Annotated in this window: 85 protein-coding genes and 12 pseudogenes; 59 read left to right on the forward strand and 38 right to left on the reverse strand. The window is 70.2% G+C overall.

The features are described from left to right. The 4 genes from AB0I23_RS19330 to AB0I23_RS19345 all read left to right on the forward strand — a co-directional run. The coding region (locus tag AB0I23_RS19330) for a WD40 repeat domain-containing protein (protein ID WP_359110697.1) at positions 1-1,345 on the forward strand (1,345 nt) is incomplete at its 5' end. Between the two features lie 12 nt (positions 1,346-1,357). Then, positions 1,358-2,287: an NAD-dependent epimerase/dehydratase family protein gene (locus AB0I23_RS19335; protein ID WP_359110699.1), complete on the forward strand. Its 930-nt coding sequence runs from the start codon at positions 1,358-1,360 to the stop codon at positions 2,285-2,287. Then, the gene (locus AB0I23_RS19340) at positions 2,284-3,252 is read left to right on the forward strand and encodes an aldo/keto reductase (protein ID WP_359110701.1); all 969 of its coding nucleotides are present in this window, start codon (positions 2,284-2,286) and stop codon (positions 3,250-3,252) included. The genes AB0I23_RS19335 and AB0I23_RS19340 overlap by 4 nt, the downstream gene beginning before the upstream one ends. 106 nt (positions 3,253-3,358) lie before the next feature. Further along, on the forward strand, positions 3,359-4,048 hold the full coding sequence (locus AB0I23_RS19345; protein ID WP_359110703.1) for a PIG-L deacetylase family protein: 690 nt from the start codon (positions 3,359-3,361) through the stop codon (positions 4,046-4,048). Here the strand turns inward: AB0I23_RS19345 and AB0I23_RS19350 are convergent. Next, positions 4,032-4,514, reverse strand: coding sequence for an NUDIX hydrolase (locus tag AB0I23_RS19350; protein ID WP_359110838.1), 483 nt, complete (start codon positions 4,512-4,514; stop codon positions 4,032-4,034). The genes AB0I23_RS19345 and AB0I23_RS19350 overlap by 17 nt on opposite strands. A gap of 453 nt (positions 4,515-4,967) precedes the next feature. On the opposite strand from AB0I23_RS19350, the gene AB0I23_RS19355 reads away from it, so the two are divergent. Next, on the forward strand, positions 4,968-5,405 hold the full coding sequence (locus AB0I23_RS19355; RefSeq protein WP_359110705.1) for a transposase family protein: 438 nt from the start codon (positions 4,968-4,970) through the stop codon (positions 5,403-5,405). Here the strand turns inward: AB0I23_RS19355 and AB0I23_RS19360 are convergent. Continuing rightward, positions 5,402-5,965: pseudogene (locus AB0I23_RS19360) on the reverse strand (IS481 family transposase); the annotation flags it as partial. The gene AB0I23_RS19355 and the pseudogene AB0I23_RS19360 sit on opposite strands and share 4 nt — an antisense overlap. Before the next feature lie 97 nt (positions 5,966-6,062). Between AB0I23_RS19360 and AB0I23_RS19365 the strand changes: the two are divergent. The 3 genes and pseudogenes from AB0I23_RS19365 to AB0I23_RS19375 all read left to right on the forward strand — a co-directional run. Continuing rightward, positions 6,063-6,828, forward strand: a pseudogene (locus AB0I23_RS19365) (RHS repeat-associated core domain-containing protein); the annotation flags it as partial. A 237-nt stretch (positions 6,829-7,065) separates the two neighbouring features. Continuing rightward, positions 7,066-7,506: pseudogene (locus AB0I23_RS19370) on the forward strand (cytosine permease); the annotation flags it as partial. Continuing rightward, positions 7,506-7,637 carry a hypothetical protein gene (locus AB0I23_RS19375; protein WP_359110850.1) on the forward strand — a complete coding sequence of 44 codons (132 nt, stop codon included), beginning with the start codon at positions 7,506-7,508 and terminating at the stop codon, positions 7,635-7,637. The pseudogene AB0I23_RS19370 and the gene AB0I23_RS19375, both read left to right, overlap by 1 nt. 66 nt (positions 7,638-7,703) lie before the next feature. Here the strand turns inward: AB0I23_RS19375 and AB0I23_RS19380 are convergent, their stop codons facing one another. Beyond that, positions 7,704-8,732: a nucleotidyl transferase AbiEii/AbiGii toxin family protein gene (locus tag AB0I23_RS19380; RefSeq protein WP_359110707.1), complete on the reverse strand. Its 1,029-nt coding sequence runs from the start codon at positions 8,730-8,732 to the stop codon at positions 7,704-7,706. After that, positions 8,729-9,391: a hypothetical protein gene (locus AB0I23_RS19385; protein WP_359110708.1), complete on the reverse strand. Its 663-nt coding sequence runs from the start codon at positions 9,389-9,391 to the stop codon at positions 8,729-8,731. Before AB0I23_RS19385 ends, AB0I23_RS19380 begins: the two co-directional genes overlap by 4 nt. A 196-nt stretch (positions 9,392-9,587) precedes the next feature. Here AB0I23_RS19385 and AB0I23_RS19390 point away from each other — a divergent pair, with 196 nt between their 5' ends. Continuing rightward, positions 9,588-11,024, forward strand: a complete 1,437-nt coding sequence (locus AB0I23_RS19390; protein ID WP_359110710.1) for an amidase — start codon at positions 9,588-9,590, stop codon at positions 11,022-11,024. An 11-nt stretch (positions 11,025-11,035) separates the two neighbouring features. On the opposite strand, the gene AB0I23_RS19395 is transcribed toward AB0I23_RS19390, so the two are convergent. Then, on the reverse strand, positions 11,036-11,845 hold the full coding sequence (locus tag AB0I23_RS19395) for a class I SAM-dependent methyltransferase (RefSeq protein ID WP_359110712.1): 810 nt from the start codon (positions 11,843-11,845) through the stop codon (positions 11,036-11,038). Continuing rightward, positions 11,842-12,825: a carboxymuconolactone decarboxylase family protein gene (locus tag AB0I23_RS19400; protein WP_359110713.1), complete on the reverse strand. Its 984-nt coding sequence runs from the start codon at positions 12,823-12,825 to the stop codon at positions 11,842-11,844. The genes AB0I23_RS19395 and AB0I23_RS19400 overlap by 4 nt, the downstream gene beginning before the upstream one ends. A 168-nt stretch (positions 12,826-12,993) precedes the next feature. Here AB0I23_RS19400 and AB0I23_RS19405 point away from each other — a divergent pair, with 168 nt between their 5' ends. Both AB0I23_RS19405 and AB0I23_RS19410 read left to right on the forward strand, forming a co-directional pair. Next, positions 12,994-14,133 carry a sensor histidine kinase gene (locus AB0I23_RS19405; RefSeq protein ID WP_359110714.1) on the forward strand — a complete coding sequence of 380 codons (1,140 nt, stop codon included), beginning with the start codon at positions 12,994-12,996 and terminating at the stop codon, positions 14,131-14,133. Further along, positions 14,130-14,816: a response regulator transcription factor gene (locus AB0I23_RS19410; RefSeq protein ID WP_359110716.1), complete on the forward strand. Its 687-nt coding sequence runs from the start codon at positions 14,130-14,132 to the stop codon at positions 14,814-14,816. Before AB0I23_RS19405 ends, AB0I23_RS19410 begins: the two co-directional genes overlap by 4 nt. A 152-nt stretch (positions 14,817-14,968) precedes the next feature. Here the strand turns inward: AB0I23_RS19410 and AB0I23_RS19415 are convergent, their stop codons facing one another. The 5 genes and pseudogenes from AB0I23_RS19415 to AB0I23_RS19435 all read right to left on the reverse strand — a co-directional run bounded on the left by AB0I23_RS19415 (position 14,969) and on the right by AB0I23_RS19435 (position 19,631). Beyond that, complete coding sequence (locus AB0I23_RS19415) at positions 14,969-16,033, reverse strand: lipoate--protein ligase family protein (RefSeq protein WP_359110839.1); 1,065 nt, start codon at positions 16,031-16,033, stop codon at positions 14,969-14,971. A 248-nt stretch (positions 16,034-16,281) separates the two neighbouring features. Then, complete coding sequence (locus AB0I23_RS19420) at positions 16,282-18,180, reverse strand: TerD family protein (RefSeq protein ID WP_359110718.1); 1,899 nt, start codon at positions 18,178-18,180, stop codon at positions 16,282-16,284. A 184-nt stretch (positions 18,181-18,364) separates the two neighbouring features. Further along, positions 18,365-18,487, reverse strand: coding sequence for a hypothetical protein (locus AB0I23_RS19425; protein WP_359110721.1), 123 nt, complete (start codon positions 18,485-18,487; stop codon positions 18,365-18,367). A gap of 280 nt (positions 18,488-18,767) precedes the next feature. After that, a pseudogene (locus AB0I23_RS19430) lies at positions 18,768-19,304 on the reverse strand (class I SAM-dependent methyltransferase); the annotation flags it as partial. 9 nt (positions 19,305-19,313) lie between these two features. Continuing rightward, a complete protein-coding gene (locus AB0I23_RS19435) occupies positions 19,314-19,631 on the reverse strand; it encodes a metal ABC transporter permease (protein ID WP_436846962.1) in 318 nt (105 codons plus the stop codon). A 71-nt stretch (positions 19,632-19,702) separates the two neighbouring features. On the opposite strand from AB0I23_RS19435, the gene AB0I23_RS19440 reads away from it, so the two are divergent. From AB0I23_RS19440 to AB0I23_RS19475, 8 genes are all read left to right on the forward strand, one after another. Beyond that, positions 19,703-20,929, forward strand: a complete 1,227-nt coding sequence (locus AB0I23_RS19440) for a hypothetical protein (RefSeq protein ID WP_359110725.1) — start codon at positions 19,703-19,705, stop codon at positions 20,927-20,929. A 143-nt stretch (positions 20,930-21,072) separates the two neighbouring features. Then, positions 21,073-21,480 carry a hypothetical protein gene (locus AB0I23_RS19445; protein WP_359110727.1) on the forward strand — a complete coding sequence of 136 codons (408 nt, stop codon included), beginning with the start codon at positions 21,073-21,075 and terminating at the stop codon, positions 21,478-21,480. 122 nt (positions 21,481-21,602) lie between these two features. Next, positions 21,603-22,190 (forward strand): hypothetical protein, encoded by a 588-nt coding sequence (locus tag AB0I23_RS19450; protein WP_359110729.1) that lies wholly within the window; start codon positions 21,603-21,605, stop codon positions 22,188-22,190. Between the two features lie 214 nt (positions 22,191-22,404). Further along, positions 22,405-23,328, forward strand: a complete 924-nt coding sequence (locus tag AB0I23_RS19455) for a peptidoglycan DD-metalloendopeptidase family protein (RefSeq protein ID WP_359110731.1) — start codon at positions 22,405-22,407, stop codon at positions 23,326-23,328. Positions 23,329-23,496: 168 nt separating this feature from the next. Further along, positions 23,497-24,279, forward strand: coding sequence for an FHA domain-containing protein (locus AB0I23_RS19460; protein ID WP_359110732.1), 783 nt, complete (start codon positions 23,497-23,499; stop codon positions 24,277-24,279). Beyond that, the gene (locus AB0I23_RS19465) at positions 24,276-25,688 is read left to right on the forward strand and encodes a serine/threonine-protein kinase (RefSeq protein ID WP_359110734.1); all 1,413 of its coding nucleotides are present in this window, start codon (positions 24,276-24,278) and stop codon (positions 25,686-25,688) included. Before AB0I23_RS19460 ends, AB0I23_RS19465 begins: the two co-directional genes overlap by 4 nt. Positions 25,689-25,772: 84 nt before the next feature. After that, complete coding sequence (locus AB0I23_RS19470; RefSeq protein ID WP_359110735.1) at positions 25,773-26,708, forward strand: hypothetical protein; 936 nt, start codon at positions 25,773-25,775, stop codon at positions 26,706-26,708. A gap of 81 nt (positions 26,709-26,789) precedes the next feature. After that, positions 26,790-27,251 (forward strand): hypothetical protein, encoded by a 462-nt coding sequence (locus tag AB0I23_RS19475; RefSeq protein ID WP_359110737.1) that lies wholly within the window; start codon positions 26,790-26,792, stop codon positions 27,249-27,251. 131 nt (positions 27,252-27,382) lie between these two features. On the opposite strand, the gene AB0I23_RS19480 is transcribed toward AB0I23_RS19475, so the two are convergent. Together AB0I23_RS19480 and AB0I23_RS19485 are read right to left on the reverse strand one after the other, a co-directional pair. After that, positions 27,383-27,790 (reverse strand): hypothetical protein, encoded by a 408-nt coding sequence (locus tag AB0I23_RS19480; RefSeq protein WP_359110738.1) that lies wholly within the window; start codon positions 27,788-27,790, stop codon positions 27,383-27,385. Positions 27,791-28,464: 674 nt separating this feature from the next. Beyond that, positions 28,465-30,120, reverse strand: a complete 1,656-nt coding sequence (locus tag AB0I23_RS19485; protein WP_436846961.1) for a PucR family transcriptional regulator — start codon at positions 30,118-30,120, stop codon at positions 28,465-28,467. 261 nt (positions 30,121-30,381) lie between these two features. On the opposite strand from AB0I23_RS19485, the gene AB0I23_RS19490 reads away from it, so the two are divergent. The 3 genes from AB0I23_RS19490 to AB0I23_RS19500 are packed head-to-tail and all read left to right on the forward strand — an operon-like array spanning position 30,382 to position 35,950. After that, positions 30,382-31,650: an aspartate aminotransferase family protein gene (locus AB0I23_RS19490; protein ID WP_359110740.1), complete on the forward strand. Its 1,269-nt coding sequence runs from the start codon at positions 30,382-30,384 to the stop codon at positions 31,648-31,650. Continuing rightward, positions 31,647-34,514 (forward strand): FAD-binding and (Fe-S)-binding domain-containing protein, encoded by a 2,868-nt coding sequence (locus tag AB0I23_RS19495; protein WP_359110742.1) that lies wholly within the window; start codon positions 31,647-31,649, stop codon positions 34,512-34,514. Before AB0I23_RS19490 ends, AB0I23_RS19495 begins: the two co-directional genes overlap by 4 nt. Then, positions 34,511-35,950 carry an NAD-dependent succinate-semialdehyde dehydrogenase gene (locus AB0I23_RS19500; protein ID WP_359110744.1) on the forward strand — a complete coding sequence of 480 codons (1,440 nt, stop codon included), beginning with the start codon at positions 34,511-34,513 and terminating at the stop codon, positions 35,948-35,950. Before AB0I23_RS19495 ends, AB0I23_RS19500 begins: the two co-directional genes overlap by 4 nt. A gap of 127 nt (positions 35,951-36,077) precedes the next feature. Here AB0I23_RS19500 and AB0I23_RS19505 read toward each other — a convergent pair whose 3' ends face one another. Continuing rightward, positions 36,078-36,824 carry an IclR family transcriptional regulator gene (locus AB0I23_RS19505; RefSeq protein WP_359110843.1) on the reverse strand — a complete coding sequence of 249 codons (747 nt, stop codon included), beginning with the start codon at positions 36,822-36,824 and terminating at the stop codon, positions 36,078-36,080. A gap of 257 nt (positions 36,825-37,081) precedes the next feature. On the opposite strand from AB0I23_RS19505, the gene solA reads away from it, so the two are divergent. From solA to AB0I23_RS19575, 14 genes and pseudogenes are all read left to right on the forward strand, one after another. Beyond that, complete coding sequence (gene solA, locus AB0I23_RS19510; protein ID WP_359110746.1) at positions 37,082-38,215, forward strand: N-methyl-L-tryptophan oxidase; 1,134 nt, start codon at positions 37,082-37,084, stop codon at positions 38,213-38,215. Positions 38,216-38,220: 5 nt separating this feature from the next. Then, complete coding sequence (locus tag AB0I23_RS19515; protein WP_359110747.1) at positions 38,221-39,201, forward strand: succinylglutamate desuccinylase/aspartoacylase family protein; 981 nt, start codon at positions 38,221-38,223, stop codon at positions 39,199-39,201. Positions 39,202-39,274: 73 nt separating this feature from the next. Then, positions 39,275-40,375 carry an ABC transporter substrate-binding protein gene (locus tag AB0I23_RS19520; RefSeq protein ID WP_359110749.1) on the forward strand — a complete coding sequence of 367 codons (1,101 nt, stop codon included), beginning with the start codon at positions 39,275-39,277 and terminating at the stop codon, positions 40,373-40,375. Then, the gene (locus AB0I23_RS19525) at positions 40,368-41,507 is read left to right on the forward strand and encodes an ABC transporter ATP-binding protein (protein ID WP_359110751.1); all 1,140 of its coding nucleotides are present in this window, start codon (positions 40,368-40,370) and stop codon (positions 41,505-41,507) included. Before AB0I23_RS19520 ends, AB0I23_RS19525 begins: the two co-directional genes overlap by 8 nt. Further along, entirely contained in the window at positions 41,504-42,445 is a 942-nt protein-coding gene (locus AB0I23_RS19530; RefSeq protein WP_359110752.1) for an ABC transporter permease, read from the forward strand. The genes AB0I23_RS19525 and AB0I23_RS19530 overlap by 4 nt, the downstream gene beginning before the upstream one ends. After that, entirely contained in the window at positions 42,442-43,311 is an 870-nt protein-coding gene (locus AB0I23_RS19535) for an ABC transporter permease (protein ID WP_359110754.1), read from the forward strand. Before AB0I23_RS19530 ends, AB0I23_RS19535 begins: the two co-directional genes overlap by 4 nt. After that, positions 43,308-44,699: an aminotransferase class III-fold pyridoxal phosphate-dependent enzyme gene (locus tag AB0I23_RS19540; protein ID WP_359110756.1), complete on the forward strand. Its 1,392-nt coding sequence runs from the start codon at positions 43,308-43,310 to the stop codon at positions 44,697-44,699. The genes AB0I23_RS19535 and AB0I23_RS19540 overlap by 4 nt, the downstream gene beginning before the upstream one ends. Positions 44,700-44,734: 35 nt before the next feature. Then, positions 44,735-45,688, forward strand: coding sequence for a succinylglutamate desuccinylase/aspartoacylase family protein (locus tag AB0I23_RS19545; protein WP_359110758.1), 954 nt, complete (start codon positions 44,735-44,737; stop codon positions 45,686-45,688). Continuing rightward, the gene (locus tag AB0I23_RS19550) at positions 45,685-47,139 is read left to right on the forward strand and encodes an aldehyde dehydrogenase family protein (protein WP_359110760.1); all 1,455 of its coding nucleotides are present in this window, start codon (positions 45,685-45,687) and stop codon (positions 47,137-47,139) included. The genes AB0I23_RS19545 and AB0I23_RS19550 overlap by 4 nt, the downstream gene beginning before the upstream one ends. Continuing rightward, complete coding sequence (locus AB0I23_RS19555) at positions 47,136-48,074, forward strand: aldo/keto reductase (protein ID WP_359110762.1); 939 nt, start codon at positions 47,136-47,138, stop codon at positions 48,072-48,074. Before AB0I23_RS19550 ends, AB0I23_RS19555 begins: the two co-directional genes overlap by 4 nt. Before the next feature lie 44 nt (positions 48,075-48,118). Further along, positions 48,119-48,784, forward strand: coding sequence for a haloacid dehalogenase type II (locus AB0I23_RS19560; protein ID WP_359110764.1), 666 nt, complete (start codon positions 48,119-48,121; stop codon positions 48,782-48,784). Between the two features lie 58 nt (positions 48,785-48,842). After that, complete coding sequence (locus tag AB0I23_RS19565; protein ID WP_359110766.1) at positions 48,843-50,126, forward strand: NAD(P)/FAD-dependent oxidoreductase; 1,284 nt, start codon at positions 48,843-48,845, stop codon at positions 50,124-50,126. A gap of 131 nt (positions 50,127-50,257) precedes the next feature. Then, positions 50,258-50,437, forward strand: a pseudogene (gene aspA, locus AB0I23_RS19570) (aspartate ammonia-lyase); the annotation flags it as partial. 42 nt (positions 50,438-50,479) lie between these two features. Next, a pseudogene (locus AB0I23_RS19575) lies at positions 50,480-50,770 on the forward strand (NADP oxidoreductase); the annotation flags it as partial. A gap of 213 nt (positions 50,771-50,983) precedes the next feature. On the opposite strand, the gene AB0I23_RS19580 reads toward AB0I23_RS19575, so the two are convergent. Then, complete coding sequence (locus tag AB0I23_RS19580) at positions 50,984-52,345, reverse strand: tannase/feruloyl esterase family alpha/beta hydrolase (protein ID WP_359110768.1); 1,362 nt, start codon at positions 52,343-52,345, stop codon at positions 50,984-50,986. A gap of 28 nt (positions 52,346-52,373) precedes the next feature. Further along, on the reverse strand, positions 52,374-53,981 hold the full coding sequence (locus AB0I23_RS19585) for a long-chain fatty acid--CoA ligase (protein WP_359110769.1): 1,608 nt from the start codon (positions 53,979-53,981) through the stop codon (positions 52,374-52,376). Positions 53,982-54,221: 240 nt separating this feature from the next. Between AB0I23_RS19585 and AB0I23_RS19590 the strand changes: the two genes are divergently transcribed. The 6 genes from AB0I23_RS19590 (at position 54,222) to AB0I23_RS19615 (ending at position 60,939) form a co-directional block, all read left to right on the forward strand. After that, on the forward strand, positions 54,222-54,980 hold the full coding sequence (locus AB0I23_RS19590; protein ID WP_359110771.1) for an ABC transporter ATP-binding protein: 759 nt from the start codon (positions 54,222-54,224) through the stop codon (positions 54,978-54,980). Further along, positions 54,973-55,665: an ABC transporter ATP-binding protein gene (locus AB0I23_RS19595; protein WP_359110773.1), complete on the forward strand. Its 693-nt coding sequence runs from the start codon at positions 54,973-54,975 to the stop codon at positions 55,663-55,665. Before AB0I23_RS19590 ends, AB0I23_RS19595 begins: the two co-directional genes overlap by 8 nt. Before the next feature lie 48 nt (positions 55,666-55,713). Then, on the forward strand, positions 55,714-56,961 hold the full coding sequence (locus tag AB0I23_RS19600) for an ABC transporter substrate-binding protein (protein ID WP_359110775.1): 1,248 nt from the start codon (positions 55,714-55,716) through the stop codon (positions 56,959-56,961). A gap of 65 nt (positions 56,962-57,026) precedes the next feature. Beyond that, a complete protein-coding gene (locus AB0I23_RS19605) occupies positions 57,027-57,893 on the forward strand; it encodes a branched-chain amino acid ABC transporter permease (protein WP_359110776.1) in 867 nt (288 codons plus the stop codon). Further along, positions 57,890-58,921 (forward strand): branched-chain amino acid ABC transporter permease, encoded by a 1,032-nt coding sequence (locus AB0I23_RS19610; RefSeq protein ID WP_359110778.1) that lies wholly within the window; start codon positions 57,890-57,892, stop codon positions 58,919-58,921. Before AB0I23_RS19605 ends, AB0I23_RS19610 begins: the two co-directional genes overlap by 4 nt. Before the next feature lie 68 nt (positions 58,922-58,989). Continuing rightward, positions 58,990-60,939: a helix-turn-helix domain-containing protein gene (locus tag AB0I23_RS19615; RefSeq protein ID WP_359110780.1), complete on the forward strand. Its 1,950-nt coding sequence runs from the start codon at positions 58,990-58,992 to the stop codon at positions 60,937-60,939. On the opposite strand, the pseudogene AB0I23_RS19620 reads toward AB0I23_RS19615, so the two are convergent. Beyond that, positions 60,940-61,134: pseudogene (locus tag AB0I23_RS19620) on the reverse strand (TetR-like C-terminal domain-containing protein); the annotation flags it as partial. A gap of 41 nt (positions 61,135-61,175) precedes the next feature. Between AB0I23_RS19620 and AB0I23_RS19625 the strand changes: the two are divergent. The 3 genes from AB0I23_RS19625 (at position 61,176) to AB0I23_RS19635 (ending at position 64,417) form a co-directional block, all read left to right on the forward strand. Next, positions 61,176-61,553 carry a TetR-like C-terminal domain-containing protein gene (locus AB0I23_RS19625; RefSeq protein ID WP_359110782.1) on the forward strand — a complete coding sequence of 126 codons (378 nt, stop codon included), beginning with the start codon at positions 61,176-61,178 and terminating at the stop codon, positions 61,551-61,553. Between the two features lie 131 nt (positions 61,554-61,684). Continuing rightward, on the forward strand, positions 61,685-63,526 hold the full coding sequence (locus AB0I23_RS19630; protein WP_359110783.1) for a gamma-glutamyltransferase family protein: 1,842 nt from the start codon (positions 61,685-61,687) through the stop codon (positions 63,524-63,526). Between the two features lie 63 nt (positions 63,527-63,589). Beyond that, positions 63,590-64,417 carry an inositol monophosphatase family protein gene (locus AB0I23_RS19635; protein ID WP_359110785.1) on the forward strand — a complete coding sequence of 276 codons (828 nt, stop codon included), beginning with the start codon at positions 63,590-63,592 and terminating at the stop codon, positions 64,415-64,417. Between the two features lie 18 nt (positions 64,418-64,435). On the opposite strand, the gene AB0I23_RS19640 is transcribed toward AB0I23_RS19635, so the two are convergent. From AB0I23_RS19640 to AB0I23_RS19650, 3 genes are all read right to left on the reverse strand, one after another. Next, positions 64,436-64,636 carry a hypothetical protein gene (locus AB0I23_RS19640; RefSeq protein ID WP_359110787.1) on the reverse strand — a complete coding sequence of 67 codons (201 nt, stop codon included), beginning with the start codon at positions 64,634-64,636 and terminating at the stop codon, positions 64,436-64,438. A gap of 109 nt (positions 64,637-64,745) precedes the next feature. Beyond that, positions 64,746-65,171, reverse strand: a complete 426-nt coding sequence (locus AB0I23_RS19645; protein WP_359110789.1) for a VOC family protein — start codon at positions 65,169-65,171, stop codon at positions 64,746-64,748. 43 nt (positions 65,172-65,214) lie between these two features. After that, the gene (locus AB0I23_RS19650) at positions 65,215-66,039 is read right to left on the reverse strand and encodes a DUF4037 domain-containing protein (protein WP_359110791.1); all 825 of its coding nucleotides are present in this window, start codon (positions 66,037-66,039) and stop codon (positions 65,215-65,217) included. 86 nt (positions 66,040-66,125) lie between these two features. On the opposite strand from AB0I23_RS19650, the gene AB0I23_RS19655 reads away from it, so the two are divergent. From AB0I23_RS19655 to AB0I23_RS19670, 4 genes are all read left to right on the forward strand, one after another. Beyond that, positions 66,126-67,541 carry a phytoene desaturase family protein gene (locus tag AB0I23_RS19655; RefSeq protein WP_359110793.1) on the forward strand — a complete coding sequence of 472 codons (1,416 nt, stop codon included), beginning with the start codon at positions 66,126-66,128 and terminating at the stop codon, positions 67,539-67,541. A gap of 254 nt (positions 67,542-67,795) precedes the next feature. Next, complete coding sequence (locus AB0I23_RS19660; protein ID WP_359110795.1) at positions 67,796-68,332, forward strand: O-acetyl-ADP-ribose deacetylase; 537 nt, start codon at positions 67,796-67,798, stop codon at positions 68,330-68,332. A gap of 50 nt (positions 68,333-68,382) precedes the next feature. After that, entirely contained in the window at positions 68,383-69,855 is a 1,473-nt protein-coding gene (locus tag AB0I23_RS19665) for an AlkA N-terminal domain-containing protein (RefSeq protein ID WP_359110796.1), read from the forward strand. A 12-nt stretch (positions 69,856-69,867) separates the two neighbouring features. Further along, complete coding sequence (locus AB0I23_RS19670; protein ID WP_359110798.1) at positions 69,868-70,386, forward strand: methylated-DNA--[protein]-cysteine S-methyltransferase; 519 nt, start codon at positions 69,868-69,870, stop codon at positions 70,384-70,386. A 279-nt stretch (positions 70,387-70,665) separates the two neighbouring features. Here AB0I23_RS19670 and AB0I23_RS19675 read toward each other — a convergent pair whose 3' ends face one another. Next, entirely contained in the window at positions 70,666-71,250 is a 585-nt protein-coding gene (locus AB0I23_RS19675; RefSeq protein ID WP_359110800.1) for a TMEM165/GDT1 family protein, read from the reverse strand. A 351-nt stretch (positions 71,251-71,601) separates the two neighbouring features. Here AB0I23_RS19675 and AB0I23_RS19680 point away from each other — a divergent pair, with 351 nt between their 5' ends. Beyond that, complete coding sequence (locus tag AB0I23_RS19680; protein WP_359110802.1) at positions 71,602-72,012, forward strand: (2Fe-2S) ferredoxin domain-containing protein; 411 nt, start codon at positions 71,602-71,604, stop codon at positions 72,010-72,012. 499 nt (positions 72,013-72,511) lie between these two features. Here the strand turns inward: AB0I23_RS19680 and fabV are convergent, their stop codons facing one another. Then, a complete protein-coding gene (gene fabV, locus AB0I23_RS19685; protein ID WP_359110804.1) occupies positions 72,512-73,723 on the reverse strand; it encodes an enoyl-[acyl-carrier-protein] reductase FabV in 1,212 nt (403 codons plus the stop codon). A gap of 384 nt (positions 73,724-74,107) precedes the next feature. On the opposite strand from fabV, the gene AB0I23_RS19690 reads away from it, so the two are divergent. After that, positions 74,108-76,027: a multicopper oxidase family protein gene (locus tag AB0I23_RS19690; RefSeq protein WP_359110806.1), complete on the forward strand. Its 1,920-nt coding sequence runs from the start codon at positions 74,108-74,110 to the stop codon at positions 76,025-76,027. Between the two features lie 63 nt (positions 76,028-76,090). Here AB0I23_RS19690 and AB0I23_RS19695 read toward each other — a convergent pair. The 3 genes and pseudogenes from AB0I23_RS19695 to AB0I23_RS19705 all read right to left on the reverse strand — a co-directional run. Beyond that, positions 76,091-76,774, reverse strand: a pseudogene (locus AB0I23_RS19695) (SIR2 family NAD-dependent protein deacylase); the annotation flags it as partial. Between the two features lie 189 nt (positions 76,775-76,963). Further along, positions 76,964-77,275 carry a hypothetical protein gene (locus tag AB0I23_RS19700; RefSeq protein WP_359110808.1) on the reverse strand — a complete coding sequence of 104 codons (312 nt, stop codon included), beginning with the start codon at positions 77,273-77,275 and terminating at the stop codon, positions 76,964-76,966. Continuing rightward, on the reverse strand, positions 77,275-77,742 hold the full coding sequence (locus AB0I23_RS19705) for a hypothetical protein (protein WP_359110809.1): 468 nt from the start codon (positions 77,740-77,742) through the stop codon (positions 77,275-77,277). The genes AB0I23_RS19700 and AB0I23_RS19705 overlap by 1 nt, the downstream gene beginning before the upstream one ends. 101 nt (positions 77,743-77,843) lie before the next feature. On the opposite strand from AB0I23_RS19705, the pseudogene AB0I23_RS19710 reads away from it, so the two are divergent. Beyond that, positions 77,844-77,981, forward strand: a pseudogene (locus AB0I23_RS19710) (DUF2191 domain-containing protein); the annotation flags it as partial. Between the two features lie 152 nt (positions 77,982-78,133). On the opposite strand, the gene AB0I23_RS19715 reads toward AB0I23_RS19710, so the two are convergent. Then, entirely contained in the window at positions 78,134-78,628 is a 495-nt protein-coding gene (locus tag AB0I23_RS19715; protein ID WP_359110811.1) for an NUDIX hydrolase, read from the reverse strand. Between the two features lie 151 nt (positions 78,629-78,779). Here AB0I23_RS19715 and AB0I23_RS19720 point away from each other — a divergent pair, with 151 nt between their 5' ends. Together AB0I23_RS19720 and AB0I23_RS19725 are read left to right on the forward strand one after the other, a co-directional pair. Beyond that, on the forward strand, positions 78,780-79,895 hold the full coding sequence (locus AB0I23_RS19720; protein ID WP_359110813.1) for a glycerate kinase: 1,116 nt from the start codon (positions 78,780-78,782) through the stop codon (positions 79,893-79,895). Between the two features lie 163 nt (positions 79,896-80,058). Beyond that, positions 80,059-80,371, forward strand: a pseudogene (locus AB0I23_RS19725) (transposase); the annotation flags it as partial. A gap of 7 nt (positions 80,372-80,378) precedes the next feature. Here AB0I23_RS19725 and AB0I23_RS19730 read toward each other — a convergent pair. Further along, entirely contained in the window at positions 80,379-81,002 is a 624-nt protein-coding gene (locus AB0I23_RS19730; RefSeq protein WP_359110814.1) for a sigma-70 family RNA polymerase sigma factor, read from the reverse strand. A 75-nt stretch (positions 81,003-81,077) separates the two neighbouring features. On the opposite strand from AB0I23_RS19730, the gene AB0I23_RS19735 reads away from it, so the two are divergent. Beyond that, on the forward strand, positions 81,078-81,932 hold the full coding sequence (locus AB0I23_RS19735; protein WP_359110816.1) for an alpha/beta fold hydrolase: 855 nt from the start codon (positions 81,078-81,080) through the stop codon (positions 81,930-81,932). Positions 81,933-82,099: 167 nt separating this feature from the next. Then, positions 82,100-84,568 (forward strand): SpoIIE family protein phosphatase, encoded by a 2,469-nt coding sequence (locus tag AB0I23_RS19740; RefSeq protein ID WP_359110844.1) that lies wholly within the window; start codon positions 82,100-82,102, stop codon positions 84,566-84,568. An 88-nt stretch (positions 84,569-84,656) separates the two neighbouring features. Here AB0I23_RS19740 and pssA read toward each other — a convergent pair whose 3' ends face one another. The 10 genes from pssA to AB0I23_RS19790 form a co-directional block, all read right to left on the reverse strand. Then, entirely contained in the window at positions 84,657-85,475 is an 819-nt protein-coding gene (pssA, locus tag AB0I23_RS19745; protein WP_359110846.1) for a CDP-diacylglycerol--serine O-phosphatidyltransferase, read from the reverse strand. Between the two features lie 22 nt (positions 85,476-85,497). Continuing rightward, a complete protein-coding gene (locus AB0I23_RS19750) occupies positions 85,498-86,145 on the reverse strand; it encodes a phosphatidylserine decarboxylase (RefSeq protein ID WP_359110818.1) in 648 nt (215 codons plus the stop codon). A gap of 181 nt (positions 86,146-86,326) precedes the next feature. Then, a complete protein-coding gene (locus AB0I23_RS19755) occupies positions 86,327-87,532 on the reverse strand; it encodes an acyl-CoA dehydrogenase family protein (RefSeq protein ID WP_359110819.1) in 1,206 nt (401 codons plus the stop codon). 2 nt (positions 87,533-87,534) lie between these two features. Then, complete coding sequence (locus AB0I23_RS19760) at positions 87,535-88,062, reverse strand: MaoC family dehydratase (RefSeq protein WP_359110821.1); 528 nt, start codon at positions 88,060-88,062, stop codon at positions 87,535-87,537. A 2-nt stretch (positions 88,063-88,064) separates the two neighbouring features. Continuing rightward, positions 88,065-89,084, reverse strand: a complete 1,020-nt coding sequence (locus AB0I23_RS19765) for an HpcH/HpaI aldolase/citrate lyase family protein (RefSeq protein ID WP_359110823.1) — start codon at positions 89,082-89,084, stop codon at positions 88,065-88,067. Beyond that, positions 89,081-91,093: a protein meaA gene (locus tag AB0I23_RS19770; protein WP_359110825.1), complete on the reverse strand. Its 2,013-nt coding sequence runs from the start codon at positions 91,091-91,093 to the stop codon at positions 89,081-89,083. The genes AB0I23_RS19765 and AB0I23_RS19770 overlap by 4 nt, the downstream gene beginning before the upstream one ends. Position 91,094: 1 nt before the next feature. Then, a complete protein-coding gene (ccrA, locus tag AB0I23_RS19775) occupies positions 91,095-92,576 on the reverse strand; it encodes a crotonyl-CoA carboxylase/reductase (RefSeq protein WP_359110826.1) in 1,482 nt (493 codons plus the stop codon). Positions 92,577-92,964: 388 nt separating this feature from the next. After that, positions 92,965-93,762 carry a GNAT family N-acetyltransferase gene (locus AB0I23_RS19780; RefSeq protein ID WP_359110828.1) on the reverse strand — a complete coding sequence of 266 codons (798 nt, stop codon included), beginning with the start codon at positions 93,760-93,762 and terminating at the stop codon, positions 92,965-92,967. Positions 93,763-93,888: 126 nt separating this feature from the next. After that, complete coding sequence (locus tag AB0I23_RS19785; RefSeq protein WP_359110830.1) at positions 93,889-94,704, reverse strand: TetR family transcriptional regulator; 816 nt, start codon at positions 94,702-94,704, stop codon at positions 93,889-93,891. 184 nt (positions 94,705-94,888) lie between these two features. After that, on the reverse strand, positions 94,889-96,670 hold the full coding sequence (locus AB0I23_RS19790) for a 3-hydroxyacyl-CoA dehydrogenase family protein (RefSeq protein WP_359110831.1): 1,782 nt from the start codon (positions 96,668-96,670) through the stop codon (positions 94,889-94,891). Between the two features lie 357 nt (positions 96,671-97,027). Between AB0I23_RS19790 and AB0I23_RS19795 the strand changes: the two are divergent. Continuing rightward, positions 97,028-97,625: pseudogene (locus tag AB0I23_RS19795) on the forward strand (adenylosuccinate lyase). Positions 97,626-97,683: 58 nt separating this feature from the next. Here the strand turns inward: AB0I23_RS19795 and AB0I23_RS19800 are convergent. Then, positions 97,684-99,276 (reverse strand): alpha/beta hydrolase, encoded by a 1,593-nt coding sequence (locus AB0I23_RS19800; protein WP_359110833.1) that lies wholly within the window; start codon positions 99,274-99,276, stop codon positions 97,684-97,686. Positions 99,277-99,554: 278 nt separating this feature from the next. Between AB0I23_RS19800 and AB0I23_RS19805 the strand changes: the two are divergent. Further along, positions 99,555-99,953: pseudogene (locus tag AB0I23_RS19805) on the forward strand (transposase); the annotation flags it as partial. A gap of 2 nt (positions 99,954-99,955) precedes the next feature. Further along, positions 99,956-100,489, forward strand: a complete 534-nt coding sequence (locus AB0I23_RS19810) for a kinase (protein ID WP_359110848.1) — start codon at positions 99,956-99,958, stop codon at positions 100,487-100,489. Positions 100,490-100,696: the final 207 nt, after the last annotated feature.

The following is a 100,696-nucleotide window of genomic DNA, read 5'->3' on the forward strand; positions in this document are numbered from 1 at the left end:
GGTGACCGGCTGCGCGGTCGCCCCGGACGGCAGCTGGCTGGCCTCCACCGGGACGGATGGTGCTGTCCGCATCTGGGACGTCGCAGCTGCCGCTGAGCGTATGACCTTGGCCGGCCACTCCGACTGGGTGAACGGCTGTGCCATCGCCCCGGACGGCAGCTGGCTTGTCTCCGCCGGAGCCGACCGGGCCGTCTGCGTCTGGGACACGACCAACGGCAACCTCGACGCCACCCTCCACGGGGACACCGGCGGAGCCAACAGCTGCGCGGTGGCGCCGGACGGCACCTGGCTTGCCGCCGTCGGCTCGGACGGCATGGTCCGAGTTTGGCACCGGGAGCAGGGCAGCCCCGGAGGAAGCGGGCAGGAGCAGCGCCACGGCACGCCGGTCGAACCGCCCCGCATGCCGGTCACACCGGCCCGAGAATGCGCGGCGCCACGGGACGGCACTCATGTCATCTCCGCCAACACGGACGGCACCGTGTCCGTCTGGGACGTCGCAACCGGATCGGCCGGCCCCGCCCGCCATGGCCACACAGGCTGGGCGGAATGCTGCGCCTGCGCACCGGACGGCACGTACTTCGTCTCCGGAGGAGCGGACGGACTGGTGCAGTTGTGGGACGAGCGCTCGCAGACGCCACGTGCCACGTTGACCGGCCATACCGCAGCAGTGACTCGGTGCGCCGTCGCGCCCGACAGCAGCTGGCTGGTGTCAGCCAGCCTGGACGCCACCCTGCGCATCTGGGACGCGGCGACCGGCGAGCTGCGCACCGTCCTCGCCGGCGATCTCGGAGACCTCTTCGGCTGCGCCGTCGCCCCGGACGGGAAGCGGGTGGCCTCAGTGGGGGCCGACCGACTCGTGCGGATCTGGGATGTGGCCACGGGCATGCAAGTCGCCGTGCTCGCCGGCCACACCGCACGGGTCAACTACTGCGCGTTCTCAAAGGACGGCAGCTGGCTGGCATCCGCGAGCTTCGACCGAACCGTGCGGATCTGGGATCTCACCACCGGAGCCCTGCGCACGACCCTGACCGGTGACGACGGCCCGATCTGGGGATGCGCCATCTCCCCGGACGATCGCTGGGTGTCCGCAACAAGTACCAACGGCACCGTGCGGATCTGGGAAGCGCGTACCGGCACATGCACCAACGTGCTGAGAGTCGAGCAACCGGTGCAAGCCTGTACCTGGCTGACCGACTCCCGACTCTGCGTCGCAGGCGAGGCCGGTCTCTACATGCTCGGCCTTTCGGCGGAGCCGACCGAGACCGGGTCACCGGTAACCGATGAGGCGTCGGCGCTGGCTGTGACGCGGGAGACCTGGTCCTGGCCGTCCGGGCCAGTCCCTTGATACGTATGAGCCATGAGAGGACTTCCTGTGCACCTGCTGATCACGGGCGCGGCTGGTTTCATCGGCTCCGCCCTCACCGGAACCCTGCGCGATGCCGGGCACACCGTCACCGCCCTGGACGACCTCTCGGTCGTCTCCCCTCGCCCGCGACCGGACCGCTTGCAGGTCCGCGACGTCCGCTCGCTGACCCCGGCCGACATGGAGGGCATCGACACCGTCGTCCACCTGGCCGCGCACAAGTCCGTGCCCCGCTCGTTCGAGGTCGGCGGCTTCGAACACAACATCACCGTCGACCGGCACCTGATCCACACCTTCGCCGCCTCCCGCGCCCGACGCCTGCTGCTGGCCTCCAGCTGCGAGGTCTACGGCCAGCAGATCGGCGCGCTCGCCGAGACCGCTGCGCGCGCACCCCGCTCCCCGTATGCCGCCAGCAAGGCGGCCACCGAGCACCTGGCCGACATCTACCGACCGCTGGTGCAGGCGGAGCGCCAGATTGGCATCGTCCGCTTGTTCAACACCTTCGGCCCCACTGAGGACCCGGACGCCGTGGTCCCCGCTTTCCTCGACGCCGTCGCCCAGAACCGGCCCTTGACGGTGGAGGGCGACGGCAGCCAGGCCCGGGACCTGACCTACATCGACGACGCCATCACGATGCTCTCCCGCATCCTGGACAGCCCGCAGTTACTGCCGGTCGTCAACTGCGGCTCCGGGCGATCGGTCTCCATCCGCGCGCTCGCAGACACGATAATCCGCGCCACCGGCGCCGGCACCATCACTCACACCGCGCCCCGGCCCAACGAGATCCGCTCGTTCGCCGCCGACATGCGTCTGTTCAACTCCGTCTACGGACCGGTGAGCCTCCGTCCGCTGGACCGGGCCCTGGCCGCCACCGCCCGCGGCCGGACCGGCGTCTGGACGAAGCCCATCGGAGCCCGCCCATGAGCTCCACACCCGGGCCCCCGTCCGCCGCCTCGGCGCCGCTGGACGCGGACAGCGGGCCAGCGGCACTGGGGACGGCCGAGTTGGGCACCCCCGCCCTGCCCGCCGGCCGCGCCCACGAACTCCTGGACGCCTACCACGAGCACGGTGGCCGGCTCCTCGACACCGCCCCCACCTACGGGGCCGCCGACGGCGCTTTCCACGCCGAAGGGCTGATCGCCACCTGGCTGAGCACCACAGGCGCCTCAGGCGTGCACGTCATCACCAAGGCCGGCCTGAACCCCGCCCACCCCGACCGCGGCGACCTTCGCCCCGAGACGATCCTCGGACAGGCCCGTCGCAGCGCCGACTGCCTCGGGACGGTGTTCACACTGCTGCTGCACCGCGACGACCCCCGCGTGCCGCTGGACGAGATCGCCGACGCGGCTGACCGCGCCGTACGCGAGGGCCTGGCTGACCGGGTCGGCGCCTCCAACTGGACCACCGCCCGTCTGAACGCCTGGATCTCCCACGCCCACCAGGCGGGGCTCGCCGCCCCTCAGGTCACCGCGCCGCTGTGGAGCCTCGCCCCTCGCGCGGACTCGCCCGACGAGCCCTGGCTGGTCGAGGCGGACGCCGCACACCTTGACCTGGCCGCCCGACACGGCATGACCGTCACGCCCTATCGGACGCTTGCCGCTGGGTTCCTCGCCGCCCGGCACAGCGGCCGACACGCGGGCCACCACGCCACCACCTACGACACCCCCGTCGGGCAGGCGCGCCGCACCCGGCTCCACCACGCCGCCAGGATGCTGGCGATGACCCCGCACGGACTCGCCTTGGCGTACCTGCGCGCAGCCAGTCCCGTCCATGCGGTCCCCGTCATCGGCCCGCGCACCCGCCAGCAGCTGGCCGAGAGCATGTCAGGCGCCGCCGCCGCTGCCCGGGTCACCCCCGAGCTGATCGCCTTCCTCGAAAGCCGCGCGTGATCGCCGCGCACCGCCTTGCCCTGCCTGGCCTGGAGTGACCGGTCGGGCCGGTCGTCTCAACGACCGCGCGAACCGCTCGATCCGACCTTCTGCATACAGGAGTTCCATGGACCCCACCTCGCGAAACGTCCTGGCCGTCGCCGCCCATGCCGACGACGAGGTCCTCGGCGCCGGCGGCACTCTGGCCGAACACGTCCACGCCGGAGACCGGGTGCACGTCTTGGTCCTCAGCGCCGGCGCCACCAGCCGCCCCGACCAGAACAGGGACGCGGTCCGCACCCATCGCACCGACTGCGTCCGCCGGGTCGCCGCCCTCTACGGCGCCGAGGCCGAGATAGCCGACTTCCCCGACAACGGATTCGACACTGTCCCCCGGCTGAGGATCACCCAGACCGTCGAGGACGCCGTCCGCCGCTGGCAACCCCACATCGTCTACACCCACAGCCCCGCCGACCTCTCCCTGGACCACCGCATCACCGCCGAAGCCACCGCGGCCGCCACCCGGCCGCAGCCCGGCTGCCCCGTGAACACCGTCCTGGCTTGGGAGGTCCGCTCCGCGACCGAGTGGGGTACCGGAACCCCGTTCCGACCCACCTGGTTCCAATCGCTGACCCCCCAGGCCCTCATCGTGAAGGAAGAGGCCCTCAAGGTTTACTCGTCGGAGCTGAGGCCTTGGCCGCACACCCGCTCAGCCAAGGCGCTGTGGGCCGCCGCGCAGCTGCGCGGCGCGCAGATCGGATGCGAGGCGGCCGAGGCGTTCGAGGTCGTGCGGCACACGGTCACGGCGCTGGGCTGAACCAGGCCAGCGGCTGGTCCGCCAGGGCCAGCGCGATACGCTCTCGGACGCTCTCCCGCAGCGGCGGCATAGCGTCCGGGGCGAACCAGCCGACCTCCAACGACTCGTCGTCCGCCACCCGGGCTACCTGATCAGCTCCGGTCGGGCGGCACACGAAGACCAGCTCCAGGTACTGAGCCAGGTCACCGTTGGGATGCCGCACCCTCGGCGATACGGTCACCGCCGCCAGCCGCTCCACCACCACCCGGACACCGGTCTCCTCCTCCACTTCACGCACCACCCCGGCGGCCGGGTCTTCGCCCGGCTCCAGGATGCCGCTCAGCAGCGACCACCGACCAGAGTCAGACCGGCGGTGCAGCAGCACCCGCCCGAACCCGTCCCGCACGACCGCGTTTACCCCCGGCAGCCACAGCAGGTGGTCTGCGCCGACAACAGCACGCAACGAAGAAACGAACTCAGGGATCATGAGGCCACCTAAGAGCAAAGCGATCATCGAACGGGCGAAACCGCCATTTGCTTCCCCGTCCGTCTCCATCCGGCCCAGCATGTCCGCCGGACACCCGCAGCACCCCGTGGACGTGCACTCCGTGAGAACACGCGCCAGAGTGCGAACCCGTGAAAGCGTACATGGCCCGCCAACGTGACGTAGCGTCATGGCGACGCTCAAAGCGTCTCCTCGCGGCAGTGCGCCAGCGTGCGCCGACGCCGAGGGTCTGGCGGGCGTCGTGGAACGCGGTCTCGATGGTCCAGCGGGCCGAGTAGCGTTCCACGATCCGCTCGGCTGTGCTGACCCAGGGCCCCGGGTTGTTCCCGGGAGATCCGGTTTGATCCAGTGATCACCGGTGGTGCCCTGGCGTGAAGCGAGCACGGCGCTTGTGGATCACGGAGTTCTTCAGGCTTCACGATCTGCAAGGACGCCGTGCTCGTCGCTCCACCTTCTCGCGCGTCCCTCACGCCCACGTACGCGCCCTGCCTGACACCTGCGCAGGCTGACGCGAGAACAGTCGTCCCCGACGGATTGCTGCCGGCCCTGGCCCAGGTCCCCGACATGCGTGATCCGCGCGGTGTGCGCTACCGTCTCGCGACGCTGCTGGCGATCGGAGTCTGCGCGATGACCACCGTTGGCCACAACTCTCTTGTGACGATCGGGGAGTGGGCGCGTCGCTGCGATCAGCAGACCCTGGCTGACCTCGGCTGTCCTTTTGATCCGATGGCCGGGCGGATCCGGTGCCCGGACGAGAAGACCCTGCATGACGCCTACGACAAGGTCGATCCCGGCGAGCTGACCCGGGCCGGCTACCAGCGCCTGGCCGCGCTGGCGGAGAAGGAAAGAGCGGCCGGAGCGCGGACGCCCTAGGTGTACTGACCCGCGAGGTTGGGGACGCGGCTGGCGGGTGGTCGGCCCTTGAGCGCGGTGTGTCCGCGGTGGTGATTGTAGGTGTGGAGCCACTGTGGGTAGGCGTCGCGTCGTTCGGTCTCGGATGTGTAGGGCCTCGCGTAGGCCCATTCGTCGAGGAGGGTGCGGTTGAAGCGCTCGACCTTGCCGTTGGTCTGAGGCCGGTACGGCCGCGTGCGCTTGTGTGAAATGCCCTGCTGAACAAGGGAGTTGCGCCATAGATGTGATCTGTAGCAGGAGCCGTTGTCGGTCAGGACCCGTTCGACGGTGATCCCGGCCTGGGCGAAGAAGGTGTGGGCGCGGGTCCAGAATCCGACGGCGGTCTCCTTCTTCTCGTCGGCGAGGATCTCGCTGTAGGCGAGGCGGGAGTGGTCGTCGACGGCGTTGTGGAGGTAGCTGTAGCCGGCTCCGGAGCGGGTCTTGCGGCCCGCCTGGCGTCCGAGGGTCTTGTGTCCGCCGCCGTCGGGGATATTGCCGAGCTTTTTGATGTCGACGTGCACCAGCTCGCCCGGGTTGGCATGGCAGTTGAACGACCACGTCTCGTGCGCCCGGAACGGGTCGTGCTGGGGATCGTCCGCGGCGACTTCGTCGATGCGGCCGCGGAAGTACTGCCCCGCCTCAGGACAGCGCAACACTGAGACACAGAACCTGGCCACCGGCAACCAGAACACCAACTACGTCTACGGAACCACCAACGGCCAGCCCCACCCCCTGGACCACACCACCGGCGCCAAGAGCACCACCTACATCTACGACAAGACCGGCAACACCACACACCGCCCCGGCACCATCGCCACCCAAACCCTCACCTACAACAGCGAAAACAAACTCGCCGGCCTCACCGAAGGCACCAAGCAAACCAACTACCTCTACGACGCCGACGGCAATCTCCTCATCCGCCGCGCCACCGGCGACGGCGACACCATCCTCTACCTCGGCGACACCGAAGTCCGCCTCACCGTCAAGGGCACCACCAAAACCCTCAGCGGCACCCGCTACTACACCGCACGCGGCCAGACCATCGCGGTCCGCACGGCGGCCTCGGGCACCTCGGGCACAAAGCTCGCCTTCCTCGCCGCCGACCACCACGGCACCTCCAGCATCGCCCTGGACGCCACGACGTACGCGCTCACGAAGCGCTACAGCACGCCATTCGGCGCTCCCCGAGGCACGAAGGCGACCAACTGGCCCGACGACAAGGCATTCCTCGGCAAACCGGCCGACGAGTCCACGGGCCTGACACATGTCGGCGCCCGCGAATACGACCCGGGCATCGGCCAGTTCCTCAGCGTCGACCCCGTTCTGAGCCTCAACCAGCCGCACTCCCTCAACGGCTACGCCTACGCCAACAACACCCCCGTCACCTCCAGCGACCCCACGGGCCTGTGGATTGCGGAAGGCACCTTTGACAACCACGGCGTCGACAGCGGCGGCGGGACCAACAAGCCCGCCGAGAACCGGGACAGGGTGCGCGGATCCAATGTCGGCTCCGGCAGCGGCGGCACGGCCCACACCAACAGCACCGGCACAGGAGGCGGCGGTGGTGGCGGCTTTAAGGGCTGGCTGAAGGGCGCCGCGGAGACCGTCGTCAACTACGGCACTGCCATTCTTACCACACCCGATCACGGGTGTCGTCGGCGTGCTGATCATGCCGTGGAAGCTCACCGAGACCCCGGAGCTGTACATCTTCACCTGGCTCGGTCTGGTCGGCGGCCTGCTCGGCACGGTGGCCGGCATCCTGATCGCCGACTACTGGATCGTCCGACGCACCGTCCTCGACCTCGCCGACCTCTACCGCCCCGGCGGCCGCTACTGGTACACGGACGGCTGGAACTGGCGCGCCGTCGGTGCCTTCGCGGTCGGCGGCGTCCTGGCCATCGGCGGTTCCCATTCCGCCCCCGGCAAGGGCCCGTTCCCGCAGGACGGCCTGATCCCGTTCCTGAAGCCGCTCGCGGACTACGGCTGGGCGGTCGGTCTGGCCTCCTCGCTGCTGTTGTACGTGCTGCTCAGCGGCCGGTCCGGCGTCACATCGGCTGCTGGGAACGGCTCAGCGGCACGCTGATGTCGAGCGTGCCGGCCGGCGGCGGCGTGGCAGTGGGCACCCTCAACCCGGGACGGTCGGGCCAGTCCACCGCACACTGCGCGGGCATCGGCATCGGCACCGGGATCGGCGAGATCAGCGTCCGGCCGTAGGGCAGCCCGCCGGAGCCGGCGAGTGTGAGCGCGGTGGTGGCGACAGTCCTCGGCCGACCGGGCCCGTCACCGCGCAGCTGTCCGTTCCAGCAGGGCGGCGAGCGCCGTCGCCAGCCGCTGCCGCAGCCCGTCCGCATCGCCGTCCACCCACGGGTGGGCGGCGTGGAACGCCGACCAGTCCACGCGCCAGTTCCGCACCGTCTCCGGGCCGAACCCGGACGCGTGCGGGCCGAGCACCGTACGCAGCAGCCGGGGCGGCAACCAGGTCGGCGGATGCTCCGCCAGCAGCACCGCGTCGTACAGATCCTTCGCGGTCGCACGGCCCTCGGCCTGCCGGTCCTCGGCGAGCCACAGCAGCTTCCAGGCGAGCGAGAGCCCCGGACTCGCGGTCCGGACCGGTGTCGGCGGTCCGCCGTCGCCGCGCGGGCACGCCGTCCACACGGGGGCGTCCGGTAGCGCCTCGTTCTGGGCGAAGTCCATCCGCAGCTCGCCCGGCGGCAGCCCGTCCGCCTGCCAGGGAACGACGACGCGTACGCCGGGCGTCTCGTACGCCCGGTACATCCACACGCCGTCCGCCGTCACCGCGCTCGGGTCGATCCGGATGCCTCCCGGGGGCGGCGGACCCGCCTTCAGCGCGGCGGTGACCTCGGCCTGGGGGGCGGGACCGGGTTCCAGGGCGTCGGAGTCGATCCAGCGCAGCCCCTCGGGCGCGAGCGCGGGCCGGGCGCCGCCGGTGGCGAGGCACTCGTCGTCCGTCCACAGGTCGGGTGCCGCCGCGCCGTCCGCGGCCTCGGGCCACTGCTGGACGACGTCCATCCCGGCGACGTACGGACAGGGATCGAGGCGGTCGACGAAGTGGTCCGCCGACGGCTCCAGCACGATCCAGTCCAGATCGCCCGGCTCACGGGCGGCCGCGCCCACCCAGGCCTGGAGCGGGAGACTGCCGCGCAGGATCAGCCCGTCGCCCCATGGCGACTCGGCGACCACACGGAGCAGATGGTCCTGGACGCTGCGCCGGGCGGCCCGCCAGCGCGGGGCGAGCGACGGATCGGAGAACGCCGGCTCGCCGGGCACCGGGCGGCCGGCCCCGCTCATACGGACACCTCGGTCCGCTCCTCGATCCAGCCCGCGTCCGCCGCTGGATGGTCGTCGTGCACCACGAACTCCTCCTCGACCTCGGCCACTTCCAGCCCGGCGGTGGCGAGCGCACCGAGGAGCGCTTTCAGTCGGGCGCGGGCCTCCGGGCGGCCGACCGCGCGGCAGCGCTGGGTGACGAACCGCTCGTGGCGCCCCTCCCGGGTCGCACGGCGGGCGTTGCGCGAGAGGTGCGCGCTGTGCCGTTCGGCCACGGCCCGCGCCGTGGCCACCTTCGGTTCCCCGGGCAGCAGCAGCTTGATGTGGTGTTCGAAGTGGCAGACACGGGACAGAGCGGCAGCCTCGTCCGCCGTCTGCGGGATGTCCGCGTTCCAGGGGGCGGCCTCGATTTTCACCCGTATGACGGGGAAGCCGGCCGCCCGCAGTTCGGCCGAACGGAGCACGGCGGCGGCCCGCCGCTCGGTGAGGGTGCCGCGTCCGGTCTCGGTCAGCATGGGCTGGTCGGGCATGGAACCGCGGTCCAGGACGATGCGGGTGAGCTTCAGTCCGATCCGGCCCGCCCAGTGTTCCAGGCGCGCACTCGCATCCATGGCGCCGGCCGCGGTGTCGAGACATACCGTCAGGTGCGTCTCGAACTCTCCCGCGAACTCTGGTCCCACGGACCCCACCCCAGCCGTTCGGTTCTGTCCACTCCTGCCGGAGAAATTAGCCCGGAGAAATTAGCAGGGGGGACTGACACTCCCCGCCGAACGGTTGAGCGGACCGCCCGCCACTCGTTACCCTCCAGTAAGTTCGCTCGGGCGGACAGATTCGGAAGACGCGGGCACGCGTCGAAATCCGGGAGGCGGGCAGGCCATGTCCTCAGCAGAGTTCACCGAGTCGACCGGACTGGCGAACAGCGCACGCGAGCTGGCCGACGGCCGGACCACCTCGATCCAGCAGGTGTCCGCCGCCCTCGAACGCATCGAAGCGAGCCAGAGCACCCTCAACGCCTTCCGGCACCTGCGTGCCACCGATGCGCTGGCCGAGGCCGCCGAAGCCGACCGGCGCCTCGCCGCGGGGGAGCGGCTGCCCCTGCTCGGCGTGCCGGTCGCCGTCAAGGACGACACCGACGTCGCCGGAATGCCCACCTACTTCGGCTGCCGCGGCGACCTGCCCGCGGCCACCGCCGACAGCGAGGTCGTCCGCCGGCTGCGCGCCGCCGGGGCCGTGATCGTCGGGAAGACCAACTCCTGCGAGCTCGGGCAGTGGCCCTTCACCGAAGGCCCCGCCTTCGGTGCCACCCGTAACCCCTGGAACACCGACCACACCCCCGGGGGCTCGTCCGGCGGTTCGGCCGCGGCCGTAGCCGCCGGGCTGGTGCCCGCCGCCCTCGGCTCGGACGGCGCCGGGTCCGTCCGTATCCCCGCCGCCTGGACCCATCTTGTCGGCATCAAACCGCAGCGCGGCCGGATCTCGGTCCACCCGCACCACGACGCCTTCCAGGGCCTCACCGTCAACGGACCGCTGGCCCGCACCGTCGCCGACGCCGCCCTGCTGCTCGACGTGGCCGCCGGACCGCACCCCGACGACCCGCACCGGCCCCCGCCCGTCGCGGCCTTTGCCGCCGCCGGCCGCGACCCGGGCAGGCTGCGGATCGCCCTCGCGTGGCAGCCCCCGTTCACTCTCACCGCTACCACCCCCCATCCCGACGTACGACGGGCTGTGATCGCACTCGCCGAGGCGCTCGCCCGGCTCGGCCATCAGGTCGAGGAGGCCAGGCCCCGTTACGGGCTGATCGGTCTCGGCTTCGTCCCCCGTGCCACGGCCGGCATCGCCGAACTTGCCGCGCTGCACCCCGATCCCGCCCTCCTCGACCCGCGCACGCGCAGCGCCCTGCGCACCGGCACCCGGCTCGGGGGCCGGGTGGTGCGGGCGGCCCGGGCCCGGGAGGTGCGCCAGCAGCGCAGGATCGGTGCGCTCTTCCACACGCCCCGGGTGGGCGCCCGGTTCGACGTACTGCTCACCCCGACGACCGCCGCGCCCCCACCCCCGATCGGCACATTCGACGGTCTGAGTGCCTGGCGTACCGATGTGGCGATCACCGAGGCGTGTCCGTACGCCTGGCCGTGGAATGTGCTGGGCTGGCCGGGCATCAATGTCCCGGCCGGTTTCACCGCCGACGGGCTTCCCGTCGGCGCCCAGCTGCTCGGCCCCTCCCGCAGCGAGGAGCTGCTGATCTCCCTCGCCGCCCAGCTGGAGGCCGATCAGCGCTGGTACGAGCACCGGCCGCCGGCCTCCGCGGGCGCCTGACGCGCCGCCGGTCAGATCGGGCGGCGGGCGCCGACCACCCATACCCCCGCCCTCAGCAGCACGCCCTCCGCCGTCTCGTACGGCAGCAGGGTGTCCGCCATCGAGGCCCGGGTGGTGTCGGAGACGGCGAGTCCCGGCGTACGGGAGACGAAGAAGTCCACCGCGTCCGCCGCGTCCCGCCCCCAGCAGGTCGTGGCCGTCACGGGGGCGATGCCGATCTCCTCGAAGCCCGCCGCGCCGAGCACCTTGCGGACGTGCTCCGGGTCCGAGAGCGAGGCCATGGCCACCGCCACGGCGTTCTCCGCCGCGTGCTCCTGTCCCAGCAGCGAAGCCAGCAGCCCGAGCGTCTTGCGCTCCTCGCCGTCCGGCGACGGGGGCTGCGGGCAGATGAACGCCAGCCGGCCGCCGGGGCGCAGGGCACGCGCGATATTGGTGAACGCCGCGATGTGGTCGGCGAAGAACATCACACCGCCCCGGCTGATCGCCACGTCGTAGCCGCCCGGCTCGAACCGATGGACCTGTGCGTCCCCCAACTCGTAGGAGACGGAGGGGAATTCCGCAGGGTCGGTGAGAGCCCTGGCGCGGTCGACGAGTGGAACGGAGACGTCGACGCCGGTGACCCGGCCTCGCGGGGCGCGCCGGGCTGCGATCCGGGTCGAGAGCCCGCTGCCGCAGCCGATGTCGACGACCCGGTCATCCGGGCCGATCGCCGCGGCGTCGAACAGCGGCTCGTCGAAGTTTGCCAGCATGGCGTTGTAGCGGTCGGGATGGTCGGCCCAGTGCAGGCCGATCGGTCCGTTCCACGCGTCGGCGACGGTCATGCGTTCTCCTCGGTCCTTGCGGTCAGGGTGGCCTCGATGCGCTCGACGGCGCAGATCGCGCCGAACGCGATCAGATGAATCAGACAGTGATCGGTGAACGGCGGCGCCAGCCAGGCCGCCACGTCCTCGTCCGTGATCCGGTACGGAGCACGCGCCGCGAGCAGCGTGAGTCGTGCTCCCGGCCGCTCCGCCCGGTCCGGCAGCTCCTCGCCGTGCAGGGGGAGCGGTGCGATGCCGTCCCAGGCCGCCACCGACGCCCGTACCAGCGCCGCGTCCTCGTCGCTGAGCAGCCCCCCACCCAGGTGCGCCGCCGTTCGCAGCGCCCCGAAGGCGGTGCCGATCGGGGTGTCCGCCGCCCACTCGGGAGCCGCCCCCTCGGTCTCCAGCAGGGCGAGGCTCCCGCCGGGGACGAGTTCGCGGCGGACCGTACGGGTCAGCGAGCGGCCCGCCACGCTCCGTACCGGGCGGTACTTCTCGGCGCCCCCGGGCAGGAGGTCCTCGGTCAGCAGGGACGACACGATGCGGTTGATGAAGTGGAGCGCGAGCGCCGTCCCGATGTACTCCGGTGCCTGCCCGGACGGGAACGGCTGCGGCGTGCTCATGTCCTTGCCCCACGTCAGCAGTCGACGGTGTCCGGGGTCCTCGGGCTGGTCGCCGCGGGCGATCGTCTCGGCCAGGGCGTGGTCGCCGGTGGCATGCAGGAGCACGGTGTGCGCGGTGACGCAGAACGGGCACCGATTGGCGAGCGACACCCCGGCCGCCACCACCTCCTTTCCGGTGCGCGACGCCTGCCCGGCCAGCAGGGACTCCCGCAGGACGGCCCAGGTGCCGGCCAGCAGGGGCGGCGCGGCGGACAGGACGACAAAGGTTGGGGCGCGGTCGATGCCGAAGTCGGTGGCCAGCTGTGCGTACACATCGGCGACCACTCCGGTCGCCGACTTCGGCGGTTCGGGTGAGGTGTATCGGAAGGGTCCGGTCATGCCGACGATGCTCACCCGCCGAACGGTGCCCGGTCGTCGTACGGCCGAAGGCAGTCGAGGGTGGTCCCGGCCGACCGGCAGCGGTCGCGACTACTGCCCCGGGAGTAGCGCGGAGTCCGTCCCGCAGGATGATGACCGCGCTGTTGTAGGGGAGTTAGGGTGCGGCGCATGCAGGGGGACATCGACCGGCGGACTCACCTGCTGGACACCGCACTCGCCGTCGCGATCGGCGCGGCGGTCCTCGCCGCGGGCTACGCCGCGTCGGGGCCGGACGCACTCGACCTGCTGCTCGTCGCAGTCGGCAGCCTGGTCCTCGCCGGGCACCGACGGGCGCCGGGTGCCGTGCTTGTCGTCACCACCGTCTTCATGCTGGGGTACGTCGTGCACGCGCACCCCGGAAGCTGGGCGGCGTTCCCCGTGCTGGTCGCCGTGCATGCGGCGGCGCGCAGCGGACACCGCGTATGGGGCATCGCCGCGGGCTCCCTCTTCCTCGCCGGGTACTTCACGGTCCTGATCGTCGCCGCACCCAGCGCGCAGGACACCGTCGAGCGGACCGTGCTGCTGCTCGGCTGGTTCCTCTGCGCCGGCGTCACCGGACTCATCGACAAGAACTGGCAGGCGTATCTCCGCCAGACCGAGCAGCGGGCGCTCGACGCCGAACGCAGCCGCGACGAGACGGCGCTGCGCCGGGCCGGGGAGGAGCGGCTGCGGATCGCCCGGGAGTTGCACGACTCGCTGACCCACTCCATCTCGATCGTCAAGCTTCAGGCGGGAGTTGCCGTTCACCTGGCCCGCAAGCGCGGCAGTGAGGTGGAGCCCGCGCTGCTCGCGATCCAGGAGGCGAGCGGCGAAGCGATGCGGGAGCTGCGCGCTACCCTGGAGGTACTGCGCACCGATGTGGTGGAGCCGGGCACAGGGCTGGACCGTATCGACGAGCTGGCCGAGCGGGCCCGTACCGCGGGCATCGCACTGTCCGTCACCGTCATCGGCGTCGAACGCACCCTGCCGTCGGACGTCGACCGGGCCGCCTACCGCATCGTGCAGGAAGCACTCACCAATGTGGCCCGGCACGCCGACCGCGCCCGGACGACCGTCGAAATCGTCTACGGGGAGCACGTGTTGACCGTCAGCGTCGACGATCAGGGTCCCTGCGCCCCCGGCGATGCCGTCACCGCAGGCACCGGTCTCACCGGCATGGGCGAGCGTGTCAGGGCTCTCGGTGGCACCCTCGCCGCCGCGCCACGCCCGGCCGGCGGCTTCTCCGTACGCGCCGAACTGCCCCTGCGGACAACGGGAACTGCTGTATGAACCACCAGGACACGATCCGGGTGCTGATCGTCGACGACCAGGCCCTGATGCGCGCCGGATTCCGCGCCCTGCTGGATGCCGAGGACGGCATCGAAGTGATCGGCGAGGCAGCCGACGGCCGTCAGGGAGTCGAACTCGCCCGCCACCACACCCCGGATGTCGCCCTCGTCGACGTGCAGATGCCTGTGATGAGCGGCATCGAGGCCACCCGCGAGATCGCCGCCGACCCGCTGCTGGCCGGTGTCCACGTCGTCATCCTCACCAACTACGGGCTCGATGAGTACGTCTTCGACGCGCTGCGCGCCGGGGCCGCCGGGTTCCTTCTCAAGGACACCGAACCCGCCGAACTCCTCCACGCCATCCGCGTCGCGGCCCGCGGCGACGCGATGCTGTCGCCCGCGATCACCCGCCGGCTGATCGGCGAGTTCGTCTCCCGGCCGCCCGACCGGGCCACGGCCCCCGGCTTCGAGACCCTGACCCGCCGCGAACGCGAGGTGAGTGCGCTGGCCGCACGGGGGCTGACCAACGAGGAGATCGCCGCGCACATGGTGATCAGCCCGTTCACCGCGAAGACCCATATCAGCCGGGCGATGACGAAGCTCGGCGCCCGCGACCGGGCGCAACTCGTCGTCTTCGCCTACGAGTCGGGTCTTGTCACGCCGCGGGATGACCCGCACCCCTGAGACATTCCGGTTCGCCGACGGGAATCACCGGCCCGTAAGCTCCCGCGGCCGGTGGCCGGTCTCACGGAGCGGAGCGACTGGCGCATGCCCCGGTTAGCCGCAATAGCTGTTAGCCGCGACCTATCGGGGGTCCGGAGCGGTCGGGCGGACCCCTACGGCACGCGCGCGGTCCACTCCTCGGTCCCGAACTTCGTCGTCACGAGCTCCTCGGCCCGCGCCATCTCCTCGTCCGTCACCTTCCCCCGGGTGAGGCCGTGCCGGGTCCGGAAGGAGTCGATCATCCGCTCGATGACGGCTTCGCGCGCCAGACCGGTCTGCCGCCTCAGCGGGTCGACGCGCTTCTTGGCGCTTCTGGTGCCCTTGTCGGACATCTTTTCCTTGCCGATGCGCAGGACATCGAGCATCTTGTCGGCGTCGATGTCGTAGGACATCGTGACGTGATGCAGCACGGCGCCGGGCCCGCCGCCGGGGCCCACGATGCGCTTCTGGGCCGCTCCGGCGATCTTCCCGATGTCGGTCGCGATGTCGTTGAGCGGTTGGTACCAGGCTTTGATGCCCATGTCGCCGAGAGCTTCGAGGACCCAGTCGTCCAGGTAGGCGTAGCTATCGGCAAAGGAGAGGCCGGAGACGAGGGACTGGGGCACAGAAAGCGAGTAGGTGATGGTGCTACTCGGTTCCGCAAACATTGCCCCGCCTCCCGAGATGCGACGGACGACGGTGACACCGTGGCGTTCGATACCGGCCGGGTCGACTTCGTTGCGCAGCGACTGGAAGCTGCCGATGATCACGGCGGGAGAGTCCCACTCCCACACTCGTAGCGTCGGCGGGCGGCGCCCTGTGGCGACCTCGGTGGTGATGACCTCGTCGAGTGCCATATGGAGTGCGGGGGACTGGGGGGCTTCGTGGATGAGCTGCCAATTGTAGTCGCTCCACTCGGTGGCCTGCGCGAGGGCCCGGCGTACGGCGACGGCGACGCCTTCCGAGGTCAGGCCCAGCATCACGGTGGAGGCGGGCAGCGCCGCGTCGATACGGGCGGTGAGCCCGGCGGTGTCGGTGTTGGCCGAGGTGCCCTCCAGGGCCGCGTCGATCGCGAGGATGGCCTCGTCGGGCTCGAGGAAAAAATCGCCGGCGACCCGTACGTTGCGCAGCGCGCCGCCCTCGACGTCCAGGTCCACCACGACGAGCTTGCCGCCGGGGACCTTGTACTCACCGTGCACAGCCATGCCTCCAAAGTCGCCCGACGGGCTTCTACGAATCCACTCCAACCAGACATAACCCAGCTGTCATGCGGTTTAATCCGCACATTCACCGTGATGAACCTGTTGACCGGGGTCACACCAAAAGGAAGGCTCCAGTAACTGCCCGCCGGACTGAACTCAAGCCTGCCGGTTCCGTACCTCGGCCCCCACCCGCACCGCGTCGCCGTGCCTGACCCAGGGGACGTGCAGGCCTTCATCACCGTCGTTCAGTCGGCGATGTGAACCCCGTATCCGCGCGCCAGGGCATCGAGCCCATGGTCGTAGCCCTGGCCGACGGCGCGCAGACGCCAGATCGGACCTCTGCGGTAGATCTCCGCGAGCAGCATGGTGCGTTCGGTCGTTGCGGCGTCCAGGGTGGCCCGGGCGAGTGGTGCCCCGCTGCTGTCAGGGGCAGCGCCGATCTGGATTGCGCCGACCGCCCCGAAGGTGGCGGCGCCGTCGAGGGCCGCGGCGACGACGACCTTGCGGGTCGCGGGCGGCAGGGATGCCAGGTCGACGGCGATGGTCTGTTCGGCTGGGCCGCCGGTGAGGAGCCGCACGGTGCCGGCGGGGCTCTGCGGGGCGCCGTAGAAGATGAAGTCCTCGTCGAAGGCGACCTGTTCGTCCTCGTCGAGGATGAAGGCGACGACGTCGATCTCGCAGTCGGCCTGCACGGCCCAGCCGGCGGTTACGTACCACTCGGGTGTGGATGTGCCGTGCGGCATGGGCAGGTCGATGACGCCGCCCCTTGGCATTACCTGCGGGTCCTGCGGCCGGACAGCCCCTGTGCGCCGGTCGGCGGCGGTTGGCGCGGTGAGCCAATGTGGGTCGTGTACGGGGATAGCAAGGGCGGTGATGCGGTGGATGCGTCGGTCGTTCTCGCCGCCCGGCAGGAGCACGACGTCGGTGACGCTGGCGGAAAGATTGACTGCTGCGGATCCGCCCAGCTCGACGACGCGCGTACGAGCTGCCGCGGCATCGGCATGGACACCGCCAAGAACCAGTACCCGGCGTCCCGTCAGCGGCTTGTCCGAGGTGCTGACCGAGTTCTCCGGTTGGCGCGGGGCGGGGACGGATGCGCCGGGGGAGAGCGTGGGGAGGGCGGGTGCTTTCGGGGCGGGTGCGGTAGAGGTCGTGGTGGACACCGGCTCCACGGACCGGACTTGTGCCGTTTCCGGCTCCTTCACCGGGGCGACCGTCGCCTCATGAGCTGTTCCGGCCCGTACGTCGGCCAGCAGCCGCAGGAAGGTGTGCTCATCGATGACTGGCACGCCTTCGGCGAGCGCGCGCCGGGCCTTCGTCGAATCGGACGCCGGCTCGTTGGTGACCAGCGCGCTGGTATACCGGCTGACAGACGTCATCATGTTCAACCCGGCGGCAACCGCCCGCCCCACCAGCTCCGCCCGGGCGTGGGCGGTCTCACCGGATATCGCGATCTTCATCCCCTGCCGGAGTGGCCCGCCGGGAGTCAACCGTCCTGGGTTCCGGTACGCACAGGGCGTCTTGGGCGGCTGCGGCGTGAACTGGGATTCTGCCCGGGGCGGGCAGGTCACCAGCGGCAACGGTAGGTCGAGCAGCGCCGCCTCACGCAGCGACGCCCGCAGGATCCCGGCCAGCACCCGGGTGTCGTCCAGCGCATCGTGTGCGTGCTGCTGCGGTACGCCGTAGTGGGCAGCGAGGGTGCCGAGCTTCATGTCGCTCGTCGGCGGATCCACCTGGCGGTTGAGGGCCAGGGTGCACAGCCGCTGCGACACCGGCAGCCACATCCGCGCACGGGCAAACTCGTAGGCCAGGAAGTCGTAGTCGAACTGGGCGTTGTGGGCGACCAGGACCCGGTCCTGGAGCATCGCCCCTATTTGCCCGGCGACCTGGTCGAAGGTTGGTGCGCCCCGCAGCCGTTCGACGGTCAGCCCGTGCACATCCACCGGCCCTGGGTCGCATCCCGGGTTGAGCAGGGTCGAGAACTCCCCGGTCCGCTCGCCGTCCGGACCGATCGTCACCACCGCGACGGACAGCACCCGGTCCCGCCTGGCAATGAGCCCGGAGGTCTCCACGTCGACCAAGGCCCAGTCGTAGGCGTAGTCGCTCGTGCCGGGTACGTCGAATGAGGCGGAGGCGAGACTCATGGCGCCAAGCATGATCGGGCATATGACCCTCCTTCAACCTGCATGACGATTTGCCCCCATATGGACTGCCGCCCCGTCGTGCCGGCCACAGAGAGACCAACGGCTCTCGCCGGGCATCGCGGTGCAGCAGACTCATCCTCACGGCCTTCATAGTGGACGTGTGTTCCCTGGTCGGAGCACATGTTCAGCTGCCGCCCAGGGCATCCTCCGACCGGTCCTCGGCGAGAATGCCCCAGGCGACGGCCCTGCTCGCGAGGACCAGAAGGATCGCCGCCACGCCGGCCTTCGTCCGCCGGTTCCACTTCATGTGCTTCTCATTCCTGTTTCCTTCATCGAGCGCACTGTTGTCGCGCTGGGAGGGCAACTCGGTGACTCATGGCGTGTGGCGACCGTGCTCAGTTGGTGCGCCACCACGAGCGCCGTCCGCCCGTCCATGAGCCGCCACAGCGCCTCCTGGACGAGGATCTCGCTCTCGGAGTCCAGGGCGCTGGTCGCCTCGTCGAGCAGCAGGATCGGTGTGTCGCGCAGGATCGCCCTGGCTCCAGAAAGGGCAGCACCGCCTCGGCGCTGAAGAAGTAGGGGCCGTCGGAGCTCGCTGCCACCATGTCCGCCCATGCGGGGTCCGTCACGGAGGCGGCGATCATCTTCCGCCGTGACGTGTCGGAGAAGAACGTCCGGCGCAGTTCGACGACGTCGGGCAGGTCGAGCTCGAACCAGCGGGCGCGGCCGTTGTCGACTCGCTCGAACCGGGTGTTCAGCCCCGTACCGAGCTCCACCACCGTGCCGGTGGGGTACTCCGTCAGGAAAGCGGCATTCCATCGGTCGAAGAGGCTGGCGCGGAGCAACGTGCCCAGCAGACTGCGTAGTTCGTCGAACCGGGCGAAGTCGTAGTCGATGGCCCCGACGATCTGCGTGGCCTTGTCGTCCCTCAGGGCCGGCTGCGGCTTGCGGCTTTCGACGGCTCGGCCGTACAGCGGGATGAGTACGGTCTCCTGAACCGTTCCAAGGGCGATCGAGCGTTTAGTCATGCGCGGATCCACCTTCCCCGTCCGCACACCGTGTGGTGTGAGAAATGCCAGGGCGGGCGGTGCCGTGGCTGCGACCACCGCCCACCCTGGAGTCATGTGAGTACGTCAGAGCGCCGCAGGCGCCTCCGCGGGCACCGCTGCCTGCGCGGGACGGCTCTCCGGCGGGCTCGTCGGCTCCCGATCGTCGGCCCGGCCCCGGGTCCGGAGCTTCGCCGCGAGGCCGTGGCGCGGTGCGAGGAGCCAGACGACGGCGAAGACGGCGGTCAGGACGACGACGACCGAGCCACCCGCCGCGAGGTCGTACGTGTAGCTCACGTACAGTCCGGCCAGGCTGCCCGCGCAGCCGAAGACGGACGCCAGCAGGTATCCGTCCGACCGGCGGCCTGGCCTTGGTCCGTTCCGACTTCGACGGCCAGCCCCGATGGACTCTTGTCCGCAGCGGCGCCCTGGACCACGTGCAGACCGACTGCATCAGGACGGCGGAGCTAGAGGCCATGCCCCTCGACCGACAGGAACTGCGCGATCTCGTCGAAAACGTCATGGCCGCCTTGGAGCGCTACAGCTCTTCGTTCGCCTCCACGCCGGGTGGTGCCGGCTGGTTGCATGTGCAGCACGTTCCCGTTCGGCGCTTCGTGGCCGAGATCCTGCGCAAGCTGCTGGTCCTGAGCGCCTGGGAGCCGTTCGCGGCGGCTCCGGGGCCCGTGACCCTCGCCCCGTACGAAGGGCTCGTCGGTCTGCGTTCGAGCAGCTCAAGGGAGTACCTGGCCTACACCGTCACCTGGTCCGGCATCGCCTACCTGCTCGGAGCAGTCGCCCCGTACAACCCGTCCCGCTCCGCCCAGTTGCGCAATCTCTCTCGGGCCAGTACGGCGAACACGGAGCCGAGCCCGCTCCCCTCGCGTCTGCGGGAGAGAGACGTCGTAGCGCTGTCCTGGTCCTCCCGTCACGCGGCCACCCTGATGCCGGTGTTCGTCGAGCTGGAGAGCGCCGGGCAGACGAGCCTCATGCTCGACCTCGCCACCGATCCGGCGGAGCGGTGCCCGACACCGGCGTTCACGGGCATTGACCTGTGCACGTCGCCGAGCGACCTCTTCACTCTTTCCGGCACCGCCGAGGGCCTCCATCTGCCCGAGGACCGCCACACCGTCCGCATCAAGGACCACGCTGTCCAACTCGCTTGTCTCCTCCGGCTCTTGTCCGTACTCCTGGAATCGATCGGCGGGTGCACACAGCCCTCATGGCGGGCCCTCGTCCAGGCGGAAACGTGGCTGGACGGTGTCCTCGCCGCGACCCGGCCGCATACCGTCCTCCTCAGCAACGACACCAGCCCGCTGGGCGCGCTGGCCGTGCACACGGCGGAACGCCACGGCGCGAACACGGTCCACGTCCAGCACGGGGCGTGGACGGCAGAGTCGGTCGCCTGGCCGACACTGCACAGCCGCGACGTCGTCGTCATGGGGGAACGGGACCGCCCGCTGGCGACAGCGTGGGCACGCCACCCCGCCGCCGAAGTGCACGTGCTGGGACAGCCCCGCTTCGATGTGCTCGCCGGCCTCGGCCGTGAGGCACAGCGGCGGTACCTGGAGAAGTTGCTGGCTCCCGGCAATCGCCGCGCTCCTGTCCGGATCGCGGTATGGGCCTGCCAGCCGTTCGGACCCGATCGGCTCAAGGCCCAGGCAGACCTTCTCCTGGACGGACTGCGTGCGGCGGACAGCGACTGAGGGCTCGTCATCGCCCCGCACCCCACCCCGCCGCTGACCAGAGTCCGGCGGGCCGGTCACCGGCCCGCCGGACTCCAAGGACCCGCTGGACAACCGGCTCCACCGGCTGTTACGGATGAAAACAGAAGGCCCTCGACCGGAAGATGACGCTCGTGCTCAGAACCACCGACCGCCCTGCAGAGCCGGCACCCGTGCTGCACGTCCTCCCCGCCGGCACGGATCCCCTGCTGCAACTTGAGTACGAGACGCAGGCGCCCAACGGTCCCGGCGCGACGCGCTGCCTCAGCCACTCGCGCGAGATAGCTCTTCGCGGGATCCCGGTGATGTGCACGGCATGCCGTGCCCGGCGCGACTGGCTGCTCATCAACCACGGCCGCAACGTCTGGGTCTGCTGCCGGTGCAGCAATCGGTGGCTCGAACCCGAGATCAGCCGCGCCGACTTCGACGCCCTGATCGCTATCCCGGACGGGACGACCTATCCCAGCGTCGAGCAGGGCCTCGCCGCTCTCGGCTTCGATGGGACCTTCGCCAGCACCTACCTGGAGTACTAGGTCGCAGGGCGGTTCCAGGCGCCGACCGGCCCCGGGCATCGACAAGGAAGTGCTGGACCACGATCTGCCGCAGCGCCGCCATCGCTGGGCGCTGTCGTGCCTGGGCGGTGGCCGCAGATGGGTTGGAGGTTTTCCGGCGGGCATGCGTCAGCTCCGAGTTCCGCGCTTTCGCTGCCAGGACTGCTGAAGCCGCCACCGCTCATGCCGCCACCACCCCCGTCGAAGCCACGACCGTCGAAGCCACCACCGCTGAAGCCACCACCACCACGGCTGCCGCCGCCGACCGGTCGAGTCCGGTCACCGGCTGGCTCCGGTCGTTGGCGAGGCTGGCGCACGAGACGCCGGTCCTGGCCCAGCCGTCGCTGCCGCTGGACGATCCCGCGGGGCTGGATATCACGCCCGCCGAGATCACCGACGTGCGGCGACGCCTGGACCGGGACGACCTGACCGTCCTGGCCTACCGTTTCCGGGGCGACCGGTTCTGCCGGGCCCAACGGTTCGCGGCGTATGCGGAGTCGCTCGGTGACCGATTCGTCGCCCGTACGCTCCCCGACAGTGCGGCCCGCCAGGACGTGCCGCCGTTCTTCGAACAGTTCGTGGCATCCCCGCACAGCGTGGTGACCGCGCATCTGATCGACGAGGCGGGCCAGCCGACGATTGCCGCGCGCGACGAGATCCTGGCGTTCTTCGCGCAGCGGCTCGCCGCGTGAGTGCCTGGCCGGGAGGGGGACATCCGGACCCGGAACAGTTCGCGCGGGCATCCCTCAGCGTCCGCTGACGCGGCGGCGGTTGCTTCCGCCGGTGAAGAACTCCGAGCACGACAGTCCGCCCTCGTACCTACGAGGTAGCCGGGCCCGTTCGCCGCCCCCAGCATGTGTTCCGACCCTGCCCGAGGAGGCAGCGTCGGGGCCTTACACAGGGGGAATGATGTTCCATCACACGCACGCGCGGACGCGCCGCGGCCGGCCGGGCCGGATGCGGGCCGTTCTGCTCGCCGGATTCGCGGTTCTCGGACTTGTCGGCACCACCGTGTCCGCCACGGCCGACGAGACGGCCGACCGGTCCGTCGGCACGGCGGCGGCAGCCGCCAAGCCGCTGTTCCAGATGCCCTTCCCGTGCAGCACACGGTGGCAGTTGAACACCTACGGCTCCGATCACAATCCCGCACTGGACATCGTCGTGGAGAACAACACCGGCTCCGACGCCAAACCGGTGCTTGCCTCCGCCGCCGGCACCGTATCCGCCACCTACTGGGACAACGGATCCGGCAACACCATCCAGATCAGCCACGGCAACGGCTGGTTCACGGCGTACTACCACCTCAAGGACGCGCCGACCACGTACGTCCACGAGGGCCAGGCGGTCCAGCCGTCCACGCAGATCGCACGCATCGGCACGACCGGCGCCTCCGACTGGGCGCACCTGCACTACGAGCAGCGCTACCTGGAGTCGGGGGACTTCACCGACGAACGCCACCGCGTGCCCGTGCACTTCGACGGTGTCCAGTACACGGGCACCAATGCGCAATGGCCGAGCGTGGCAAGCCGGAACTGCTCGGGCTCCACGCCGGCCTGGCAGGACTGCCCGGCGGGCAATGTCTGCTTCTACTCGGGTGCCGACGGCACCGGCTCGGTCTGCCGGTCGGCCGACGACGATCCCAGCAGCACCTGCGGCTTCCGCAAGTCCTACTACAACAACGGTAATCCGCAGCCGGATTACGACCATGTGCAGGTGTACTTCAAGGAGGGCGGCAGCCAGTGCCTGCATTACGGCTGGACCGAGGGACGCGGAAACTTCGCCGGCGGGGGCCGGACGATCGACCGCTTCCAGTGGCGCGGAGAATGCTGAGGCGTGACGGCGTGACGGCGTAACGGATGACGTGCTGGACCGCATGACGCGTCGGACCGGTACGGCGCTGCGCGATCAGGCGTGGCGCCGCACCGGCCTGCGCGTCTTGCAGATGTTTATCGGCGTTTCCTACCCTCACGGCATACCTTCGGGGGAAGGAATCAGTCCATGTACACCATTGTCGTGGTTCCAGGGCCCGGTATGGCCCCCTGCGAGCAGCTCCGGCTGGCACCGGGAGAGACCCTCCGCTTCGGCCGGGAAGCACCCACCGGCCCCCAATCCCTGCTGACCATCGCGCACGACGGCGTCTCGCGTTCCGCGGGCGAGATCACCGCGACGGACACGTACTGGTCGCTCAGCAACTTCAGCCGCACGGCGACCTACGCCGTCGAGAACCCGGAAGGCGCCGGGGAGCACATCAAGGTGGCGCCGAGGCGACTGGGCGCACCCGTGGCGTTCGAGTTCTCCAGGGTGGTCCTGCCCGCCGGTACCGAGTTGCTCAGCTTCGACGTATGGGCACCGCGGCACGACTACGCAGCCCCGGCGGACGGGCCGGACCGTTCGGACCGGAGCGACCCCGCCCTGAGCTGTGGCGGGGAGTCCACCGCGCTGGCGTTTCCCCTCGACCGGTCCAAGCGGTACTTCACCGTGCTGGCGGCCCTGTGCGAGCCCCGCCTGCGCGGTGAACCGTACGCACCGCTGCCCACCGTGGAACAGGTCGTCGAACGGCTGCGCCCGCGGTGGCCGGCGGCCAACCGGGCCGCCGTGCAGTGGAACATCGACTACCTGGCGGTGAAGCTACGGCTCAAGCCCGGTCCCGAGTCCTGCGAGCCCGGCCCCCGCCTCAACGGCAAGAAGGAGATGCTCGTCTCGCTCGCGCTCCGCTTCGACCTGGTGCGCGAGGACGACCTCGCGGCGCAGGCCTTCTCCGCGAGCGGTGCGACCCGGTGAGTGGCCAACAGCCGTACGCCGTCGCGTCCGTTCCGCCCGGCTACCGCGTGGGCCCATGGATCGTCGAGGAGCCGCTCGGCGCGGGGGCGTTCGGCCACGTCTACGCCGCCCGGCACGCGGACGCCGACGCGGAACCGGCCCGCGCCGCCCTGAAGTTCCTGCCGACCGGCACGCGGACGCCACGTCAGCTGGGCCACCTCCGGGAGCTGGCCGAGCGGGAGGTGGACCTGCTGAGCCGGCTCCGTTCGCCGCGGCTGATTCGGCTCCACGATGCGCTGACGGTGGACGCCCCGGCCCACCCGGAGCTCGACGGCGCCACCGTCCTCGTACTGGAGGAGGCGCGCGGCTCCCTCGACGCCTTGCTGTCCGCGGACCGTCCGCCGCGCCAGGGGCCTGCCCTGCTCGTGCAGATCTGCGAGGGTCTGCAGCAACTGCACGACGCGGGCTGGGTGCACGGCGACCTCAAGCCGGGCAACGTGCTGCTGATGGAGGACGGCACGGCACGGCTCGGCGACTTCAACATGGCGGCCGAACTGGAGGGCACGCACGCGTACTCCCCCGCGTTCGCGACGGCCGACTACACCCCGCCCGAGCTGCTGTGGTCCGAGATCGGCGAGCGCGGAATGCAGATCCGGCCGAGCACGGACATCTGGGCGTTCGGGGTGCTGGCACACCTGGTCCTGACCGGTTCGTTCCCGCTGCCCGGCGGCACCCCGACGGCCCGGCGGGACGCGGTGGTGCGCTACGCCCGCGGGGAGGAGGAACTGCGGCTGTCGTCCGAACTCCCTGTGGCCTGGCGGGAGATCGTGGCGGACTGCCTCGCCCGTACGCATGAGGAACGGGCCCCGTGCGACGCGGCGTCGCTGCTGCTGCGGACCTCGGAGGCGGCGGCGGGCCGGCTGCCGCGCCGCAGGCGCGTGCGCCGCCCCCTGCTCGCGGCGGTGGCCGGTGTGCTGGCGCTGGCGGTGGCGGGCCTCGGGATACGGACACTGCTGGACGAGGACCCGGCCACGAAACCGGCCGCCCGGACGAGCGCCGGGGCCGGCGCGGACGCGAGTGCGGGCAGGAGCCCCGGGCCGACGCGGACGGCCACGGGTTACGACCGCTGTGCGCCGGGTTACGTCTGCTTCTTCTCGAAGGCGGACGGCGGAGGCGAGATGTGCGCCTGGGAGGGTGACGACTCCGACTGGTCCGACGGCCAGAACGACTGCACCTGGGCAAACGCGAGCAGCCCGGGCTCGATCTACAACAACGGAGTGGCCGATCCGAAGGGCTTCATCCACGTCACGTACTTCGCGGAGGCCGGCCTGCGCAAACGCCTCGGCTGCGTCGAGCGGGGACAACGTCGCAACGTCCCCCTGATGTGGTTCGTGCGCTCCCACACCTGGGCCAAGACCTGCTCCCTATGACGTGCGAGGTACCGCCCGCCCCGGCGCCGGCGGGATGGTGTTGCTGTGCCACCGGGGGGTGGCACAGCAACGGGGGGCAGTGGCATGAAGCGCAGGTTCATCGCCGCGTGTGCGGTCGCGGCGGTCTTGTCGGCCGCCGTGACCGGGTGCGTACAGAACACCTCGGGGCAGGGGCCGACGACCGCGGCCGCGTCCACCCGGACCGGGCAGGAGTCCGAACCGACGCAGGCGGAGCGGCTGAGGATCTCCGACGCCACGGAGGCGCTGATCAAGCGGTGCATGAACCGTGCGGGTTTCTCGTACTGGACCGGTACCCGGCTGAGCCTTGAGGAGAGCCGGTCACCCGGCTATGTCAATGACGACGTCGACTGGGCTGCTGAGCACGGCTACGGCAGCCGAATCCAGGAGAAGGCCGACAAGGCCCGGCGGGCGAATCCGAACGGCACCTATCGCGCCGGACTCTCCCCGCAGCGCCGTCGGGCCTACGACAAGGCGCTCGACGGCGGCCGGGACGCCACCGTCCTCACCGCCGAGATCCCGACCCCGGACGGCACCGGGAAGATCAGCAAGCGGCTCGGCGGCTGCTCGGCGAAGGCCGAGAAGAAGCTGTACGGGGACCCGGCCGCCTGGTTCCGCGCGGACAAGGCCGTCACCAACCTCCAGCCCCTGTACGTCTCCCGGATCACCCGGGACAAGAAGTTCACCGACGCCCTCACGGCCTGGGCCCGGTGCATGGCCGCGGCCGGCCACCGGTATCCCGATCCGCCCGCAGCGCAGGACGCGGTGGCGCGGCAGGCTGCCGGCCTCGCCCCGGCCGAAGCGTTCGAGGCCGAGAAACGCCTCGCGGTGGCCGAGGCCCGCTGCGCCCGCACGAGCTTGCTCGCGGCTGTCGCCCGGGAGCGCGAGACGTACTACCGAGGCACCCTGCCCGACCGGTACGAGGAGCTGATCGACACCCACCGGCGGCTGGAACACGACGCGTACACACGCGCGGCCGGGATCACCGGCCCGCGGGCCTGATCCGGCCCGCCCCACAGACCTCCACGGCACCGTGCCGTGGATCACCATGCCTCTGACGAGGCGGACACACAGGAGCAAACGATGCGAAAGCTGGGCATGTCCATCGCCGCACTCGGTCTGGCAGCCGCCGGACTGGTCGTCCCCGCCACGGCCGCCCAGGCGGCCACCTCGGCCGCCGCGGCCAACCACTGCAACGACATCTGGCCGGGGCGCAACGGCAAGGTGTACGCCTACAACTACACGTACTGCAACGGGTACCTGGGCAGCACCGCGGGCGACGACTCCGACTGGGACTCGGCGGGGGGCGGCTTCGAGAACGACTGGGACAAGGCCTCGTCCGTTCTCAACGCGGGGTACACCGGCAGCTACGACATCGTGAAGTTCTACTACCTCGCGAGCTACTCCGGTGGCTACAACTGCCTCGACGCGAACGAGTTCTTCGTCGACGACCTGTCCCGGAACACGTTCAGCAACGGCGTGAACATGAACAACAACATCCGGTCCCACAAGTGGGTGAACAGCTGCGACCGTTGGATGGACTGACGCGAACGGCTGAACGGCTGAGCGCCTGAACAGCAGAGCGGCTCAGCGGCTGAGCACCTGAACGGTTGAGCGCGCGTACGGCCCACCGGCTTATGGCCGGTGGGCCGTACGCTTCCCGACGAGCGGGACCCCTAGCTCTGCCACACCTTGCTCGTGGCGATCCTCTGCAGCTCGGCAAGGGTCAGAGCGGGGTCCTTCCGGCCGGCGGCCACGTTCTGGTTCGCCGCGTTGAACGCGGAGATCACCACGCGGAGGCCGTCGGGGCGGATCGTGTCCACCTGCCGCATCTTCACGCCCTTGCCACCCTTCTCACCCGGACCCTGATGTGTGGTGACCTTCGTGCCATCCGCCAGGACCTTCGCGTCGGAGCCGAAGAGATCACCTTCGACCTCGGACATGTTCGGCTGGACGTTGATCTGCACGAAGCTCTTGCCCTGGCCGTCGTCCACCACGACGTACGCGTACTCCGTCTCCTGCTTCCCGGACGCCTTCACCGTCAGGCCGTCGGGGAGCCGCTTGGTCAGCTCGCCCACGATCACGTCGCCGCTCAGCGCCTGCGGGGCCGGTGTGCCGGTGCCTGCTCGACAGGCTCGGGGAGGGACGCGACGATCGGGAGCCACTTCTCGGCCGGACCAGCGCCTCCATCCGGTCCAGCGACAGCGGAGGGGCGGTACGGCTGACCGGCGCGTCCTTCTCCGCGGGCGCGTGCGCTGTGAGCGTTACGGGCGATATCCTGACGCACGTTTGACGCATGCGGCGCATGTTTGACGAACGCTCTGGCGTGTCGTCAGGTGTCTTGGGCTGCAGGTCAGTAGCCCGCGAGGGCTGGGATCTGGCCGAGGGCTTTACCGAAGCCTTGCCGAGTCAGTAGGAGTTGGGGCCGTGCGGGCTCCAGTGGTGGAGGGGGCCGCAGGTCGTCAGGACGGCTTCCGGGACGGCGGGTAGCTGGGGAGTCGTGCTCAGAGGGTTCAGGCGCTCGAGATGTGCGTCGGCGAACTCGAGCCATGCCTCGGCTGTGGTCGTCGCCTGATCGGTCGGCAGAGCTTCTACTTGGGCTCGGACAGCGGCGACGTATTCGGCCAGCCGAGTCGCGTAGCGCCATTGCTGGGTCCGCCGGTGTTGGTCTTGATGACGCGGCCGTTGTTCTCGGCCAGGCGTGTGCGCGGCGAAGGCGCGGCGGTCCTTGATGGAACTTCCGCGGGCGAGGCGCGGGTCAGCGGACGCGCAAGACGTCCAGCGCTGTCAGGGCTACGTGCAACGCCGTGCGCTGTTCGCCGGATTCGAGGTCGCAGTCGAGCAGGCGCTCGATGGTGCGCAGGCGTTGGTAGAACGTCTCGCGGGACAGGCCGCCGCCACGGGCGGCGCTGGTCTTGTTGCCGGCGGCGTCGAGGTAGTGGCGGAGGGTCGTCAGCAGGTCGGTGCCATGTCGGCCGTCGTGATCGAGGAGGCGGCCGAGTTGTTGTTCGGCGTATTCCTGGATCCGGGTGTCCTCGCGGAGCGCGTACAGCAGGCGGCGCAGGTCGATGTCGGAGAGTTCGTGGAAGGAGCGGCCCTGGGGGAGGGGCTGGTCGGGCGGGGTGGCCGCGGCCACGCGGGTTGCCTGGTGGAAGGAACGGGGGACGTCCGTGAGGTCGTCGACCCCGGAGCCGGCGCTCACGACAGCCTGTGGGGAGAGGTCGAGCGCGGCGTGGCTCAGCCGTTCGACCGCGGGTTGCCAGGGGCGTGAGGGGCCCAGGGTGAGCAGTACTCCCAGACGGCCGGGGGCCAGTTCGCCGATGAGTGCCGGGATTCCTGCCGTGTGCAGGTCCTGGGACAGGCGGGTCTCGGGATTCGCTGTGGTGTCTTTCGCGGGGAGGTCCACCACAACCGTGAGGAAGCGGCTGTTCTCGGTGGGCAGGCCCAGCGCGGCCAGGCGGGCGCGGGCATCTTCGGGGGAGCGGTGGCGCTGCTCGACGAGGTCGCGAAGGACGTTGCGGTGCGCGGTGCGTTCCCAGGGTGTGGGGTGGATGAGGCGGGCGACGGTCAGGGCCATCGCCGTTCTCTCCAGGACGGTGAGGTGCTCCGGTCCGAAGGCCGGTTCGGTGGCGGGAGCGGGCAGCATGGCCACGCGGCCCCAGCGTTCGCCCTGGTATTCGACCGGTGCGGTGAGCCAGCCTTCCGGGCCGCGTTGGCTCGTGCGGTCCCCGGGCGGCGTCGACCTGGATCGTTGCTCCCAGTCGGTGAGTGCTTCCTCCAGGGTGGTGCCGGAGGGTTCGCAGATCAGTGCCTGGTGGACCAGGTTTTCCAGGACGACCGTGCGGCCGCTCATCTCGGCTGCCGCGCGCATGACGTCCTCCGGTCCGGCCCCGCGCAGCGTCAGCGTGGTGAACGCCTCGTGGACGCGCTGGGTGCGGCGCATCGCCTCGGTCTGGTTGCCGAGGATGAGGGCGTGGACGACCTGGGTGACCTCCAGGAAGTTGACGTCCTTGGCGAGGGTGATCAGGGGCAGGCCACGGGCGCGGCAGGCTTGGACGAGCGCGTCGGGCGGGCGGTGGTAGCGCCGTACGAGTTCGATGACCAGGGCCGCCGCTCCGATGCCGGCGAGTTCATCGACGTAGCGGCGCACCCCCGCGACGTCGTCGGGCAGGGGCATGCCGGTCGTCAGGACGAGTTCGCCCCCCTTGAGGAAGGAGGCGGGGTCGGTCAGTTCGGTGATGTGGACCCAGCGGACCGGCCGGTCGAGGTCGGGTACGCCGGTGACGACCTGGGGCTGGCCGGAGGCCAGGACGGGCAGGGCCAGGACGTCGGCGATGGTGAGGGCGTGGCCGGGCGGACTGCTGTTCCGGTCGCCCGTGTCCGGCGGCCGCGCCGTCGAGGGGTTGTCGTTCACGGTGTCTCCATGGGGGTCCCCCCGCTCGAGCGAAGCCGAGAGTGGGGGAGTGCCCGGTCACTGTGACAAGCCTTGTTGACCTGCGCAAGAGCTGTTCCGCCTGGAGCGGACGGGACAGTGAGCGGCGCATTCCAGGCCCGCTCCTGACAGAACGTCCGAACACTGTGCCCGCACCGGACAGATCGCGCGTTGGCTCCCTGCGGGGCGGTGGAGATGCTCGGGAGACCGCACCAGTCCGACGACCCACGCCGGGAGACGAATATGATCGCACTGTCGCCGCACCTTCGCCAGGCCACTCCCGTGGTGGCGGTCCGGGGCGAGGGCGTCCATCTTTATGGCGAGGACGGCCGCCGGTACCTGGACTTCACCGCCGGAATCGGCGTGACCAGCACCGGACACTGCCACCCCACGGTCGTGGCGGCGGCGCAGGAGCAGGTGGGCAAGCTCGTCCACGGTCAGTACACGACCGTCATGCACCAGCCGCTGCGGCGACTCGTCGACAAGCTCGGTGAGGTGCTGCCGGCCGGACTGGACAGCTTGTTCTTCACCAACTCCGGAAGCGAGGCAGTGGAGGCCGCGCTGCGGCTGGCCCGCCAGGCCACCGGCCGCCCCAACGTCATCGTCTGCCACGGCGGCTTCCACGGCCGTACCGTCGCCGCCGCCTCGATGACCACCTCCGGCACCCGCTTCCGCTCCGGCTTCTCCCCGCTGATGAGCGGCGTGGTCGTCACCCCGTTTCCGTCGGCCTACCGCTACGGCTGGGACGAGGAGACCGCCACCCGCTTCGCCCTCCAGGAGCTCGACTACACGCTCCAGACGATCTCCTCGCCCGCCGACACGGCCGCGATCATCGTCGAGCCGGTGCTGGGCGAGGGCGGGTACGTTCCCGCGACCGGCGCTTTCCTGGAAGGGCTGCGCGAGCGGGCCGACCGGCACGGCTTCCTGATGATCCTGGACGAGGTGCAAACCGGAGTGGGCCGCACCGGCCGGTTCTGGGGCCACGACCACTTCGGCGTCACTCCCGACATCCTCGTCACCGCAAAGGGCCTGGCCAGCGGCTTCCCGCTGTCCGGCATCGCCGCCTCCGAGGAGCTGATGGCCAAGGCGTGGCCCGGTTCCCAGGGCGGTACGTACGGCGCCAACGCCGTCGCCTGCGCCGCGGCCTGCGCCACCCTCGACGTCGTACGCGACGAGAAGCTCGTCGAGAACGCCGAGGCGATGGGAGCGCGGCTGCGGCACGGCCTGGAGGCGGTCGCCGACCGGACGCCAGGTATCGGGGACGTGCGGGGCCTCGGGCTGATGCTGGCCACCGAGTTCGTCACGGAGGACGGCAGCCCCGACCCCGAGACCGCCGCCCGCGTGCAGCGGGCCGCCGTCGACGAGGGCCTGCTCCTGCTGCTGTGCGGGGCCTGGAACCAGGTCGTGCGGATGATTCCGGCGCTGGTGATCGACGAGACGGCGGTGGACGAGGGACTTCAGGCGTGGGCGACGGCGGTGGAGGCCGGTACCTCAGGAGCGTCGGCACAATGAGCGAGAGCGTGGCGCGGCTGACCGCCCGGCTGGCCGAGACGGCTCCGGGCCTGCGGGTGGAATCCGGCCCGGGCGCCCTCGGTCAGTACGCCTACGACGCCTCCAACTACCGCGTCCCCCCGCAGGCTGTGGCCTTCCCCCGCTCCACCGGCGACGTGGTCGCGGTGCTGTGGGCCTGCAAGGAGACGGGCGTCCCGGTCACCGCCCGCGGCGGCGGCACCAGCATGGCCGGCAACGCGGTCGGACCGGGCGTCGTCCTGGACTTCTCCCGGTACATGAACCGGATCCTCGACATCGACCCGGTCACCGGGACCGCGCGTGTCCAGGCTGGAGTCGTCCTCGACGCGCTGAGCAGTGCCACAGCTCCGCACGGTCTCACGTTCGGCCCCGACCCGTCGTCGCACAGCCGCTGCACCCTGGGCGGCATGATCGGCAACGACGCGTGCGGCAACCGGTCCGTGCGGCACGGGCGGACCAGCAGCCACATCGAGGCGCTGGAGATCGTGACGGCCGACGGCGTGCGGGCCGTCGCCGACCGCGTGGGGCTCCACCCGGTGGACCCCGAGGACGCGGAGCACGTCGCCCGCCTCGAAGCGGACGTACGACGTCTGATCGGCGACAATCTGGCGCCGATCCGGACCGAGCTGGGCCGCATTCCCCGCCAGGTCTCCGGCTACCAGCTGCACCACCTGCTGCCCGAGCACGGCTTCGACATGGCCCGCGCCCTGGTGGGTACCGAGGGCTCCTGTGCGGTCGTCACCGCCGCGACGGTCCGCCTGGTGGCGACCGCACCGGCTTCGGCGCTGCTGACCCTCGGCTACGACGACGTCGTCGACGCGGCCGAGGACGTGCCGGAGATCCTGCGGTGGAACCCCACCGCTGTGGAGGGCATGGACGAGGCGATCGTCGCCACCATGCGCGCCCGCCGCGGCCCCGACTCGGTCACTGGACTGCCCGACGGGCGTGCCTGGCTGTACGTCGAGCTCGACGGCGACGACGAGGCGACGGTCAACGCCCGCGCGGCCGAACTCCTCGACGTGCTCAAGGCGCAGGGCCGGATGACCGGCGGGCGGGTCGTGGAGAGCCCGGCCGAGCGGCGCTCACTGTGGCGGGTCCGCGAGGACGGGGCCGGCCTGGCCGCCCGCCTCGTCGACGGCGGGGAGTCCTGGCCCGGCTGGGAGGACTCGGCGGTCGCGCCTGAGGACCTCGCCGGATATCTGCGGGACTTCCGCAAACTCCTGGCCGACCACGGGCTCACGGGCGTGATGTACGGGCACTTCGGCGCGGGATGCGTGCACGTGCGCATCGACTTCGACCTCGCCACGGACGAGGGCCGCACCGCCGCCCGTCGCTTCCTGCACGAGGCCGCCGCCCTGGTCGTCGCGCACGGCGGGACGCTGTCCGGCGAGCACGGCGACGGGCGGGCGCGCGGTGAGCTGCTGGAGGTAATGTACAGCCGCCGGATGATCCGGGCGTTCGCTGCCTTCAAGGAGGTCTTCGACCCCGAGGGGCTGCTGAACCCGGGCGTCATCGTCGCCCCGGCCCTGCTCGACGCCGATCTCGCGCTGCACCAGATCCAGCCCCTGGTAACGGAGTTCACCTTCCCGCACGATGAGGACGGCTTCGCGGGCGCCGCCCGCCGCTGCGTCGGCGTCGGCCGATGTCGCAGCGACGTGGGTGGTGTGATGTGTCCCAGCTACCGGGCCACGGGGGAGGAGAACGACTCCACGCGGGGCCGGGCCCGCCTGCTCCAGGAGATGGTGCGCGGGGAGACCGTCCAGGACGGCTGGCGCTCGACGGAGGTCAAGGATGCCCTCGACCTGTGCCTGTCCTGCAAGGCGTGCTCCTCCGACTGCCCGGTCGGCGTCGACATGGCGACCTACAAGGCCGAGTTCCTGCACCAGCACTACAAGGGCAGGCTCAGACCCCGCTCCCACTACTCGCTGGGCTGGCTGCCGCTGAGCTCCGCCCTTGCCGGGTACGCCGCCCGACCCCTCAACGTCCTGCTGCGCGGACCCTTCGGCAAGCTCCTCGCCCGCTTCGGAGGCGTGACCACGAAGCGCAGGATCCCGGCCTTCGCCTCCCGTCGCTCCCTGCGCGAGGCCCTGCGCAAGGCGAAGACCGGCGACCCGTCGAAGGCCCTCCTCTTTGTCGACAGCTTCACCCGCGCATTCCGTCCCGAGGTGGCCGGAGCGGCGAGCCGTGTGCTCGCCGACGCCGGAATCCCGTGCACGGCGGAGGAGGGCCTGTGCTGCGGTCTGACCTGGGTCAGCACCGGCCAGCTGTCGGTGGCCCGAAGGATCATGGCCCGTACGGTCGCCCACCTCGACAACGGAGACGAGCGGCCCATCATTGTGGCCGAACCCAGTTGCGCCGCCACGCTCAAGCGCGACGTGCCCGAGCTCCTCGGGACTGACGCCGCCCGCAGGGTCGCGGACCGCGTCCACACGTTCACCGGGGCACTGACGGACCTTGCCGCGCAGGGCTGGACCCCGCCGCCGCTGCCCGAGGATGTCGTGCTGCAGCCCCACTGCCACGAGTACGCCGCCTTCAAGGGACGCCGCCCCGCCGACCTGCTGCGCCGCCTGGGCGTGGGCAAGGTGGACGAGGCCGAGGGCTGCTGCGGACTCGCCGGGAACTTCGGCTTCGAGAAGCAGCACTACGACACCTCGATGGCCGTGGCCGACCTGGCCCTGAGGCCCCGCCTCGACGGCATCGACCAGGACACGCCGACCGTCGTCGTCGCCGACGGCTTCAGCTGCGCCACCCAGATCGACCACCTCGCCGGTGACCGGGGCGTCCGTGCCCTGCACCTCGCGGAACTACTCGACCCCGCCGCCGACCCATCAGGAGAGACGTCATGACCGACATACCCACGCAGTTGTTCATCGGCGGGGCCTGGGTGGACGCCGCGGACGGCGCCACCATGCCCGTGGACGACCCCGCGACCGGCGAGATCATCGCCCACGTCGCCGACGCCGGCGCCAAGGACGCCCGGCTCGCGGAGGACGCGGCCGTCCAGGCACAGGAGGAGTGGGCCCGTACGGCACCGCGGGCGCGCAGTGAGATCCTGCGCCGCGCCTACGAGATCATCCTCGAGCGCACCGACGAACTCGCCCACCTGATGACGTCGGAGATGGGTAAGCCGCTGGCCGAGGCCAGGGGAGAGGTGGCCTACGCGGCCGAGTTCTTCCGCTGGTTCTCGGAGGAAGCCGTGCGTATCGACGGCGGCGGAGGCGTTCTGCCGGACGGCCGCAACCGCATGCTGCTCTCCCGCCGCCCGGTCGGCCCCTGTCTGCTGATCACCCCTTGGAACTTCCCGCTCGCCATGGGCACCCGCAAGATCGGCCCGGCGATCGCGGCGGGCTGCACGATGATCCTCAAGCCGGCCCCGCAGACCCCGCTCTCCAGCCTGGCCCTCGCCGCGATCCTCAAGGAGGCCGGGCTGCCGGACGGCGTGCTGAACGTTGTCACCACCTCCCGTGCGGGGGAGGTGTGCGAGCCGCTCCTGCGCGGCGGGCGGATTCGCAAGCTTTCCTTCACCGGCTCCACGCAGGTCGGGCGGCTGCTGCTGGCCCAGTGCGCGGACAAGGTCGTACGGAGCTCGATGGAGCTGGGCGGCAACGCGCCGTTCATGGTCTTCGACGACGCCGACCTGGACACGGCCGTGGACGGCGCGATGCTCGCCAAGATGCGCAACATGGGCGAGGCGTGCACGGCCGCGAACCGCTTCTTCGTCCACCGGTCGGTGGCGGAGGAGTTCGCGACGCGCCTCGCCGAGCGTATGGGCACGCTCGTGGTGGGTCCCGGCACCCGGGACGGTGTCGACGTCGGCCCTCTCATCGACGCCGGCGGGCGAGCCAAGGTCGAGGAACTGGTCGCCGACGCGGTGGAGCGCGGCGCCCGGGTACTCGTCGGTGGCCGTACCCCCGAGGGACCGGGCTGCTTCTACCCGCCGACCGTGCTCACCGACGTTGACCCTGGCAGCCGCCTGATGGACACGGAGATCTTCGGCCCCGTCGCGGCGATCCTCACCTTCGACGACGAGGACGAGGTCCTGCGCCGTGCCAATGACACTCCCTGGGGACTCGTCGGCTACGTCTTCACCGAGGGCCTGGACCGCGCCCTGCGGGTCAGCGAGCGTCTGGAGGTCGGCATGGTCGGCCTCAACACCGGGCTCGTCTCCAACCCGGCCGCTCCCTTCGGCGGCGTGAAGCAGTCCGGGCTCGGCCGTGAGGGCGGCCGGGTCGGAATCGACGAGTTCCTGGAGTACCAGTACTTGGCAGTGCCGGTGCGATAACTCCCCAAGGGACGCGGGGCCGTGTCGATATGCGGCTCCGTCCAGTGGGCGCGACCAGCCACGGACGACCCGCAGTCGCTCGATCACAATTCCCTGCATACGTGCTTCGCCCGCACAAGCGGAGCGTTCACGCGCCGTTGCGCCGCGCCGCGATCTCCGTGGCGGTCTCGGCGACAAGACGTCCCAGCTCGGGAAGTCGTTCCGCGTCGTACCGTGAATCGGGCATGGAAATGGCGACGGTCGCCAGTGGTGTCCCGTCCTCGTCCAGGATCGGCGCGGCCACGGCGTACACGTCCGGTCGGTACTGGTTGCGGTTGACCGAGTAACCGTCGGCGCGCACACGCTCCAACTCCGCGTGCAGTTGGTCGGCATCGGTTGGCGTCACCTCGCCGAACGGCTCCAGCCCCTGCGCGATGAGGTCGTTCACGTCCGCCTTCGGCACATGCGCGAGGACGGCACGTCCTGTGGCGGTGGCATGCAGCGGTGAGGTGTCGCCGATGGCGTGGAACGTCCGTACCGCGTGCGTGCAGTCCACTCGGTCCACGACCACCATGCACTGCAACGCGTCCGGCACCGACAGGTGAATGGTCTCGTTCACCGCGTCCCGCAGCCGGATCATGGGCTCCCGTGCCGCCGCGAACAGGCTCGACCCCTGGAGCGCCGCCGGCCGTACGGCGAGCACGCGCGCGCCGATCTCCCATCGGGTGGTGTCCTTGCGGTTCGCCCGCAGCCACCCGGCCTCGTTCAGGGTGACCAGCGTGCGCTGCACGGTCGACTTGGGCAGTCCGAAGAGCTTGGTCAGCTCCCCCACAGTCACCGGCTGGTGCTGCGCGACCGCCTCCAGGATGCGCAGTGACCTGGTGACACTCTTCATTTCCATCTGGTTTCCCCCCGTTAACTCTGCGAATTGCTTGAGTACACCCCTTGACTCCCTCCGAAAGTCACTGTCAAGCTCGTGCCAGATTCTAGCACAGCGTTCCACAATGTGGCACGGTGCTCGAAGAAGTGGCCCGAAGCCCCCGCTTCCCGGAAAGTCCGAGTCGGCAACCCTAGCCGCCATCGCATCCGGAATTACAGAATCCGCATACCGGGCGCCCAGCATCCACGGCCCGGGAGACGAAAGGAACCCTCGTGTCTGCCAGCAAGCGCGTCGCCGTCGTCGGCGTCGGAACGATGGGCAGCCAGGCCGCCTGGCGCCTGGCCGCCCGTGGCGCCGAGGTCGTCGGCTACGACCGCTTCGCCCCGGGCCACGACCGCAGCGCCGCCGGCGGCGAGACCCGCATCTTCCGCAGCGCCCACTTCGAGGACTCCCGGTACGTGCCGCTGCTCCAGCACGCCGACGTCCTCTGGGGGCAGCTTCAGCAGGAGACGGGCCGTGAGCTGCGCCGCCTGACCGGATGCCTGCTGATGGGGCCGACCGAGCACCACCAGATGGCCACCGTCCTGGAGTCCATCGCCGAGCACGGTCTCGACCACGAGGTCCTCGACGCCGAGCTGCTCGCCAAGCGCTTCCCACAGTTCCGGATCGAGGACGGCGACGCGGCTGTGCTCGACCGCCGCGCGGGCTTCATCCGGCCCGAGCTGACGATCCAGACCGCCGCCCGCCGAGCCGAGCAACTCGGCGCCCGCATCCACCGCTACACCACGGTCCGCGAGATCGTCCCCGTCGCGGGCGGCGTCGAGATCCGCACCGACACCGGCAGCGAGCGCTTCGACACCGCTGTCGTCACCGTCGGCCCCTGGGTCAACGACCTGCTGCCCGAGCTGCCGTGGGAGGTGGACATCCGCCGCCTCATCAGCGCCTGGTACGTGCCCACCACCGACGCCTGGTTCGGCGAGGAGCGCCCCGCCTTCATCCGTACGGCGCCCACGCACTGCTACGGCCTGCCCTCCCCGGACGGGGTCTCCGTCAAGCTCGGCCTGTCCCGTGCCCTGCACCGCGCCGCCGGCGACCCGAACCGGCTGGACCGGACGGTGCAGCCCGAAGAGCTGGAGATCTTCACGGAGTTGATGGGGCGTTACATGCCGGACCTGAGCCCCGACCCGGTCCGCCTCTCCGTCTACATGGAGGGCTACACCGAGAGCAGCCGCCCGCTGGTCGGGCCGCTGCCGGGCGCGGAGAACGTCGTCCTGCTCGCCGGTTTCTCCGGCCACGGCTTCAAACTCTCGCCCGCTTTCGGCGACGTCGCGGCGGACCTGGCGCTGGACGGCACCTCGCCTCAGCCCATCGACTTCATCTCCACCCTCGACCGAGCGAAGGCGTGACGGCCATGACCAGCACCCTCACCGTCGGCGCCCTGAGCGCCGAGCCCGGGACCAAGACCCGCGGCACCGTCCCCGCCGACCTCGGCACCCTCACCGTGGACATCCCGCTGACCCTCGTCAACGGCGTCCATCCCGGCCCCCGCGTCGTCATCACCGCGGGTGTGCACGGCGGCGAGTTCACCGGCGTCGACGCCGCCACCCGGCTCGCGGCCCTGCTCGAACCCGGCGAGGTCCACGGCCAGGTGGTCGTCTGCCCGGTCGCCAACCCCCCGGCCGTCTACCAGGGCCGGCTCGGCGTCTCCCCGGTCGACGGTGTCAACATCAACCGCGTCTTCCCGGGTGACCCCGACGGAGGCCCCACCGAACGGCTGGCCGCCTGGCTGTTCACGAACCTCCTCGACGGCGCCGACGCCTACGTCGACCTGCACTCCGGCGGCATCGACGAGGTCCTGACGGACTTCGTCGGCTACCGCCTCACCGGAGACCCCGCTCTGGACGCGAAGACGGCCGGCATGGCCGGCGCCCTCGGCATCGAGGACGTCATCTTCGGAATGAACGCCGACGGCGGCAACAGCCACGCGGCCGCCGCCCGCCGGGGCGTCCCGGCGATCCTCGTGGAGACCGGCCGGCTCGGCGAACGCGACCCGGAGACCGCCCGCCGCCTCGTCGCCGGCCTGTACGGGGTGCTGGACCGGCTCGGCAGCCTCGACACCCAGCACCATGACCCGCAGTCGGCCGTCCGCGAGTGGGTCTGGGCCGCCGGCGTCACTGCCGAGACCTCCGGCCTCTGGTACCCGGAGTTCACCGTCGGCGACGACGTGACGGAGGGCCAGGTCATCGGCCACGTCATCGACCCCGCCGACGGCCAGGAACACAAGGTCCACACCCCGGCCACGGGACGGATCTTCTACGGCATGCACGGCCTGACCGTCGCCGCCGGCACCGAACTCGCAGCCATCGCCGCCCCCGCCCCCCACGACCACTGACCCCAGCATCCACACGACCAGATCGAGACCCACCAGCACGCTCCCCTCGTACCGCACCACCAGGAGGCACCCCGTGAAAGACTCCCGGATAGACCGCAGAGTGTTCCTGCGCGGAGTCGGCGGTATCGCCGCAGGCGTCGCCGCCACCTCGCTCACCGCCTGCGGCACCGGCACCAGCCGGTCCGTCGACAGCGGCGGCAAGAGCTCCAAGACCCTCGTGGTCCGCAACAGCGGCGGCTCCTACGGCGACGCCAACCAGCAGGCGATCTACGACCCGTTCACCAAGGAGACCGGCATCCAGGTCAAGGTGGTGAACATCGATTACGCCCAGATGCTCGCCCAGATCAAGCAGGGCCGCCCCCAGTTCGACGTCATCGACGACTCCATGGCCGACTTCGTGCTCTTCAAGAAGGAGGGAGCCACCGAGGACCTCGACTACGACCGGCTGAAGAACTTCAAGAACGCCGGCATCGCCAAGAACCTGGTCACCACCAACGCGGTCGGCAAGAACTACTGGGCCAGCGTGATGGCGTACCGCACCGACGCGTTCGGCGGAAGGAAGCCGGCCTCGTGGGCCGACTTCTGGGACACCAAGACGTTCTCCGGCAACCGCGCCCTGCAGGCGCTGGACGCCGACCTGCCGGAGCTGGAGTTCGCCCTCCTCGCCGACGGCGTGGCGCTGGACAAGCTCTACCCGCTCGATGTGGACCGCGCCTTCAAGGTCCTCAGTGAGATCAAGCCCCACGTCCGCAAGTTCTGGGACACCGGCGCCCTGCCCGGCGTGCTGCTGGGCCGCAAGGAGGTCGACGCCTCCAGCGTGTGGCACGGCCGCCTGGATGCCCTGATCAAAGGCGGCGCCCCGCTCGCCTACCAGTGGAACGGCGCCCGCCGACAGAGCAACGCCCTCGGCATCTCCAGGGGCGCCGCGAACCTCGACGCCGCCTACCAGCTCATCGACTTCTCCCTGCGGCCCGAGGTGCAGGCGGCCTATGCCGAGATCTATCCGATGGCCCCGTCGGTGCCGGCCGCGTTCAAGAAGCTCTCCACCACCACGGCCGCGAACCTGGGCAGCTCGCCCGCGCACCTGGAGTCCGGCTTCGACCTGGACGTCGAGTGGTGGATCAAGAACCAGGACGCCGTGTCGAAGCGCTGGCAGGAGTGGACGCATGCCTGAGATCGACGTGATGCCCGAGCTGTCCCTGGCCACCACGGCCGGCCTGGCCGGTTCCGGCAAGCCCCTGTCCGTGACACGGCTTCGGAAGACGTACGGCGGAGTGACGGCCGTCGACGAGGTCTCCATGGAGATCGCGGCGGGCGAGTTCGTCACCTTCCTGGGATCGTCCGGCTCCGGCAAGACCACCACCCTGATGATGATCGCCGGATTCTGCGAGCCCGACTCCGGCAGCATCGTCGTCGGCGGCCGTGACGTGACCCGCCTCGCCCCGCAGAAGCGGGGCCTGGGCTTCGTCTTCCAGCAGTACCTGCTCTTCCCGCACATGACGGTCTGGGAGAACGTCGCCTTCCCGCTGCAACTGCGGGGCGTGTCCAAGGCCGAACAGCGCCGCCGGGTCGGCGAGACGCTGAAGATGGCGGGACTGTCCGCCATGGCCCGGCGCCGCCCCCGTGAGCTGTCCGGCGGCCAGCAGCAGCGCGTCGCGCTCTGCCGGGCCCTGGTATACCGGCCCCCGGTCATCCTCATGGACGAGCCGCTCGGCGCCCTCGACAAGAAACTGCGCGACCAGCTCCAGACCGAGATCAAGCGCATCCAGCGGGAACTCGGCCTCACCGTCATCTACGTGACGCACGACCAGGAAGAGGCCCTCGTCCTCTCCGACCGGATCGCGGTCATGCGGGACGGGCGGATCGACCAGTTCGACACCCCGCAGGAACTCTTCGAGCGCCCCCGCACCCCGTTCGTCGCCGACTTCCTCGGCGCCGCCAACTTCCTCCCGGGCCGCCTGGAGGAACAGACCGCGGACCATACGCTCGTACGGCTCGACACGGGCGGCCTGCTCAAGGCCCGCTCGCAGGCCGTCCCGGACGGCGCACGGGTGCGCGCGGCGGTCCAGCCCGGCCGACTCGCCCTGTGTCCCCCCAACGACGGGTTCTGTACCGGGACCGTCGAGACGGTCACCTATGTCGGCACCCTCGTACGCGTCACCGTCCGCCCTGCTGGAGGCGCGGATAGCGAACTGGTCCGGCTGGAACTGCCCGCCGGCCGCGCCCCCGCCCTCGGCGAACGTGTCGACCTCACCGCGGACCCCGCCAACGTCGGCGTCTTCTCCGACGTGGAACACGGGGGATGACGATGGCCGGATCCGTACTGGCACCCACCCCGGCGCCCGCAGCCGCACCCACACCCGCCCCGGGCAAGAGCCGCCTGGGCCGCGCCCTGTCCGATCGGCGCACCCGCTTCGGACTGCTCAACGCCACCCCCGTCGTCGTCTACCTGCTGATCCTCTTCGTCTATCCGATCTTCAGCACCCTGATGCTGAGCCTCAAGGGCGAGGACGGCGGCTTCACCTTCCACTGGTACACCGACGCCTTCCAGGGCGCCAACCTGGAGATCCTGCTCACCACCCTGCGGATCTCCGCCGAGACCTCCCTGCTCGCCCTGGTCATCGGCTTCGCACTGGCCTCCGCCATCTCCCGGCTCAAGCCCCTGTGGGCCGGCCTGGCGATGATCGTCGTGGTCGTCCCGCACTTCATCAGCGCGCTGGTGCGCACCTACGGCTGGATCATCCTGCTCGGCGACAACGGCGTCGTGAACAACCTCCTGACGGACATTCACTTCCCTGGCGCCCCCTTCCAGTTGCTCTACAACGAGATCGGCGTGGTCATCGGCACCACCGCCGTGATGCTCCCGTACACCGTCCTGCTGCTGTACGCCGTCATGAAGGGCATCGACCGGCGGCTGCTCGCCGCCGCGGCGAGCATGGGCGCGGGCCGGATCACCATCTTCCGTCGCGTCTACGTCCCGCTCGTGGCCCCCGGCCTCGTCAACGCGGGCGTCCTCTCCTTCATCCTCTGCCTCGGCTACTACCTCACCCCCGCCCTCATGGGCGGTGAGAAGCAGACCATGGTCGCCTCGCTCATCGATGAGCAGGTCATGAAGCAGAACCAGTGGAACGGCGCCTCCGCGCTCGGCATCATCCTGCTGCTGCTCACCTTCGCCGGACTGCTGCTGCTCAGGCTGCTGAAGTCGGCGGGCGAGGCCCTTCGGAATCGGGGTACGGCGTCATGATCGAGCTCCGTTCCACCCTGGCCGGACGCATCACCCTGGCCGTCCTGTCCACGCTGATCCTGCTGTTCCTGGCCATGCCGATCGTCGTCATCGTGGTCACCTCCTTCGGCAAGGACGCCTTCGGCTCCTTCCCACCGGAGTCCTGGACGCTCGGCTGGTACAAGCAGTTGTTCGCCGACGGCAGCAAATGGCCCGCCGCACTGGCGCTCAGCGCCCTGGTGGCGGCCATGACCACGGTCTTCTCGCTGATCCTGGGTATGACCGCGGCCACCGCACTCGTCCGCAGCGAACTGCCCCTGCGGTCGGCGGTCTACGGCCTGGTCCTCGCCCCGCTGGTGATTCCCCAGGTCGTCGTCGCCCTCGGCCTGTTCCTGCTCTTCGAGCCCGCCGCGATGCTCGGCAGCCCGATCGCCATCGCCCTCGGTCACACCGTGCTGGCCTCGCCGATCGCCGTGATGATCCTCATGGCCACTCTGAAAGGCATCGACGAACGCCTGGAGGACGCGGCCGCCAGCATGGGCGCCGGTCGGCTGACCGTATGGCGCCGGATCACCCTCCCGCTGGCCATGCCCGGACTCGCCGCAGCCGGCATCTTCTCCTTCATCACCAGCTTCGACGAGTTCTTCATCTCGCAGTTCCTGTCCTCCGTCGACACCGTGACCCTGCCTGTCCAGGTGTTCAACGTCCTCCAGTACAACGTCGATCCGTCCGTGACCGCCGTCAGCGCGATCCTCATCGCGGTCGCCGTCGTGGCCCTCGGACTGGTCGGAGTGGTGCGCAGGCTCAGCGGCTCCGGCAAGCAGGACGGCCTGCTGCCCACGGAGCCCACAGTGGGCCTGCCCGCCGGAAGTGAGACCTCATCATGACCACCAGCACCCGCACCCCGGCAGGTGAACTCTCCGCCACCGCGGCCAGACACCTGCTCCTGAACATGACTCCCAACGGCTCGCTCGGCGAGGCCGGCGAGAACCTCTTCGTCGTCCAGCGCGGCGAGGGCCCGTACGTCGACGATGCCGACGGCAAGCGCTATATCGACGGCCTCTCCGGCCTGTACTGCTGCCAGCTCGGCTACTCCTACGCCCCCGAGTTCGCCGAGGCGGCGGACAAGCAGCTGCGCGAGCTGTGCTTCAGTCCGCTGTGGTCCTCCTCCGCGCACCCCACGGCCATCGAACTCGCCGAGCGGCTCTCGCGGATCGCGCCCGTCGACGTCGAGCACACCTTCTTCTCCGGCGGCGGGGCGGAGGCGGTGGAGACCGCCTGGAAGATCGCCCGCCGCTACCACGCCCTGCGCGGGGAACCGGGCCGGGTGAAGGCGATCTCCCGCCGTGGCGCCTACCACGGGCTGACCATCGGGGCCCTCTCCCTGACAGACGACCCCGGGCTGCGCGAACCCTACGGTCCGGGAGCGATCGAGACCCGGTTCGTGTCCAACACCAACCGGTTCGGCCTCGCCCCCGAGTACGTGGACGACGACGTGTACACGACCCGTCTGCTCGCCGAGCTGGAGGCCGCCATCCTGGCCGAGGGCCCGGAGAGCATCGCGATGCTCATCGCCGAGCCCGTGCAGAACCGGGGCGGCTGCATCACCCCGCCCCAGGGCTACTGGCCGGGCCTGCGCGCCCTGGCCGACCGGTACGGCTTCCTCCTCGTCGCCGACGAGGTCATCACCGCCTTCGGGCGGCTGGGGGCGTGGTTCGGCGGCGACCGCTACGGCGCCCGCCCGGACATCCTCACCGTCGCCAAGGGCATCACCGCCGGATACGCCCCCATGGGCGCAACTCTGGTCAGCAACAGCGTCGTTGAGGTCATCAATCAGCTCGGCGCGGTCCTCAACCACGGCTACACCTTCGCCGGTCACCCGCTGAGCGCGGCCATCGCCCTGCGCAGCCTGGAGATCATGGAGAGGGACCGGATTCTGGAGAACGTCCGTGGCCTCCAGGACCACCTCGCCGCCCGCATGGCCTCCCTCGTGGACCTGCCGATCGTCGGCGACGTCCGCGGTGCCGGGTTCTTCTACGCCTGCGAGCTCGTCGGCGACCTCGACGGCGGCGGCTTCGGCGACACCGTCCGCGCCGACCTGATCGCCGACCTCATCCCGCGCCGGCTGCGCGAGGCCGGCCTCCTGGCCCGCGTCTACAACCGCGCCGCCCCGCTGGTGCAGATCGCGCCCCCGCTGATCAGCGACCGCCAACTCCTCGACCGTATCGCCGACATCCTCGCCGAGACCCTCGCCGAAGCGTCCACCCGTCTGTGACCCCTGTTTCCGAAAGTGTTTCTGAAAGGAACGACATGTACTCCATCGGTCCGCTGACCGTCGCCCCCGGCGAGCGCGCCCAGGGCCTCATCCCGGTCGGCACCAGCACCTACGGCGTGGACCTCGGCATTCCGCTGATCGTCGTCAACGGCGCCCAGGACGGCCCGGTGCTCTGCGTGGACGCGGGGGTGCACGGCGACGAGTACGACGGCCAGGAAGCCATCCGCCGTGTCCTCGCCGAGGTCGACCCGGCCACCCTGCGCGGCACGCTCGTCGGTATCCCCTGCATGAACACCCCCGCTTTCGAGGCGGCCGCCCGCACCAGCGGCCTGGACTACCTCAACCTCAACCGCATCTTTCCGGGCGACGCGGACGGCTCGTACTCCCTGCGCCTGGCGGCCACCTTCGTCGAGCAGGTCGTGCCCGCCATCGACGCCCTCGTCGACCTGCACACCGGTGGCACCTTCGGCGAGATCGCCCCGCTCGTCATCCTCCAGGGCGGCTACGAGGAACTGGCCACCGACCTCGCCCTCGCCGCCGGGCATGAGCTGGTGTGGAAGGGCGGCAAGTGGGGCGGCACGGTCCGCCACCCCACGCTCGCGGCCGGCAAGCCGGCCATCACCATCGAGGCGGGCGGTGGCACCTACCGCGAGTCCAACGTCGACCTGCACACCCACTCGATCCGCAACATCATGCGGCAGCTCGGCATGGTCGACGGCGAGGCGGAGCTGCGCGACAGCTACACGACGGTCTCCGGCACCTTCGCCCGCTCCGCCGCGGGCGGCTTCTTCCTCGGGCACGCCGAGCCGGGGGAGACCTGCAAGGAAGGCGACCTGATCGCCCACATCGTCGACCACTACGGCAACACGCTGGAGGAGGTCCGCGCTCCCCAGGACGGCGTCGTGCTCTGGGTGCGCCGGATCCGCACGGTCCGCCCGGGCGACGAGGTCGTCATCTTCGGTGAAGTGCAGGGAGAGATCCAGCCATGAGCAGCGATGCGCAGTTGCTCCTCGTAGACGGCAAGCAGGTCCCGGCCGCCGACGGACGCACCTTCACCGTCCTCGACCCGTCGGACAGTACGGCCATCGCCCAAGTAGCCCTGGCCGGCCCGGCGGACGTCGACCGGGCGGTGGCCGCCGCGAGGGCGGCGCTCACGGCCCCGGAGTGGGCCCGGATGCGCGCCGCCGACCGGGGCAGGATCCTGTACCGGATCGCCGAGGCGATCCGGTACCAGGGGGAGCGGCTGGCCCGGCTGGAGAGTCAGGACGTCGGCAAGCCGCTCAGCCAGGCCAAGGCCGATGTCGAGGCCGCCGCCCGCTACTTCGAGTTCTACGCGGGCTTCGCCGACAAGCTCGGCGGCACCACCATTCCCCTCGGGCCCGGTCTGATCGACTACACCGTCCGCGAGCCGATCGGCGTCTCCGGCCAGATCATCCCGTTCAACTACCCGCTGCAGAACACCGCTCGCGGCTCCGCTCCGGCGCTGGCCGCAGGCTGCACGGTGGTACTCAAGCCCTCCCCGGAGGCGCCGCTCACCCCGCTGGAGATCGGCCGCATCGCGCTGGAGTGCGGACTGCCGCCGGGGGTGCTGAACGTCGTTCCCGGCGACGGCGAGACCGGTGCGGCCCTCGCCGGGCACCCGGACATCGACCAGGTCACCTTCACTGGTTCCGTGCCCACCGGCATCAAGGTCGCCCAGACAGCCGCCGCCAACGTGGTGCCCTCGGTCACCGAGCTGGGCGGCAAGTCGCCCTTCGTCGTCTTCTCCGACGCCGACTTCGACCTGGCGCTGAAGGCGATCCTCGGCGCGTCGTTCAGCAACGCCGGACAGATGTGCTCGGCGGGCACGCGGCTGCTGCTCCAGCGCGGCGCCGAGGAGTTCCTGGACCGGCTGGCCGAGAAGATCGCCACCCTGCGCGTCGGTCCCGGCCTGACGGACCCGGACATCGGCCCGCTGGTCGCCGCTCGGCAGCGCGACCGGGTGTTGAGCTACCTGGACCTGGCACGGCAGGAGGGCGCGACGGTCCGCGTGGGCGGCGGCGCCCCGTCCGACCCCGAACTGTCCGACGGCTACTACATCGAGCCGACCGTCCTCACCGGCTTGACGAACCAGGCGCGTTGCGCCCGTGAGGAGATCTTCGGCCCCGTCGTCGCGGTCATCGAGTTCGACGACGCCGACGAGGCCCTGCAGATCGCCAACGACAGCCCCTACGGACTCGCCTCCTACGTCTGGACCCGAGACATCGACAAGGCGATGAGCCTGGCCGAGGGCATCAGGGCGGGCCAGGTCTACGTCAACGCCACCGGCGTCGGCACCGGAGTCGAGCTCCCCTTCGGCGGCTACAAGCACAGCGGCTGGGGCAGGGAGAAGGGCCTCGAAGCCCTGGCCAGCTACACGCAGACCAAGAACGTCTGTATTGGATTCGGGGACCGGTCATGAGATACCGCACGCTGGGCGAACGCGGCCCGACCGTTTCCGTCGTCGGCGTCGGCGGCAACAACTTCGGCTCCCGCCTCGACGAGGAGGGCACGAAGGCCGTCGTCCACGCGGCCCTCGACGCCGGCGTCACGCTGTTCGACACCGCCGACATGTACGGCGGGTTCGGGGAGCAGGGCGGCTCGCGCGGTGATGGTGAACGGCTCCTCGGCACAGCTCTCAAGGGCCACCGCGACAAGGTGGTGCTGGCCACCAAATTCGGTATGGAGATGGGCTCGGAAGCGGACCTGTACGGCCGGCGCGGAGCCCGTTCCTACATCCGGTACGCCGTGGAGGCGTCGCTGCGCCGCCTGGGCACCGACCGGATCGACCTGTACCAGTACCACGAGCCGGACGGTGTCACCCCGCTGGAGGAGACCGTCGCCGCCCTGCGGGAACTCGTGGACGAGGGGAAGATCGGGTACCTCGGCTGCTCCAACCTCCCGGCCGAGCAGCTCACCGACGCCTTCGTGTCGACCCAGGCCCGCTACCACCTGCTCGACCGAGGCGTGGAAGCCGACCTGATCCCCGCCTGCCTGGTGCACGGCATCGGCCTGCTCCCGTACTACCCGCTCGCCAACGGCCTGCTCAGCGGCAAGTACCGGCGCGGCGAGCAACCCCCGGCCGGCAGCCGCCTGTCCTGGCGACAGGGCTGGCTCACCGACGAGGCCCTCGACCGCGTGGAGACGCTCACCGCGTACGGCGCCGACCGGGGCCTGACCCTCCTCCAGGTCGCGGTGGGCGGGCTCGCCGCCCTCCCCGCCGTCGGCTCGGTCATCTGCGGCGCCATGACCCCTGAACAGGTCACCGCCAACGCGACGGCGGCCGACTGGATCCCCGACACGGCCGATCTGGCCGCCCTCGACGCGATCGTCACCCCCGGCGAGCAGATCGTCTGACCCGCCCCTCCCCCTGTAAGAACCGGAAACCGAGGTTGAACACCATGCGAGAGATCGTCACCTTCGACGCCTACGGCACCCTGGTCGACTTCCAGCTCGGCCCCACCACCCTCAAGGTCCTCGCCGACCGGCTGGACCTGGACAACCTGGACGTCGACGAGTTCCTCGACGACTTCCGCGTCATGCGGTTCCAGGCCGTCCTGGAGGCATACCGCCCCTACCACGAGATCCTGCACTCCAGCCTGCAGATGGCGATGCGCCTGCACGGCCTGGAGTACCGCGAGTCCGACGGTGACGCCCTCGTCGAGGCCGTCCCCACCTTCGGCCCCTTCCCAGAGGTCCCGGACGCCCTGCGCGCGCTGAAGAGCAAGTACGAGATCGCCATCATCACCAACAGCGACGACAACCTGATCGCGCGCAACGTCGAGAACATCGGTGTCGAGTTCGACTACGTCATCACCGCCGAGCAGGCGGGCGCGTACAAGCCGGACCGGCAGACCTTCGAACACGCCTTCAAGGCCATGGGCGTCGAGCCGTCCCAGGTCATCCACACCGCTCAGGGCTGGGAGTACGACCACATCCCGACCCGCGACCTCGGCCTCAAGCGCCGGGTGTGGATCAACCGCTACGGCCGCCCCGGCAGCGCCGACTACCAGCCCTACGACGAGCTGACCGACATGACGGGCCTGCCGAAGCTGCTCGGCTGCTGACAGCACGGCTACACGGCTACACGGCGACACAGGACAGAGAACACAGAGGACGCACGCCATGAAGCAGATCCCCTACTGGCTCGACACCGCCCCCGCCCTGCCCGACCGGTCCGGCAAGGACCTGCCCGACGAGGCGGACGTGGTGGTCATCGGCGGCGGCCTCACCGGCCTGTCCACCGCCTACCACGCCGCCCGCAAGGGCGCCCGGGTCGTCCTCGTGGAGAAGGACAAGGTCGGCTCGGGCGCCTCCGGGCGCAACGGCAGCATGTGCACCCAGGGCATCACCATCGGCGTCGGCGAGGCCCGCAAGCGCTTCGGCCAGGAGCGCGCCCGCGAGCTCTACGACGCGTTCCGCGAGGCGGTCGACGTCGTCGAGGAACTCACCCACACCGAGAAGATCGACTGCGACTTCAACCGCTCCGGACGCCTCGGAGTCGCCTTCAAGCCCCAGCACTTCGAGTCGATGAAGGCCACTCAGCGCGACCTGGCCGACAACTTCGACCACGAGACCCAGCTCCTGACCCGCAGTGAACTGAAGGCGGAACTGGGCTCGGACTACTACCACGGCGCCCTGCTCGACCCGCTCAGCGCCGCCCTGCACGTGGGCAAGTACGTCCACGGCCTGGCGGAGGCCGCCGAACGCGCCGGCGCAGAGATCCACGAACGCAACGCGGCAACGGGCCTCACCCGCCTCCCGGACGGAGGCTTCCTGGTCGAGACCCTGCACGGCACCATCCGCGCGAAGCAGGTCATGGCCGCCACCGACGCCTACACCGACAAGGCGCTGCCGTGGTTCCGCAAGCGGCTGATCAACGTCGGCAGCTTCATCATCGTCACCGAGCCGCTCGGCGAGACGCGTGCCAAGGAGCTGATCCCGAAGGCCCGCCTGGTGGTCGACTCCAAGAACATCGGCCACTACCTCCGCCTCACCCCCGACAACCGCCTCGCCTTCGGCGGCCGAGCCCGCTTCGCGCCCTCCAATCCGGCCTCCGACGTCAAGAGCGGAGACATCCTCAAGCGCGAGATGACCGAGATCTTCCCGCAACTGGCCGACGTCCGCGCCGACTACGTGTGGGGCGGCATGGTCGGCTTCTCCTGGGACCGCCTCCCGCACGCGGGTGAGGCCAACGGCCTGTACTACTCCATGGGTTACTGCGGCCACGGCGTCCAGATGGCCACCTACATGGGCCGCGCGGTCGCCGAGATGATGGACGGCAAGCCCGAGGCCAATCCCCTGCGCGGCCTCGGCTTCCCCAAGGTCCCCGTCCCCTTCTACAACGGCACCCCCTGGTTCCTGCCGTTCGGCGGCGCCTACTACAAGGCCAAGGACCGCCTGCGCTGAGTCGATGGCGCGGTGGTACTGCGGGGCTTGCCGCGAAGAGGTCGCGGCAAGCCCCGCAGTTCACGTACGCCCACGACCGACCTCCTGTACACCGTCGTCTGAGATCATCCGAGAGAAGGCCCCGCACAGCCATGACCGCCGCAGCCACCCGCAGCGAGCACGACCTGCTCGGCGACCGTGACGTGCCCGCCGAGGCGTACTGGGGCGTCCACACCCTGCGTGCCACGGAGAACTTCCCCATCACGGGCACTCCGATCTCCGCCTACCCGCATCTGATCGACGCCCTCGCCGCAGTCCCCCCTGCTGCGGCCCGAGGTCCTGGCGGGCAGCCGTCAGGCCCTGGCCTGACGCGCACGAAGGTCGTCAAGACCCTCAACACCATGAACTGCCAGATCATGGTCGACCCGGACCGCGTCACCGGCGAGCACACCGTGTTCGTCTCCGGCGACGACGGCGAGGCCAAGAAGACTGTCACCGACCTGCTGGTCTCCTTCGGCTGGCCCGGGAGCAGCGTCATCGACCTGGGCGACATCACCACCGCCCGCGGCACCGAGATGCTCCTGCCGATCTGGCTGCGCCTGTGGGGCGCCCTCGGCCACGCCGACTTCAACTTCCACATCCGGGGCGCCCGCACCAGCGCCTGACCCCGAGACCGGGCCCGGCCCGACGGCGAGGAATTCTCCGATCCCGCCGCCCGGCCCGCCCTCCTTGTGTCCAGCCGGTCCGTCGCGCGGGATGTCCCTCCCAGCGGGCGGCCGCTGCACCGTAGAACCGCAGCGGCCGCCCGCCGGCGGAAGCGGACCATACTTCTCGGTCATCTCCGGTGTCGGTCGACTCCCTTGGTACTCGTGCCAACGTCAGTTCAGGGAACATGTGTTGACAAGGTCGCCGGAGGAAGGCCTGGCGATGGAGCCGCTCGCCGGCGGGGCGTCGTGGTGCTCGACCCAGCTGGTCAGTGCGTCGAACGCGGTCCGGTAGCAGGGCAGGATGGGGCGCAACCGGTCCGGATAGGTGTCGTAGAGGCTGTCGACGTGCGTGCCGCTGACGACGGTGTAGTAGCGGTGCAGCCGGGACCGGTGCTGGTCGGCGATCATGCGCGTGTACTCGTCCGAGTCGGTGGCGATCGGCAGCAGCGCGTCAAGTGAACCGTGCAGGGTGATCATGGGTTTGCCGATCTTGCCGGTGAGCGAGATCCGGTCGATCGCCCGGTGCACGGACTCGGGGCGGGTGGCGTAGTCGTACGTGGCGTCCGAGGCGCAGGGTGCGAGGATCTCCGCGGTTGTCGAACCGGCCGACGCCCCGGGGCAGTCGGTGTCGTACGCGGGGTCGAATTCGGCCCGATAGACTTTCTGGGTCAGGCTGAAATAGACAGTCTCGTGGTACGGCCACAGGAACTCGGTGCCAGGGGTGAACCCGGCCGCGTACATATCGGCGTCAGTGGCCCGGCCCGCTTGGCGGGCGACGGCAGTGGGCAGGTACGTAAAGAGATTCGGCCCGTCGGGCGTCCACAGCGCGCCCTCCCAGTCGACCCCGCCGTCGTACAGCTCGGGGTGGTTCTCGAGCTGCCAGCGGGTCAGATAACCGCCGTTGGAGATACCGGTCATGTAGGTACGACGCGGGGCGTGCCCATAGGCCTGCTTGACAACGCTCCTGGCGGCGCGGGTCAACTCGGTGGTGCGCCGGTTCCATTCGGCGATTGCGTCGCCGGGCCGGGTGCCGTCGGTGTAGAAGTCCGGGCCGCTGTTGCCCTTGTCGGTGGAGGCGAAGGCGTAGCCCTGGGCCAGGACCCGGTCGGAGATGAGGGGGTCGAGGGAGTACTGCTTGCGCACGCCGGGGGCTCCGGTGACGACGAGGCCGCCGTTCCAGCGGTCGGGCAGCCGGATGACGAACTGTGCGTCGTGGTTCCAGCCGTGTGTGGTGTTGAGGTGTGAGGTGTCGGGGAAGTAGCCGTCTATTTGGGTGCCGGGAACGCCGGTGGGGTTCTTGGTGCCCTTGGCGGTCAGCGAGGCCCAGTCGGCGGAGTCGGTGTACGGGGTGCCGGCCAGGGCGCTGGTGGTCAGATCGTCATGGCAGGAGATCTGCTGCCGTCCGGCGCCGGACACATGGAGCCGGTCCCATCCGGCGCAGTGGGGCTCCGTGTCCGCTGCGGCGCTCGCGGGCGCCGCCGTTGTCGACAGGAGCACGGCGAACAGGAGGGGAAGGGTGCGTCTCAGGTGCATGGTTCGTTCTCCAGGTCGGGGAAAGGGTTCATGAGTCGAAGCGGGCACGCAGGGCCTTCTTGTCGAACTTGCCGACTCCGGTGCGGGGTATGGCCTCCACGACCTCGATACGGTCCGGGAGCTGCCAGCGCGCGAAGCCCCCGGCCTCGAGGTGCGCGCGCAGGAGATCGAGGGTGACCGTGGCTCCCGGCCGCGGGGCGACGCAGATGAGCGGACGCTCCAGCCACTTGTCGTCGGGGACAGCGATGACCGCGGCCTCGGCGACCTCTGGCAGGGCCATGACGGCCGACTCCATGTCCACCGAGGAGATCCACTCGCCGCCCGACTTGATGAGATCCTTCGCGCGGTCGGCGATGACGACATAACCGTCCGGCGAGCCGATCGCGATGTCCCCGGTGAGGAACCAGCCGTCCTCGGTGAACTGGGCCCCACCCTCGCCCCCGAGGTAGGAGTCGGCGATCCACGGTCCTCTTACCAGCAGATCACCCATCGAAGTCCCGTCCCAGACAACGGAGTTTCCTGCGTCGTCGCGGATCTCCATCTGCACGCCGGGCAGCGGGAGCCCGGCCCGGGTCCGCACCGCATCGGTGATCCGCTCCTCGTCCCAGTCGCGCATCCGCTCCTTCGGCCAGGCCAGGCTGGCCAGCGGCGAGGTCTCGGTCATGCCCCACACCTGCACCAGAGGGATGCCGAGGCCGTGTCTGTAGCGTTCGATCAGCGCGCGCGGCGGACGGGCGCCGCCGCACAGCAGATGCCGCAGCCCGGGCAGCCCGCCGCGGGCGGCGATCTCGTCGGCGACCGCCATCCAGATGGTGGGGACGCCCGCGGCGACCGTGACCCGCTCGGCGGCCATCAGCTCGACCAGGGCCGCCGGTTCCAGCGAGCCGCTGAGGAACACCTGCTTGGCGCCGTACGCAGTCGCGGTGTACGGCAGGCCCCAGGCGTTGGCGTGGAACATGGGCACGACCGGCAGCACGCAGTCACCGGGGCCGATCGCCATCGCCGCCTGCGAGGACGCGGCGATGGCATGCAGCACGGTGGAGCGGTGCGTGTAGAGCACACCCTTGGGGCGGCCGGTGGTGCCGGAGGTGTAGCACAGGCCGAGCGGCGACCGCTCGTCGATGTCCCGGGGGGCATACGTATCCGGCAGGCCGGCGATCAGTTCCTCGTACGCCACCACGCCGGGCAGCGACGTGTCCGGCACCTCGTCGCCGAGCACGATGACATGCCGTACACCGGCGAGACCACCGCGTGCGTGCACCTTCTCCAGCAGCGGCAGCAGATCGGGATCGACCAGGATCACACGGTCGTCGGCGTGGCCGATGATGTACGCCAGGTCCTCGGGCGACAGACGCAGGTTCAGGGTGTGCAGCACGCGCCCGGTGCAGGGCACCGCCCAGTAGGCCTCCAGATGTCGGTAGCCGTTCCAGGCGAGGGTTGCCACCCGCTCGCCCTGCTCAAGACCGAGGGAATCCAGGGCGTGCATCAACTGCTGGGCACGCCGGGCGAATTCGGCGTACGTGTAGCGGTGTACACGGCCGTCGGGGAGCCGGGTGACCACCTCGGTGTCGGGAAAGTAGCGCGGGGCGTGGCCGAAGAGCAGCCAGGCATTGAGCGGGGTCTCCATCATCGCCATGGCGCACATCGTCACCGCGGTGCGGGGCCTGAGCCACGGAGGTGCTCTCCAGTACGTTCCCGACCGGACTGGAGCTGGTGCCCACTGTGTCGTCGCTGTTCCGGGCGTGGGTACGGAGATGGCCCACACCCGTGGGGGCCTCCTTGTGGAGACGGCATCCGTAGCCACCGCTCCAGGCCGTATTTACCGTCTGCTCCACATCGGCATCCGCCGGCGTATCCCCGCGCCTCAGAGGCGGTCATGACACAACCGCGCGCCATCCTGGTCACACAGGACCTGTCCAGGGAGTTCCAGGGATTCCGCGCCGTGAACTCGGTGAACCTGAGTATCGCCGAAGGCACGGTTCACGCGCTCGTCGGCCCCAACGGGGCCGGCAAGACGACCCTGTTCAATCTGCTGACCGGATTCCTGAAACCGTCCGACGGCCGTATCGTCTTCGCCGGACACGACATCACCGGGCAGCCGCCGGAGCGCATCGCCCGCCTCGGCGTCGCCCGCTCGTTCCAGGTCACGAGCCTCTTTCCACAGATGACGGCCCGGGAGCACGTCCAGCTCGCGCTCCAGTCCGGTACCGGCCTCGGCCACCGCTTCTGGCGCACGGACAAGCTGATGCGCCGCTTCTCCGCTCGCGCTGTCGAACTCCTTGACGAGGTCGAACTCGCGCATCACGCCGACCGGCCCGCCGGAACCCTTCCGTACGGACAGAAGCGCGCCCTGGAACTGGCCCTCGCTCTCGCCCTGGACCCCAGACTGCTGCTGCTCGACGAGCCGACGGCCGGCATGGGGCTGGAAGACGTCGAGCGCACGGTGGCCCTCGTGGACAGGATCCGTGAGGGACGCACCGTGGTGATGGTCGAGCACAACATGACAGTCGTCGGCTCGCTCGCGGACGCCGTTACGGTGCTGCAGCGTGGCGAAGTGCTTGTGGAAGGGCCCTACGACCGGGTCAAGACCGATCCGCGGGTCATCGAGGCGTACTTGGGGGCCGACGTTGCTTGAGATCAAGGACGTCAGCGCCGGCTACGGCGAGGCCACGGCCCTGGACAGGGTGTCGTTGCATGTGGCCGAGGGTGAAGTCGTCACCCTCGTGGGCCGCAACGGCGCGGGCAAGACCACCCTGCTGCGCTGCGCGATGGGGCTGCACCGCGTGACGACCGGCCGCATCGCCCTGGCGGGTCACCACATCACGTCAGCGCCCCCTCACCGCAGGGCCCGGCTCGGCCTCGGGTACGTCCCCGACGACCGCGGCATCTACGCGAGTCTGTCCGTCGAGGAGAACCTGACCCTGCCGACGGCCGCCGCGGACTCCGGATGGCCGCTTACCCGTGTCTACGACGCCTTCCCGGTGCTCGCCGCGCGCCGCCGCTTCCCGGGCGGCAAGCTCTCCGGCGGCGAACAGCAGATGCTCGCGCTCGCTCGCGTGCTGCGCGCCGGGGCCCGGGTGCTGCTGTGCGACGAGCCGACCGAGGGCCTCGCTCCGGTCATCGTGCAGCAGATCGGCGAGATCCTGCGCGGGGCCAAGGAGCACGGGGTTTCGGTGCTGCTCGTGGAACAGAACCTGCGGTTCGCCGCGACCGTCGCCGACCGCCACTACCTCCTCGCGCAGGGCCGGATCGTCGAGTCGCTCGACAACACGGACGTACGGCAGCGCGAAGGCGAACTCCTCGCCTACCTCGGACTATGACAACCCGTCACCTTTGCTCATCGGGACGTACGCATCAGGAGGCAAGCAATGAAGCACAGGCTGTCGATGGTCGTGGCCACGGCCGCGGTCGGGGCACTGCTCGCGGGCTGCGGGGGCGGCGGACCGAGCTCGGGCGGCGGGAAGGTCAGCGACGACAAGATTGTGCTCGGTGTACTCACCGATCTGTCCGGCGTCTACGCCGACATCGCGGGACCGAACTCGGTCGAGGCCGTACAGATGGCCGTCGACGACTTCAAGAAGAAGTACGGCGACAAGGCGGTCACCAAGAACATTGAAGTGATCAAGGCGGATCACCAGAACAAGCCGGAGGTCGCCAACACCCAGGCCAGGGAGATGTACGACCGAAAGAAGGCCGACGCACTCTTCGACGTGCCCACGTCATCGGCGGCGCTCGCGGTGCAGACCATCGCCGGGCAGTCCAAGAAGCTGTACTTCAACACCGGCGCCGCCACCACCGAACTCGCGGGCAAGACCTGTAACCCGTACACGTACGAATGGGCCTACGACGCCTACATGCTGGCGCACGGCACCGGCGCCAAAGTGACCGAACAGGGCGGCAAGAACTGGTACACGATCTACCCGGACTACGCCTTCGGGCAGGACATGCAGGCGAAGTTCACGGCCGCCATCGAGGGAGCAGGCGGAAAGGTGGTCGCCCATGACCCCACCCCCTTCCCCAGCGACAACTACTCCACCTTCCTGCTCAAGGCGCCAGGCCTCAAGCCGAAGCCGGACGTCCTCGGGGCCCTGCAGGCGGGCGGTGACCTGGCCAATGTTGTGAAGCAGTACGAGCAGTTCAAGCTCAAGGACAAGGACATCCAGCTGGCCATCGGGCTGCTCTTCGACAGCGACATCAAGGCCATCGGCGCGGACAAGCTCGCCGGGACGATGTTCACCACTGCCTGGTTCTGGAATCTGGACGACGAAGCCCGCGCCTGGGCCGACCGGTTCAAGGAGCGCACCGGGCAGCGGCCGACGTTCGACCACGCTGCCGACTACTCGGCGGCCACCCACTATCTGGAAGCGGTGCAGAAGGCGGGTACCGACAAGGCCGAGGACGTGTCCAAGGTCCTTGACGGCATGGAGTTCAGCGACTTCTTCGCCCGCAACGCCACCGTACGCAAGGAGGACCACCGCGTGGTCCACGACGCCTACCTGGTCAAGGTCAAGGCGCCGGCCGACGCGAAGGAGGACGGGGACTTCACCGAGCTCGTCGAGAAGATCCCCTCGGACCAGGCATTCGACAAGCCGTCACCGGACTGCCGGATGAGCTGACAGCGCCAGGCCCCGACGGCTCGCCCGACATCTCGGGCGGGCCGTCCCCGACCGAGGGGAGAACCATGACCTCCTTCTTGCAACAGCTCTTCAACGGCCTGGTCAGTGGCGGTTTCTACGCCCTGCTCGCGCTCGGACTCGCCGTGATCTTCGGCATGCTGCGCGTGGTGAACTTCGCGCACGGTGCCCTGTACATGCTCGGCGCCTTCGGTGCCGTCGTACTCGCCGACAGTGCGGGGCTCGGCTTCTGGTGGTCGCTGCTGCTGGTGCCACTCGTTCTGGCGGTGGCGGGCACGCTGCTCGAGCGCCTGCTCATCCACCGTCTGATGGCCCTCGATCCGCTCTACAACTTCCTGCTGACGTTCGGCATCGCCCTGGTGTGCCAGGACCTGCTGCGCATGAAGTACGGATCGCACTCCCAGCCGTACGAGCACGCGCCGTTCACGGGGACCGTCGACCTCGGTCTGTTCGACTTCCCCCGCTACCAGGTCTTCGTGCTCGCCCTCTCCGTCGCCGTCTGCCTCGTGGTGTGGCTGCTGCTCACCCGTACCCGCATCGGCACCATCGTGCGCGCCGCCACCGAACGGCCCGAACTCACCAGGGCGTTCGGGATCGACACCGGACGCTGGGTCGCCCCCGTCTTCGGATTCGGCGTCGGCCTCGCCGCGCTCGCCGGCGTGCTCGCCGCCCCGATGCGGGCCGTCAACTCCGGTATGGGCGCCGACCTGATCATCACCGTGTTCGCGGTCGTGGTCATCGGCGGCCTCGGCTCCGTCTTCGGCTCGGTGCTGGCCGGGTTCGCCATCGGCATGCTGCAGGCACTCGGCAACCTCTACGTCCCCGTCCTGTCCCAGACCTCGGTCTATCTGCTGATGGCCGTCGTTCTGCTGTTTCGGCCCGCCGGCCTGTTCGGCAAGGAGGAACACGCATGATCCTCGACCTCCTCGAGAAGCTGCACAGCCGCCCCGCCCGGATCCGCCGGGGCCTGCTCGCCGTCGGGCTGCTCCTCGCCCTCGGCCTGCCGTGGGGCCTGTATCCGCCGGTCGCGACGGACATCCTGTGCTGGGGCCTGTTCGCCGTCGCTTTCGATCTGCTGCTGGGCCACGCCGGCCTGCTGTCCTTCGGCCACGCCGCGTTCTGGGGCAGTTCGGCCTATGTGACGGGGCTGATCGCCATCCACAGCGGTCTGCCGTTCTACGCCGCTGTGCTGGGCGGCGCCGTGGCCGCTGCGGTGCTCGCCCTGCCCATCGGGTTCCTCGCTGTGCGGCGCAGCGGAATCTACTTCGCGATGGTCACCTTGGCCTTCGCGCAGATGGTGTACTTCATCGCCAACCAGTGGGGCGAAGTGACGGGGGGCGAGAACGGTCTGCAGGGAATTCCCCGTGAGCTGCCGGGCTTCGACCTGTCGGATTCCTTCGTCTTCTACTACGCGGCCCTGCCGGTGGTGCTGCTCGGTCTCGCCGCGGCCTGGCGGATCGTCCACTCACCCTTCGGACGGGTGATCGCAGCGGTGCGCGACAACCCGGCCCGTGTACGGGCTCTGGGCTACCCCGCCGACCGGTACAAGCTCGTCGTCTTCACCGTCTCCGCGTTCCTGTCCGGCCTCGCAGGCGGGCTGTACGCCGTCAACCACGGTTTCGCCTCGCTGCAGGAGGTCTACTGGACCACCTCCGGCAAGGTCGTGGTGATGACGGTTCTCGGCGGCATCGGCACGCTGTGGGGCAGCCTGGTCGGCGCCGGCGCCATTGTCCGCCTGGAAGATTGGCTGTCCACGTCCGGCTTCGAGGAGACCGGCCTGGTCACCGGCGGTGTCTTCATCGTCGTCGTCCTGCTCTTCCGCCGAGGAGTGTGGGGCACGCTCGCGCACGTGCTGCGCTCCCGTACCGAATCCCCGGCCCCCGATCCCGAACCACACCTCGAACACGCCCACGACGATTCGTCCGAGCCGGTGCCGTCGTAGATCTGGGCAGGCAAGGGGCGAGGAGGCGACCATCGCAGGAGGAATCGCGCACCGTTCAGGAGGCAACCGTGCAGTCGACCACCACGCACAGCCCGCCCGACGCCGGGTGCCTGCTGCGCCTGTTGCGTGAAGGGGCCGCACAGAGCGAGTACGAGGATTTCCTCGACCGGTGCCCCGCGGAGGACCGCGCCCGGCTCGCCCCGCTCGTCGACGACGCTCTGCAGGTGCGCGCCCGTCTGGAAGAGCGCCGCCGCAGGGAGGCCGAGCTCGGCGCGCTCTACGAGACGGCGGGAGACCTTTCGTCACTGCGCGACCTGGAGGCCGTGCTCCAGGCCATCGTCCGGCGGGCCCGCGGCCTGCTCGGCACCGACGTCGCGTATCTGATGCTCAACGACACCCGGCGCGGCGACACCTACATGCGGGTCACCGACGGGATACACACCGACGCGTTCAAGCAGGCCCGGCTTGCCATGGGCGCCGGTCTTGGCGGTCTTGTGGCCAAGACCGCAGTTCCGTACAACACCCCCGACTACTTTGCGGACCTGCGCTTCGAGCACGACATCGACGAGGTGGTTCGAGCCGAAGGGCTGATCTCCATCCAGGGGGTGCCCCTCAAACTCGGGGAGAACGTCATCGGCGTCCTGTTCGCCGCCAACCGCCGGGTGCGCCCGTTCTCGGAGCACGAGGTGGCCCTGCTGATCTCCCTCGCCAACCACGCCGCCATTGCCATCGAGAACGCCACGCTCTTCCAGGACGTACGCAGAGCCGTCGACGAACTCACCGAAGCCAACGGCGTCATCCGTGCCCACAGCGAGTCGATCGAACGTGCCGCCGCCCTGCACGAGCGGCTGACCACCATCGTTCTCGACGGCGGCGGGATGGCCGACGTGGCGCAGACCCTCGCCGAAGTCCTCGGCGGCAGCATCCTCGTCCTGGACCCCCGAGGCCGCACCATGGCCGCCGCCGGCGACGACCCCTTGGTGCAACGGGCCCGCGCCGAAGGGGCACTCCCGGATCCGTGCCCCGCCGCCCACGCGGTCCGCGACGCCCGAGTGCTGAGCACCGAAGCCCGCCGCACCCGCCGTATTCCGGCCGGCGCCGGCGGATCCGCCGCCTGCGCCACGCCCATCGTCGCCGGCAGCGAGCTGCTCGGCGTGCTGCTGCTCGTACGCGACCACCTGGACGCCTCAGGAGTACGTTCCCTCGAACGCGCCGCGCTCGTCACCGCACTGATGCTGCTCAGCGAACGCACCGTCGCGGAGGCCGAGCACCGGCTGCGCGGCGAGATCCTGGAGGACCTGCTGGGCTCCCCGCACAGGGACCCGGAAGGGCTGCGGCGCAGGGCCGCCCTGATGGGACTCGACCTCCAACGCCCGCACACCGTGTTCGCCGCCCGCTGCCGTGACAGCACCCAGCGTCATCGCATCGCCGATGCGGCGGCCTCGTACGCCGCCCGGGCGCGGGGTCTCGCCGGCGAGTACAGGGGCGTCACCGTCGTCCTCCTGCCACAGGCCCCGGACCCGGACGCGGCCGCCCGCATCCTTGCCGATCACCTGTCGCGTGTGGTGGACAGCCCGGTCACCGTCGGCGCCGCGACGGCCGCGCCCGGCGTCGACGCCATCGTCGAGGCGCACCACGACGCGGCCCGCTGTCTCGACGTCCTCGTCGCGCTCGACCGCGACGGAGAAGGGGCCTCGCCCGATGAACTCGGCGTCTACGGGCTGCTGTTCCACCAGGCGGGCCGCGAGGAGCTGCACCGCTTCGTGCGCCGCGCCATCGGCCCCGTCCTCGACTACGACACCCGTCGCGGCGGCGAACTCACCCGCACCCTGCTCGCCTTCTTCGCCTGCGACGGGAGCCTGAACCGCACCGCCGCCGAGCTCTACATCCACGTCAACACGCTCTACCAGCGCATCGACCGCATCACCTCACTGCTCGGCCCGCACTGGCGCGGCGGCGACCAGGTGCTGCAGGTACATCTCGCCCTCAAGATCCATACGGTCCTGTCCGCCAAGTGATCACCGGCCGGACCGCAGCCCGTCGAGGATGTGATCGATGTGCCGCACCGCATCGTGTGGATCGAGCGGGACATGGCCCACCAGGAGCCGGTACCAGAAGGGCCCGAAGAGCAGGGTGATCGCGTAGCCCAGATCGAGGTCGCTCCGCGGCTCGCCACGGTCCCACCCGCGCGTGAGGACACGGGCGATCACATCGCGCCGGCTGCCGAGTCACGGCGGCGCTGGAATCCCTGCGCATGGCTGACGCGCCACCCCCGAGCGGGGGCACGCGTGCCGACCTCACGGCGATCCTCAAGGACTTCGCCGCGACCGTGGAGCGCGTACGCGGCATGGCGCTGATCGGCACCTGCCTGGCCGAGGAGGCCCACACCCCGGAACTCCTCGCCCTGCTGCGCGAACGTACCGTAGTTCCCAGACGCGCACTGCTGCGCCACGTACTCGAACAGGCCCGCGACCGCGGCGAGATCCGCCTCGGCGCCGACCTGGAGGCCGCAGTCTCAGCACTTCTCGGGCCGTTCTACGCCGACTACATGGCCGGCCGCGCCGACCACATGGGGTGGGCCGAAGACGCCGTCGACCTGGTCCTGGCCGGACTGCACCCAACGGGCCGCTGACGAGTGATCGACAGCATGCTCGACGATCAGGTGAACGAGCTGGGCGGGCCGGACTCCCCAGATTCTCCCCAGGCCCGATCGTGAGCCGTGATCAGTCCGCTTGGCCCGTACACACAGCAAGGTGACGCGCGATGTTCACCACCCGTCCTACCCTCCGGGGCACCTTCGGCATGGTGTCCTCCACCCACTGGCTCGCCTCGCAGTCCGCGATGGCCGTCCTGGAGGACGGCGGCAACGCCTACGACGCCGCCGTCGCCGCCGGATTCGTCCTGCACGTCGTCGAACCACACCTCAACGGTCCGGCCGGTGAGGTGCCGATGATCCTGGCGCCGAAGGACGGCGAGGTACAGGTGCTGTGCGGCCAGGGCCCGGCCCCCGCGGGTGCCACCGTCGCCCACTACCGCTCCCTCGGTCTCGACCTCGTCCCCGGCACCGGACCGCTCGCGGCCGCGGTCCCCGGCGCGTTCGACGCCTGGATGCTGCTGCTGCGCGACCACGGCACCAAGTCGGTCGCCGAGGTGCTGCGGTACGCGATCGGATACGCGGAGGGCGGCCACGCCCCCGTCGATCGGATCGGCCGGACCGTCGAGACCGTCCGCGAGCTCTTCGAGACCGAGTGGCAGTCCTCCGCCGATGTCTACCTCCCCGGCGGCAAGTCCCCGAGTCCGGGGGAGCTGTTCCGTAACCCCGCACTCGCCGCGACCTGGCGCCGCCTGATCGCCGAGGCCGAGGGGACCGGCGGCGACGACCGCGCTGCCCAGATCGACGCCGCCCGGAAGATCTGGGGCGACGGCTTCATCGCCGAGGCCCTGGTCCGCCAGGCCGCCCGGCCCACCATGGACACCAGTGGCGCCCGCCACACCGGCACCCTCACCGCTGCCGACCTGGCCGGCTGGTCCGCGTCGTACGAGGCGCCCGCCACGTACGACTGGAACGGCTGGACGCTCGCCAAGGCCGGCGGCTGGAGCCAGGGCCCCGCCTTCCTGCAGCAGCTCGCCCTGCTGCCTGTCGAGCTTCCGCGGTACGGTTCCGCGGAGTACGTGCACCTGCTCATCGAGGGCTGCAAGCTCGTCATGGCCGACCGCGAGGCCTGGTACGGCGACGCCGCCGACGTCCCCCTCGACACCCTGCTCTCGGAGCCGTACAACGCCGGGCGGCGCGCGCTCATCACCGACGAGGCATCGCACGAGCTGCGCCCCGGCAGCCCCGGGGGCCGCACCCCCGTCCTCAGCGGCCACGCGCACGCTGTCGCCGCGGGCGAGGCGGGCTTCGACGCCCTGGGTATCCCGGCTGCGGGTGTCGGCGAGCCGACCGTCGCCAAGGGCGGCGCCGCTGCCGGTGAGCCGACCGTCGCAGCGGACGGCGCGACCCGGGGCGACACCTGCCACGTCGACGTCGTCGACCGCTGGGGCAACATGGTCTCCGCCACCCCCAGCGGGGGCTGGCTGCAGTCCAACCCGGTCGTGCCGGAGCTCGGCTTCCCGCTCGGCACCCGCCTCCAGATGGCGTGGCTCGACGAGGGCCTGCCGAACTCCCTCACCCCCGGCCGCCGCCCCCGCACCACCCTCACCCCGTCCCTCGCCCTGCGCAACGGCGTCCCGGTGATGGCGTTCGGCACGCCCGGCGGAGACCAGCAGGACCAGTGGCAGCTGCACTTCTTCCTCGCCGTCGCCCTGCGCGCCGAGGTGCGCGGCGGTCTCGACCTGCAGGGCGCCATCGACGCCCCGAACTGGCACAACGACAGTTTCCCCGGCTCCTTCTTCCCGCGCGGCATGCGGCCCGGCAGCGTCACCGTCGAGGAGCGCATGGACCCGGAGGTCGTCGAGGAGCTGCGCCGTCGCGGCCATGACGTCACCGTCGGCGACCCGTGGTCGGAGGGGCGGATGTGCGCGGTAGCCCGCGATCCCGAGACCGGGGTGCTCTCCGCCGCGGCGAACCCGCGCGGCATGCAGGGGTACGCCGTCGGTCGCTGACCGGCCACCTCCGCGTCATGACCGGGTCGTCGGGTTCCCGGCGGACCGTGCTTAGCTGGAGTCATGATCGATGACTTCCTTGCCGGGGACCTGACCGAGGTCGAGGAGGCGGTCCGCGCAGCGGCCGCCGCCGAGATCATGCCGCGCTACCGGCAGCTCGCCGCACACGAGATCGTCGAGAAGAGCGGCCCGCACGACCTCGTCACCACCGCCGACCGTCTTGCCGAGGAACACCTCACCGCGTCCCTGACCCGGTTGCTTCCCGGTTCGGTGGTCGTCGGCGAGGAGGCGGTCCACGCCGATCCGAAGGTGTACGAGGCCCTGGGCGGCGACGCTCCGGTCTGGATCGTGGATCCGGTCGACGGGACCCGTCAGTTCGTCCGCGGCGAGCCCGGCTTCTGCACCCTCGTCGCCCTCGCCCACCGCGGCGAGCTCCTTGCCTCCTGGACGTACGCCGCGGCCCTGGACGAGATGGCGATCGCGGTACGCGGCCGGGGAGCCGTGCTCAACGGCGTGCCGATACACTCCGGTTCACCCGCGCCCGGCGCCGCGCTCGAAGTGGCGATGTCGCACCCCGACTACACCACCGACGCCCAGAAGCACGCACTGCTCGGCCTGTTCGTCGAAGGTATCCACGCCCGTCCGTGCGGCGCCGCGGGCCTCGAATACCTGGCCGTCGCCCGCGGCGACCAGGACGCGGTCGCCTTCAACTGGGAGTACGCCTGGGACCACGCGGCGGGCCTGCTCCTGGTCACCGAGGCGGGCGGTGCCCAGGTCACGCTCTCGGGTGCCCCGTTCCGTATCGCCGGGGGCAACGACCTGCCGTTCACGGCTGCCCGCGACAAGGCGACGGCCGAGCGGATCCTGGCGGCGCTGCGCGCCGGGGGCTGACCTTCCCGGCGGCCCCGGTCAGGCGATGAGCGCGCGGGTCACCGCGGCGAGCCGGGCCCGGACCCGCGGGTCGTACGCCTGCTCATGAGCCCTGGTGTCCGTGAACCGGTCGACGTACCGCCCGGTGACGGTGGCCGGAGCCGGGTCGGTGATCAGCCGCACGACGGGCCGTACACCGTCGTCGACCGGGCCGGCGGGCGTGAACCCGTACTCACGCACCGCCTGGGTGTCCTGGAGGAACGCGACACTCTGCGCGACCTGCTCGCACGCCGCGTCACCGCCATCCGGAACGACTGAGCGGCCCCGGCCGTGATCCGCCGGACGCCCCCTACGCCACCCGGTGCAGCACCAGGCAGAACGGGTGCCCAGCAGGATCGGCATAGATCCGCCACGGCCGCTCGGCCCGCTCCGCGTCCGCCTCGCCGACCCCGGTCCCGCTCGTGCTCCCGTCGTCGAGCACGGTCGCGCCCGCCGCGACGACCTCCGTCTGCGCAGCGTCCAGATCCGGCACACCGAAGTCCAGATGGAACTGCTGGGGCCGCGCCGGGTCCGGCCACCGCGGCGGCCGGTGGTCCGCCACCCGCTGGAACGCCAGGACGAGACCGGCGTCGGTGTGCAGCGTCGACCAGTCCTCGCCGAGCGCCCACCGCCGGTCCGGCTCGTCGACCCGGCCGCCGAGGACCGACCGGTAGAACTCGGCCAGGCGTACGGGATCGGGGCAGTCGAGCACCACGCACTGAAGTTCGGCTATCATGCCCGGATCCTAAACCGGGCCCGATACCCGGCAGGACCCCTTTTCACCCGAGAACCTCCCGCACGTCGCGTACCACGGACGTCGCCGTCTCCACCGCGGCCGTGTCCAGGCCGCGCAGCGCCCCACCGACCCGCTCGGCGAAGTCCGCCGGAGTCTCCGGCAGCAGCGCGGCCGCGGCCAGTGACCCCTTCTCGTTCAGGCACCAGGTGCGGTGGTGGGCGTGGAGAGCCTGCGCCAGAATGCCGAACGCCCGCGACAGGCAGAGCGCGACATGGAGCGTGTCCCCGGAGGTCGCCGACTTGCGTGCCGCCGCGACGGAGAAGTCCGCCTCCCACGCGGCGTCGCAGAGCGCCCTGCGCAGGGGTTCCGGATAGGCGCGCGTCTGCTGCTGAAGTTCCGTCAATTCGCCGTAGGGGTCGGCCAGTACGCGGCCCAAGGCGACCTCGCCCGGATAGCAGGGCGACCAGAAGCCCAGCGGATGGCCGGGCTGGACGCCCACCTCGAAGCGGCCCTCGCGGCAGTCGGACCAGACGCTCTCGACCCGGTCCAGATCACGCAGGATCCAGTCCACCGCCGTGCCGTCCACCCGCAGCCAGGCGCCGCCGTTGACCCAGGGACCCCAGCCGCCCGGGCCGGCCACCTCCACCGGGGAGCCCTGCGCCTGAGAGGCGAGTGCGGTGAGGGCGACCAGGTCGAGCCTCCCGCGGTAGTAGACGCCGAGATCCCAGTCGGAGTCCGGGCGATGCGTGGAGCGGGCGCGGCTGCCACCGAGGGCGACGGCCCGGACGCCGGGCACCGCGGTCAGCCGGGCCGCCATGTCGTCGACCATCGATGCGCGAACTGGTTCTGCCGCCGATCCCGTATTCATCGGTCCGGACGGTACCCGCGGTCCGGTTGTCGGCGCAGCGGAATATCCTGGAGTTTCTTGCCGTCGGCTGACGAAGGAGTCCGAACGTGCCATCGATGCTCGATGCCGTCGTCGTGGGGGCGGGCCCCAACGGACTGACCGCCGCAGCCGAACTGGCCCGCCGGGGCTTCTCCGTTGAAGTGTTCGAGGCGAAGGAGACGGTGGGGGGCGGTGCCCGTACCGAGGAGCTCACACTCCCCGGCTTCCGCCACGACCCGTGTTCCGCCGTTCACCCGCTCGGCATCGGCTCGCCCGCGTTCGCCGGGATGCCGCTCGCCCGGCACGGCCTGGAGTGGCTCCAGCCCGAGCTGTCGCTCGCTCACCCGTTCCCGGACGGCTCGGCCGCCGTGCTCACCGGTTCGGTGGGGGAGAGCGCGATGTCGCTCGGACCGCAGGACGCGGGGGCGTACCGCAGGCTGCTCGCCCCGTACCTCGGCCACTGGGACACGCTCGCGGAGGACTTCCTGCGCACCCCGTGGATCGGGCTGCCGCGCGATCCGTACCGCTGGGTCCGGTTCGGGCTGGACGCGATCCAGCCCGCCACGCTCCTCGCCCGCCGGTTCCGGGGCGCGAAGGCGCGCGGCCTGTTCGCCGGACTCGCCGCCCACGCCATAGCTCCCACCAGCGGCCTTGCGACCGGCGGCATCGCCCTGCTCTTCGCCGTCGCGGCCCACGAGAAGGGCTGGCCGGTGCCGCGCGGCGGCTCACAGGCCATCTCCGACGCCCTCGCCTCGTACGTGCGTGAACTGGGCGGCACGATCCGTACTGGCACGGAGGTCAAGCGCCTCGACGAGCTCCCGCCCGCCCGCGCCTATGTCTTCGACACCTCGCCGACCGCCCTCGCGCGGATCGCCGGACTGGGCCAGGCCTACCGCGGCTACCGGTACGGTGCCTCCTGCTTCAAGATCGATTATGCGCTGGCGGGCCCCGTCCCCTGGACCGCGAAGGAGGCCCGGCGGGCCGGCACGGTCCACATCGGGCCCACGGCGGGCGAGATCGACAGCGCGATGCGGGCAGCCGTGGCGGGCCGCGATCCGAGCGTGCCGTTTCTGATCACCGCACAGCCCAGCCTGGTCGACCCGTCCCGCGCACCCGAGGGCCGTCACGTCTTCTGGGTGTACGGACATGTCCCGGCGGGCTGGGAGGGCGATGCCACCGAGGTCATCGAGAGGCAGCTGGAGCGGTTCGCCCCCGGCTTCCGCGATCTGGTGCTCGCCCGTGCCGTCGCGGGCCCGCCCCAACTCGCCGCGCGCAACGCCAATTACGTCGGTGGTGACATCGCGTGCGGTGCGTTCGCCGGTCTGCAGACGGTGATCCGGCCCAAGCTCGCCCGCGTGCCGTACGCGACGGCGCACCCGGCGGTGTTCCTGTGCTCCTCGGCCACCCCGCCCGGGCCCGGTGTGCACGGGATGTCCGGCCACCACGCGGCGAAGGCGGTGTGGCACAGACTTCGCGCCTTCTGAGGGCAGGCCGACAGGGCGAGTTGACCGTGACGCGCCGCAACTCCCTTTCCCGTGAGAACGTTTGTCCGATCCTGCCTGATGTCCCACGGTGAATCCTGGGGAGACCATGCGTCGTTCGTGGCGCGGACGGGGGCTGGAGAACGCGTGGGGGTCGATCGGTCACCGCGGCAACCCGGGATCCGACCGGTCCGAGCGGTGAACGCGGTGCGGCGGACCGTCCCGCGGAGCCGCCCCGGGAACGGCATGATGGCCACATGCGCACACCCCCGGCCGTGACCATCACCCTGGTCCGCGGCGACATCACCGTGCAGTCCGTCGACGCCATCGTCAATGCCGCGAACTCCTCGCTGCTCGGCGGCGGCGGAGTCGACGGCGCGATCCACCGGCGCGGCGGACCGGAGATCCTCGCCGCCTGCCGCGAGCTGCGCGCCTCGCAGTACGGAAAAGGGCTGCGGACCGGTCGGGCGGTAGCGACCACAGCCGGGAAGCTCGACGCCCGATGGGTGATTCATACGGTCGGCCCGGTATGGAGCAGGGCCGAGGACCGCTCCGCACTGCTGGCCTCCTGTTACCGGGAATCACTGCGGGTGGCCGCCGAGCTGGGTGCGCGGACCGTCGCCTTCCCCGCCATCTCGACCGGTATCTACGGCTGGCCCCTGGATGACGGCGCGCGGATCGCCGTCCGTACGGTCCTGGGTGAGGCGGGAGCTCCGGTGGAGGAGGTGCGGTTCGTACTGTTCGACGCCCATGCGTACACGGAGTTCGAAGAAGCCCTGGCAGCGCAAGGCTGATGTCGGATTTCCGCCAGCCCCACATGTGTCGCGTGGCCCATGCTTGGGGCATGTACACCGACACCGAGCGCTGCGTACGGGCCGTCCAGTCCAAGGACGCCCGCTTCGACGGCTGGTTCTTCACGGCGGTCCTGACCACCCGGATCTACTGTCGTCCGAGCTGCCCCGTCGTGCCGCCCAAGGTCGAGAACATGACCTTCTACCCCAGTGCCGCCGCCTGCCAGCAGGCCGGGTTCCGGGCATGCAAGCGGTGCCGGCCCGACACCAGCCCCGGATCCCCGGAGTGGAACGCCCGCGCCGACTCCGTCGCCCGTGCGATGCGGCTCATCGGGGACGGGGTCGTCGACCGCGAGGGTGTGCCGGGGCTGGCCGCCCGGCTCGGCTACTCCGCCCGGCAGATCGAGCGCCAACTGCTCGCCGAGCTGGGTGCCGGTCCGCTCGCCCTCGCCCGCGCCCAGCGCGCCCAGACCGCCCGGCTGCTCATCGAGACGACCGAACTCCCCATGGCTGACGTGGCGTTCGCGGCCGGGTTCTCGTCCATCCGTACCTTCAACGACACCGTCCGTGAGGTCTTCGCGCTCGCGCCGAGTGAGCTGCGCACCCGGGCCGCCCGGTCCGCGAAACCGCCGGCGACGCCGGGAGTGGTCTCGCTTCGGCTGCCGTACCGGGCCCCGCTCAATCCCTCCAACCTCTTCGGCCATCTCGCCGCGACCGCGGTCCCCGGCGTCGAGGAGTGGCGCGACGGCGCCTACCGCCGGACGCTCACCCTTCCGTACGGGCACGGCATCGTCGCCCTCACTCCGCGCCCGGACCACATCGCCTGCCGGCTCTCGCTCACCGACCCGCGCGATCTCACCCTCGCCATCAGCCGCTGCCGTTGGCTGCTCGACCTGGACGCCGACCCGGTGGCGGTCGACGACCGGCTGCGGGCCGATCCGCTGCTCGCCCCGCTGGTCGACAAGGCGCCGGGGCGGCGGGTGCCGCGTACCGTCGACGGGGCGGAGTTCGCCGTACGGGCGGTGCTCGGCCAGCAGGTCTCGACCGCCGCCGCCCGTACCCACGCGGCCCGCCTGGTCACCGCCCACGGTGTCCCCGTCGACGACCCCGAGGGCGGTCTCGCCCACCTCTTCCCGACCCCGGAGGCGCTCGCCGGGCTCGACCCCGAGCAGCTCGCCCTGCCGCGCAGCCGTCGCACCACCCTTACGACCCTCGTCGGCGCGCTCGCCGACGGATCGCTGCGGCTCGGCACCGACACCGACTGGGAGAGGACCCGGGCCGAACTGATCGCCCTGCCCGGCTTCGGCCCCTGGACCGTCGAGGTCATCGCGATGCGGGCGCTCGGCGACCCGGACGCCTTCCTCCCCACCGACCTCGGCATCCGACGGGCGGCGGGGGAGCTCGGCCTCCCGTCGACACCCGCGGCGCTCACCGCACGCGCGGCGGCCTGGCGTCCCTGGCGGGCGTACGCGGTCCAGTATCTGTGGACCGTCGACGACCACCCCATCAACCACCTTCCTGTATAAGGGAGTTCACTCATGACTGCGACAAGCGCCGCGACACGGCAGCACACGGTCGTCGACAGCCCGTACGGTCCATTGACCCTCGTCGCCACCGACGGGGTGCTCTCGGGCCTCTACATGACCGGGCAGCGCCACCGCCCGCCCGAGGAGACCTTCGGCGACCCGGACCCGCGCCCCTTCACGGAGACGATCCGCCAGCTGGACGCCTACTTCGCGGGCGAGCTGCGGGAGTTCGACCTGCCCCTGCACCTGGACGGCACCCCGTTCCAGCGCAACGTCTGGGAACAGCTTCAGCTGATCCCGTACGGCGAGACCCGCTCGTACGGAGAACTCGCCGACCGCCTGGGCAAGCCGGGTGCCTCCCGCGCTGTGGGCCTGGCCAACGGCAAGAACCCGGTCGGGATCATCGTCCCCTGCCACCGGGTCATCGGAGCGTCGGGCAGCCTCACCGGCTACGGCGGCGGGCTCGATCGCAAGCAGCGGCTGCTGGCCTTCGAGAACGGCACGGAGGGCGACACCCCGGCGCTCTTCTAGTGCCCCTCCCGGCAAGCTTTGCCCCGTCGCGCCGCCCGGCACGCACGCTCGCCGCGTTGGCCATAAGCCCTGGTAGCTCCTTCCCCAAGCTCTCAACTCCGTTCGAGCAGGGGAGACCCCATCCAAGGACTTCCGGCCGCCTTGCGATCGCACGCACCGGACGACGCTCCTTCCGGGCAAACATTGCCGGTCACGGCACACGGTGTTCCGGACACGGCGAAGCCCGGCGGACGCATGGGCGACCGTCGGGCTTCGTGGTGGCTGCGTCACGGAACCGGCTCAGGCCGTGAAGATCTCCACAACCGACCAGATCGCCAGCCCCAGCATGCACAGGCCGCCGATGCGCTGCACCGTCTGGAGCGGCACCCGCTTGGCGATGAAGCGCCCGGCGATCAGCGCCAGCGCCGACACGGACATCAGAGCGGCCGCGGATCCGATGGCTGTGGACCAAGTGCCGTTGCTGGCGGCCAGGTTGGCCGTGGTGATCTGGGTGAGGTCACCCCATTCGCTGATGAACACCGCCATGAACGCGGTCGAGTAGACCGGCCAGAAGCCGGTCACGGTCCTGGTTTCGCTCGCCTCGTCGCCGTCGCCACCCTTGGCGCGCAGCAGCATGAACGCGCCGAACGCGAAGAGGGAGGCCGAGACGACCTTGACGATCCAGTCGGGCAGCAGCCCGATCAAGCCGCCCGCGCCGACGGCTATCGCGACATGCACGAGGAACGCGGACGAGGTGCCGAACCAGACATAGAGGGGCCGCATGCGCGTGCCCATGGCCAGCGACGCGAACATGGTCTTGTCGGGGAGCTCCGCGAGGAAAATCAGCCCGAAGGCGGTGACGATCGCCAGGGGGTCGAGATGCATTCCGGGTGGCTTTCTGTGAGAGCCGGGTCCCGGGCCTTTCCGCGAAGCGCCACTCGGGCTTTTCGGAGGACCACTCGGCCCGGCATGACTGCAGCGCCCGCAGGGTGCGGGCGTGCCATACCTGACCGAAGGTCTCGCCCGCCCGTATCGATCTACGAGCCCGGCCACCGGGAACCCAGGGGTTCCAGTGTGTCGACGACCGGTTTGCGGGGCTACTCCCCTTCGCAGCCACCCACCTTACCTCACCGGTCCGGCCCGACCGCCGCGAGAGGGGCGCAGGTGTTCGTGTGTGGAGCGTGCTCGATAGAGTCCCACGGTGATCATCCGCGCTGCCACCCGGAGCGTTCCCGCATGAGCCGTCGCACGCGCAAGGCCGCCGCGCCCGCCCAGGGCGTACGCCGCCCCACCATCAGCGTCTGCCGCGGCTGCTGCTGCGGTACGCCGAAGATCCCGGACGTGGACCACGCCGGACAGCTCGCCACGCTGCGCCGGTCACTCGGCGAGATCGCCACAGTGCGGGCCGTCGAATGCCTGGACGCGTGCGAGCAGGCCAATGTCATCGTCGTGCAGCCGTCGGCCGACGGCAGGAGGGCGGGTGGCCGCCCGGTCTGGCTCGGCCTGGTCAACGACCCCGACGCCGTCGCCGACATCGTCACCTGGGTCGAGGCGGGCGGCCCCGGCCTCGCGGACGCCCCCGACATCCTCGACCTCTACACGTTTCGGCCCTCACGCCGCATCGCGCAGGAACTGGACAGGATCTAGTGCCCCTCCCGGCAAGCTTTGCCCCGTCGCGCCGCCCAGCACGCACGCTCGCCGCGTTGGCCAAAAGCCCTGGTAGCTCCTTCCCCAAGCTCTCAACTCCGTTCGAGCAGGGGGAGACCCCATCCAAGGACTTCCGGCCGCCTTGCGATCGCACGCACCGGACGACGCTCCTTCCGGGCAAACATTGCCGGTCACGGCACTAGTGCCGCGACGACAGGTCGGAGGTCCATCTCCCTTGGGGGCCCGGCGAAGGTGGTGTTCACGTAGAGCGTCCGCGTGAAGACGGGCGAAGCAGGTCACGGTGGCGGGGGCGGGGTGGCGGCGGTGAGCAGGCCGCCCGCGGTGGCGAGTACGACGGCGTCGGCAGCGGCGACCGTTGTGCCTCTGGGCGGTTCCTGCGCTCGGGTCGGCGAATCGCGACAGGAGGGTTGGAGCTGCCGCTACCGGTGGAGGAGCCGTTCGTCCGACGGCAGGGGCATGGCTGTCCACCACAGCGATTTCAGGGGGTAGCGGTGTCCGGCCAGGGGACGTCGGTTTCGACCGGCGCGGCGTAGTCGATGCCGGGTACGGCGAATCCGTACAGGCGCTGCACTTCGGCGTGGAACCAGTCGAGGTCTGCGAGTTCGGTGATGTTCTTGGTCGTGGCGGCGTTCCACCGCTCGGTGACGGCCGCCTGGACGGCGGGGTCGAGTTCCCAGGTGTCGAGGCGCGCGCGTCCTTCGTCGTCGAGGTCGAGCGGGCGGGCGCCGGTGAGTCTGTCCCACAGGTCGGTGAGCTGGCCGATCGGTGGGACCATCGCCTCTCCGAGGACTCCGCGGAGCAGCCCGACGTACAGGGCGATGCCGGGAATCGCCGTTGAGGACTGGGTGACCGCGGCTGCGTTGACGGAGGTGATCGCGCCCCCGTCGACGAGCTTTCCGAGACGCTCATTGAGGGTGCGGGCGGTCTGTTCGAGGTGAGACTTTGCGGCACCGATGGTGCCTTGCCGGTAGATCGCGGCCGTCAGGGCGGAACCGATGTAGGACAGGGCGGCGGTGGTGAACCCGTCGGCGAGCAGCCCGCGGTCGGCGAGGTGGTCGACCCACCGTTCCCAGTCGGTTCCGCCCATGACGGCGACGGTCTGCTCGATGTCGTCGCCGTCGGCCGGCGGCGTCTCGACCTCCCGGACCTCGGGAACACCCTGGTCGTCGAAGACGAGGGTCTTGGTGCTGTACGGCTCACCGATGGGCCTGAGGACGGACGCATAGGTGGTTCCGGTGTCGGGGTCGGTACGGCGCGGGGCGGCCACCGAGTAGATCAGAAAGTCCAGGCGGCCGCCGAAGCGCTCCTTCAGCACGTCGGCGACCCGGTCCTTCATCTCGTCGGAGAACGCGTCCCCGTTGAGGAACACCATGTCGTGACCGTGCAGCCGGGCCAGTTCGGCGGTGGCGGCCGTGCGGTACCAGCCGGCCGTACCCGTGCGGCGCCCCGGGGCCTTCTCGAAGCACACCCCGATCCCGCGGATCCCGGCACGGGCCAGACCCGCGATGGTCGCGGCAAGCCCGTACCCGGCGGACGAACCGATCACCAGCGCCACCGGCGCCCGGTCCAGGAGGCGCGACGGAGCGGGGACGGCCTGCCACATGTCCTCCACCAGGCGCCCGCAGCCGGACGGGTGGGAGTCGAGGAAGAGGAAGCCGCGGTTCTTCGGGGCGATGACGCGTTCGCTCATGGGCGTGGTCCTTCAGGTCGTCACGGACGGGGGGAGCGGCGACCGCGAGGGTGCACACCGCACCCGGTAAGTCTGCGACGTACGAACACGGGCGGTCACCTCGTCCGGCACAGTAATGCTCGGCCGCTCTTGGAGGCTTTCCACCACTTCGAGCAGCGCGGGACTGTCGCCCCGATCCTCCTCGAGGAGGACTCGAACGGCACGCAAGAGATCCCTCGCCCGGAGTAATCCAGCAACGCACGGATCCACTGTCTGCGGCAACCTGATGATGCCGGTACGTGTCGGCGGTCCCGGGGCACCGCCGGGCGGAGCTGGTAAAGGACGCCGCGCCGGAGTCGGTCAGACAAGCGATGGAGGTTGCAGGTGGTCACGAGGCGGCGTGTCGTGCAGGCAGCAGTCGGCGGAATGTTCGCGCTCCTTCCGGCGGCCACCGCGGCTCCACGTCTCCGAACGCCCGGCGACAAGGGCGTTCTGGATCCGGGAAAGGTGGACAAGTACGTCACGCCGCTCGTCGTCCCGCCTGTCATGCCGCAGGCCGGGGGCGGCGTCGCTGATCGCATCGACCACTACGTGATCGGCGTGCGACAGTTCCAGCAGCAGGTGCTGCCCCCCGGTCTGCCGGCGACGACCGTGTGGGGGTACGGCTCAACCCTGCATCCGCGCAGCTTCCACTATCCCGCGTTCACCGTCGAGGCCCGCTTCGGAACGCCGGTGCGGGTGAGGTGGAAGAACGAACTGCGTGACCGCAACGGCCTTTACCTGCCGCACCTGCTGCCGGTCGACCCCACACTGCACTGGGCGAACCCTCCGGGCGGAGTGTCGGCCCGGGACAAACGCCCCGGATTCCGCTCGACACCCGGACCGTACACGGGCCCCGTACCGATCGTGACGCACCTGCACGGCGGGCGGAACACGGAGGAGAGCGACGGCTACACCGAAGCCTGGTACCTTCCCGACGCGCTCGACCTTCCTGCGGGATACGCTGAAGTCGGTTCATTCTACGAGGAGTTCAAGGACAAGTTCGCAGACGGGTTCGGCGACACCTGGGGCCGGGGAGAAGCCGTGTTCCAGTACGCCAATGGGGAGAGAGCCTCGACCTTCTGGTTCCATGATCATGCCCTGGGTGTCACGCGACTGAACGTCTACGCAGGACTGGCGGGTTTCTACCTCCTGCGAGGGGGCCCTGCGGACCTTCCCGACGGAGTGTTGCCCGGTCCCGCCCCCCGGCCCGGCGATCCGCCCGGTCGGAAGTACTACGAGATCCCTCTCGTCATCCAGGACCGCTCGTTCCACGCCGACGGCAGCCTCTTCTATCCGGCCGGACGCGCTGCCTTCGACGGTTTCAAGGGCCCTTACATCCCGGGCAGCGACATCTCTCCGATCTGGAACCCCGAGTTCTTCGGCAAGACGATGGTGACCAACGGGAGCACCTGGCCGGTCCTTCGCGCCGAACCGCGCCGCTACCGGTTCCGGCTCCTCAACGGATGCAACTCGCGGTACCTGATCCTGAAGATCGTCACCCACCCACTCGCCGGCAGGCCCGCGCACGCAGTACTCCCCTTCTGGCAGATCGGCAGCGAGGGCGGCTTCCTCCCCACGCCCGTACGGCGCGACCAATTGCTCATCGCTCCCGCCGAGCGCGCCGACGTGATCGTCGACTTCGCGTCGGTCCCGGTCGGCACCGACTTGTATCTCATCAACGAGGGCCCCGATAAAGCCTTCCAGGGCGGGAAGGCGGGTACGGACTTCTCCCCGGCTGACCCGGCCACCACCGGGCAGGTCATGAAGCTCACGGTCGGAGCACTCACCACACCGGACACGACCGTGCCCCCCTCCCAGCTGTCACTGCCGTCATTCGAGCCCTTGGGGAAAGCGAGCCGCGTCCGACGACTTTCCCTCAGTGAGCAGAACTCCGCGTCGCTGCCGCATGTCGGCCCCCGACAAATGCTGCTCGGCACTCTGGACCGACGTGGCGCCGCTGTGCCGATGCGCTGGGACGATCCAGTCACGGAGAATCCGGCGGTGGGGACGACCGAGATCTGGGAGATCCACAACCTCACGACGGATGCCCACCCGATCCATATTCACGAGGTGCAGTTCCAGATCCTCGACCGGCAGCAGGCCGGCCGTGCCGCCCGGCCTCCGGAGCCGTGGGAGAGCGGGTTCAAGGACACCGCAGTCGCCTACCCGGGTGTCGTGACGAGGCTGAAGGCGACATTCGACCGGGCCGGCCGGTATGTCTGGCACTGTCACATGCTCGAACACGAGGACAACGAAATGATGCGGCCCTACACCGTCGGGTAGGGGGTGGAACCTCGGCCCTCGGTTGTTCGGTTCCTCCTGGTCGCGGCTGACCGGGGCTGCCGCCGAGGACAGCCGCGCCAGCAGCGACGGCAGTGCGGTCCCGATGGGCTCGCGGATCGTCTCCTGAGCCAGTTCGTCGTACGGCGTGGGCTCGGCGTCGACCACGATCAGCCGCGCCCCGTGCTCCGCCGCGATCCCGGCCAGCGACGCGGCGGGCTGTACCTGCAGCGTCGTACCGACCGCGATGAACACCTCGCAGGCCTTCGCGATCGACATCGCCTCGCCCAGCACGACCGGATCGAGCCGCTCACCGAACATGACGGTCGCCGACTTCAGGATGCCGCCGCAGACCGTGCACGCCGGGTCCGCCTCACCCGCCTCCACCCGGGTCAGCGCCGCCGCCATCGGCGAGCGGGCATGGCAGTGGGTACAGACCACCTGGCGCGCGGTGCCGTGCAGTTCGAGGACCTTGCGGGCGGAGAGGCCGGCCAGCTGGTGCAGCCCGTCGACGTTGTGCGTGATCACCCGGACGGGGACCCCGGAACACTCCAGGTCCGTCACGGCGCGGTGGGCGGCGTTCGGCTCGGCGCGCCAGGTCGCGCTGGTGCGGCGCATCTGCCAGGAGCGGCGGCGGATCTCCGGATCTGCCATGGAGAGGTCGTACGTGACGAGCTTCTCGGCCTCCGGGTCCTTCCGCCAGAGCCCGTTCGGCCCGCGGTAGTCGGGGATGCCGGAATCGCAAGGCATTGGTGGATGCAACCCTCTTGGCGGCACCTCGACACCTGATCACGGTCGGATGGTTCGCCACGCCTTTTCACGTTCGTGATGGCGCTCGGAGCACCGTCCGGGATCTGCACCGTGGCGACGAATGGAGCGTTCGGAGCACTCGCCGCAGGACCATATGGGTAGGTCGACGCAGCCATGGCGCTGGACGGCTTAACCGCCCGTCACCCATCGGATCGCTGCGATCACACCCAACAGCACGGCGGGGCCCACCCACCACATCCCCATGATCCGTCGCACCGACGGCAGCAGCCACAGCACTGCCACCGCACCGGCAGCCCCGATGGTGAGGACGCACGAGAGAACGATGCCGGCATACGCGTCGTCGTCCCAGGGCCCGGACGGACGGATGGTCAGTGCCGTCCAGCAGAAGTACGCAGCGACAAGGGTGAGCAGGATCAGTGGAACGGCGAGGACCAGGCGCAGGCAGCCACGGTCGTTGTCCACCTCGGAATGGCTGGTCATCAGCGCAGTGCGTTCCTTGCCTCGTCCAGATTGTTCGTAAAGCCACGCCCGTAGGCCTGGGCGTCGTCGGTCTGCCAGTACGGGCCACCGTTGTAACGCGCGGCGAGTTCCTGATACTGGGCCGGCGTCATCTCCTCCGCAGGCACGTTGGCGAACTCGCTCTCCGCCTTGAGTCGGGCCAGGTACTCCGAGGCAATGAGGATGTTCTGCGCAGGGTCCTGGAGAGAATCCTCCACCATGCTGTGTTGCTGGTCGCTGAGGTGGTCGGGGTCGTAGCCGAGGACCTCGGCGCCACGTCGCACCTGGATGGCAATGGGCCCCATAGACGTGTTGTCGGGATCGCCGCCGAGACGCCAGGGGAGGCTCTCGGGGGCGATCGGACTGAGTGGGGAGTCGGCCTGTTCGCGGATGGTGTCGGTGATGTCGTCCAGGATGCCGGGCTGCCCGCCGATCTCCTGCCAGGACACCAGCGACCATGTCCGGCGGGAGCCCCGAGTTCCGTGACGCCGCCTTGATGATGTCCTTGTTCGCCGCGATCCAGTCGGCGCGCTCCTGGGCGTGTCCGCCCATGGCCGAGGTCACCGTCGGTCTCGTCGCGGACGTCATGGTGCTCGCGGGTGTCGGCAGCCCGCAGGACGCCGTCGAACTCGTCGCGCGCGACGAGGCGCTGCGCGAGGTGGACGTCAAGCCGCAGGACCGGCAGGGCTGCGACGGTGTCGGGCCCGTCCAGTTGTTCAGCACGGCGACGGCAGCCTGATGGTGACGCCGCCGTCCCGGACCGTGCCGCTCGGCCTGTCAGGGCAAGGTGCCCCAGAGGGATACGACGGTGCTACGGGATGAATGCCCCGGGCCAGGAGGTCAGGAGGCGACGGGCCTGCCGTCCTCCAGCTCCACGACGCCCGCCCCGGAGTCGAGCACCTCCAGCGCCGCCCGCACCCGGTGTGCGAGCGGACCGGGCAGATACCGGTCGAGCGCCCCGCGTTCCACCAGCTTCCAGGAGAGGAGCTCCTCCTCCTGCAGCCGGATCGCTGTCACATGCACCTCGTCCAGGATCCCGCCGTCGTACAGATACGCGGCAATCGGAGGCCGCTCGGGGCTGCGCGCCCAGTCGATCGCGAGCAGTCGTCCCGGCTCCAGATCGAGCCCGATCTCCTCGACTGTCTCGCGGCGCGCGGCCTGTCGAGGGGTCTCGCCCTCGTCGGACTCGACCGTCCCGCCGGGCAGGGCCCAGCCGTCCCGGTAGTTCGGCTCGACGAGCAGCACCCGTCCGTCCCCGTCCCGGAAGACGGTTGCCGCGGCGGCCAGCACCTTGGGCAGTCCTGCGATGTACGTGGCGTAGTCAGTGGTGGTCACCCGCGCAGCGTAATGGGGGCCGAGGCGTCCGCCGTTCCGCAGGTCCAGGGCACGGGCACCCATGGGCAGAGGGCCACTGCTCCCGATAGGGTCGGGGCGGCGCGACTGCCTGTTCGAAAGCAAGGGATACAAGGTGACGGACGGAGCAGTGATGGAGACCCCCCGCGTGCTCGTCGCGGCGGACAAGTTCAAGGGCTCGCTCACGGCGGTACAGGTCGCGGAGCGGGTGACGGCCGGGCTGCGGCGCGTCGTACCCCGGGTGCAGGTCGAGACTCTGCCCGTGGCGGACGGCGGCGACGGCACGGTGGCGGCGGCGGTGGCTGCCGGATTCGAGCGACGCGAGGCGCGGGTGACCGGGCCCCGCGGGGAGACCGTGACCGCGGCGTACGCGGTGCGGGGCACCACCGCGGTGGTGGAGATGGCCGAGGCCTCCGGCCTCCAGCATCTTCCGGCGGGGGTGTTCGCCCCGCTGACGGCCACGACGTACGGCTCCGGCGAGCTGCTGGCCGCGGCGCTGGACGCGGGCGCCCGGACCATTGTGTTCGGGGTCGGGGGCAGTGCCACCACGGACGGTGGCGCGGGCATGCTCGCCGCACTCGGTGCCCGCTTCCTCGACGCGGACGGCAAGCCCGTCGGCCCCGGGGGCGGTGGCCTCGCGGAGCTGGCCGAGGCGGATCTGACCGGCCTCGACCCGCGGCTGGCCGACGTGGACCTGATCCTCGCCAGCGACGTGGACAATCCACTGACCGGCCCGAAGGGCGCCCCGGAGGTCTACGGGCGGCAGAAGGGCGCGACCGAGGACGACATCGCGACCCTCGACGCGGCACTCACCCACTACGCATCCGTCCTCGGCCCGGACCACGCGAAACTGCCCGGGGCGGGTGCGGCAGGCGGCATCGGCTACGGGGCGCTCGTCGCTCTCGGCGCCCGGTTCCGCCCCGGCATCGAGGTCATGCTCGACGTCCTCGGCTTCGCCCCGGCACTGGCCCGCGCCACGCTGGTGATCACGGGGGAGGGCTCCCTCGACGAGCAGACCCTGCACGGCAAGGCTCCGGCGGGCGTCGCGGCGGCGGCTCGCGCGGCGGGGCTGGAGGTGGTGGCGGTCTGCGGCCGCCTCGCGCTTCCCCCGGAGGCACTGGGGCATGCGGGCATCCGGCGCGCGTACGCCCTCACGGACCTGGAGCCGGACCCTGCCGTGTGCATGGCGCAGGCGGGACCGCTGTTGGAGCGGGTGGCGGAGGGGATCGCGCGCGACTTCCTGTCGTGAGCGGACCCCGGTCGTGCTGAGCTGATCGGGCGGGGCGACGCGGGGGCGCGGCGCCCGGGGGCGGACCCGTTCCGGATGCTGTTGGCGAATGCCCCTTCGTCGTGACGTCGGTCTGGTCCATCTCGTTGGTGGGTCAGACCGACGTTGTGTTCGGGGTGGGCGGATGCCGTTGCGTCCTGGTGTGTCCGGCGAGGTGCCGGAGGAGACGGTCAGGGTGGCCCGCGCGGCCTTCCTGAAGGGCTGTCCGGCTGTCCGGGCGAGGGATGTGCTCGGGCCGGCTTTCACCGATGCGCAGTTCGCGGGCCTTTTCTCGGGCCGGGCGGCCTGCGGCGTCGCCGGGCCGGTTGGCGATGGTGCTGGTGTTGCAGTGCGCCGAAGGCATGTCGGACCGGCAGGCCGCTCACGCGGTGCGGTCCAGGATCGACGGGAAGTACGCGCTCGGGCTGGAACTGAGCGGTCCAGGCTTCGACTTCTCCCCTTGAGTCACTCGCACTGCGGCGAGGCGTCGCCCCTGAGACGGTCGCGTTGGATCTGGCGGGCAAGGGAGCGGCGCACCGAGGCCGGCGCGGTGGTAGTGATCTTCGAAGGGACGGGGACGTCGAGACCACGGCTGATCTCGTCGTACGCGTCCCGGTAGCTGCCGGGCAGCTCTGCCCGATGCAGCATCAGGTCCTCTTCGACGAGGCGCCGCAGCTCGTCGACGGTCTGGGGCGTGAAGCGCTTCTTTCCCCGGGCTATGGCGTTGACGGAGCGCGTACAGCGGGCGGCGTCGCAGAAGGCCTCGGAGATTTCCTCGGCGAGGCCCCACAGGCGTCCTTCGAGCCAGGGCGCGTCGTGCTGTTCGAGGGAGAGCCCCATCGGGGGCAGCGGGTCGCCTTCCTTGTACTTCTTCACCTGCTTGGACACGGCGGGCTGACTCATGTCGGTGAGCTGGGCAATTTTGTCCTGGGTCCAGCCGAAGCCGGTGAACAGCTTGATCATTTCGGTGCGCAGCTTCCGCATCTCCTCGCCCGCACGGATGACGTCGTTCATGTCGGCGAGCATCCGCTCGGCCTGCTCCTCGGTCAGCGTCTCGGGGTTCCGACGCGTGTTCTCTTCGCCTGCCATAGCTCGGTTATATACCTGACTCCCCTCGCTATAACCCGGTTGTACAACCTGGTTATAGCTGGCAGTGTTCGTCTCATGCCTACCTTCTCCGCACCTGACGGAACCCGGCTCGCCTACCGCGTGATCGGAGACGGCGACCCGGTCGTCTGCCTCCCGGGGGGTCCCACGGACTCCAGCTACCTCGGCGACCTCGGGGGCCTGTCCACGCACCGCCGGCTGATCGTCCTGGACCTGCGCGGCACCGGCCGGTCCGCGATTCCCCAAGACACCTCTTCCTACCGCTGTGATCACCTGGTCGACGACGTCGAGGCGCTGCGCGAACACCTCGGGCTTCCCCGGATGGACCTGCTCGGCCACTCCGCCGGCACGAATATTGCGACGCAGTACGTGGCCCGGTACCCGAAGAAGGTCAGCAAGCTCGCCTTGATCGGTCCCGGTACCCGCGCTGTCGGTATAGCGATCACTGGGGAGACGCGACGCGAGCTCGCGCAGCTTCGGAAGAACGAGCCGTGGTTCCCGGCGGCGTTCGCCGCCTTGGAGGCGATCGCCCAGGGCACGGGCAGCGACTGGGAGGCCATCACCCCCTTCTTCTGCGGCCGCTGGGACGCCGCGGCACAGAAGCACCATGCAGCCGGCCGGCCGAGCAACAAGGAAGCTGTCGCTCTCTTCGCGGCCGAGGGTGCCTTCAACCCGGAGACCACTCGTGCGGCGCTCGCCGCCTGCGAGTCCCCCGTCCTGCTGCTCGTCGGAGAGTACGACGTGAACAGCCCCCCTCAGTCGGTGGCCGAGTTCGCGCGGCTGTTCCCCGACGCCACGCTCGTGGTGCAGCCGGGGGCGGGCCACTACCCCTGGCTCGACGACGCCGACCGGTTCGTGGCGACCACTGCGGCGTTCCTGGGCCGAGGAGCTGCTCACGGCCCTGGACTCTGAGATTCACCGGACGGAGGCCATCCCCCCTCGACATCGACGTCTTCGGCGGCGGCCGACGCCTCGTACCCATCTCCGCCCGGGACACCGAGGTGCGCCGCGCGCCGGCCGGGGCGCATCCTGGCTGTGTGACCTCGTACGGCCTGCCCCCGTACCTTCCGCCTGAGAACATGGTGGTGCCGGGGAGGGCGAGCGGCGGCCGGGTGCCGGACGAATTGTCCCTGGTACTCGCGCAGGCCGCGGTGAGCGCGATCGAGTCCGCCGGTGGGTATGCCGGTGGCATATATCTGCGCTCCCGCGACCCCGAACTGCTGCGCCTCGCCGTGCTCGCCGGGCTGCCGACCCAGCTGTTCCGACCCTGGTGGCGCATGCATGTGAACCGGTCCTTTCCCGTGGCCGAGGCGTACAGCTCGGGGAAGCCCGTCCACCTCGCCGACGCCGAGGAGGGCATGCGCCGGTTCCCACAGCTGATGGCGGGCATGCCGTTCCCCTTCGGGTCGCTGTACGTGCCCGTACTCGGCGACCAGGAGAAGTTCGGCGTCCTGGTGGTGCTGCGCCCGGCCACCCCCGGCAAGCCCGTCTCGCACGCCGACCGGCGCGCGCTCGGCGACATCGCCCATCGGCTCCGCACGGAGCTCGCCGGACTGGCGGCCGGGGGCACCCCGGTCATCTGGGACGGCGAGCCGGTCCCGGTGCAGCTGCCCTCCGTCACCGTGCCCCCGGTACGGATCGGGCACTTCGACTGGGACCTCGAAACCGGTGCCGTCGACGCCGACGCGGAGCTGTGCGGGATCCTCGGCACCGAGCCCGCGTGGTTCCCGGGCACCATCGACGCCCTGATGGCACTGCTGGCGCCGGAGGACGTCTACGGACTGTGGACCCTCGCCCGCCGGGCGGCGAGCGCGGGCGGACCGCTCGCGCGCAGAATGCGGCTGCGTGGCCCCGATGGCCGGACCAACCTCCTGGAACTCTCCAGCCGATGGGCCCAGCCGCCGCGCAGGAGCGCGGCCGGGACGCTGACCGGATTCCTGGTGGACCTCGGAGCCGGACCGGTCATCGCCGAGGCCGCCGACCGGCTCCCGCGCGGCATCTTCTCGCTCGACCGGCTCGGACGGATCACCTACGTCAACCAGCTGGCGGAGGAGTTGCTCTGCCGGTCGCGGGGCGAGCTCGTCGGCGGCGTCCTGTGGGAAGTCCTGCCGTGGTTCGGGCAGCCCGCCTACGAGGACCACCACCGGGCCGCACTGCTGTCCCACGAACCTGTGCACTTCCTCGCGCGCCGCACCGCGCGGGACTGGCTGTCGGTGTCCCTGTACCCGGGCCACGACGGCGTGACCGCCACCGTCTCCGCCACGGAACAGCCCTCCTACCCGCCGGGGGGCTCCGCCGCGCCGGGTGAGGGCGTGGGCTCCCCGGTCGAAGGCACGACCGGGGTCTACCGTCCCGTCGCCCTCGCGATCGCGCTGACCGAGGCCGTCACCGCCCGCCAGGTGTCCGTGGTGGTCACCCAGGAGCTGCTGCCCGCGTTCGGCGGCAGGCAGCTGGCGATCTACCTGCTGAACGAACGCCACCTCTACCTGGCCTGGGAGACCGGATTCCCGCACGGCTTCCTGAACCGCTTCGACGGCGTAGGGCTCGACGCCCATCTGCCCGGCGTCGAGACGCTCACCTCCGGCCGGCCCATCTTCTTCGAATCCATGCAGCGCCTGGCCTCCGCCTACCCCGGCATCCCCCTGGACACGAACGTCGGCGCCCGCGCGTTCCTGCCACTCATCGCCTCCGGGCGGCCCGTCGGCTCCTGCATCCTCGGCTTCGACCAGCCGCGCGGCTTCAGCCCCGAGGAGCGCACGGTTCTCACCGCGCTGGCCGGACTCATCGCCCAGGCCCTCAAACGAGCCCAGCGGTACGACACCGAGTCCGCCCTGGCCCGCGGCCTGCAGAACGCCCTGCTGCCGCACCGGCTGCCCGTACTCGACCAGGTCGACACCGCGGGTCGGTACCTCCCCGGAACCCAGGGCATGGACGTCGGCGGCGACTGGTACGACGTCGTCGAGACCGACCGGGGGCTGGCCCTGGTCATCGGGGACGTCCAGGGGCACGGCGTCGCCGCCGCGGCGACGATGGGCCAACTGCGCAGCGCGGTACGCGCCTTCGCGCTCAGCGGGCACGACCCGCAGGAAGTGGTGAGCGGCACCAACCGGCTGCTCATCGACCTCGACCCCGGCCAGATCGCCAGCTGCTGCTACATCGTCCTCGACCCCGCCACCGGTCGGACGCAGATCGTCCGGGCCGGGCACCCGCAGCCCCTGCTCCGCCACCCCGACGGCACGACCGAGGTCCTGGATCTTCCCGGCGGGGTGGTGCTCGGCGTCACCCCCGACGCCACCTACCCCGTCAGCAGCCTGTGGCTGGCCCCGGGCGCGATCCTGGCGCTGTACACCGATGGACTGGTCGAGCAGGCGGGGGCCGACATCGACGACGGCATCGAGCGGCTGCGCGGCATCATCGAGGCAGCCGATGCGCCGTCCCTCGTCGGCATGGCGGACCTGGTCATCCGGGAGGCGAGACGGGAGCCCGACCGCCCCGACGACATCGCCGTCCTGCTCGCCGCCCGCTGGGTCCACGCGCAGAGCGCGTAGAGGGTGCCCGACGCATGCGAGAGGGCCCGGGTGCTGGGGAAGCACCCGGGCCCTCGTCGTACATTCTGTGCGGCTCCGCCGCGCAGCCCTAGGGCAGCTGAGCCGTCCGGGCCTCGCGCCGGTTGTCGCGGAAGGTGTTCACCCGTCGCGCCGTCGCGAAGAGCGGGATGACCGCTCCCAGGACCACCTGCAGCGCGCAGCCGGTCTGCAGGAGCAGCTGACCACCGGGGGCGTCGAACGCCCACGCGGCGAGAAGCCCCATCGCGGCCACGATCCAGCTGAGCATCGCCACCGCGAGGACGCCCCGCGGTTTCGGGTACTCGACCCGGCTGACCATCAGCCACGCCACTCCGACGATCGCGAGCAGCGTCAGTGGGAAGGGCAGCTCCAGGAGCACGATCGAGACGACCGTGAGCGCTCCGAAGGGGCTCGGCATGCCCTGGAACATGCCGTCCTTCATGGTCACGCAGGAGAATCTGGCAAGTCTGAGCACCACAGCCAGCAGCACCACGATCGCCGCCAGCGCCGAAACCCGCTGGTGTGCGTCGTCCGCGACCATGCCGTACACGAGGACGAAGTACGCCGGGGCGAGCCCGAAGCTGATCAGGTCGGAGAGGTTGTCCAGCTCGGCACCCATGGGCGAGGAGCGCAGCTTGCGCGCCACGAGCCCGTCGAAGAGGTCGAACACCGCGGCCATGAGCATGAGGATCACGGCGGTGGCCGCGGAGTGCCGGGCCATGCCGCTCTCGTCGCTGCCCGTGAGGTGCGGGATGAGGATTCCCGTGGTGGTGAAGTACACCGCCATGAAACCGCACGTGGCATTACCGAGAGTCAGGGTGTCCGCTATCGACAGCCGCATAGAGAGCGGCATGTCCTCGGCGTCGTCCTCGCACTCTGCCTCGGGCACCCAATTCGCCTGGGTGTCGGGATCAATCACGGTCAATTCGAGTCACCCCCGCGGTGGTGGCCTGGCCGACCTCGACCGCGACCTCGACACCCTCCGGAAGGTAGATGTCGACCCGGGAGCCGAAGCGGATCAGACCGATGCGTTCGCCCTGCTCGACCTTCGTACCCTGCGGGAGGTACGGAACGATGCGCCGGGCGACCGCACCCGCGATCTGCACCATCTCGATGTCGCCGAGCTCGGTGTCGAAGTGCCAGACAACGCGCTCGTTGTTCTCGCTCTCCTTGTTGAACGCCGGAACGAACCCACCGGGGATGCGCTCGACCGACGTCACCGTGCCGGCCAGCGGCGCGCGGTTCACGTGGACGTTCAGGGGACTCATGAAGATCGCGACGCGGGTGCGTCCGTCCTTCCACGGCATGATGCTCTGCACCACACCGTCGGCCGGAGAAATGACCCGGCCCTGGGTGATCTCGCGCTCGGGGTCGCGGAAGAACCACAGCATGCCCGCCGCGAGGGCGGTGGTGGGCACGGCCACCGCGGCCCAGCGTCCGGACCTGCGGGCCCGGGCGAGGCTGAGGGCCGCGGTGGCGACGGTCGGGAGGAGCCACGGCGAAGCTCCGCGCGCAAGGCGGACTCCGCCGCGTGGTGCAGAGGTTTGGCTGTCGGGCATGGATGACCTTCGTAGCGGATGAGGCCGCGCTGGCAACGGGGGACGGCGGCTTTTCCGGCGATGTTATCGGTTGCGAGCCGCAACTGGGCAAGCCAGCAGCCGAGTCGGACGGCTGGAAGACACCGGCAGAGGATGACAGGGTGTGATCTTCTTCGCGGCTAAATCACCTGGAAGGGGACAATCACCCCTGGAACCGGTACTCCTCGAGGAGTCGGCGCCCAATGATCATTTTCTGGATCTCGGCGGTACCTTCACCGATCAGCAGCATCGGGGCCTCCCGGTAGAGGCGCTCGATCTCGTACTCCTTGGAGAAGCCGTAACCGCCGTGGATGCGGAAGGCGTCCTCGACGACTTCCTTGCAGTACTCGGAGGCGAGGTACTTCGCCATCCCTGCCTCCAGGTCGTTTCGTTCCCCGGAGTCCTTTTTGCGTGCCGCATTCACCATCATTGCATGGGCGGCTTCGACCTTGGTGGCCATTTCGGCCAGCTTGAACTGGATGGCCTGGTGCTGCGCGATCGGCTTTCCGAAGGTGTGGCGCTGCTGAGCGTAGGAAACGCCCAGCTCGAATGCACGCTGCGCGACACCGCAGCCACGCGCAGCCACATTTACCCGGCCGACTTCGACACCATCCATCATGTGGTAAAACCCGCGACCGGTGGTCCCGCCGAGTGCACGATTGGCCGGAATGCGCAGTCCGTCCATGATGAGTTCGGTCGTGTCGACGCCCTTGTAACCCATCTTGTCGATCTTTCCGGGGATGGTGAGCCCCGGCCGGACCTCGCCGAAGCCGGGCTCCTTCTCCACCAGGAAGGCCGTCATCGACTTGTGCGGGGCCGTGCCCTCGGGGTGGCCTTCGTCACTCCGGCACAGGACGGCGACGAGCGAGGACGTGCCGCCGTTCGTCAGCCACATCTTCTGGCCGTTCAGGACGTACTCGTCGCCTTCCCTGACGCCCTTGGAGGTGATCGCGGAGACGTCGGAGCCCAGGGCCGGCTCGGACATCGAGAACGCGCCCCGGACCTCGCCCAGCGCCATTCGGGGCAGGAATGTGTCCTTCTGCTCCTGGGTGCCGTGCTGCTTGAGCATGTACGCCACGATGAAGTGCGTGTTGATGATTCCCGACACGCTCATCCAGCCGCGGGCGATTTCCTCCACGCAGAGCGCGTATGTGAGAAGCGACTCACCCAGACCTCCGTATTCCTCGGGAATCATCAGCCCGAACAGGCCGAGTTCCTTGAGCCCCTCGACGATCTCCGTCGGGTACTCGTCGCGGTGCTCCAGCTGGGTCGCGACCGGAATGATCTCCTTGTCGACGAAATCCCGGACCGTGGAGAGGATTTCCTGCTGGATGTCGTTCAGGCCGGCGGTCTGGGCGAGTCGCGTCATGGCTACTTCTCCACGTTCTTCTGCGAAGGCTGGTTCAGCTCCGGGCGGCCGGGCTGCTCGCCGCCCCGCTCCTTGATGTACGTCTCGGTGGGGACCATCACCTTGCGGCGGAACACGCAGACGAGAGTCCCGTCCTGCTTGTAGCCCTTGGTCTCCACGTAAACGATTCCGCGGTCGCTCCTGGACTTTGACGGAGTCTTGTCGAGAACGGTTGTCTCGCCGTAGATCGTGTCGCCGTGGAAGGTCGGCGCGACATGCTTCAGCGACTCGACCTCCAGGTTGGCGATCGCCTTTCCGGAGACGTCCGGCACGGACATGCCGAGCAATAGCGAGTAGATGTAGTTGCCGACTACAACGTTCTTGCCGAAATCGGTCGTCTTCTCCGCGTAGTTGCTGTCCATGTGCAGCGGGTGATGATTCATGGTGAGCAGACAGAAAAGGTGGTCGTCATACTCCGTGACCGTTTTTCCGGGCCAGTGCTTGTACACCGCACCGACCTCGAACTCCTCGTAGGTACGTCCGAACTGCATGATCAGGCCTCCGGCGCTTCGAACTTGGAGGTGCGCTGCATACCGGCCGCGCGGCCCTTGCCCGCGACGACCAGGGCCATCTTCCGGCTGGCCTCGTCGATCATCTCGTCGCCGAGCATCGCCGAACCCTTCTTGCCGCCCGCTTCCGAGGTGCACCACTCGTATGCGTCGAGAATCAGCTCGGCGTGGTCGTAGTCCTCCTGCGAGGGCGAGAACACCTCATTGGCCGCGTCGACCTGACCGGGGTGCAGCACCCATTTGCCGTCGAAGCCCAGCGCTGCCGCACGCCCCGCGACCTCGCGGTACGCGTCCACGTCACGGATCTGCAGGAAGGGACCGTCGATCGCCTGGAGGTCGTGCGTACGGGCCGCCATCAGAATGCGCATGAGGATGTAGTGGTACGCGTCGGCGCCGTAGCCGGGCGGCTGCTGACCGACGACCAGGGTCTTCATGTTGATCGATGCCATGAAGTCGGCCGGACCGAAGATCAGCGTCTCCAGGCGCGGCGAGGCGGCGGCGATGTCGTCGATGTTCACCAGGCCCTTGGCGTTCTCGATCTGCGCCTCGATGCCGATCTTCCCGACCTCGAAGCCCATCGTCTTCTCGATCTGGGTGAGCAGCAGGTCGAGGGCGACGACCTGCTGGGCGTCCTGGACCTTCGGCAGCATGATGCAGTCGAGGTTCTGGCCGGCGCCCTCGACGACCGTGATCACATCGCGGTACGTCCAGTGCGTCGTCCAGTCGTTGACGCGCACGACCCGGGTCTTGCCCGTCCAGTCGCCGTTGTTCAGCGCGTCGACGATGTGGTGCCGGGCGCCTTCCTTGGCGAGGGGGGCGCAGGCGTCCTCGAGGTCCAGGAAGACCTGGTCGGCAGGGAGGCCCTGGGCCTTCTCCAGGAACCGCGGGTTCGAGCCCGGCACAGCCAGGCAGGAGCGGCGCGGACGCAGACGGTTCGCGAGGTGCGCGGCGGAGCCGCTCCCCGGAAGGGCGGTGGCGGGAGACGGGTGGGCGGGCTGGGTCATGCGAGGACCTCCAGAGGGTCGAGCTTGTTCGCTTTCCGGATCTCGTCGACGATACGGCCGATGATCTCCGTGATACCGAAGTCCTTCGGGGTGAACACGGCGGCGACACCCGCCTCGATCAGCGTGGTGGCGTCGGCGGGCGGAATGATCCCGCCCGCGATCACCGGGATGTCGTTCGCGCCGGCCTCCCGCAGCCGGTTCAGCACGTCCGGCACCAGCTCGGCGTGCGAGCCGGACAGGATGGACAGACCGACGCAGTGCACGTCCTCGGCGAGCGCCGCCGAGACGATTTGTTCGGGGGTCAGCCTGATCCCCTGGTAGGCGACCTCGAACCCGGCGTCACGGGCCCGTACGGCGATCTGCTCCGCGCCGTTGGAGTGCCCGTCCAGGCCCGGCTTGCCGACCAGCAGCCGCAGCCGTCCGGCGCCGAGGTCCTCGGCGGTGCGGGCGACCTTCTCCCGTACCAGCGCAAGCGGGGAGCCCGACTCCGCGGTGACGGCGACCGGGGCGGACGAGACGCCCGTCGGGGCCCGGAACTCGCCGAACACATCGCGCAGCGCCCAGGACCATTCGCCGGTGGTGACACCCGCGCGGGCGCACTCCACGGTCGCTTCCATCATGTTCTCGGTGCCGGCCGCGGCCTTCTTCAGTGCCGCGAGGGCCTCGGAGGCGCGGGCCTCGTCCCGGTGATCGCGCCACTCGTGGAGCGCCGCCACCACCCTGGCCTCGTTGGCGGGGTCGACCGTCATGATCGCGCCGTCGAGGTCCGCGGTGAGCGGGTTCGGCTCGGTCGTCTCGTAGATGTTGACGCCGACGATCTTCTCCTCGCCGCCCTCGATCCGGGCCCGTCGCTGCGCGTGCGAGGAGACCAGCTCCGACTTCAGATAGCCGGACTCGACGGCCGCCATGACGCCGCCCATCTGCTGGATCCGGTCGATCTCCGCGAGGGATTCGCTGACCAGGGAGTCGACCTTGGCCTCGATCACCTGCGATCCGGCGAAGATGTCGTCGTACTCCAGTAGATCGCTCTCGTGCGCGAGGACCTGCTGGATGCGCAGCGACCACTGCTGGTCCCAGGGCCGGGGGAGCCCCAGCGCCTCGTTCCAGGCGGGCAGCTGGACGGCCCGGGCGCGGGCGTCCTTGGAGAGGGTGACGGCCAGCATCTCCAGGACGATGCGCTGGACGTTGTTCTCCGGCTGTGCCTCGGTCAGTCCGAGGGAGTTGACCTGGACGCCGTAGCGGAAGCGGCGCTGCTTGGCGTCCGTGATGCCGTACCGCTCGCGGGTGACCTGGTCCCAGATGCGGCCGAAGGCGCGCATCTTGCACATCTCCTCGATGAAGCGGACGCCCGCGTTCACGAAGAAGGAGATGCGGGCGACCACATCGCCGAACTTCTCCTCGGGCACCTGGCCCGAGTCGCGCACGGCGTCCAGGACCGCAAGGGCCGTCGACATGGCGTAGGCGATCTCCTGGACCGGAGTGGCTCCCGCCTCCTGCAGGTGGTAGCTGCAGATGTTGATCGGGTTCCATTTCGGCATGTGGTTGACCGTGTACGTGATCATGTCGGTCGTCAGCCGCAGCGAGGGGCCGGGCGGGAAGACATGCGTCCCGCGCGAGAGGTACTCCTTGACGATGTCGTTCTGCGTCGTGCCCTGGAGCTTCGTGGCGTCGGCGCCCTGCTCCTCGGCGACCACCTGATAGAGCGCCAGCAGCCACATCGCGGTGGCGTTGATCGTCATCGAGGTGTTCATCTGTTCCAGCGGGATGTCCTGGAACAGCCGCCGCATGTCACCGAGGTGCGAGACGGGCACACCGACCCGGCCGACTTCGCCGCGGGCGAGGATGTGATCGGGGTCGTAACCCGTCTGGGTCGGCAGGTCGAAGGCGACCGAAAGACCCGTCTGGCCCTTGGCGAGGTTGCGCCGGTAGAGCTCGTTGGACGCCTCGGCGGTCGAGTGACCGGCGTACGTCCGCATGAGCCACGGACGGTCCTTCTGACGCCCACTCATATCAGACATCCCGGCTGTGTTTGTCGGTCCGTTCCGCTGACGCGTCGCGGCTGTGTTTGTCGGTCCGTTCCGCTGCCGCGTCGCGGCTGTGTTTGTCGGTCCGTTCCGCTGACGCGTCGCGGCTGTGTTTGTCGGTCCGTTCCGCTGACGCGTCGCGGAACAGGTTGATGGCGTCGATGTGCTGTTCGCGCAGCTCCTCGTTGCGCACACCCAGACCCTCGCGCGGGGCCAGCGCCAGGACACCGACCTTGCCCTGGTGCAGGTTGCGGTGCACGTCGTACGCGGCCTGGCCGGTCTCCTCCAGGGAGTAGACCTTCGACAGCGTCGGGTGGATCTTGCCCTTGGCGACCAGCCGGTTGGCCTCCCACGCCTCGCGGTAATTGGCGAAGTGCGAGCCCACGATCTTCTTCAGCGACATCCACAGGTAGCGGTTGTCGTACTCGTGGTTGTAGCCCGAGGTCGAGGCGCAGGTGACGATCGTGCCGCCCTTGCGGGTCACGTACACCGAGGCGCCGAACGTCTCGCGGCCCGGGTGCTCGAAGACGATGTCGACGTCCTCGCCGCCGGTCAGCTCACGGATGCGCTTGCCGAACCGCTTCCACTCGCGCGGGTCCTGGTTGTGCTCGTCCTTCCAGAACTTGTAGCCCTCGGCGTTGCGGTCGATGATCGCCTCGGCGCCCATCTTCCGGCAGATGTCCGCCTTCTGGTCGCTGGAGACGACACAGACCGGGTTGGCGCCACCGGCCAGCGCGAACTGCGTGGCGTACGAACCGAGTCCGCCGCTGGCGCCCCAGATCAGCACGTTGTCGCCCTGCTTCATGCCGGCGCCGTTGCGCGAGACGAGCTGGCGGTACGCGGTGGAATTGACCAGGCCCGGAGCCGCGGCCTCCTCCCAGCTGAGGTGCTGCGGCTTCGGCATCAGCTGGTTGGACTTGACAAGTGCGAGCTCTGCCAGGCCGCCGAAGTTGGTCTCGAAGCCCCAGATCCGCTGCTCGGGGTCGAGCATCGTGTCGTTGTGGCCGTCCGAGGACTCCAGTTCGACCGAGAGGCAGTGCGCGACGACCTCGTCGCCGGGGTGCCAGGCGTTGACGCCGGGGCCGGTGCGCAGGACGACGCCCGCCAGGTCGGAGCCGATGATGTGGTACGGCAGGTCGTGGCGCTTGGTGAGCTCGCTGAGCTTTCCGTAGCGCTCCAGGAACCCGAAGGTGGAGAGCGGCTCGAAGATCGAGGTCCAGACGGTGTTGTAGTTCACCGAGCTGGCCATGACGGCGACCAGCGCCTCACCGGGCCCGAGCTCCGGCACCGGCACCTCGTCGAGGTGCAGCGACTTGCGGGGGTCCTTGTCGCGGGTGGCGAGCCCGGCGAACATCTCCGTCTCGTCCTTGTGCACGGTCACCGCGCGGTACGACTCGGGGATGGACAGGGCCGCGAAATCCGCGGCGGTGCTGTCCTGCGATTGGATCGCGTCCAGGATTTCCTTCACGGTGTGCCTCCGGGATGGGGTCTCCCCTGCTCGAGCGGAGCCGAGAGCTTGGGGACGTCGAGGGACGCTTGAGGGTCCCTGCCAACGGGGGTGCGGTGCGGTGTGGAGGTGCTGCCGTCGGTTCGGCTGGAAAGGCTTCGGCTTGCTCTGGTGGAGCAGAAGGGGTTGCCTGTGACGCAGGCGCCCGGGCGCGCAGGCACATGGCTTGCGGGGACAGCCGGCGCACGTGAGGTCTCTGCACGCCGGCCGCCCGGACAACTTCAACGTATGGCACTCCGTGACACCTGGCAAGGCACTCGGTGCCAACAATTTCTCTCAGTTGTCGTCCGCCGGGCACGTATGAGCGGCAAGGTGGCTGTTTCGCGTTGTTCTGTCCCTCTGGGTCCGGTCAGGCCGGACGCCGGTACACATACGGCGTGGTGGTGGACAGGGCCCGGAAGCCGAGCCGCTGGAGGATCGGACGGCTCAGCTCGGTCGCGTCGACCTGTAGATACCGGAAGCCACGCTCGGCGGCGATCCGGGCACGGAACGCGACCAGCGCCCGGTAGATGCCCTTGCCACGCCACGGCTCCACGGTCCCGCCGCCCCAGAGCCCGGCAAAGCCGGTGCCCGGGTACAGCTCCATCCGGGCCGAACTCACCGGCTCGTCGCCCGCCATGGCCAGTACCCCGACGAAGCTGTCCGGGGCCTCGGCCAGCTGGGCCAGCACCTGGTGCCGCAGCCGCGACCAGTCCGAGCCGAAGGCCCGCTCGTGGGCCGCGGCCATCAGCTCCACACCGGCCGCGTCCGTCACCACGCGCAGCTCGACTCCTTCCGGGAGCTCCACGGCCGTCCTGAGGTCCGCGACGGGGGCGACCAGGAGGGTCTCCGGCGGCTCCGCGACGAAGCCGGCGTCCGCCAGCCGCTGCCCCAGATCGGCCGGCCGGTCGTGCCCGTACAGCTTCCATTCGAACTCGTCGTGGCCGAGCGCGGTGAAGTGCTCCACCTGCGCGGCGATCGCCGCGTCCGCCCGCACGGCGTCCAGGCCGGGGGCCGACCAGACGACACCGTTCCAGTCGTCGGCCCTTCCGACCTGCCGTACGACGTCGGCGGTGCGCTCGACGCGGACGCCGGGCCCGTCGGGGCGGGCCTGCTCGCGCAACTCGCGGTCGAAGAGAGTCAGCAGGGTGTCGCGATCATGAGTCATCCCCCCACCACAACACCGCGGTACGGGCGCGGCAACCGGGTTTTTCCGCCCGGACGCGCGAACGCCGGAAGGGCTCGACTCCGAGCCCGTCCGGCGACGGTGGAGCGAGGGGCCGACAGGCCCCGCTCAGCGGTCCTTGAGTGCCTGCTGGATCGTGCGCATCACTTCGTCGAGCGGCGCGTCCGTCCGTGCCACCGCGACGAGCACCTCGCCCTTGGTGCGCACCGAAGCGACGGGCGCCGGCGTCGGTTCGGCCCCGGCGACGCGCCCGGCCCCGATGCCCGTCCCGAACGTGTCCCGGACGATCGCGAAGGCGTGGTCGAGCTGGGCCTCCACATCGCCCTGGCCGTCCGCCCTCAGCCAGCGGCGCAGCACATGGTTGTGCGCGGTGACGACGGCCGACGCCGCGACCTCCGCCAGCAGCGGGTCGTCGTTGCCGACATGGTGGTCGCGCTCGTCGAAGTGGCCCAGCAGATAGCGCGTGAACAGCCGCTCGTAACGGGCCACCGAGGCGATCTCGGCCTCCCGCAGCGTGGGGACCTCACGGGTCAGCTTGTAGCGGGCCACGGAGACCGCGGGCTTCGCCGCGTACATCTTCATGACTTCCTTGATGCCGCGGCAGACGGTGTCGAGCGGATGCTCGTGCGCGGGGGCGGCATTGAGGACGGCCTCGGCCCGGACGAGGGTGTCGTCGTGGTCGGGGAAGATCGCCTCTTCCTTGGAGCGGAAGTGCCGGAAAAAGGTCCGCCGGGCGACTCCCGCGGCGCCCGCGATCTCGTCGACCGTCGTCGCCTCGTACCCCTTCGTGGCGAACAGCTCCATCGCCGCGGCGGCCAGTTCGCGGCGCATTTTGAGCCGTTGGGCGGCGGCGCGCGTTCCTGCGGCACTTTCCGGAGCGTCGGGCACGGCGGAGACACGGGGGGACCTGGCGGGCTGGGACATGGTGTGAACGTACTGCATCAGTACAGGAGAGCGCGCCTGCGGGGGCGGGCCGGCCGGCCGCACTTCCCACGCCGCGGGCTGTGCGGGCGGTTCGAGCAGCCTTCCCCCTCCGGCTCCCGGCCCGGGAGCCGGAGGGGGTGCCCCGGCCGGGGCACCGGCCCGCCGATCAGGCACCCGCCGGTCCTCAGCGCCGGGCATATTCGCGGAAGCCGCGCCCCGTCTTGCGGCCGAGGCAGCCGGCGGCCACCAGGTGCTCCAGCAGCGGCGCCGGGGCGAGGCCCGGGTCGCGGAACTCGCTGTGCAGCACCTTCTCGATGGCGAGCGAGACATCGAGCCCGACGACGTCCAGGAGTTCGAACGGGCCCATCGGGTAACCGCCGCCCAGCTTCATCGCGGCGTCGATGTCGTCGAGGGTCGCGTAGTGCTCCTCGACCATCTTGATCGCGTTGTTGAGGTACGGGAACAGCAGCGCGTTAACGATGAACCCGGCCCGGTCCCCGCAGTCCACCGGGTGCTTGCGGATCTTCCCGCACACCTCTCGGACGGTTGCGTGGACGTCGTCCGCGGTCAGCACCGTACGGACCACCTCGACGAGCTTCATCGCGGGCGCCGGGTTGAAGAAGTGCATCCCGATGACGTCCTGCGGACGCGAGGTCGCCCGCGCGCACGCCACGACCGGCAGCGACGAGGTGGTGGTGGCGAGCACCGCGCCCGGCTTGCAGATCTTGTCCAGCGTGCCGAACAGCTGTTGCTTGACCGCGAGATCCTCGGCGACCGCCTCGACCGCGAGGTCGACATCGGCGAACGAGTCCAGCGAACCGGCAGCGGTGATCCGGCCCAGGGTCTCGTCCCGCGCCTGCGCCGTCTGCCGCCCCTTGGTGACCGATCGCTCCAGCGACTTGGCGATCCTCCCCTTCGCGGTGTCCGCCTTCTCCTGGCTGCGTGCGGCGAGCACCACGTCGTAACCGGCCTTCGCGAAGACCTCCGCGATACCCGAGGCCATCGTCCCGGAGCCCGCGACGCCCACCGACCGGACCGTGCGCCCGGCGACCGCTCCGGCGCTCTCCGGCGGAGTCTGCGCGTCCGGCACCACGGTCTGGCTGCCCGGCGCCACGTACGCATAGAAGCCACGGCCCGACTTGCGGCCGGTCAGACCGGCCTCGCTGAGCTGCTTGAGGATCGGCGCGGGGGCGTGCAGCCGGTCGTGCGACGCGGAGTACATCGCCTCCAGGACGGTACGGGCGGTGTCCACGCCGATCAGGTCGAGCAGGGCGAGGGGGCCCATCGGCAGCCCGCAGCCCAGTTTCATGGCCGCGTCGATGTCCTCACGGGAGGCGTAGTTCGCCTCGTACATCGCGGCGGCCTGGTTGAGGTAGCCGAAGAGCAGCCCGTCGGCGACGAAGCCCGGCCGGTCGCCCACCGCGACCGGGTCCTTGCCGAGCTCGCGGGCGAGCTCCGTGACCGCCTCGACGGCCGGCGGCGCGGTCAGCACCGAGGAGACCACCTCGACCAGCTTCATCGCGGGCGCCGGGTTGAAGAAGTGCAGGCCGAGCACGCGTTCCGGGTGCTGCGACTCGGCCGCGAGCCGGGTCACCGACAGGGCGTTCGTGCCGGTCGCCAGGATCGTGGTGGGGGAGACGATCGCGTCGAGCTCCCGGAAGACCTGCTGCTTGATCTCGTACGACTCGGGAACGACCTCGATGACGAGTTGCGCGTCCGCCGCGGCCTGCAGATCGGAGAAGGTACGGAACCGGGCGAGCATGTCCAGGCGCTCATCCTCGGTGATCCGCTCCTTCCGCACGGCGCGGGCGGTGGAGGCCTCCAGCGCGGAGACCGCCTGACGGGCGGCCGCGTCGCTGACGTCGATACCGATGACCTCGCGGCCGGCCCGGGCCAGGACCTCGGCGATGCCGATGCCCATGGTGCCGAGACCGACGACGGCGATGGTGGAGAGAGGGATGTCCATCACGGGACTCCAGAGATGAGTGACGACTGAGTGGGCGCACGGCGCGCACGGATTCAGCTGGGGCCGAAAGGGTCCAACCAGCGCATGGCGTGCGGGAATTGCGTGTCGAGGTGCTCCTGGCCGGGGGTGCGGGAGGCACGCCCGGACGGGAGAGGGGGCGACGGACTCTGTCCCGGAGTCGCGTCTCACAAAACTGCCGAACCGACAAGCACTCCGGGTGGCTGCGTCACCAGGCCACTGGAGTCGGCGGGGGTGTGTCCCGCTCACATGAGATTAACCGGCGAGTAACGAGCGCGCCAGCCCCGGGCTGCTGTGCGCCGCCTCACACTCACCGTGGCCGCCGATACCCTCAGGGTCATGGACGAGGAGTTCCGGTCGCTGATCGACCGGCTGGCGGACGAGGCGGGGGAGTCGGCGGCGTACCGCAGGCTGCTCGCGACCGACGACGACGAGGAACTGGCCCGGGTCCTCGTCGAACGGGAACGCCCGCTCTGGGCGCGTGAGATCGCCGCGTTCCGGCTCGGCTGCGGCGGGGACCGACGGGCCTTCGAGGCACTGGTCCTGCTGCTCAACCACCGCGACCCCGAGCGCTGCGTCTCCGCGGCCCACGCCCTGGTGCGCCTGGGAGACCCCCGCACCCCGCACCCCGCGCGCCGCCGCCGCCCTCGCGACGAACGCCCTGCGCACCGCGTACGCCCTGCACCCGGTCCGCCTGCTCACCGCACTGCGGGCCCCCGAGTCCGTCCCGGCGCTGATCAGCACCTTGGAGCGGCTGCTGGGCCCGGACGAGCCGCACTGGCGGGTGGCGCTGGCCTGTGTGGAGGGGCTGGGGCAGCTCGGCGACGCGCAGGCACGCCCGGTCCTGGAGGCGGCACTGCCGCACCCCAGGCTGGCCGGAGCGGCGGAGCGGGCGATCGGCCGGCTGCCGTCGCCATCGGGCATGCCCGGCGATTGAGGACGTGGCGGCGGCCGGGCGGGTCCGGCTGCCTTCGCCGGCCCCGGACCCGGTCCCCTCAGCTGTGGAAGCCGAGCAGCCCGTGCAACGCGGCACCCTTGCTGTCCGCGCGCTTCGCGCGCTTGGCCGCCTCGACGGTCAGCGGCTTCGGGTCGGGCGACTTCGCGCACATTGCATCCGGGTTCGCGCGGCTGCCGGCGCCGCGCGGGACGGTGCCCCTGGCGAGATAGTCCGTCAGGTACTTGTCCAGGCAGGCGTTGCCACTCAGTGTGACACCGTGGTTGCCGCCGCCCTGCTCGACGACCAGGCTGGAGCCGCGGAGCCGGCCGTGCAGGGTGACCCCGCCCTCGTACGGTGTGGCCGCGTCCTCCGTGGCCTGGAAGAGCAGCACCGGGGGGAGAGCGTGGTTCGAGACCTGCACCGGCTTCAGCGGCTCCACCGGCCAGGAGGCGCACGGCGCGTTGTACCAGGTGTTGCTCCAGGTGAAGAAGGGCGCTTTGGCGTGCACCTTCCAGGTGTCGTTACGCCAGGTGTTCCAGTTCCGCGGCCACCGGGAGTCGCGGCACTGCACGGCCGCGTACACGGAGTAGCCGTTGTCGCCCTTCGCGTCGACGGCACCGAGCCGGTCGTACGCGGCGACGAGTGCGGCCTGGTCCTTGTGGTTCACGTACGCGGCGAACGCGTCGGCCAGATACGGCCAGTACCCGTTGTAGTAGCCGCCCGGCAGGAAGGTGTTCTCCAGTTCGCTCGGACCGACCTTCATGCCCGCGGGCTGCTTCCGCACCGCGTCGCGCATCCGGTACCAGGCCGCCTCGACCTCCGCCGGGTCACTGCCGAGCCGGTACGTCTCGTCATGCTTCGCCACCCATGCGGCGAACGCCTTCTGACGGGCGTCGAACGCGTAGTTCTGACCGATGTTGTCCTCGTACCAGACCCCGTCCGGGTCGACGTTCGAGTCGAGCACCAGCCGCCGCACCCGCTGCGGGAACAGCTTCGCGTACACCGCGCCCAGGTACGTGCCGTACGAGTACCCGAAGTAGTTGATCTTCGGGGCGCCGGTGGCCCGGCGGATCACATCGAGGTCCTTGGCGGCGCTGACCGTGTCCATGTACGGCAGCAGATCGGGGTACTTCCTCCCGCACTCCTCGGCGAAGTTGCGGGCCCGCTCCCGGTTGGTCCGCTCGTCGGCGAGGCTCTGCGGCACCGAGTCGGGACGCAGCGGCTTGAAGTATTTGGGTACGCAGTCGAGCGCCGGGGAGCTCCGGCCGACCCCGCGCGGGTCGAACCCGATCACGTCGTACTGCGCGGCGACGTCCTTCGGGAGCGAGGAGGCCACGAACCCGGCCATGGTCAGTCCGCTGCCGCCGGGCCCCCCGGGGTTGACGAACAACGGTCCCTGCGAGGTCTTCGCGGTGTGCGGGATCCGGGACAGGGCGAGGGTGATCTGCCGACCCGACGGGACGTCATGATTGAGCGGTGTGAGGACCTTTGAGCACTGCAGTTTCGGATACGACGTGGTGCCGCAGTCGGTCCAGCGGAGTTGCGCGGCATGCGGTGCGACGCCGGTGGCGGCCGCCGGGGACGGTGCGGCGGTCAGCAGACCGGCGACCGTCGCACCGACGGCGATCAGAATTCCTGAACGATTCGTCATATGGCCTCCCGTGGTGGAGGGAATGCGGCTGCGTGTGGCACAGCCCCCGCCGCATGCTCCCCACATTCGGACACGAAAGGACATGTTCTGGTGAGAGTTGACCCGTTTGCCGGGATGATGACGGACGCTCAGAGCAGGGTCAGCTGGGTGGACCCGGGACCGTCAGGCGGCCTTACCTTCGTGGACGGGTTGATCGAGCCATTCGTAGGGTTGGGTCGCCCAGGGGTGCTGGGTGTGGCTTTCAGGCGGCTGCCGTTCGTGGCTGAAGTCGCACCAAAGGGCCGCTGGTGCTGCTGACGGGCTACCAGACCCCAGCGGCCATCCGCCGCGCGGGCGTGAACCGCCTGACCAAGTGGCTGCACACCCGCAAGGTCCGCAATGCCGAAGCCCTTGCCATCGCCGCGGTCGAGGCCGCCGAGCGACAGCGCACAGCAGTCCCCGGCGAAGCGGCCGTCGCGGCGATGGTGTGCGCGCTGGTCGAGGAGGTGATCGCCCTCAACGAGAAGATCGCGGAGATCGACAAGCCCATCGAGGGCCGGTTTCGCCGCCATGAACTCGCCGACGTAATCACCAGCATCCCGGGCATCGGTGCTCTGCCCGGAGCGGAGTTCCTGGCCGTCGTGGGCAGCGACATGGCATCCTTCGCCACCCCGGACCGCCTGGCTGCCTTCGCCGGATGATGGTGGGCACCGAGAACACGAGACTGGTCGTCCTGCGGGGCAATAGCGCTTCGGGGAAGTCGTCCGTCGCGGCCGGCATCCGCAACTGCTTCGATTGCGGCCTGGCCTGGGTGGAGCAGGACAACCTGCGCAGGATCGTGCTGCGCGAGCGGGACCGGCCCGGCGCGGCGAACATCGGCCTGATCGACCTGACCGCCCGATACGCACTGGAAGCCGGGTACCACGTGGTGGTCGAAGGGATCTTGTATGCCGACCACTACGGCAAGATGCTTGCCCGGCTGCGCGCCGACCACCGCAGTGTGACCCACGGCTACTACCTGCACGTGCCGTTCGAGCAGACCCTCGCCCGCCACGCCACCAAGCCGATCGCACACGAGGTCAGTGAGCCGCACCTGAGAGAGTGGTACCGGGAACTCGATCTGCTGCCCGGCGACATCGAGACCGTCATCGAGGCTGACAGCACCCTCACCGACACGGTCGACCGCATCATGCTCGACGCCGGCCTGGCCGGCCTTCTTACACTGGAGCACTGACAGCGACGGCACGAGACCCCGGGCCGCGGGCCCCGGGGTCTGGCTGTGCGTTGGTGTCTCCGGCCCGGTTCAGCGACCAGCTGGCGGAGCATCAGCCTCATGTATTCAGCTATAGCGTTTGTCCGCCTGTGAACTGACGTCTTGACAGTAAAAGGGTGCCCCTGGCCTGCGATGATCTGGATTGACTAGATCAAGAACGTCGCGGAG

This window comes from Streptomyces atratus (assembly GCF_040655115.1).
Lineage (GTDB): Bacteria > Actinomycetota > Actinomycetes > Streptomycetales > Streptomycetaceae > Streptomyces > Streptomyces atratus_D.

Bases quoted from the DNA above. Each gene is read 5' to 3' on its own strand.
- AB0I23_RS19630 (WP_359110783.1), top strand. From the start codon at position 61,685: ATGTTCACCACCCGTCCTACCCTCCGGGGCACCTTCGGCATGGTGTCC.
- AB0I23_RS19455 (WP_359110731.1), top strand. From the start codon at position 22,405: ATGATGTTCCATCACACGCACGCGCGGACGCGCCGCGGCCGGCCGGGC.
- AB0I23_RS19500 (WP_359110744.1), top strand. From the start codon at position 34,511: ATGACCGACATACCCACGCAGTTGTTCATCGGCGGGGCCTGGGTGGAC.
- AB0I23_RS19495 (WP_359110742.1), top strand. From the start codon at position 31,647: ATGAGCGAGAGCGTGGCGCGGCTGACCGCCCGGCTGGCCGAGACGGCT.
- AB0I23_RS19700 (WP_359110808.1), bottom strand. From the start codon at position 77,275: ATGACCAGCCATTCCGAGGTGGACAACGACCGTGGCTGCCTGCGCCTG.
- AB0I23_RS19515 (WP_359110747.1), top strand. From the start codon at position 38,221: ATGACCAGCACCCTCACCGTCGGCGCCCTGAGCGCCGAGCCCGGGACC.
- AB0I23_RS19670 (WP_359110798.1), top strand. From the start codon at position 69,868: ATGACTGCGACAAGCGCCGCGACACGGCAGCACACGGTCGTCGACAGC.
- AB0I23_RS19665 (WP_359110796.1), top strand. From the start codon at position 68,383: ATGTACACCGACACCGAGCGCTGCGTACGGGCCGTCCAGTCCAAGGAC.
- AB0I23_RS19555 (WP_359110762.1), top strand. From the start codon at position 47,136: ATGAGATACCGCACGCTGGGCGAACGCGGCCCGACCGTTTCCGTCGTC.
- AB0I23_RS19490 (WP_359110740.1), top strand. From the start codon at position 30,382: ATGATCGCACTGTCGCCGCACCTTCGCCAGGCCACTCCCGTGGTGGCG.
- AB0I23_RS19425 (WP_359110721.1), bottom strand. From the start codon at position 18,487: ATGAAGTGGAACCGGCGGACGAAGGCCGGCGTGGCGGCGATCCTTCTG.
- AB0I23_RS19395 (WP_359110712.1), bottom strand. From the start codon at position 11,845: ATGACCGTCGCCGACGCGTGGAACGGACCGATCGGCCTGCACTGGGCC.
- AB0I23_RS19470 (WP_359110735.1), top strand. From the start codon at position 25,773: ATGAAGCGCAGGTTCATCGCCGCGTGTGCGGTCGCGGCGGTCTTGTCG.
- AB0I23_RS19790 (WP_359110831.1), bottom strand. From the start codon at position 96,670: ATGGACATCCCTCTCTCCACCATCGCCGTCGTCGGTCTCGGCACCATG.
- AB0I23_RS19350 (WP_359110838.1), bottom strand. From the start codon at position 4,514: ATGATCCCTGAGTTCGTTTCTTCGTTGCGTGCTGTTGTCGGCGCAGAC.
- AB0I23_RS19380 (WP_359110707.1), bottom strand. From the start codon at position 8,732: ATGAGCGGGGCCGGCCGCCCGGTGCCCGGCGAGCCGGCGTTCTCCGAT.
- AB0I23_RS19610 (WP_359110778.1), top strand. From the start codon at position 57,890: ATGATCCTCGACCTCCTCGAGAAGCTGCACAGCCGCCCCGCCCGGATC.
- AB0I23_RS19770 (WP_359110825.1), bottom strand. From the start codon at position 91,093: ATGAGTGGGCGTCAGAAGGACCGTCCGTGGCTCATGCGGACGTACGCC.
- AB0I23_RS19530 (WP_359110752.1), top strand. From the start codon at position 41,504: ATGACGATGGCCGGATCCGTACTGGCACCCACCCCGGCGCCCGCAGCC.
- AB0I23_RS19550 (WP_359110760.1), top strand. From the start codon at position 45,685: ATGAGCAGCGATGCGCAGTTGCTCCTCGTAGACGGCAAGCAGGTCCCG.
- AB0I23_RS19410 (WP_359110716.1), top strand. From the start codon at position 14,130: ATGAACCACCAGGACACGATCCGGGTGCTGATCGTCGACGACCAGGCC.
- AB0I23_RS19565 (WP_359110766.1), top strand. From the start codon at position 48,843: ATGAAGCAGATCCCCTACTGGCTCGACACCGCCCCCGCCCTGCCCGAC.
- fabV (WP_359110804.1), bottom strand. From the start codon at position 73,723: ATGAGCGAACGCGTCATCGCCCCGAAGAACCGCGGCTTCCTCTTCCTC.
- AB0I23_RS19580 (WP_359110768.1), bottom strand. From the start codon at position 52,345: ATGCACCTGAGACGCACCCTTCCCCTCCTGTTCGCCGTGCTCCTGTCG.
- AB0I23_RS19560 (WP_359110764.1), top strand. From the start codon at position 48,119: ATGCGAGAGATCGTCACCTTCGACGCCTACGGCACCCTGGTCGACTTC.
- AB0I23_RS19545 (WP_359110758.1), top strand. From the start codon at position 44,735: ATGTACTCCATCGGTCCGCTGACCGTCGCCCCCGGCGAGCGCGCCCAG.
- AB0I23_RS19800 (WP_359110833.1), bottom strand. From the start codon at position 99,276: ATGACGAATCGTTCAGGAATTCTGATCGCCGTCGGTGCGACGGTCGCC.
- AB0I23_RS19405 (WP_359110714.1), top strand. From the start codon at position 12,994: ATGCAGGGGGACATCGACCGGCGGACTCACCTGCTGGACACCGCACTC.
- AB0I23_RS19600 (WP_359110775.1), top strand. From the start codon at position 55,714: ATGAAGCACAGGCTGTCGATGGTCGTGGCCACGGCCGCGGTCGGGGCA.
- AB0I23_RS19375 (WP_359110850.1), top strand. From the start codon at position 7,506: ATGTCGAGCGTGCCGGCCGGCGGCGGCGTGGCAGTGGGCACCCTCAAC.
- AB0I23_RS19420 (WP_359110718.1), bottom strand. From the start codon at position 18,180: ATGAGTCTCGCCTCCGCCTCATTCGACGTACCCGGCACGAGCGACTAC.
- AB0I23_RS19785 (WP_359110830.1), bottom strand. From the start codon at position 94,704: ATGTCCCAGCCCGCCAGGTCCCCCCGTGTCTCCGCCGTGCCCGACGCT.
- AB0I23_RS19740 (WP_359110844.1), top strand. From the start codon at position 82,100: ATGGTGGTGCCGGGGAGGGCGAGCGGCGGCCGGGTGCCGGACGAATTG.
- AB0I23_RS19650 (WP_359110791.1), bottom strand. From the start codon at position 66,039: ATGAATACGGGATCGGCGGCAGAACCAGTTCGCGCATCGATGGTCGAC.
- AB0I23_RS19810 (WP_359110848.1), top strand. From the start codon at position 99,956: ATGGTGGGCACCGAGAACACGAGACTGGTCGTCCTGCGGGGCAATAGC.
- AB0I23_RS19755 (WP_359110819.1), bottom strand. From the start codon at position 87,532: ATGACGCGACTCGCCCAGACCGCCGGCCTGAACGACATCCAGCAGGAA.
- AB0I23_RS19680 (WP_359110802.1), top strand. From the start codon at position 71,602: ATGAGCCGTCGCACGCGCAAGGCCGCCGCGCCCGCCCAGGGCGTACGC.
- AB0I23_RS19540 (WP_359110756.1), top strand. From the start codon at position 43,308: ATGACCACCAGCACCCGCACCCCGGCAGGTGAACTCTCCGCCACCGCG.
- AB0I23_RS19625 (WP_359110782.1), top strand. From the start codon at position 61,176: ATGGCTGACGCGCCACCCCCGAGCGGGGGCACGCGTGCCGACCTCACG.
- AB0I23_RS19390 (WP_359110710.1), top strand. From the start codon at position 9,588: ATGTCCTCAGCAGAGTTCACCGAGTCGACCGGACTGGCGAACAGCGCA.
- AB0I23_RS19750 (WP_359110818.1), bottom strand. From the start codon at position 86,145: ATGCCCGACAGCCAAACCTCTGCACCACGCGGCGGAGTCCGCCTTGCG.
- AB0I23_RS19335 (WP_359110699.1), top strand. From the start codon at position 1,358: ATGAGAGGACTTCCTGTGCACCTGCTGATCACGGGCGCGGCTGGTTTC.
- AB0I23_RS19780 (WP_359110828.1), bottom strand. From the start codon at position 93,762: ATGACTCATGATCGCGACACCCTGCTGACTCTCTTCGACCGCGAGTTG.
- AB0I23_RS19345 (WP_359110703.1), top strand. From the start codon at position 3,359: ATGGACCCCACCTCGCGAAACGTCCTGGCCGTCGCCGCCCATGCCGAC.
- AB0I23_RS19505 (WP_359110843.1), bottom strand. From the start codon at position 36,824: ATGAAGAGTGTCACCAGGTCACTGCGCATCCTGGAGGCGGTCGCGCAG.
- AB0I23_RS19760 (WP_359110821.1), bottom strand. From the start codon at position 88,062: ATGCAGTTCGGACGTACCTACGAGGAGTTCGAGGTCGGTGCGGTGTAC.
- AB0I23_RS19635 (WP_359110785.1), top strand. From the start codon at position 63,590: ATGATCGATGACTTCCTTGCCGGGGACCTGACCGAGGTCGAGGAGGCG.
- AB0I23_RS19400 (WP_359110713.1), bottom strand. From the start codon at position 12,825: ATGACCGGACCCTTCCGATACACCTCACCCGAACCGCCGAAGTCGGCG.
- AB0I23_RS19730 (WP_359110814.1), bottom strand. From the start codon at position 81,002: ATGGCAGGCGAAGAGAACACGCGTCGGAACCCCGAGACGCTGACCGAG.
- AB0I23_RS19535 (WP_359110754.1), top strand. From the start codon at position 42,442: ATGATCGAGCTCCGTTCCACCCTGGCCGGACGCATCACCCTGGCCGTC.
- AB0I23_RS19605 (WP_359110776.1), top strand. From the start codon at position 57,027: ATGACCTCCTTCTTGCAACAGCTCTTCAACGGCCTGGTCAGTGGCGGT.
- AB0I23_RS19720 (WP_359110813.1), top strand. From the start codon at position 78,780: ATGGAGACCCCCCGCGTGCTCGTCGCGGCGGACAAGTTCAAGGGCTCG.
- AB0I23_RS19660 (WP_359110795.1), top strand. From the start codon at position 67,796: ATGCGCACACCCCCGGCCGTGACCATCACCCTGGTCCGCGGCGACATC.
- AB0I23_RS19735 (WP_359110816.1), top strand. From the start codon at position 81,078: ATGCCTACCTTCTCCGCACCTGACGGAACCCGGCTCGCCTACCGCGTG.
- AB0I23_RS19445 (WP_359110727.1), top strand. From the start codon at position 21,073: ATGACGCTCGTGCTCAGAACCACCGACCGCCCTGCAGAGCCGGCACCC.
- AB0I23_RS19765 (WP_359110823.1), bottom strand. From the start codon at position 89,084: ATGACCCAGCCCGCCCACCCGTCTCCCGCCACCGCCCTTCCGGGGAGC.
- AB0I23_RS19340 (WP_359110701.1), top strand. From the start codon at position 2,284: ATGAGCTCCACACCCGGGCCCCCGTCCGCCGCCTCGGCGCCGCTGGAC.
- AB0I23_RS19645 (WP_359110789.1), bottom strand. From the start codon at position 65,171: ATGATAGCCGAACTTCAGTGCGTGGTGCTCGACTGCCCCGATCCCGTA.
- AB0I23_RS19590 (WP_359110771.1), top strand. From the start codon at position 54,222: ATGACACAACCGCGCGCCATCCTGGTCACACAGGACCTGTCCAGGGAG.
- AB0I23_RS19525 (WP_359110751.1), top strand. From the start codon at position 40,368: ATGCCTGAGATCGACGTGATGCCCGAGCTGTCCCTGGCCACCACGGCC.
- AB0I23_RS19475 (WP_359110737.1), top strand. From the start codon at position 26,790: ATGCGAAAGCTGGGCATGTCCATCGCCGCACTCGGTCTGGCAGCCGCC.
- AB0I23_RS19675 (WP_359110800.1), bottom strand. From the start codon at position 71,250: ATGCATCTCGACCCCCTGGCGATCGTCACCGCCTTCGGGCTGATTTTC.
- AB0I23_RS19460 (WP_359110732.1), top strand. From the start codon at position 23,497: ATGTACACCATTGTCGTGGTTCCAGGGCCCGGTATGGCCCCCTGCGAG.
- AB0I23_RS19440 (WP_359110725.1), top strand. From the start codon at position 19,703: ATGCCCCTCGACCGACAGGAACTGCGCGATCTCGTCGAAAACGTCATG.
- AB0I23_RS19585 (WP_359110769.1), bottom strand. From the start codon at position 53,981: ATGGCGATGATGGAGACCCCGCTCAATGCCTGGCTGCTCTTCGGCCAC.